Source organism: Spirillospora sp. NPDC049024, from assembly GCF_040649235.1.
In the GTDB taxonomy this organism is placed as follows: Bacteria; Actinomycetota; Actinomycetes; order Streptosporangiales; family Streptosporangiaceae; genus Spirillospora.
In genome coordinates this window covers 188,122-300,613 of the sequence record NZ_JBEZFD010000007.1, presented here as the reverse complement: position 1 = coordinate 300,613, position 112,492 = coordinate 188,122, and the positions used below count along the sequence as shown (strand labels likewise).

Genomic DNA, 112,492 nt, shown 5'->3' with positions numbered 1-112,492 from the left:
GCAGCTCGGCGCGGACGTCATCCGCGTCGACCAGATCGGCGGCGGGCCCGACATCGACCGGTGGCCGCTCGCGCCGTCCGGGCGGAGCCTCTACTGGGCCGGGCTGAACAAGGGCAAGCGCTCGGTCGCCGTCGACCTGCGCTCGCCCGAGGGACGCGACCTCGTCGCCGGGCTCGTCGCCGACGGCGGCATCCTCCTCACCAACGCGCCGCCGCGGCCGGGGCTGGGCTACGAGGAGCTGAAGGCCGCCCGGCCCGACCTGATCCACGTCCGGCTCCAGGGGACGCGGGAGGGCGGCAACGCCGTCGACTACACGGTGAACGCCGCCACGGGGTTCCCGTCGATCACGGGGCCCGCCGACCGGGAGGCCCCCGTCAACCACGCGCTGCCCGCCTGGGACGTGGCGTGCGGCCTCTACATGGCCGTCGGGCTGCTCGCGGCGGAGCGGCACCGGCTGCGCACCGGCGAGGGCCGGCGGATCCAGGTCGCGCTGCAGGACGTCGCCCTGGCCACCGCGGGCAACCTCGGGTACCTCGCGGAGGCCCAGCTCGGCGCCGCCAGGCCGCGCCTGGGCAACCACCTCTTCGGCGACTTCGGGCGCGACTTCGCCACGGCGGACGGACGGGTCATGGTCGCGGTCCTCATCGCCCGGCACTGGCGAGACCTCGTGGAGGCGACCTGCCTCGGCGAGGTGGTCGAGGCCCTCGAACGCGCCCTCGGCGCCGACTTCCGCCGCGCCGGCGACCGCTACGGCCACCGCGAGGCGCTCGGCGGCGTCCTCGCGTCGTGGTTCGCGTCCCGCACCTGCGAGCAGGTCGCGGCCGGGCTGAAGGGCACGTCCGTCCTGTGGTCCCGCTACCGCGACTTCGCGGAGGTGGCCGCCGGGCTGCGGGACGAGCCGCTCATGGCGCCGCTCGACCAGCCCGGCGTGGGGCCGCACCTGGCGCCGGGCTCACCGGTGCGGCTCGGCGAGGCCTCCCTGCCGCCGGTCCCGGCCCCGACCCTCGGCGAGCACACGGAGGAGGTGCTCCAGGACGTCCTGGCCCTGCCCCCCGAGCGCGTCGAGGCGCTGCGAGCCAACGGGACGATCATGGATTTGTGATCACCGCGGGCGTGGAAGCCCTTCCCGTGGGCATTCCGAAAGACCACGAGACCGCCCTCCCCGTGGCCTGGAGCGCGCCCGCGGACTGACCGCACCCCGTCCGCCCGCCCCGCCCCGCGCTGAAGGCGTTTCGCCCCGGTATGAGATTGTTAGGGAGGCGAACCAAGGAGGGCACGGTGGCGGGGCGGGAGGTGCGCGGGCTGGTCCCGCTGCTCGCCTTCCTCGGCGTGATGGCGTACTCGCTGTCGATGGCCGTGGTGACGCCCGCCCTGCCGCAGATCCAGCACGGCCTGCACACGACTCCGGCGGGGGCGGCGTGGGCGCTCACCGCGATGACGCTGTCCGCGGCCGTCGCCACCCCGGTGGTCGGGCGGCTCGGCGACCTGTACGGGCCGCGCCGGGTGCTCCTCGCCGTGCTCGCCGTCGCGACCGCGGGGACGGTCGTCGCGGCCCTGGCCGGCACGGTCCCGGTGATGCTGGCCGGGCGGGTCCTCGGCGGCATCGGCGGCGGCGTCTTCCCGCTGGCGTACACGATCATCCGGGACGTCGTCCCGGCCGCCCGGCGCGCCCCGGCCGTCGGGCTCATGTCGTCCATGCTGGGGCTCGGCGGCGCCGTGTCGTGGTGCCTGGCCGGGCCGATCATCGACTTCCTCGGCTGGCGGTGGCTGCTGTGGGTGCCGGTCACGGGCCTGGTGCCCGGCATCGTCCTCGCCTGGTGGATCGTCCCGGCCGCGGACCGCCGCGGGGCCTCCCGCGCCTCGGCCGCGCGGGTCGACTGGTGGGGCGCGGCCCTCTTCGCCGCCTGGCTGGTGGCCGCGCTCACCGCCCTCACCCAGGGCATGGACTGGGGCTGGACGTCCCCCGGCGTGCTCGGCCTGCTCGCTCTCGCGCTCGCCGCGGCTGGCGCGTGGCTGTGGGTGGAGGGCCGCGTGCCCGAGCCCCTGATCGACCTGCGCCTCATGCGGGTGCGCGGCGTGTGGACGGCGAACGCCGCCTCGCTCCTGTCCGGCTACGCGCTCATGGCGGGCGGGCTCCTGTTCCCCTTGCTCGTCCAGCTCCCGGAGGACACGGGGTACGGCTTCGGCGGGACGGCCACGCAGGCGGCGCTGCTCCAGCTTCCCGCCAGCATCGGCATGACCGTCGCCGGCATGACGGCGGGTCTCCTCGACCGGCGTGTCGGCTCGCGCGCGGTCCTGCTCGGCGGCGCGGCGCTGACCGGCCTCGGCTACGCGTTCGTGGCGGTCGAGCACGGCGCCATGTGGCACCTCTACGTGGGCGGCCTGGCGCGGGGCATCGGCCTCGGCTTCGCCTACGCCGCCGTGGCGACCCTGGTGGTCGCCGCCGTGCCGCCGGGGGAGACCGGCGTGGCCACCGGCATCAACACGCTGCTCCGCACGGTCGGCGCGTCCCTCGGGACGCAGATCAGCGCGGTCATCGTGGTGGCGGTCCCCGGCGAGGGCGGGTTCTCCGGCGGGTTCGCGGTGAGCGCCGCCGTCGCGGCGGCCGTCGTCCCGCTGGCCCTGCTCGTCCCGCGTCCGGGACGGCGCGGACGCGGAAGGGGCCCCGGACGAGGAACGGGGCCCGGCGCGGTGCCGGACCCCGTCACGGTCGTGCGGTGAAGCGGGTCGTGCGGTGAAGCGGCGGAACAGGCCGGTGGATCAGAACGACTCGACGGCGCGCCGCGCCTCCGGGTCGAGGACGCCCCAGCCGATCAGCTCCTCGGTGAGCTCGGTCGGGGACTTGTCATAGATGACCGCGAGTGAACGCAGGTCCTCCTGGCGGATGGACAGGACCTTTCCGTTGTAGTCGCCCCGCTGGCTCTGGATCGTCGCGGCGTAGCGGGCGAGAGGACCGGCCTTGTCTTTCGGAAGCTGCTGCAACCGCTCTAGATCGATCACGAGCTTGGGTGTAGGCCCGAGCGGGCTCGGCGCGGCTCCGCCGGGCAGCAACTCGGAAACCGGCACGCCGTAGAAATCGGCGAGCTCGGCCAGCTTCTGAACGGTGACGGCGCGGTCGCCCCGCTCGTACGAACCCACGACGACGGCCTTCCAGCGGCCGCGGGACTTCTCCTCCACGCCGTGCAGGGACAGGCCCTGCTGGGTGCGGATGGCGCGCAGGCGCGCGCCGAGAGCCTTAGCGTATTCAGACGGCATTATGCGGCCCCCAGGCTCACTTTCGTCGTCGTCGGACCCCGGCTTGTCACCGGGGGGAGACAGATTCGCGAAGCCCGGGGGCTCCAAGAGTCTGTCTCCAGGGATGGTTACGGACAGTGACGGTAAAACGGGTACGGCCCCAGGTCAAGCTGATTGGAAAAAAGCGGTCGAATCCGCAGGACTCGATCCGGCCGGTCCGGATCCCCTTTTCCCCGTGCGGGCGGGGGCGCGGGGGCCCTGCCGCGCGTCCGCGCCACCGTCCGGCATGCCCCCGAATGTGACCCCTCTCACCTGCGAAGACGCGGGCCGGTCCGGGGTGCGGGGCAAGCGTGACCGGCTGCTAACGTGTGGGGGACACGACGTCCTTTAAGGCCCGTCCCGTGAGGCGGGGAAGGAGGTTTCGGCGGTGAATGCTGCCTCCAGGCAGGAGCAGCGCGTGGCGGACGGTGACCCCCGGCCCAAGGCCGTTCTCGAGGGTCCCGACATCAGACGCGCGCTGACCCGCATCGCACACGAGATCCTCGAGCGGACCAAGGGCGGCCACGACGTCCTGCTGCTCGGCATCCAGACCCGCGGCGTGACGCTGGCCGAGCGGCTCGCCGGGGCGCTGCGCGAGGTCGAGGGCCGCCCGGTGCCCTGGGGCTCGCTCGACGTGACCATGTACCGGGACGACCTGCGCATGCGTCCCGCGCGCGCCCTCGGCCGCACGGAGCTGCCCCCCGAGGGGATCGACGACAGGGTCGTCGTGCTCGTCGACGACGTGCTGTTCTCCGGGCGGACGGTGCGCGCCGCGCTGGACTCGCTGAACGACCTCGGCCGGCCCCGCGCCGTCCAGCTGGCGGTGCTGGTCGACCGCGGGCACCGGCAGCTGCCGATCCGCGCCGACTACGTGGGCAAGAACCTGCCCACCTCGATGCGCGAGACCGTGAAGGTCCTGCTGGACGAGAACGACGGGCGCGACGCGGTGCTGCTCGGCCCGACGGGGGGTGCCGAATGAACCGCCATCTGATCTCCGCCGCCGACCTCAGCCGCGACGACGCGCTGCTCGTCCTCGACACGGCCGAGGAGCTCGCGCAGATCGCGGGCCGCTCCATCAAGAAGCTGCCGACGCTGCGCGGCCGGACGGTCGTCAACCTGTTCTTCGAGGACTCGACCCGCACCCGCATCTCGTTCGAGGCCGCGGCCAAGCGGCTGTCCGCCGACGTGATCAACTTCTCCGCCAAGGGCTCCAGCGTGTCCAAGGGCGAGAGCCTGAAGGACACGGCGCTCACGCTGGAGGCGATGGGCGCGGACGGCGTCGTCATCCGGCACAACGCCTCCGGCGCGCCGCACCGGCTGGCCGGATGGGTGCAGGGCAGCGTGGTCAACGCCGGGGACGGCACCCACGAGCACCCCACGCAGGCGCTCCTGGACGCGTTCACGATGCGCAAGCGCCTAGGCGACCTGGAGGGCCGCAAGGTCACCATCGTCGGCGACGTGCTCCACAGCCGCGTGGCACGATCCAACGTCCTGCTGCTCGACACGCTCGGCGCCGACGTGACCGTGGTCGCGCCGCCGACGCTGCTGCCGGTCGCGATCGACACCTGGCCGTGCGCGGTCTCCTACGACCTCGACGCCGTCATCCCCAAGAGCGACGTCATCATGATGCTGCGCGTCCAGCAGGAGCGCATGAACGCCGCCTACTTCCCGACCGTGCGCGAGTACAGCCGCCGCTACGGGCTGGACGCCGAGCGCATGGCCGAGCTGCCCGAGCACGCGATCGTCATGCACCCCGGGCCGATGAACCGCGGCGTCGAGATCGCCGCCGAGGTCGCCGACTCGGTCCGCTCCACGATCGTCGAGCAGGTCGCCAACGGCGTCAGCGCGCGCATGGCCGTCCTCTACCTGCTGCTCGGAGGCTCCGAGCCCGCCATCGGCCAGGAGGTCCCCCAGTGAGCACCTACATCATCAAGGGCGCCCGGATCCTCGGCGGAGAGGCCGCCGACATCCTCGTCCGCGACGGCGCCATCGCCGCGGTCGGGGCCGGGCTTGACGAGGCCGGCGCCGAGGTCGTCGAGGCCGGGGGGCTGGTCGCGCTGCCCGGTCTCGTGGACCTGCACACCCACCTGCGCGAGCCGGGCCGGGAGGACGCCGAGACCGTCGAGTCCGGGACGCGGGCCGCCGCGATGGGCGGGTACACCGCCGTCCACGCGATGGCCAACACCGACCCCGTCGCCGACACGGCCGGCGTGGTCGAGCAGGTGTGGCGCCTCGGGCGCGAGGCCGGGTACTGCGACGTCCAGCCGGTCGGGGCCGTCACCCGCGGCATCGCCGGCGAGCAGCTCGCCGAGCTGGGCGCGATGGCCGACTCCGCCGCCGGGGTGCGGGTCTTCTCCGACGACGGGCACTGCGTGTCGGACGCGGTCATCATGCGCCGGGCCCTGGAGTACGTGAAGGCGTTCGACGGCGTCGTCGCCCAGCACGCCCAGGAGCCGCGCCTCACCGAGGGCGCCCAGATGAACGAGGGCGAGATGTCCGCGGCGCTCGGCCTGCGCGGCTGGCCCGCCGTCGCCGAGGAGGCGATCATCGCCCGGGACGTGCTGCTCGCCCAGCACGTCGGGTCGCGGCTGCACGTGTGCCACGTCTCCACGGCCGGCTCGGTGGAGATCATCCGCTGGGCCAAGAGCAAGGGCTGCCCGGTGACCGCCGAGGTCACCCCGCACCACCTGCTGCTGAACGACGCCAAGGCCGGGTCCTACGACCCGATCTTCAAGGTCAACCCGCCGCTGCGCACCGCCGACGACGTCACCGCGCTGCGGCACGCCCTCGCCGACGGGACGATCGACTGCGTCGCCACCGACCACGCCCCCCACCCGGTCGAGGCCAAGGAGACCGAGTGGGCCGTGGCCGCCATGGGCATGATCGGCCTGGAGACGGCGCTGCCGGTCGTCCAGGAGGCGATGGTCGAGACCGGCCTGCTCGACTGGGCCGGGGTCGCCGACCGCATGTCCGTCCGCCCCGCCCGCATCGGCCGCCTTTCCGGACAGGGTCGTCCGCTGGAGGCAGGTTCGCCCGCCAACATCACGCTGTACGACCCGTCGCCGCGCCGCGCCGTGGACCCGTCCGCGATGACCTCCAAGAGCCGCAACACCCCGTTCGCGGGGCTGGAGCTGCCCGGCCGGGTCGTCGCGACGTTCCTGCGCGGCAAGCCGACCGTCCTGGAAGGAAAGCTCCAATGAACCCTGCACTGCTGGTCCTCGAAGACGGCAGGGTGTTCCGCGGGGCCGCGTACGGGGCCGAAGGCGAGACCTTCGGCGAGATGGTCTTCAACACCGGCATGACCGGCTACCAGGAGACCCTGACCGACCCCTCGTACGCGCGCCAGATCGTGGCGATGACCTCCCCCCACATCGGCAACACCGGCGTCAACGCCGAGGACCCCGAGTCCCGCCGCATCCAGGTGGCCGGCTACGTGGTGCGCGAGCCCGCCCGCGTGGCGTCCAACTGGCGCGCCACCGGCTCGCTCGGCTCCGCGCTGCGCGAGCAGGGGGTGGTGGGCATCGCCATCCCCGGCACGCGGGCGCTGACGCGGCACCTGCGCGACAGGGGCGCGATGCGCGCCGGCATCTTCAGCGGCGCGGCCGCCGCCGCCGGCGAGGACGCCCTCGTCGAGCGCGTCCGGCAGAGCCCCTCGATGGAGGGCGCCGACCTGGCCCGGGACGTCTCCACCACGGAGCCCTACGTCGTCCCGGCGCGGGGGGAGAAGCGCTACACGGTCGCGGCCGTCGACCTCGGCATCAAGTCGATGACGCCGTACCGGATGTCCGAGCGGGGCTGCGAGGTGCACGTCCTGCCGGCGACCAGCACGGCCGCGGACATCCTCGCCCTCGCCCCCGACGGCGTGTTCTTCTCCAACGGCCCGGGCGACCCGGCCGCCGCGGGCTACGCCGTGGACGCGCTGAAGGGCGTCCTCGACACCGGGACGCCGTTCTTCGGGATCTGCTTCGGCAACCAGATCTTCGGCCGCGCGCTCGGCCTCGGCACGTACAAGCTGAGGTTCGGCCACCGGGGCATCAACCAGCCCGTCCAGGACCGGACGACCGGCAAGGTCGACGTGTCGGCGCACAACCACGGGTTCGCGGTGGACGCCCCCGTCGGCGGGCCGTTCGACACCCCCTACGGGCCCGGCGAGGTCAGCCACGTCAACCTCAACGACGGGTGCGTCGAGGGGCTGAGGCTGCTGGAGCGCCCGGCGTTCAGCGTGCAGTACCACCCGGAGGCCGCGGCCGGTCCGCACGACGCGTCCGGGCTCTTCGACCGTTTCTGCGACCTGATGGAGGCGTCGAAGTAATGCCGCGCCGCGAAGACCTGAACTCCGTCCTGGTCATCGGCTCCGGGCCGATCGTCATCGGGCAGGCGTGCGAGTTCGACTACTCCGGCACCCAGGCGTGCCGGGTGCTGAAGGCCGAGGGCCTGCGGGTGACGCTGGTGAACAGCAACCCGGCCACGATCATGACCGACCCCGAGTTCGCCGACGCGACCTACGTCGAGCCGATCACCCCCGAGGTCGTCGAGAAGATCATCGCCAAGGAGCGGCCGGACGCGCTGCTGCCCACCCTCGGCGGCCAGACGGCCCTGAACACCGCCATCGCGCTCTACGAGGGCGGCGTCCTCGCCAAGTACGGGGTCGAGCTGATCGGCGCCGACGTGGACGCGATCCAGGCCGGCGAGAACCGGGAGCGGTTCAAGGAGGTCGTCGCCAAGGTCGCCCGGGAGCAGGGCCTGAACGCCGAGTCGGCCCGGTCGGTCATCTGCCACTCGATGGCCGACTGCCTGGCCGCGGCGGGCGAGCTCGGCTACCCCGTCGTCGTGCGGCCGTCCTTCACGATGGGCGGGCGGGGCTCCGGCTTCGCCCACGACGAGGCCGACCTGCGCCGCATCGCGGGCGCCGGGCTCGACGCGTCCCCGACCGGCGAGGTGCTCCTGGAGGAGTCGATCCTCGGCTGGAAGGAGTACGAGCTGGAGGTCATGCGCGACCGCCACGACAACGTGGTGATCGTGTGCTCGATCGAGAACCTCGACCCGATGGGCGTGCACACCGGCGACTCGATCACGGTCGCGCCCGCGCTGACGCTGACCGACCGCGAGTACCAGAACATGCGCGACGTCGCGATCGCGGTGATCCGCGAGGTCGGCGTCGACACCGGCGGGTGCAACATCCAGTTCGCCGTGCATCCCGGCACCGGCCGCATGATCGTCATCGAGATGAACCCGCGGGTGTCGCGGTCCTCGGCCCTGGCGTCCAAGGCCACCGGCTTCCCCATCGCCAAGATCGCGGCGAAGCTGGCCATCGGCTACACGCTGGACGAGATCCCGAACGACATCACCCGGGAGACGCCCGCGTCGTTCGAGCCGACGCTCGACTACGTCGTGGTGAAGGTGCCCCGGTTCGCGTTCGAGAAGTTCCCCGGCGCCGACGGCACGCTCACCACGCACATGAAGTCCGTGGGCGAGGCCATGGCCATCGGGCGGTGCTTCACCGAGGCCCTGCAGAAGGCCCTGCGGTCGCTGGAGCAGAAGGGCACCTCGTTCAGCTGGGCGGGGGAGGCCGACGCCGCCGCGCTGGTCGAGTCGGCCGGCCGCCCCCACGACGGGCGGCTCCGGGACGTCCAGCGCGCGCTCTGGGCCGGCGCCTCCATCGAGGAGGTGTACGAGGCGACCGGCATCGACCCCTGGTTCCTCGACCAGATCGCCGCCATCAACGAGGTCGCGGAGGAGATCCGCACCGCCGACGACGCGCTCACCAAGGACAAGCTGCTGCGCGCCAAGCGGCACGGGTTCTCCGACGCGCAGATCGGCGAGCTGCGCAACCTCTCCGAAGAGGTCGTGCGCGAGCTGCGGCACGCGCTCGGCATCCGCCCGGTCTACCTGACCGTCGACACCTGCGCCGCCGAGTTCGCGGCGCAGACCCCCTACCTCTACTCCGCCTACGACGAGGAGACCGAGGTACCGCCGGGGGCGAAGCCGAAGGTCATCATCCTGGGCAGCGGGCCCAACCGCATCGGCCAGGGCGTCGAGTTCGACTACTCCTGCGTCCACGCGTCGTTCACGCTGGCCGAGGCCGGCTACGAGACCGTGATGGTCAACTGCAACCCCGAGACGGTCTCCACCGACTACGACACCTCCGACCGGCTCTACTTCGAGCCGCTCACGCTGGAGGACGTCCTTGAGGTCGTCTACGCCGAGCAGCAGTCCGGCGAGGTCGCGGGCGTCATCGTCCAGCTCGGCGGGCAGACGCCCCTCGGCCTCGCCCAGAAGCTGAAGGACGCCGGCGTGCCGATCGTGGGCACCTCGCCGGAGAGCATCCACCTCGCCGAGGAGCGGGGGGCGTTCGGGCGCGTCCTGCACAGGGCGGGCCTGCTCGCGCCCAAGCACGGCACGGCCACGTCCTACGAGGAGGCCCTGGAGATCGCCGCCGAGATCGGCTACCCCGTGCTCGTCCGCCCGTCCTACGTGCTGGGCGGGCGCGGCATGGAGATCGTGTACGACGACGCCACGCTGGAGTCGTACATGGCGCGGGCCACGGAGGCGAGCCCCGAACACCCCGTCCTGGTCGACCGCTTCCTGGACGAGGCCATCGAGATCGACGTGGACGCCCTGTTCGACGGCGAGGAGCTCTACCTCGGCGGTGTCATGGAGCACATCGAGGAGGCCGGCATCCACTCCGGCGACTCGGCGTGCGCCCTGCCGCCCATCACGCTGGGGCACGACGACATCCGCCGCATCCGCGAGTCGACGGAGGCGCTCGCGCGCGGCGTCGGCGTGCGGGGGCTGATGAACGTCCAGTACGCGCTGTCGGCGGGCGTCCTGTACGTGCTGGAGGCGAACCCGCGGGCCTCCCGCACGGTGCCGTTCGTCTCCAAGGCGACCGCCGTGCCGCTCGCCAAGGCGGCGGCCCGCGTGATGATGGGCGCCACCATCGCCGAGCTGCGCGCCGAGGGCATGCTGCCGGAGGCCGGCGACGGCGGGTCCCTGCCGCTGGACGCGCCGATCGCGGTGAAGGAGGCCGTCCTGCCGTTCGACCGGTTCCGCAACGAGCACGGGCAGGGCGTCGACATCGTCCTCGGCCCCGAGATGCGCTCCACCGGCGAGGTCATGGGCATCGACGAGGTTTTCGGCACCGCGTTCGCCAAGTCGCAGCAGGCCGCCTACGGGTCGCTGCCGACCAAGGGGCGCGCGTTCGTGTCCGTGGCGAACCGCGACAAACGACACATGGTGTTCCCGGTGAAGCGGCTGGCTGACCTGGGCTTTGAGATTCTTGCCACGGAAGGGACCGCGGAGGTCCTGCGCCGCAACGGCGTGCGTGCCAAGATCGTGCGCAAGCACAGCGAGGGTCCGGGCCCGTCCGGCGAGCCCACGATCGTGCGGCGCGTCCTGGACGGCGAGGTCGACCTCATCGTCAACACTCCCTTCGGCAGCCCCGGCCAGTCCGGGCCGCGGCTCGACGGCTACGAGATCCGTACCGCGGCCGTGCTGCGGGGCGTACCGTGCGTGACGACGGTCCAGGGGCTCGCCGCGGCCGTGCAGGGCATCGAGGCCGTCACCGGCGGTCAGGTCGGCGTCCGCTCCCTCCAGGAGCACGCCGAGCGGCTGAGCGGCGCGCACGGGCGCGCCGGCGCGCCGGACCCGGACGGGCAGGGCACGGTGACGCCCGGCTGAGAGTGACCGGGCGGGCCGGGCGCATGCCGTGCGCCCGGCCCGCCCGGAGTACGCGACGAGGAGAGGGAGACGGGTGTCCGACACGCCGGTGCAGACCTCGGCGACGGTCCTGACGGTCCGCCAGGTGCAGGACTACCGCGCGATGACGCTGGTGGCCCCGGCCATCGCCGAGCGCTTCAGGCCCGGCCAGTTCGTGGCGCTCGCGGTGGGCGGCGAGCACACCTCCCGCCTGGTCCGCCGGTGCTTCGGGGTCCACGAGGTCAAGTCCGACTACGGCGGCACCGTCGAGCTGGTGTTCGCCGACACCGAGCCCGGCACCGCCTGGCTCGCCGGCCGCCGCTCCCGCGACCAGCTCGACCTCGTCGGCCCGCTCGGCCGCCCGTTCCGGCTGCCCCGCGACCCGGTCACCTGCCTGCTCGTCGCCGGCGGGCCCGGCGGCGCGGCCGTGTTCGCGCTGGCCGACACGCTGCTGCGGCGCGGCTGCCAGGTGCACTTCGTGCTCGCCGGCGCCTCCGCCCGGCAGGTGTTCGGCTCCCGGATGGCGCAGCGCATCGGCGACAGCTCCGCCGTCGTCACCGAGGACGGGTCGATGGGGGAGAAGGGCGCCGTCCGCGACGTCCTGCCCCGCGTCATCGAGGAGACGGGCGCGGACGTCGTCTACGGCTGCGGCCCTACGTCCCTGCTCCGCTCGGTCACCCAGATCGCCGGCGCCTTCGGGCTGCCCTCGCAGGTGTCGGTCGAGGAGTTCCTCCAGCAGACGGGCGCGTGCGGCATCGGCGTGTGCATGACGTGCATGCTCCCCGTCCACGGCGAGGACGGCGTGACCCGCATGATCCGCGCCTGCGCGGACGGGCCCGTCCTGCGCGGCGACCGGGTCCGCTGGGGCGACCTCGGCACCATCCCGTTCGACGCGCTCGGCGCGCCGCGCGTCCTGAGCGTCTCTGAAGGGGGCTCCCAGTGAGCGACCGGGTCACGACCGCACTCGGGCCTCTGGAGCTCCCCAATCCCGTCCTGACGGCCTCCGGGTGCGGCGGGACGGGACGGGAGCTCGCCCAGTTCTTCGACCTCACCCGTCTCGGCGCGTTCGTCACGACGTCGGTCATGGCGCAACCGCGCGCGGGGCGCCCCACGCCCCGCGTGACCGAGACCCCGAGCGGCCTCCTGACCGCGATGGGCCTGCCCGGCCCCGGGCTGGAGACGTTCCTGGAGCGCGACCTGCCCTGGCTCATCGAGCAGGAGGTCCGCACGATCGTGTCCGTCGCGGGCAACAGCGTTGAGGAGTACGGCGACCTCGCGCGCCGCCTCCGCAACGTCCCGGGCGTCGCCGCGATCGAGGTCAACGTCGCCTGCCCCAACGTCGAGGACCGCGGCCGCATGTTCGGCTGGCACCCGGCCGCCGCCGCGTCCGTCGTGCGGGCCGTGCGCGCGCACGCCCGGCCCGGCGTCCCGATCTTCGCCAAGCTCGCCCCCGACGTGACCGACATCGTCACGATCGCGCTCGCCTGCGTCGACGCGGGCGCCGACGGCCTCACCCTGATCAACACCATGGAGGCCATGGCGATCGACCCGCAGACGCTGCGTCCGGCCCTCACGGGCGTGTCCGGCGGCCTGTCCGGGCCCGCCGTGCGGCCCATCGCGGTCCGCTGCGTCTACCAGGTGCACGCCGCGCTGCCCAGCACCCCCATCATCGGGGTCGGCGGCATCTCCACCGGCCTGGACGCGCTGGAGTTCATCCTCGCCGGGGCCTCCGCCGTCGCCGTCGGCACCGCCCTGTTCCACGACCCCACGGCCGGGCCCCGCGTCCTGCGGGAGCTGGAGGAGGCGCTCGCGGCCCGCCGCATCGGCCGCCTCGCCGACGCCGTCGGCCTCGCGCACAAGCCCGCCGGGTACGTCCCGCCCCAGGTGCGCCCGCAAGAGCCCGAGAAGGAGAAGCTGTGACCGCCCCCATCGCCGTCGCGCTGGACGCGCCCGACCTGGAGACGGCCGCGCGCTGGGCCACCCTGGTCACGCCGCACGTCTCCACCGTCAAGGTCGGCCTGGAGCTGTACCTGCGGTACGGGCCGGACGTCGTCGCCAGCGTCCGGGGCGCCAGCCGCGTCCAGGTCTTCCTCGACCTCAAGCTGCACGACATCCCCGCCACCGTCCGGGGCGCCGCCCGCGCCGTGGCGCGCCTCAAGCCGGCCTACCTGACCGTGCACGCCGCCGGAGGGCCCGCGATGATCCGCGAGGCGGTGGAGGCCGTCCCCGCCACCAAGATCGCCGCGGTCACGGTCCTGACGTCGCTCGGGGACGCCGATCTCGCCGCCCTCGGCCTCGCGGGGCCCGCCCCGGACGCCGTCCGCCGGCTCGCCGTCCTCGCCGTCGAGGCGGGCGCCCAGGCGCTCGTGTGCTCCCCGCAGGAGGCCGCCGCCGTCCGCGCCGAGGTCGGGCCGGACATCACGCTCATCACGCCCGGTGTCCGCCCCGCGGGCTCCGGCAACCAGGACCAGGCCCGCGTCGCCACCCCCGAGGACGCCCTCGCCGCCGGCGCCGACCTGCTGGTCATCGGCCGCCCCATCACCGCCGCCCCCGATCCGGGCGCCGCCGCGGCCGGGATCGCCGCCGCGCTGCGCCGCACGTCCGCCGGCACGGCCTGAACGGACACGGCCCGACCCGCCCGCGGACGTCCCCGGCGCCATTGGTGCGCGGGTGCACAGAACGCTTTGCGGGCGAGTTTTGTGGCGTGCGCCATCGCGCTTTGTGGTTTTAGTCGCATGCGAATGCGGGGGCCGAGTCGTCGCTTTGCGATACGTGCCGAACGGTGAACTCGGTCACGCGGAGGCGCGATTCCGGACCGGGGGGAGTCTCCGGAGGGGCGGCCGGCGCTTCCGCGTCCGTGGCGGTGCCCTGGCGGCGGGCTGGGGGAGCTGGTGCGGTGGGGGTGTCCTCCGGGCCGAACGAACGATCTTGGCGGTGTGTTGTCGAGGATGACAGTAACGGTGCCGGGGCGACGTGCGGAACGGCGCGGCGTGACGAGTGTCACTCGGTCGGGATCACTTGTGGGAGCCCCCGCGGGGACGGCCGGGACGGCGTCCCGGGGCGGTGGCGGGACCGTGGCGCAGGGGCCGCCCGGGGCAGCGAAGCGCAGTGGCGAACGGGCACCGAGTGCCACATGTGCGGGCAGAATGGGCGGATTTTCACGATCATGCGAAAGTCCCAGCAAGCCAAGGGGTTGGGGCTCTGAGGGGCCGGAGTTGGGTACACTCTGTATTCAGGACACTCCGAGGAGTGATTTTCGTGAATTTGTGGTGGGCTAAACGGCACTTCACGTTGCCTTATGGGTGGTGAACTCGCTAGTTTCCCAACCCGTCCGACTCCGTCGAGTGGAAACCTGAGGTGACCCGGCGTGGCTCTTCCGCCCCTAACCCCCGAACAGCGCGCCGCAGCCTTGGAGAAGGCTGCCAAGGCTCGCAAGGAGCGGGCCGAGGTTAAGAACAAGCTGAAGCACGGGGGAACCTCGCTCGCCGAGGTTCTCAAAGAGGGTCAGTCCGACGACGTCATCGGAAAGATGAAGGTGTCGGCCCTCCTGGAATCGCTGCCCGGTGTGGGCAAGGTCCGTGCGAAGCAGATCATGGAGCGCCTGGGCATCGCCGAGTCCCGCCGTGTGCGGGGCCTCGGCGCCAACCAGCGCGCTTCCCTGGAGCGTGAGTTCGGCGGAAGTGCGAACCGCTGACGTGCGACTCACGGGCGGGCGCGGCGGCCAGACCGCCGCGGCCGGCTCGGGGCGACCCGGGAACGGCACCATCCCGTCCGGCTCCGGCGCACCCATCGCTGCGCCGGAGGGCTCCAGGCCGAATGGCCCGCTCGCGCGGCGGCTGACGGTCCTGTCCGGGCCGTCGGGCGTCGGCAAGAGCACGGTCGTCGCCGAGATCCGGCGCTCACACCCCCGGGTGTGGCTGTCGGTCTCGGTGACCACCCGGGCCCCCCGCCCGGGTGAGACCGACGGTGTGCAGTACTTCTTCGTCGACGACGCCGGTTTCGACCGGCTCGTCGCCGAAGGGGAGCTCCTCGAATGGGCCGAGTTCGCGGGCAACCGCTACGGCACCCCGCGCCGGCCCGTCGAGGAGCGCCTCGCCCGCGGCGAGCCGGTCCTCCTGGAGATCGACCTCCAGGGCGCCCGGCAGGTCCGCCGGTCCATGCCCGAGGCGCAGCTGGTGTTCCTCGCTCCCCCCAGCTGGGAGGAGCTCGTCCGCCGCCTCACCGGACGCGGCACCGAGCCCCCCGAGGTCATCGAGCGCCGCCTCGACGCGGCCCGCGTCGAACTCGCCGCCGAGAAGGAGTTCGACGTCACGCTCGTCAACACGGCCGTGCAGGACGTGTGCGACGAGCTGCTAGCCTTGATGGCTGACCAGTAGCCGTTCTACCTAGCGGAAGGCCACCGAGTGGCAGCCAGCAACGAGGGCATCACCAACCCTTCGATCGACGAGCTCCTCGAGGTCGTCGACACCAAGTACGGCCTCGTGAGCATCGCGGCCAAGCGCGCCCGGCAGATCAACGCCTACTACGCCCAGCTGGGCGAGGGCCTGCTGGAGTACGTCGGCCCGCTCGTCGAGACGCAGGTCCAGGAGAAGCCGCTGTCGATCGCGCTCCGCGAGACGCGCGAAGGCCTCCTGAACGCCGAGCCCATCGAGGGCTAGTCGAGGTCCAAGGCAAGCCTCCGGCAGGACCCCGGCGCGGGTGCGGGGGGCGTGTGATGGGATCGTGGGCCGTATGACCTCCCCCAAGCCGCGCGTCGTGCTCGGAGTGAGCGCCGGGATCGCCGCGTACAAGGCGTGCGAGCTGCTCCGGCGGCTCACCGAGTCGGGCCACGACGTCACCGTCGTGCCGACCGCCGACGCGCTCCGCTTCGTCGGAGAGCCCACCTGGGCCGCCCTGTCCGGCAAGCCGGTGTCCCCGCGGGTGTGGGACGGCGTCGCCGAGGTCCCGCACGTCCGGCTGGGGCAGCAGGCCGACCTCGTGTTCGTCGCCCCGGCCACCGCCGACCTTCTCGCCAAGGCGGCGCACGGACTCGCCGACGACCTGCTCACCAACACCCTGCTGACCGCCCGCTGCCCCGTCGTGTTCGCGCCCGCGATGCACACCGAGATGTGGCAGCACCCCGCCACGCAGGCCAACGTTGCGACGCTGCGGGCACGCGGCGCCGTCGTGGTGGAGCCCGCCTCCGGGCGCCTGACGGGCAAGGACACCGGGCCCGGGCGGCTGCCCGACCCCGCCGAGCTGTTCGAGGTCGCCCGGCACGTGCTCGCCCGCGGCGCCGGCGGGCGCGACCTCGCCGGACGGCACGTGGTGGTCTCCGCCGGCGGCACCCGCGAGGCCATCGACCCCGTCCGCTTCATCGGCAACCGCTCGTCCGGCCTGCAGGGCTACGCCCTCGCCCGGACCGCGGTGGCACGTGGCGCCAGGGTGACGCTCGTCTCCGCGAACGTCGCCCTGCCCGACCCGGCGGGCGCCGAGACCGTCCCGGTCGGGTCGGCCGAGGAGATGCGCAAGGCGGTCGTGGAGGCGGCCGGGTCGGCCGACGCGGTCGTCATGGCCGCCGCGGTCGCGGACTTCCGCCCCGCCGACTACCGCGGCTCCAAGATCAAGAAGGCCGAGGGGGCGGAGCCGGAGCCGATCCGGCTCGCCAAGAATCCCGACATCCTGGCCGAGCTGGGCGCGAGCCGCCGTCCCGGCCAGGTGGTCGTGGGCTTCGCCGCCGAGACCGACGACGTCCTCGCCAACGGCCGGGCCAAACTCGCCCGCAAGGGCTGCGACCTCCTCGTCGTCAACCAGGTCGGCGAGAACCTCACCTTCGGCCGCCCCGACAACGCCGCGACCGTCCTCGGCGCGGACGGGTCGGCGACCGAGGTGCCGCGGGGCGCCAAGGAGGCGCTCGCCGAGGTCGTCTGGGATCTCGTCTCGGCGCGGCTGGAGGGCCCGCCGTCAGGCGTTCGTCAGGGCGAAGGGCGATGATCCGGCTAGACTTCTGGCCCTAGCGTCCATTGGCCCTAACATCCATGGGGAACCATGGCGGGGGGCGGCCTCCCTCGCCGAAGTCGACAAAGAATCCGTTCTGCGACGTCAGTCAGCAGCCGCTGCAAGGAGTTCACGTACGTGTCTCGCCGCCTGTTCACCTCCGAGTCGGTGACCGAGGGTCACCCGGACAAGATCGCGGACCAGATCAGCGACGCGATCCTCGACTCGATGCTCAAGGACGACCCGAAGAGCCGGGTCGCCGTCGAGACGATGATCACGACCGGTCAGGTCCATGTGGCCGGTGAGGTCACCACCGAGACCTACGTGGACATCCCGGGCGTGATCCGGGAGAAGATCCTGGAGATCGGCTACGACTCGTCCAAGAAGGGCTTCGACGGCCACTCCTGCGGCGTCTCGGTGTCGATCGGCGCGCAGTCGCCCGACATCGCGCAGGGCGTCGACGACGCCTACGAGACCCGCGAGGGCGAGGGCGTCGACGACCTCGACCGGCAGGGCGCGGGCGACCAGGGCCTGATGTTCGGCTACGCCACCAGCGAGACGCCCGAGCTGATGCCGCTGCCGATCACGCTGGCGCACCGGCTCGCCCGGCGGCTGTCGGCGGTCCGCAAGAGCGGCGACGTGCCGTACCTGCGCCCCGACGGCAAGACCCAGGTCACCATCGAGTACGACGGCGACCGCGGCGTCCGCCTCGACACCGTCGTCGTGTCCAGCCAGCACGCTCCCGACATCGACCTGAAGGAGCTGCTCGCCCCGGACGTGAAGGAGCACGTGGTCGACCCGGTGCTCGCCGAGTTCGATCTCGACACCGACAACTACCGGCTGCTGGTGAACCCGACCGGCCGCTTCGAGATCGGCGGCCCGATGGGCGACGCCGGCCTCACCGGCCGCAAGATCATCGTGGACACCTACGGCGGCATGGCCCGGCACGGCGGCGGCGCGTTCTCCGGCAAGGACCCGTCCAAGGTGGACCGCTCCGCCGCGTACGCGATGCGCTGGGTCGCCAAGAACATCGTCGCCGCGCAGCTCGCCGACCGCGCCGAGGTGCAGGTCGCCTACGCGATCGGCAAGGCCCACCCGGTCGGGGTGTTCGTGGAGACGTTCGGCACCGAGAAGGTCGCCCCCGAGAAGATCGAGAAGGCCATCGGGGAGGTCTTCGACCTGCGTCCGGCCGCGATCGTCCGCGACCTCGACCTGCTCCGCCCGATCTACTCGCAGACGGCCGCCTACGGCCACTTCGGCCGCGAGGAGCCCGACTTCTCCTGGGAGTCGACCGACCGCGCCAAGGACCTGGCCTCCGCCGCCGGCCTGTAACCGGTCTCAACGAAGAAGGGCTCCGGGACGCCCCGGGGCCCTTTCTCGTCCCACGCCGCTGTGTCAGCGACGCCGCTGTGTTGGCCCCTGTTACGGTGGCGCCCCCGTGGTTTCGGCCAGAGCGCTCCGTTCGGGGCGGTGCGGCGCTGTGCTCGGGCTGGGCTCGGCCGGGTCAGGGGGCGCAGTGGTTGCCGCGGTGCAGGCCGTAGCGGGCGGCGATGGTGTAGCGGCCCGGGGTGCGCGCCCGCAGGCGGACGAACTCGCCCGCGCGTGCCAGGCAGGCGTCCCCGCCCGTCACGCTCAGCCAGGGGGACCAGGAGACCCGCACCAGGACGGATCCGCTCGACGGCACGTCGACGACGAGCTTTCCGGAGTTGAGCGTGCTGACGAACGCGGGCCGGTCGACCAGCGGCGTGGGGCTCGCCACGCGGTACAGCCGCCAGTGCTCGTCCTGCCAGATCTCCGTCAGGTACGGCTGGCCCTTCTCGACGAGGGCGGCCTCCTCCTGCGCCGACCAGTCGACCTCCTGCTCGGGCAGGACGACGTACTGGACGGCCCACTTGTGCAGCCAGTCGCGGTACGAGGCGGGCGTCAGCGCGCCCTCCTCGTAGAACAGTGCGTGGCGCTCGGCGTCGACCTGGCGGTTCCAGCCGCGGGCGAGCGCGAAGTGGCGGCTGAGGCCGGAGGACTCCCAGTGGGAGCGCAGCGGGACGGCCTCGATGCGCGCGTCGCCCGCGCCGACGGCGTTCAGCTCGCCGATGAGGCCGCGGGCGTGGTCGGCGGCGGCTTCCGCGGGCTCGGTGTGGATGAGGTCGTCGACGGGCTTCACGACCTGCCAGGACGCCGTGACGATGAACGCCAGCGACAGCACGGCGATCCGGAGCCGCCCGTGCGCGCGCGCCACGGCCGACAGCAGGAACATGCCGCCGAACAGCAGCGAGAGGCGTTCGACGTTGCTTCCGACGGGGGAGGGGATCAGCCAGGTCAGGATGATCCCGGCGAGGTAGACGCCGGCCCCGATCCGGACGAACGTCCAGGTCTTCGGCGCGCAGAGCAGGATCGCGGCGACGCTGGTGACGGCGGGCAGCACGATCGCGTCGAGGGAGATCGGCTGGACGCCGCTGAACGGGAAGAGCAGGCTGGTCGTCCCGACCACGACGGGCAGGCCCACGGCGACGCAGACCCCGGCCCGGCGGCGCCCGGTCAGGAACAGCGCGGCGGCCAGCACCAGCAGGAACAGGCCCGCGACGGGGCTCGCGAGGGAGGCCAGCACGCTCAGGACGGCCATCGCCGCCGCGCGCAGGGCGGGCGTGCCGCGCGGGGTGAACGCCACGACGGTCGCCATGAGCGCGAACATCAGCCCCAGGCCGAACGTGACGCGTCCGGAGGCGGCGTTGCAGGCCAGCGCGAAGGCCGCCCAGAGCGACGCGGGCAGCGCGACCGGGGCCCTGAACTGCTTGAGCAGGTACCCGGTGAGCGCGGCGCAGATCGTGCCCGTCACCACCGCGACCGTGCGGATGCCGAACACCGCCATCAGGTACGGCGACATGACGCTGTACGAGGCGGGGTGCATCCCGCCGTACCAGGCGAAGCTGTACGCCGCGCCGGGGTGCTTCCAGACGAAGTCCGTCCACGCGGCCTGCGCCGCCAGGTCGCCGCCCTCGGTCGCGAGGAGCAGCCCCCACACCAGATGCAGGACGGCCGCGGTCAGCGTGGCGGCCACCACGGGGTGGCGCGCCCACTTCTTCCACTTCTTCCGCCTGGAGGCGGCTGAGGGGCTTGGGGAACGGCGTGACGCCCCGCCGCCGGCGGGGGAGTCCGTCCGCTCATGGGTATGAGCTGTGGTCACTTCGCCTGCAGGGGCTCGTCGGACGGCGAGGGTGCGGACGGGCGTCGGGCAATGGGCCGGAGGACGCGCACCCGTTCAAACGGGTCAACCCTAGCGCGCGGGATCGGCTGTCGGATCGATCTGGTAGGACGGGGACGTGACGAAGGACGGCGGGGGAACGGACCTGATCCCGGGGCTGGACGCCCTCCCCGGCGCGGCCGCCGGCAAGCCGGACGACTCAGGAAAGCCCGGCGCGTCCGGCAAGTCGACGGGCAAATCGTCGGGCAAGTCGTCGGGGAAGAAGGGGGCCCGCCGGCCGGCCGCGGAGCTGCCCGTCGCGCGGATCGCGGTCGACATGTCGCTCCCGCACCTGGACCGTCCGTTCGACTACCTGGTGCCCGCGGAGCTGGACGCCAAGGCGGTCCCCGGGTGCCGGGTGCGGGTGCGCTTCGCGGGCCAGCTCGTCGACGGCTTCCTCCTGGAGCGGGTCGCGGAGAGCGCCCACGGCGGCAAGCTGCTGTTCCTGGAGCGGGTGACCTCCCCCGAGCCCGTCCTGGCGCCGGAGATCGCCGCGCTGGCGCGGGAGGTGGCCGACCGGTACGCGGGGACGTTCGCCGACGTCCTGCGCCTTGCCGTTCCGCCCCGGCACGCCCGTGTGGAGGCCGAGCCCGTGGAGGAGGCCGCCCCCGCCTCCCCGGAGGCTCCGGACGCCGGTGTGTGGCGGGAGTACCCGGCAGGGGAGTCGTTCCTGAGCGCACTGGCAGGCGGCAGAGCGCCGCGCGCCGTGTGGACCGCGCTCCCTGGGCCCGACTGGACGGCGGCCATAGCGCGCGCGGTGGCCGCCACGTTGAGCGGTGGGCGGGGAGCCCTCGTCGTCGTCGCCGACGGCCGCGACGTGGCGCGCGTCGACGCCGCCCTTGAGGCGGAGCTGGGGGAGGGGCTGCACGTCGCCCTGACGGCGGAGCTGGGCCCGGCGGAGCGCTACCGGAGATGGCTCGCCGTCCGGCGCGGCAAGGCACGGGCGGTCGTCGGCACCCGCGCGGCCATGTTCGCGCCCGTCTCCGACCTGGGGCTGGTCGTGCTCTGGGACGACGGCGACGACGTCCACGCCGAGCCGCACGCGCCGTATCCGCACCCCCGCGACGTGCTCGCCCTGCGCGCGCACCGGTCGGGGGCCGGGGTGCTGATCGGCGGGTTCACCCGCACCACCGACGCGACGCAGCTCGTGGAGACCGGCTGGGCCCACGCGCTCGCCGCCGACAGGAACCGCGTCCGGGCGAGGATGCCGCGTGTCCGCTACGTGGGGGAGGACGCCCAGCTCGCGCGGGACGCCGCCGCCCGCACCGCGCGCCTGCCGAACATCGCCTTCGAGGCCGCCCGGCAGGCGCTGGAGACCGGGCCCGTCCTCGTCCAGGTGCCGAGGCGGGGTTACGTCCCCGGCATCGCGTGCGGAAGGTGCCGCACACCGGCCCACTGCCGGACCTGCCAGGGGCCGCTGGCGCTGGCCTCGTCGCACGCGGCCCCGTACTGCCGCTGGTGCGGCGCCATCGCCGGCGACTGGCACTGCCCCGAATGCGGCTTCTTCCAGGTCCGCGCCCTCGTGGTGGGCGCGAAACGCACGGCGGAGGAGCTCGGCCGGGCGTTCCCCGGTGTGCCCGTACGCACTTCGGGGCGCGATGCCGTCCTCGACCGGGTGGGCCCGGAACGGGCGCTCGTGGTGTCCACCCCTGGGGCCGAGCCGCCCGCGGAAGGGGGGTATCCGGCCGCTCTGCTGCTGGACGGCTGGGTCCTCCTCGGGCGGCCGGATCTGCGCGCCGGCGAGGAGACGCTGAGGCGCTGGATGAACGCGGCGTCGCTCGTCCGCCCGCAGGGCCCGGTGATCGTGGCCGCCGAAGGGGCCTTGCCGGCGGTCCAGGCCCTCGTGCGCTGGGACCCCGTCACGTACGCGGAGCGGGAGCTGGCCGAACGCAGGGAGGTGGGCTTCCCGCCCGCCGCGCGCATGGCGTCGCTGACCGCGTCCCCGGCCGCCATACGCGAGCTTCTGGCCGACACCCGGTTGCCCGACGGCGCGGAGGTTCTCGGGCCCGTCCCGATCCCCGTCCCCCAGTCGGGCACGGAGGCCCAGGAGAAGGAGCGCGCTCTGATACGCGTTCCGCGCGCGGCGGGGCCTGCACTGGCGCGCGCGCTGAAGGAGGCCCAGGGCGTGCGCAGCGCGCGCAAGGCGACGGAGACCGTACGGGTCCAGATCGACCCCCTTGAGCTGATCTGACGGGGGACGAACCGCCCCCTGGAACCGATCCGGCCCCGTGCGACCGGGCTGACCCATAGGGTTCTGGCGTGGCCGACAACTGGGTGGAGACCACCGTGGGCGACCTGCGGCGGTGGTCGGACGAACGCGGTGAAGCGCTGGACGAGCAGGGCGTCCGCATCCTGCTCGACCTGGCGCGGGAGGAGATGGGCCTCGCGGGCCCAGAGGCGCTGGAGCCGCGGCACGTGCGCGAGCTGCTTCTGGAGGTCTTCCCCGAATCCGTGGTCGCCGGGCGCGACGACGTCCCCACCGTCCTGGACGCCCTCCGCCGGATCGTCGCCTACCTGCGCGACACCGGCGCCGTCGCCGAGGCCGCCGCAGGCGGCCTGGAGGCCGAGATCGACCGGACCGGGCCGGAGTTCGCCGAGGTCGTCGCCGCAGTCGACAGCGAGGAGCGGCAGGCGGCCGCCGAGGTCGTCGCCGGGCTGATGCAGGCCGACGGGGTCGACCTCGACGACCAGGCCGCCGTCGACGCGTGGGTCCGCGACTTCGAGGCGCAGCCGGAGGAGGAGCGCTTCGCCCGCACCGAGGAGTACCTGAGGCAGGCCGGGGAGCTGGTGGTCCCGCCCGTCCGGCTGGCGCCGCAGGCCGAGGTCGCGGACGCGGCGCGGCGCTCCGGCCTCACCTCCGCCGTCCTCGCCCTGGCCCGCTGGACGGGCGAGCGTCCGCTGACCGAGCACGGCATGCTCACCGGCCCCGACGCCGAGGCCGCCCGCCTCGCCCTCGGCCTCGACTCTCCGCGGCGCCACGGGCGGATGGAGGACGACGGCGCGCTGGAGCGGCTGTGGTGGGCCGCCGTCGAGGCGAAGGTGATCAGCGCCGAGAGGGGCGCGGCCGCCCCGGGCCCCGCGCTGCCGGGCCTGGAGTCCGAGGACGACATGGCGCTGCTCACCGCCTGGCTCCCGCTGTTCGACGCCCTGGTCGTGCCAGACCACGACTACGACGACGGCCTGGACGCCGTCGAGCTCGTCCAGAACGAGCTGACCGGCGTGCTCATCCACCTGTACGAGCAGGAGGAGCCGACAGGGCCCGAAGCCCTGGCCGAGGCGCTGCTCGGCCACATCGAGGAGGCGTACGACCTCACCGACGCCGACGCCATGTCCGAGCTGGTGGGGGACGCCCTCGCCCTGGAGCTCGCCACCCTCGAGGACTGGGGCGTCGTCGAGGCGTCCGGTGCGGGGCGGTCGCTGACGCCGCTCGGGGTGTGGGCCGTCCGGGAGCTGCTGCTCGCGGACGGGTTCACCGCCCCCGTCATCGGCGAGCTGGCCGGCGCCCGCGCGTCCGAGCTCATCGCGGGGCTCACCTGGTACCGGCCGGAGGCCGCCGACGAGGAGATCGACCGCTGGCTGGCGTCCCACGACCCCAAGGACGCCGCCGCCGACCTGCTGGACGTCATGCGGACCGGCGGCCCCGGCGCCCGCAACCTCGCCGCCGCCGTCCTGCACCGCGTCGGCCCCGAGGCCGCCGGCGTGGTCCGCGCCGCGCAGGAGCACCCGCTGGTGTCGCCCTATGCCGCGATGTGGCTGAACGCCGCCGGCGACCCGGCGGGGCGGGAACTGGCCCGCGAGGAGTACCTCTGGGTGTTCGTCGACACGGTCGCCGGGATGCTGGAGACCGCCGAGCCGGAGGAGGCCGTCGAGGCGGCGCTCATCGACGCTCCGCCGGGGGCGGAGATGAAGGCCATGGTGGACGAGCTCTGGCGCACCCATCACCCCGGTGCGGCCGACGTCCTGGAGGCTTTGGGCGCGCACCATCCCGACAAGGCGACGGCCAAGGCCGCCCGTACCGCCGCCTACAAGGCGCGCTCGGCTCGCCAAGGGGAGCACCGCGGCGTGTGAACCCCGTGTTCGAACGCCGCGCGTGAACATGGCGTGAATGTCAGGGTGCGCGCCTCCGTAGACTGGAGGCGCGTTCCAGTCCCCAGCGACACTTGCAGGAAACGGAGTCCCCGTTGGCCGTCAAGCCCATCCGCCTCTTCGGCGACCCCGTGCTGCGCACGCCCGCGGAGCCGGTGAAGGACTTCGACAAGGAGCTGCGCCAGCTCGTCAAGGACCTCACCGACACGATGATCGACGCCCCCGGCGCGGGTCTGGCCGCCCCCCAGCTCGGCGTGGGGCTGCGGGTGTTCACCTACTACGTCGACGACCGCCTGGGGCACGTGGTCAACCCCACGCTCGACCTTTCGGACGAGCAGGAGACCGACGACGAGGGCTGCCTGTCCCTGCCCGGCCTTGCGTTCCCCACGCCCCGCTCCGTCGGCGTGGTGGCGAAGGGCTTCAACATGCACGGCGAGCCGATCACGCTGGAGGGCACCCACCTGCTGGCCCGCTGCGTCCAGCACGAGACCGACCACCTCGACGGGATCATCTTCATCGACCGGATGGACGCCGAGCAGCGCAAGGCCGCGATGAAGGCGATCCGCGAGGCCGAGTGGTTCGGCGAGCCGGCCCCCGTCGTGAAGGAGTCGCCGCACCGCACCTTCGGGAAGGCGATCTAGATGCGGCTGGTCTTCGCCGGGACGCCCGAGACCGCGCTCCCGGCCCTGAGGGCGCTTCTGGGGTCCTCGCACGAGGTCGTGGCGGTCGTGACCCGGCCGGACGGCCGTGCGGGGCGTGGGAGGCATCTGAGCCCCAGCCCGGTCGCCTCGCTCGCCGCCGAGGCCGGCGTCGAGGTGCTGAAGCCCGCGAAGGCCCGCGACCCCGAGTTCCTCGACCGGCTCCGGGAGATCGCGCCGGACTGCTGCCCGGTGGTCGCCTACGGCGCGCTGCTGCCCCGCGAGGCCCTGGAGATCCCCCGGCACGGCTGGGTGAACCTGCACTTCTCCCTGCTGCCCGCCTGGCGCGGGGCCGCGCCCGTGCAGCGCGCGATCCTGCACGGCGACGACGTGACCGGCGCGGCGACGTTCCAGATCGAGGAGGGCCTCGACACGGGCCCGGTCTACGGCGTGCTCACCGAGCCGATCCGGCCGACCGACACCAGCGGTGACCTGCTGGGACGGCTTGCCGTCGCCGGCGCCGACCTCCTGCTGGACACCATGAACGGCATCGAGGCGGGCGTCCTGGAGCCCCGGCCGCAGCCGACCGAGGGCGTGTCCCATGCGGCGAAGCTGACGCCCGAGGACGGCCGTGTCGACTGGGGGAGCCCGGCTCTGCACATCGACCGCCTGATCCGCGCCTGCACCCCCGCGCCGGGCGCGTGGACCAACTTCCGCGACACGCGCGTCAAGCTCGGCCCCGTCCGCCCGGCCCCCGACGCCGCGAAGCTGGCCCCCGGCGAGATCGGCGCGGGGAAGAAGGAGGTGCTGGTCGGCACGGCCACGCACCCCGTGGCCCTGGGCGAGGTGCAGCCGCAGGGCAAGCGCCGCATGGCGGCCGCCGACTGGGTCCGCGGCCTCGACCTCTCCGACAAGGACGCGCTGCACTGATGCCGCCCGCACGCAACCGCCGACGCGTCCCGAACCGCCGACCGGGAGGTCCCCGCAAGACGGGCCGCCCGCAGGACCTCGTCCGCCGTACCGCGTTCGACGTGATCCGGGCGGTGGAGACCCGCGACGCCTACGCGAACCTCCTGCTGCCCGCGCGCCTGCGCGACCGCGACCTGTCCGGACGCGACGCCGCCCTCGCCACCGAGCTGACGTACGGGACCCTGCGCGGCAAGGGCACCTACGACGCGGTGCTCGCGCTGTGCAGCGACCGCGAACTGCGCCGTATCGACGCCCCGCTCCTGGACGTCCTGCGCATAGGGGCCCACCAGATCCTCGCTACCCGCATCCCGCCGCATGCCGCCGTGGGGACGACGGTGGAGCTGGCCCGCTCGGTCGCGGGCCCCGGCCAGGCCAAGTTCGCCAACGCCGTGCTCCGCAAGGTCGCCACGCGCGACATGGACGCCTGGCTGGAGATCGTGGCGCCCGCCGACGCCGACGCCACGACGCGCCTGTCGATCGCCCACAGCCATCCGAAGTGGATCGTGTCCGCCATGCGGGACGCCGTCGGGCGGGACGAGATCGAGGACCTCCTCGCGGCCGACAACGCCCGCCCCCGCGTGACACTGGTCGCGCGCCCCGGCCGGGCGACGCTCGAAGAGCTGTACGACGCGGGCGCTGAGCCCGCCCCTTACTCGCCCTACGCCGCCGTCCTGGCCGAGGGCGACCCGGCGGGCATCGCGGCCGTCCGCGACGGGCGCGCCGCCGTCCAGGACGAGGCCAGCCAGATGGTCGCCTTGGCACTGACCGAGGCTCCCCTGGACGGCCGGGACGCGCGCTGGGCCGACCTCTGCGCGGGGCCCGGAGGCAAGGCAGGCCTCCTGTCGGCTCTCGCCGCCCAGCGCGACGCCCGGCTCCTCGCAGCGGACGTCCAGCCGCACCGCGCGGGGCTCGTCCGGAGCGCGGTCGACGACAGGGCGGGAGTCATCGCCGCGGACGGCACCGCCCCCGCCTGGCACCCGGGCTCGTTCGACCGCGTCATGGTGGACGCCCCCTGCACCGGCCTGGGCGCGCTCCGCCGACGTCCAGAGGCACGCTGGCGCCGGGGTCCCGAGTCGGTCGCCGAACTCGGGCCGCTCCAGCGGAAGCTGCTCGCCACGGCGCTGGAGTCCGTGCGGCCCGGTGGTGTGGTCGCCTACGTCACCTGCTCGCCCCACCTGGCGGAGACCCGCGTGGTGGTGGACGACGTCCTGCGCCGCCGCGACGACGTCGAGCGGCTCGACGCGCCCGCGGTCCTGACGGGGATCGCCTCAGGCCTCACCGGTCTGGGGGACGGCCCCTACGCGCAGTTCTGGCCCCACCGCCACGGCACGGACGCGATGTTCCTGGCCCTGCTGCGCCGCACCTGATGCCGTACCCGACCACTGGGGAGGTTCTCTGCTGACCGGCTTCATGGTCTTCATGTCCTACCTGGGCAGCGCGGCCTTCTACGTCCCGCTGCTCCTGGCGCTGTTCTGGTGCGTGGCGCCGCGGCTCGCCGCGCGGGCCGCGGTCGTCCTGCTGTTCGGCGCGGTCGTCAACGCCCTCCTCAAGCTGGTCTTCCACGCTCCCCGCCCGTACTGGACGGACCCGAACATCCAGGGCAGGCAGTCGCTGTCGTCCTTCGGGATGCCCTCCGGCCACGCCCAGAACAGCGTCGCGGGCTGGGGCTTCTTCGCCGCCCAGACCAGGCGGTGGTACCTGTGGGCGGGCGCCGTCGTCGTGATCGTCCTGATCGGAGTGTCCCGCGTCTACCTGGGCGTCCACTCGCTGGGGCAGGTCCTGGCGGGCTGGGGCGTCGGGCTGGCCGTCCTGGTCGCCGCCCTCGGGCTGGAGCCCATCGCCGTCCCGTGGTGGCGCCGGCAGCATCTGGCCGTGCAGATGGCCCTCTCCCTCGCGGTCTCCTTGCTGCTGCTCGCGGCGTCGTGGGGCGCGCTACGGCCGCTGCGCAACTGGCAGTGGCCCCAGGCATGGGCCGAGTCCATCAGGGCGGCCGGAGGCGTCACCGACCCTGTCAGCCTGACCGATTCGGCCCAGGCGTGCGGTGCTCTGTGCGGCCTCCTGATGGGCCTGTCCATAGTCGCCTGGCGCGGCTGGTTCGATCCGAGAGGCAAGGCCTGGCAGCGCCTGGCACGACTTCCGGTGGGCCTCGCCGGGGCCGCGGTCATCGCCCTCTTCGAGGGGACGAACCTGATCCAGGCGTTCGTCGTCCAGGCCGTGCTCGTGCTGTGGGTGATGGCGGGCGCGCCGGAGGTCTTCGTGCGCGCGCGCCTGGCGGCCCGGCCCACCCCCGGTCTCACCCGGGCGGGTGACGATCGGGCAGGCCTGCGGCAATAGACTCTGCGCATCATGGCTCCTCAGATCGCACCCAGCATCCTGTCCGCCGACTTCGCACGCCTGGCCGAGGACGTCGCGCGCATCGCCGACTCCGCCGACTGGGTCCACGTCGACGTGATGGACAACCACTTCGTCCCGAACCTCACCCTGGGACTGCCCGTCGTGGAGTCGCTGCTCCGCAGCAGCACGCTTCCCCTCGACTGCCACCTGATGATCGAGGACCCCGACCGCTGGGCGCCGCAGTACGCCGAGGCGGGAGCCGGGAGCGTCACCATCCACGCCGAGGCGGCGAAGGCGCCCATCCGCACTCTGCGCACCATCCGCGCCGCGGGCGCGCGCGCCGGGCTGGGCGTCAACCCGGCCACCCCGGTGGACGGCTTCGAAGACCTCCTCGGCGAGATCGACATGCTCCTGCTGATGACCGTCGAGCCCGGTTTCGGCGGCCAGAAGTTCCTGGACGTCGTCCTGCCGAAAGTCCGCCGCGCGCGGGAGCTCATCAAGGGGCGCGACCTGCCCGTCTGGCTCCAGGTGGACGGCGGCGTCAGCGCCGAGACGATCGAGCGCTGCGCGGAGGCGGGAGCGGACGTCTTCGTCGCCGGCAGCGCCGTCTACGGGGCCGACGACCCGGCCGAGGCCGTCCGCAGGCTGCGCGGACAGGCCGAGGAGGCGACGGCCAAGGCGGACTGGTGAGCACTCCCACAGCAGGGACGGGGGGTGTGGGGGGTCGTCCCCCCACCGTGGTCCTGCCCTGCGCCGCCGTCCTGTTCGACGTGGACGGCACCCTGGTCGACTCGACGCCTCTCGTCGAGCGCGCGGGGCGCGCATGGGCCGTCGAGTACGGCATCGACCCGGACGAGTTCATGTCGGGCGCCCATGGCCGCCGCACGAGCGACCGTGTCGCCGACTTCCTCTCAGCCGAACTCGTCCGGGAGGCCACCGCGCATCTGGACGCTTTGGAGGCGGCCAGCACAGACGGCATCACCGCCCTGCCCGGCGCCGTCGAGCTGCTGGCGGACATGAGCGGCCTGCTCCACGCCTTCGTCACGTCCATGGACCGGGCGCAGTTCAAGGTCCGCACCGACGTGGCCGGCATCCCCGCTCCGCCGATCGTGGTCACCGCCGAGGACGTGCAGGCCGGCAAGCCCGACCCCTCCGGCTACCTCCAGGCGGCCCGCCGCCTGGGCGTGGACCCGTCCGCCTGCGTGGTCGTCGAGGACGCCCCCGCCGGGATCGCCGCGGGCCGCGCCGCCGGCGCCACCGTGGTGGCGCTGGTCACCAGCCATCCGGAGGAGTCCCTCGCGGAGGCCCACCACGTCGTCCGGGACCTGAGCCGCGTGAGGTCCGCCCCGACCGGCCTGCGCCTCGCCCTCGGCTGAGCTCCCGGGCTCACCGACCCCTGGAGTGCCCGGCCCTGGCGGTGCCGCCGCTCCTGGCGGTGTGCTCGGCCCCCGAGGCCTCGATGCCGAGCGAGGCGTGGAACATCGCGTGGACGCGGAACCGGGGTGCGGCCGCGAGGTTGAGGTGCTGCACCTGGTGGCTGCCGAGGAACCGCCCGTCCCGCGCCGCCCGCGCGGTCAGCAGGCCGGCCCGCCAGAGGATCTCGATCAGGTCGTCGGGGTCGCACGAGGGGAGCCACGACCCGGTCCCGTGGGTGGGGACGTCGCCGCACGCCAGCTCCAGGCACAGCAGTTCGAGCTCCTCGCGGCCGAACTCCGGGGGACGGCTGCGGAACACCTCGAACACGCTCAGCAGGCCCGGGTACTGGGAGCGGTACTCGGCGGCGATGTCCTTCGTCCGCTCGGCGGAGTAGCCGTACTCGGACCGCTCGACCGCCGAGTACGGCACGGGCAGCCGGGAGCCGCGGGCCCTGGCCTGCTCCAGCGCCTCCGAGCAGAACTGGATGAGCTCCCTCGGCCGGTACAGCGTCCGGTCGACCATGTAGCCGAACGAGCCGTCCCGCCCCGTGCCGGGCGGCGGCGGGGCGAAGACCGCCGACCAGCAGGCCCGGTCCCCGGCGCGTTCGAGGGCCTCCACGTCGAAGCCCTTCTCGTGGGCCGAGTGCCGGATCCGCCTGGCGATCAGTTCGAGCAGGGACTCCTCGGACCAGTAGATCTTCTCCAGGAGGTCCCGGTGCTTCTGCGCGTCCTCGTACAGGGCGGGGATGTCGTCGTAAAGCTCCTGCCGCAGCGAGATGTAGACGCGCAGGTTCGGGTGCAGGGCGTTGATGGACACGCAGGCCTGGAACAGCCCCGACACGAACGCCTTGGCGTCCTCGGAGGAGTCCCAGCCGCGGTCCAGCTCGTCCACGAGCACCACCACGCGCTGGTTGCCCAGCACGTTCCGCAGCGCCGGCAGCAGGTTCTGGATCTCCTCCAGCTTGTAGAGGCGGTCCAGCTCGCGGGTCCGCAGGCCGGCCTCGATCGGCCCGAGCTTCACGGCCTCCAGCCGCTTGAGGTAGGAGACCAGCATCGACAGGGGGCCGAGCTGCTGGGCGCCGTGGTTGTCCCTGACGTAGTTGTGGATCTCCCGGCCGCCGCCCTTGGTCAGCCGCATCCCCTTGCGCGCCAGGGCCTTCATGACCAGCACGTAGATCAGGTACTTCCACGCGGCGGCGTAGGCGCCCTGCTTGGCCCACGAGCCCGCGCACTCCGCCGCCATGGTGGAGCTGAGCAGCTCGTAGGAGTAGTCCTCGGGCGACAGCTCGATGACGTGGCTGCCGGCGGCGCGCTCCCGCTTGGCCAGCACCTTGAAGATCGCGCTCTTCCCGGCCCCGCGGTTGCCCATCAGGATCGTCTTCGCCCCGGACCGGACGCGGTGGTAGGCGGCGGACTCCACGAAGTACTTCTCCAGGCCCCGGGAGATGTCGCGCTCCGCGGACGGCGTACCGAAGTCGAGAACGTCAAGGATCTTGGGCGACAGGTTCAGCTTCGCCATGAGGCTTCCCAAATGAACGGCAGGGGGTCTGGTAACAACGTGCATCGAGCCCCCCGCTCCCGGCAAGACCCGCCGTCAAGCACTGTCTCCGCCGTCCGGCACGGCGCGCCGGCCCGTTCGGCCGCCTCCTGGCGGTGTCCGACTCGGTGGTGTTTGTGGCGATGGCCACACGGGCGCGGAAGGGAATGCGTGGCACACTGGTTGGCAAAGCATGAACGCGTGCTCCGGGGTCGGTGAAATTCCGAACCGGCGGTGACAGTCCGCGACCCGGCCGAAGCCATCGGCCGGTTGACCCGGTGGAATTCCGGGACCGACGGTGAAAGTCCGGATGGGAGGCAGCGCGCGGTACACCCCTGGCCAGGGGTGTATTCGGACGCACGTACGTCCACCAGCGTCCCCCGGAGCCCTGATCTAGGAGGCCCGGGAGATGTTCACCGGCATCGTCGAGGAGCTCGGCGAGATCGTGGCGGTCGACCCCCAGGGGGACTCGGTCGCGCTCGCGGTCCGCGGGCCGCTGGTCACCCAGGACGCCGTCCACGGCGCGTCGATCGCGGTCAACGGCGTATGCCTCACCGTGGTGGCCGTCAAGGACGGGGTCTTCACCGCCGACGTCATCAAGGAGACGCTCGACAAGTCCAGCCTGGGCGTGCTCGAACCCGGCTCCAAGGTCAACCTCGAACGCCCCGTGCGGTTGTCCGACCGGCTCGGCGGCCATCTCGTCCAAGGCCACGTCGACGGCGTCGGTGCGATCATCTCCCGCGAGCCGGGGGAGCGGTGGGACGTGGTGACGGTGTCCCTCCCCGCCGAGCTGAGCCGCTACCTGGTCGACAAGGGCTCCATCACCGTCGACGGGATCAGCCTCACGGTCGTCGAGGCCGGCGCCGACCGGTTCAGCGTCGCCCTCATCCCGACGACGCTCGCGCTGACCACCCTGGGCCACAAGCAGCCCGGCGACCCGGTGAACCTCGAAGTGGACGTCGTGGCCAAGTACGTCGAGCGCATGCTGGGAGACCGGTCATGAGCTGGCTCGGCGCCGGTTTCGAGGTCTTCGGCGAGCACATCCTCTGGACCGACCTCGTCGGCAACGTCCTGTCGCTCGCCGTCGTCTGGCTCGCGATGCGCAAGACCCTTTGGACATGGCCGGTGCAGCTGGTGGGCGCCCTCCTGCTGCTCGCGGCCTCGCTGCACGCGCACGTCCCAGGCAACGCGCTCAAGCAGGTCCTCTTCTGCGGTCTCGCCCTGTACGGGTGGTTCATGTGGACCCGCGGGCGGCGCGAGGCCGACGGACTGGTCGTCCGGCAGGCGACGCTCAAGGAACGCGTCGTGCTGGTCGCCGCGCTCCTGGTCGGCACGGCCGTGGTGGCCGAGCTGTTCGTCCACCTCGACTGGCTGAAGGTCGCCTGGTCGCCGTGGGCGAACGCCTACATCTTCGTCGGCAGCGCGGTCGCGACGTTCGCGCAGAGCCGCGCGCTCGTCGACTTCTGGATCGTCTGGGTGCTGGTCGACCTGGTCGGGGTGCCGCTGGCGCTCAAGTCCGGGCTGTACGTCTCCGGCGCGGTCTACGGGATCTTCTTCGTGATGGTGATGGTCGGGTTCAGGAACTGGCTCCGGGAGTCCCGGGGCACGCGCAACCCCAGGCAGAAGGCGGTGACCGCATGAGCGGCAACGACACAGTGCTCGAAGACACGGCGTTCGACCACGCGGGGCCCGAGGACACGGGGATCTTCGACTCCGTCGAGTCGGCGGTGGCCGACATCGCGGCGGGGCGCCCCGTCGTGGTCGTCGACGACGAGGACCGCGAGAACGAGGGCGACATCATCTTCGCGGCGTCGAAGGCGACGCCCGAGCTGCTGACGTTCACGATCCGCTACACCAGCGGCGTCATCTGCGTCCCGATGGAGGGCGCCGACCTCGACCGGCTGCAGATCCCGCTGATGACCGCGCAGAACACCGAGCGCATGCGCACCGCGTACACGATCAGCGTGGACGCCCGGCTCGGCGTCTCCACCGGCATCTCCGCCGCCGACCGGGCGCACACGATCCGCACCCTGTGCGACTCGGCGTCGGAACCGAGCGACTTCGTCCGTCCCGGCCACATCTTCCCTCTCCGCTACCGCGAGGGCGGCGTCCTGCGCCGGCGCGGCCACACCGAGGCCGCCGTCGACCTCGCCCGGCTCGCCGGGCTGCCCCCCGCCGGCGTCCTCGCCGAGGTGGTGAACGAGGACGGCACCATGGCGCGCCTGCCCGAACTCCAGGTCTTCGCCAAGGAGCACGGGCTCAAGCTCGTCTCCATCGAACAACTCGCCGAGTACCGCAGGCGCACCGAATCGATGGTCACCCGCGTCGTCGAGACCCGCCTGCCCAACCGGTACGGGATGTGGCGCGCGGTCGGGTTCTCCAGCGCCATCGACGGCGGCGAGCACATCGCCCTCGTGCTCGGCGACCTCGGCGACGGCGAGAACGTCCTGGTCAGGGCCCATTCCGAGTGCCTCACCGGCGACGTCCTGCACTCCGAGCGCTGCGACTGCGGCACCCAGCTGGACGCGGCAATGGAGCGGATCGCCGAGGAGGGCCGCGGCGTCGTGCTGTACCTGCGCGGGCATGAGGGGCGCGGGATCGGCCTGCTCGCCAAGCTCCAGGCGTACGCGCTCCAGGACAACGGCTCCGACACCGTCGACGCCAACCTGGAGCTGGGGCTGCCCGCCGACGCGCGCGAGTACTCCAACGCCGGCCACATGCTGCGCGAGCTGGGCGTACGCTCGGTCCGGGTGCTCACCAACAACCCCGACAAGCTCAAGGGCCTGGGCGGCTTCGGGGTGGACGTGCGGGGGCGGGAGGCCATGCCCGTCGTCGTCACCGAGCACAACCGGCGCTACCTGACGGTCAAGCGCGACCGCCTGGGCCACCAGATCGAACTGGGACACGAGAACGAGGGACTCTCATGAGCGGCGCGGGACGCCCCGAGGACATCACGGTCGACGCGGCCGGGCTCACGCTCGGCATCGTCTGCACCCGCTGGCACGGGCAGATCACCGACCGGCTGCTGGAGCGGGCGCTCGCGGCGGCGAAGGCGTGCGGCGTGGACCAGCCGGTCGTGGCCCGCGTGGCCGGCGCGCTCGAACTGCCCGTGGTCGCCCAGCAGATGGCCCGCGAGTTCGACGCCGTCGTGTGCCTGGGCGCGGTCATCCGGGGCGCCACCGCCCATTTCGACTACGTGTGCGACTCGGTGACCGCCGGTGTGACCCGCGTCGCGCTGGACGAGTCGACTCCGGTGGGCAACGGGGTCCTCACATGTGACACCATTGAGCAGGCACTGGAACGCAGCGGGCTGCCGGGCAGCTCCGAGGACAAGGGATGGGAGGCGACTGTGGCCGCACTCGACACGGCACTGACCCTGCGAGGTCTGCGGCATCACGGTCACGCCGGGCACGGCCTGGAGCATCTGGGCTCCTAGCCATGGGGCGGCTCCCGAGCGGGGAGCGCTCCGAAGCAGAGGGCGTCAGCGCTCCTGAACGTCCCGGTATCCCGTACACATCCTCATCGAAAGGCCGATCCGTGCTGTCACTCGTTCTGCCCAAGGGGTCGCTGGAGAAGGCGACCATGCAGCTGTTCGACGCCGCCGACCTCACCGTCCAGCGGGCCTCGGACCGCGACTACCGCGCCTCCATCGACGACCCCCGCATCGACCGGGTCCGCGTCCTGCGCCCGCAGGAGATCCCGACCTACCTCGAACAGGGCCTGTTCGACCTCGGCATCACCGGCCGCGACTGGATCACCGAGACCGACGCCGACGTCGTCAGCCTCGGGGAGCTGAAGTACTCCAAGGCCACCTCCAACCCGGTCCGCGTGATCATGGCGGTGCCCGAGGGCGCGCCCTGGCAGTCGGTGGCCGACCTGCCGGAGGGCGTCCGGATCTCCACCGAGTTCCCGGCGATGACCAAGCGGTTCCTCGACCAGCACGGCGTGAAGGCCACGGTCGTCCCGTCCTACGGCGCGACCGAGGCGAAGGTGCCCGACATCGTGGACGCGATCGTCGACCTCACCGAGACCGGCTCGTCGCTGCGCAAGAACGGCCTGCGCATCCTCGACACGCTCCTGACCAGCTACACCGAGCTGGTCGCGAACCGCGACGCCTACGAGGACGCCGAGAAGCGCGCCGCGATGGAGGACGTCGCCCTGCTGCTCCAGGGCGTGATCCGCGCGCGGGGCAAGGTGCTGCTGAAGCTGAACGTCGCGCACGCCGACCTGCAGAAGGTCCTCGACATCATGCCCGCGATGGCGTCGCCCACGGTCACCTCGCTCGCCGGCGGGGAGTCCAACGCAGTGGAGTCCGTGGTCGCCAAACGCGGCGTCAACACGCTGATCCCGGCGCTGAAGGCGGCGGGCGCCCACGACATCCTCGAGATCCCCATCGCGAAGATCGTTGACTGACGTCCCGGCCCTGCCGGCGGTGTGGCGCCCCCGCACCACCCGGCTCGTCGCCTACACCACGGCGGGCGTGATCGTGCTCGGCATGATCGTGCTCGCCGTGGTGGTGGCGCCGCAGTTCAAGCTGTTCGACCGGCTCCTGATGGTCGCGTTCGGCGCGGGGGTCGCCTGGATCCTGCACATGCTGGCCCGCTGCCGCGTCAGCGCCGACGAGTCCGGCCTCACGGTCGTCAACGCCTTCCGCACCCGCCGCCTCGAATGGGCCGAGGTCGTCGACGTCTCCATGACCGTCGGCGACCCGTGGCCCACCCTCGACCTGGCCGACGGCACGTCCCTCGGCGCCATGGGCATCAACGGCGCCGAGAAGACCCTCGCCGCCCGCCAGCTCGCCGAGCTCCGCGCCCTCCTCCACGCCCGGGGCGAAGCCCCCGACCCCGCCTGACCTCGCCCCGCCCTCGGGTCACCAGGCGGTCAGGGCGGTGACGGCCCCGGCGCCGATCAGGGCCACCGCCCAGAGGCGGTCGAGGTTGAACCAGGCGCGGCGCAGGACGGCCAGGCCGACGATCTCGTAGACGAGCACGGCGATCACTCCGGCGACGGCGAACATCGACAGGGTGTGCACCGCCGTGACGAACACGCCGGTCGACAGGGCGCTCCCGGACGACGAGGCCAGGCCGTGGTCGTGGCCCGCCGGGGCCGTCCCGGAGGAGGTGAGCACGGGCAGCAGCATCAGGCCCGCGCCGTGCACCGACGACATCAGGAACGACCAGCCGGCGAGCTGCCACAGCGAGATCCGCATGCCGACCCACCGGAAGTGCCGTTGCGACAGCAGCCGCCACAGGCCGAACCCGACGAGCACCGCCCCGCCGCCGATCGCGACCGCGCGGGTCGCGACGACGGAGCGGGTGAGGGCGACCAGGACGGCGACGGCGCCGACGGAGGCGGCGTGGCCCGCGGCGATGGCCGGGAGCGACTGCAGCACGAGCGACCGGCTGCGCTCCTGGAGGCCGCGGGCCACCGCGAACAGCCATCCCATGGCCGGGTTGAGGCCGTGGAACGCGCCGAGCGCGACCAGCGCCGCGAGCGACCCGTCGTTCACGGGTAGCAGTAGGAGTCCGAGGACGCGTCGCCGCCCTGGAGGCGCGTCTGGTGCGGCCGCAGGCCCCGGAAGTCGTCGCCGCTCGGGAAGAACCGCTCGTCGAACGAGAAGCCTTCCGGGGTGGAGTCGAGCTTGGCCATCCACGCGCCGACGCCGTCGGGGTAGAACTGGTCGTCCCACGAGCCGTAGAGCGAGTTGGTGACGTAGACGCGCTTCCCGTCGCGGCTGACCTCGACCATCTGCGGCCCGCCCGCGAGGGGCCGGCCGGGGTCGGCGGGATGCGGGGTGCGGCGCACGATGCCGCCGATGCGCACCGAGCCCGCCTCCACCGGGTGGAACGGGTCGCTGACGTCGTAGCGCTTCAGCTCCCCGGTGCCCCAGCACGAGACGTACAGCCACTGGTCGTCCACGGACAGGTCGATGTCCGTGACGAGCGGGGGCACGGCCCCGAACGGGCGGATGACGGGCGGCAGGTCGTCCGGGTCGGCCGGCTCGGCGGGAATCGTGATCACCTTCGTCGCCGCCCACCGGTCGCCGTCGCGGTGCCAGACCCACACCGACGCCGACAGGTCCTCGACGCTGACGACCACGCCCGCGAACCCGTAGAGCTTCGTCGGGTCGTGCGCCGGACGCAGCTCCAGGACCATCTGGTGCTCGTCCCCGAGGTCGACCGTCTGGACGTGCTTGCGCTTGCGCAGGTCGAAGAAGTTCAGCGAATGGCCGTACTCGCGGCCCAGCAGCAGTTCGCCGACGACGCCGTCCTCGACCATGGACGGCGTGCCCCACTCGGACGTGACGAGAACGTCGTGCGCGATGTGCCACCAGGCGTCGTAGGCGTAGTACTGCGGCCCCCGGTCGACCTCCCACCGCCCGAGCACCTCGAACGAGGTGTGGTCGAGCAGCGCGATCCCGCCCGGCCCGTCCTCGCCGTTCGCCCCGCCGAGGGCGGTCAGGTAGAGGCCCTCCGGCCCGCAGTGGACGGTGTGCGGGCGCGAGTACCCGGCGCGCTTGGCCAGCTCGTCCGCCTCCAGCGTCTTGACGATCTTCGGGGCGGTCGGGTCGTCCTTGGTGTCGATGACGTACACCCGCGACGACCGCAGCCCCGGGACGATCAGGTACCGGCGCTCGACGTGCGGATGCGGGGACCCGGGGCACAGGGCGCTGCTGCACGCGTTCCACCCGAAGTGGTGCAGCTCGTCGCCGAGGTTGGGCAGCTCGGTCCACCCCACCACGGAGCCGTAGGCGGCGGAACCGGGGTCCACGTCGAGCACCGCGATCGCGTCCGGCTTCTCGGCGGCCCGGTCGAACGCCGCGACGTAGGCGAGCCTCTCCGGCGGCGCGGAGGCGGCGTCGCGCGGTGACGCGTAGAACGTCGGGTCCGGCTTCCACAGTGCCATGGGGGTCCTTTCAGACGGTGCTGAGGTGATGGTGGGGTTTCAGACGACGGTGACCGGGTGCCGTACGACGGCGCCGAAGAGATAGCCGAGCGTGTTGTAGGGGGCGGTCGCGGGCTGTGTCGCGCCGGTCTCGTCGGTCGCGCGCGCCAGGAGCTCGTGGCGGCCCGGCCTTTCCGGGCGCCACGGCAGTTCCCAGCGGACCCAGCCGCGCGGGTTCGGGTGACGGTCCCGCGGGCGCGCGCGGCGCCACGTCCGGCCGCCGTCCAGGCTGACCTCTGTGTGCCGGATCCGGCCGTTCCCCGACCACGACCGGCCGTGCAGCCAGTGCGGCCGGGCGGGGAGGGCGGCCTCCCATGGCAGCTCGAAGGCCGACTTGACGTTCATGCGGGTCAGGGGCGCGGACCCCTCCTCGGGATGACCGGGCCCGAAGAGCCGGTAGTAGCGGGTGTTCCACGGTGAGAACAGCGGCTCGTCGGCCACCTGAATGTCTCCCAACCACTTGATGGACGCGATCCCCACCCATGAGGGCACGACCAGGCGCACCGGGTAGCCGTGGTCGGGCGGCAGGGGAGCGCCGTTCATCTCGTAGGCGAGGAGCGCGTCCTTCATGGCCTTCGCCACCGGCAGGGGGCGCCGCACGCGGCCCAGGTTCTCGCCCTTGTCCACAAAGTCAGCGTCCAACCCGCGCGGCATGATGTCCACGGCCTCGGGGGTGATACCTGCGCGACGCAGGACGGTCGCCAGGCGGACCCCGCGCCAGCGGGCGACGCCGACCGCGCCGAGCCGCCAGGCCGTGCCCGATACCTCCTGGCCCTGCTGGGAGGTGTAGAACCCGCGCCCGTTGCCCGTGCACTCGATGAACGCGGTGACGGTCTCGGACGGGAGCCGGAGGAGGTCCTCGTAGGTGAACTCGACGGGGCGGTCCTCGGCGGGTGCGCCGCGCAGGCCGGTGCCCCACAGCCTCAGCCGCCAGGTCCGCGCGTCGATGAGCGGTGTGGCGACGTGGTTGCGGACGAAGAACCGGTCGGCGGGCGTGAGCTCCCCCTGCCCGCGCATGGCCTCCCACCGCATCTCGGCGTTCGTGCCCTGCGGGACGAAGAGCTCCGGGGGCAGCGGCTTCACGATCCCGGTCGCGGCGCTCGCCGCCCGGGGAGCGAACGCCGTGGCCAGCCCGGCGGTCAGCCCCGCGGAAAGTCCGGCCGTCAGCCCGGCCCCGGCCGACAGCCGCAGCAGGCCCCGCCGGGACGGGAGGCGGACGCGCTCGTAGGTCGCCTCGTCGGTCAGGTCGGCGGCGTCGGTCGGGTCGGCGGCGCCGGCCGGGTCGTTCCCCCCGGCCTGGTGGTGGTCACCGGTTCGCATGGCTCCGATGCTGCTCAGCCCGCGTCCAAAAGTCAACTTTCCCTACTGATTTAACATGTTTTTACGGTCCGGCGAGGTTCGCGGACGCGCCCGACCCGCCCGTCCGCCCTGAACCGCATGTCCGGGGAATTCGGATGTGTGACTTGGGTCTCGGGCTGAGTAGCCTGTGATCCGTGGGGGAGGCGCCGCCGATGACCGTGGACCAGGTCGGATCGCCCGCGGAGCTCGCGGGCCTGCTCGACAGGCATGGCTACCTGAGCGACGAGGGGCTGGCCACGGCCTGCTTTCTCGCGCTGCGGATGGGGCGGCCCCTGTTCCTGGAGGGGGAGGCCGGCGTCGGCAAGACGGAGCTGGCCAAGACCCTCGCCCGGGGGCTCGACGCGCCGCTCATCCGGCTGCAGTGCTACGAGGGGCTCGACGCGTCGCAGGCGCTCTACGACTGGGACTTCCCCCGCCAGCTCCTGCACCTGCGCGCGGCGGAGGCCGCGGGCGTCAGCGACGTGGCGCGGCTGGAGGGCGAGCTCTACGACCGGCGGTTCCTGCTGGCGCGGCCGCTGCTCCAGGCGCTGGAGACGTCCCCCAGCGTGCTGCTCGTCGACGAGCTGGACCGCGCCGACGACGAGTTCGAGGCGTTCCTGCTCGAGGTCCTCAGCGACTTCACGATCACCGTTCCGGAGCTGGGCACGATCCGGGCCGAGCGGCCGCCGGTCGTCGTGGTGACCTCCAACCGCACCCGCGAGGTCCACGACGCGCTGAAGCGGCGCTGCCTGTACCACTGGCTGGAGCATCCGGACTTCGACCGCGAGGTCGCGATCATCAGGCGGCGGCTGCCGGACGCGTCGGAGCGGCTGGCCGGGCAGGTGGCGCGGGCCGCGCAGCGGATGCGCGAGACCGACCTGCTGAAGCCGCCGGGCGTCGCCGAGACCCTGGACTGGACGGAGGCGCTCGTCGCCCTCGGCGTCCGCGAGCTCGATCCCGGGACGGCGGCGGTGACGCTCGGCGCCGTCCTGAAGTACCGCGAGGACCAGCAGCGCGTGCTCGGCGGAGCGGCCGGCGCCGGCGGTGCCGTCGGGCTAGAGGCCCTGCTCAACGGGGGTTAGCCGTGGACCGGGACGTCACCGAGACGATGGTCGGCTTCGCCCGGACGGTGCGCGCGGCGGGCGGGGCGGCCGATCCCGAGCGGGTCCAGGCGATGCTCGCCGCGCTCGACCACCTCGACGTGCTCGACGCCGGCGACGTGTACTGGGCGGGGCGGCTCACCCTGTGCGCCGACCCCGACGACCTCGCCCGCTACGACCGGTGCTTCGCCGCGTACTTCTCGGGCGCGACCGCCCGGCCGGGACGCAGAACGCCGCCCGTGGTGGTGCGCCGGGTCCCGACGGCGGAGCCGGGCGGGCCGGGCGGCGACCAGGAGGGGAACCTGGAGGCGGCGACGGCCAGCGACGTCGAGGTGCTCCGCGACCGGGACGTGGCGCGGCTCGGCGCCGCCGAGCGCGCCGAGGTCGCGCGGCTCATCGCCCTGCTGGACGCGGGGGCCGAGCGGCGCAGGTCGCGGCGGTTCGCCCCGGCGGCGTCCGGGCGGCTCGACCCGGCGCGCACCGTCCGGGAGACGCTGCGGCGCGGCGGCGAGACGTCCCTGCTGCGGCACCGGAGCCACCGCACCCGGCCGCGCCGGGTCGTGCTGATCGTGGACGTCAGCGGGTCGATGAGCCCGTACGCCGACGCGCTGCTGCGGTTCGCGCACGCCGCCGCCCGCTCCGGCGGCCGGGACGTCGAGGTGTTCAGCGCCGGGACGCGCCTCACCCGCCTCACCCGGGAGCTGCGGCACCGCGACCCGGACGCGGCGATGGCCGCCGCCTCGGCGGCCATCCCGGACTGGAGCGGCGGCACCCGGCTCGGCGAGGAGCTGAAGGAGTTCCTCGACCGGTTCGGGCAGCGGGGGCTGGCGCGGGGCGCGGTCGTGGTGATCGCCTCGGACGGGTGGGAGCGCGGCGACGCCGGCCTGCTCGGCGCGCAGATGGCGCGGCTGCACCGGCTCGCGCACCGGGTGGTGTGGGCGAACCCGCACAAGGCGCGGCCCGGGTACGAGCCGCTGACCGCGGGGATGGCCGCGGCGCTCCCGCACGTCGACGACTTCACCTCCGGGCACAGCCTCGCGGCCCTGGAGGAGCTGGCCCGCATCGTCGCGGGCGCCGGAAAGGGGAGGTCCCATGCGTGACGTGCTCGGCGACATCGCCGGCTGGTACGGGTCCGGGCGGACGTTCGCGCTCGCGACCGTCGTGAACACCTTCCGCAGCGCGCCGCGCCCGCCGGGCGCGGCGATGGCCGTCTCCCCGGACGGGGAGGTCGCGGGCAGCGTGTCCGGCGGCTGCGTCGAGGGCGCCGTGTACGAGCTGGGGCAGACGGTGCTGGAGACCGGCGAGCCCGTCGTCCAGCGGTACGGGGTGAGCGACGACGACGCGTTCGCCGTCGGCCTGACCTGCGGCGGCATCCTGGACGTGCTGGTGGAGCCCGTCGGCCCCGACACCTTCCCCGAGTTCCCGGAGGTCGCCGCCGCGATCGAGGCGCGCGAGCCGGTCGCGGTCGCCACCGTCGTGGCCGGGCCCGGGCGGATCGGCGCCCGCCGGGTGGTCTTCACCGACCGGGCGTCGGGGTCCCTCGCGCCCGGCGCCCCGCACGCGGCCCGCCTCGACGCGGCGGTGGACGACGACGCGCGCGGCATGCTCGCCCAGGGCCTCACCGGGCAGCGGCACTACGGGCCCGAGGGGGAGCGGCGGCTGGACGACCTCAGCGTCTTCGTGCACTCGTTCGCGCCGCCGCCGCGGCTGCTGGTGTTCGGCGCGATCGACTTCGCGGCGGCCGTCGCCCGGATCGGCAAGTTCCTCGGCTACCACGTGACGGTGTGCGACGCGCGGCCGGTGTTCGCGACGCCGAAGCGGTTCCCCGAGGCCGACGAGGTCGTGGTGAAGTGGCCGCACAAGTTCCTGGAGGAGACGCGCGACGCCATCGACGGGCGGACGGCGATCTGCGTCCTCACCCACGACCCCAAGTTCGACGTGCCGCTGCTGGAGGTGGCGCTGCGCACCGAGGCCGGGTACGTCGGCGCGATGGGCTCGCGCCGTACCCACGACGACCGGACGGCCCGGCTCCGTGAGGCCGGCCTGTCCGACGCCGAACTGGCCCGGCTGCGCTCGCCGATCGGCCTGGACCTCGGGGCCCGCACGCCGGAGGAGACGGCCGTGTCGATCGCTGCGGAGCTGGTCCAGCTGCGCTGGGGCGGCTCCGGCCGCCCGCTCACCGACACCAGCGGCCGAATCCACGCCGAGTCGGGCTGAGCGCACTACCCTCGCGGGATGACGTTGCACGGTGAGGAGTCCCCGGCCGGCCTGCTGCTCGCCGCCGGGGAGGGCAGCCGCCTCGGGCGGCCCAAGGCGACGCTGGAACTGGACGGCGAGCGGCTCGTCGACCGGGGCGTCCGCACGCTGCGGGACGGCGGCTGCTCCCCGGTCCTGGTGGTGGCGGGGGCCGCGCAGATCGAGGTCATCGGCGCCGTCGTCGTCCCCAACCCCGACTGGCGGGACGGCATGGGCTCGTCCCTGCGCGCCGGGCTCGCCGCGCTGCCGCCCCGCTGCCCCGCCGTGGTCGTCGCGCTGGTCGACCAGCCCCTGGTGACGCCCGCCGCCGTCGCGCGGCTCATCGCCGCGTACGAGGAGGGCGCCGCGATCGCGGTCGCCGCCTACGGGGGAGCGCCGCGCAACCCCGTCCTGCTGACCGCCGCGCACTTCGCCGGCGCCGCCGAGGCCGCCGTCGGCGACCAGGGGGCGCGCGGCTACCTGCGCGCCCACCCCGAGCTGGTGACGCAGGTCCCCTGCGACGACGTCGCCGCCCCCGACGACATCGACACCCCGGACGACCTGTCCGCGATCGAGGAGACCCCTGAGCTCAACCGCCTGCGGGCAGAACGCTCTCGTCCAGCGCCCCGCAGTCGACCGCACGGCGCAGCCGGGCGGTGAGCGCCCTGATGGTGGCGGGCTCGTCGAGGACGCCGTTCGCGTTCCCCGCCTGCTCGTGCCAGGCCCGCACCCGTCCGATCACGTCGTCGACGCCGCCGAGGTGGAACGCGTACACCGCCGCGTACCGGCTCGGCAGGTGCGCGGGGTGCAGGTCCCAGCCCTGGTAGAAGCCGTGCGCCAGCGAGTGCCGGACGTGCGCCGCGTGCACGGCCCAGGCCGCGTTGACCTCGTCGGGCCCGTCGTTGCGGGGGATGACGTTGGTGGAGCCGTCCGACAGCCGGACCCCGGTGCCCGCCAGCGACACCTGCATGATGTGCCGGGCGAAGTCGCAGGCGGGGTGGTCGAGGCGCTGCTCGTGCGGCGGCAGCCCGAGCGCGGCGGTGTAGTCGAACACGCCGAAGTGGGCGGCGGTGATGCGGCCCTGCGCCTGGGAGACCAGCGACTGGAGCCCGATCCGCTTCTCCTCGTCGTCCATGAGCGCCTGCGGCGTCTCGATCTGGATCTCGAACCGCAGGATGCCCTGCGGGAGCCCGAGCGAGGTCTCCAGCCGGTCGAGGAACTCCACGAACAGCCGGACGTGCTCGATCGAGGTCACCTTGGGGAAGGTGATGGTGAACCCGCCGGGCAGCCGGCCGAGCCGGTCGCGCAGCGCGGTCAGGAACCCGTCCAGCGTCCGCATCGCGCGCTCGTGGCCGCCGTCGGCGAACGACTTGACCCGCAGCCCCCAGTAGTGCGGCAGGCCCTTCACCTGGTACGCGGCGCCGACCGCCTCGACGACCTGGTCGACGTGGGCGTCCTCCTCGGTGTCGTCGCGGACCCCGTAGCCGTCCTCGAAGTCGATCCGGATGTCCTCGACCGGCTCGGCGGCCAGCTTCGCCGCGACGCGCTCCCGCACCGGCCCGGCGAGCTCCGGGTCCAGCCCGAACGCCGCGCCGAACGACCCGGCGCCCGGCGTGTGGGTGTTCAGCAGCCGCAGCGCCTCGGCGCCGAAGTCGGCGGGCGTCGAGCGGGAGAACCGGTCCGCCGGGACGTACACCGTGTGGACCGGTTGGCGGCCTTCCGCACCGCCGGGGAAGCGCTCGCCGTGGGCGTCGCGGACGGCGGCGATGCGCGCGGACAGGTCGTCGTACGAGGAGACGCTGAGGTTCACCCCGCAATGATCCCCCAACCCCCACCGGCTAGGGAACCGATACCGCGTGATCGGCTACCGCGTCAGGTCAGCCCGCCTGGATCCCCCAGGTCCCGGTGAACTCCTCGCCCGGCGCGAGGTCGACGACGCCCTCCCCGGACGCGAACGCGTTGGGCGGGCACGTCATGGGCTCGACGCCGAGGCCGGAGCGCGGGTCCGGGGCGTCGTCGGCGGTGTAGACCTCCATCCACGGGTGCGCCTCGTCGGCCCAGAGCCGCACCGCGCGGTCGCCGCCGGACAGGGTCACCCAGGCGCGGCCGTGGCCGTCGCGGTTGAGTCCGGTGTAGGCGTTGTCGATCCGCCGGTCTCCGACCACGGGCCCGGTGCGCAGGTCGTACTCGGTGCCGGTGACGTCCTGGGACGGCCCGGACGGGATCATCCGCCCGTCCACCGGGAGGTACCGGTCGGCGCCCAGCGTGACGGTGCAGCCGTCGATGGGCTCGCCGACCGTCAGGTAGGGGTGCGCGCCGTGGCCGTAGGGGGCGGTCCGGGTTCCGGTGTTGCGGGCCGTCATCCGCACGCGCAGGCCCTCGTCGGCGTCCAGGGTGTACTCGGCCTCCAGGTCGAGGCGGAACGGGTACCCGGCCGCGCCGAGCAGCCGGTGCGTGAGCCGCACCCGGTCGGGCTCGTGCTCGGCCGCCGTCCACGCCGCCCAGCGGACGAGCCCGTGGATCGCGCAGTCCCGCTCGGGCTCGGACAGGTCGAGCCGGTGCGAGGCCCCGCCGTACTCGTAGGAGCCGCGGTCGACGCGGTTCGGCCACGGGATCAGCAGCTGGCCGAACGCGGCGGGGGCCGGCTCGTCGGCGCCGTGCGTCAGCACGAGCGGGCGCCCTTCGCGGGTCAGCTCGCGCAGGCTCGCGCCCGACTCGGTGACGACGGCCTGGTAGTGCCCCGCGCTGAGGGCGTACTGCTCGCCGGTGAGGGCGGACCGCTCCCCGCTGATCGACTCGCTCATGCGTGCGACGTTACCCCCGCCGCCACGGCTGCGCGATCTCCGCCGCGGCGGCCCGGCCCTCTCCGCCTCGGCCGCCCTGTCCCCTCCGCCTCGGCGGTCAGGCAGGCTCCGCGAGGGCGTGCAGGGCGTCGGTGAAGACGTTCGCCGGCGGCTCGACCAGTCCGGCGCCGACCTGGCCCGTCCCGGCCTCCCGCCCGGCGATGCCGGTGTCGATGACGGGCAGGATCCCGGTGCGGACGACCCGGGTGACGTCCACGCCCACCGGGGTGCCGCGGAACGACAGCAGCGGGATCTGCAGCACCGGGTGCTCGGCGAGCGTGATCTCGTACATCCGCTGGGTGGCGGCCACCGCGTCGGGCACCTCCCCGCCGACGAACCGGACGATCGCGGGCGCGGCGGCGAGCGCGAACCCGCCCATCCCGGCCGTCTCGGTGATCGCCGAGTCGCCGATGTCGGGGTTGGCGTCGTCCGGGCCGTAGCCGCCGAGGTAGAGGCCGTCCGGGACGCCGGCGGGGCCGGTGAACCAGCGGTCGCCCGTCCCCGACACCTGGATGCCGAAGTCGGTGCCGTTGCGGGCCATCGCCACGACGAGGCTCGATCCCGGCACGTCGCGGGCCGCGTCCGCGCAGGCCTTCGCCGCCGCCATCCCCGCGTTGAGGAAGAAGTGGTCGTTGCCCGCCGCGAACCGCAGCGCCTCGGCGGCCCTCGCGCGGGGCACCTCCTCGGCCGCCGCGAGCGCGGGCGCCAGCTCGCGCAGCAGCAGCGACGTCGCCGCCCGGTTGCGGTTGTGCAGCTCGTCGCCCATCTGCAGGGCCTGCGCGATGAGCGCCATCAGGTCGATCGGCCCGTGCCGCCGGACGGCCTCGCGCAGCGCCGGGCCGAGCACCTCGCACATCCACGCCAGCCGCTCGATCACCTCCGGCCCGTACGCCCCGTACCGCAGCACCTTCCCGAGGCCCTCGTTGAGCGAGCAGTAGGACGTCCCGCCGTGCTCGGCGTCCTCGACCACGAGCATCCACATGGACGGGCTGACGACGCCCGCCATCGGGCCGACCGCGGCGTGGTGGTGGCACGGCTCGAACACCGCCGCGCCGCGCTCCAGTTCGCGCTCGGCGCCGCGCGGCGTCTCGGCGAGCCCCTCCAGGAGCATCGCGCCGACCAGCGCGCCGCGCATCGGGCCGGACGCCCGCTCCCATTCCAGCGGCGGGCCCGCGTGCAGGAACGTCCCCGGCTCCAGGCCGAGCACGTCGCGCGCGGGGCGCACGTCCACCAGGTGCGGGCGCGCCGTCACCATCCGCTGGACGGCGCGCGCGTTGGCGTCGGCGTGGCCGGGGTCGCCGAGGACCGCCGCGAGCGCGGCCTCCGTCCCGGCCGGCGGCGGCCGCCAGTCGACCGCCTCCACCGGGACGGCCTGGTCGGCGAGCGCGCTCGCGAGCACCTCGACGCCGGTCGCGACGACGCGCGGCTCACGGACGAGCAGCCCGCCCAGCCGATGCCCGCGGTGCTGCTCCCGGGGCAGCTCCCGGTGGTCGCTCATCGGGTCATCCCTTCGACGATCGACCCGTCCACCAGCGCCAGCGCGTGCCGGGTCGCCTGCGCGTTGGAGGCGAACACGTCCGCGCCCGCCTCGCACAGCGCGGCGGCCTGCCGGTCGCGGTCCTGCGGGTCCGCCGGCGTCCCGCAGAGCGACACGACGACGGCGAGGTCGGGCCGGTCCCGCACCGCCGCGGTGACGGCCGGGACGAGCCCGGCGGCCGGGTCGGGCTCCGCGCCGTGGCCGAGCACCACGTCCAGGAGCAGGACGCCGCAGCCGTCGTCGGCGGCCTCGGCGCGCAGCGCCTCCAGCCGCAGCGTCGGGTCGATCATCGGGTGCGCGCGGCCGCGCGTGTAGGCGTCGTCGCCGAAGTCGGTGAACCGGTGGCCGCGCGCCTCCAGGTCCCGGCCGAGCGCGTCGCGCGCGATCATCTCGGCCTCGTCGCGCAGCGTCCCGCCCGCGAACAGCCCGCGCAGCGCCAGGCCGGGGGCGGGCGCGGCGCGCCGGGGCGAGACCCAGCGCGGCCACGTCGGGACGGGACGGCCGAGCGCCCGCAGCGCCTTCTCCGCCGCGCGCGTCAGGTCGTCCTCGCCGGGCAGCGGCAGCGCGAACACCACCGGGGTGTCGAGCCGCCGGGCGGCCTCCCGGATCAGGTCCAGCACCTGCGGCGCGGGCGGCTTGGACACCAGCACGATCAGCTCGGTGCCGGGGTCGGCGTCCAGCGCGGCCAGCGCGGCGAGCGCCGACCGGCCGCTCACCTCGGGCGACAGGTCACGTCCGCCGACGCCGAGCACGTGGCTGACGCCGGTGCCCGCCGCGTCCAGCAGGCACATCAGCTGCTGCGCGCCCGTCCCCGACGCCGCGACGACGCCGACCGGGCCGGGCCGCACCGCGTTGGCGAACCCGAGGCCCGCGCCGCCGATCACGGCGGTCCCGCAGTCCGGGCCCATCACGATCAGCCCGCGCCGCGCCGCCGCCTCCTTCAGGGTGATCTCCTGCCCGACCGGCACGTTGTCGCTGAAGATCATCACGTTGAGGCCGGCGTCCAGGGCGTCCATCGCCTCGGGGAAGACGTGCGGGCCCGGCACCGACAGCAGCGCCACGGTCGCGTCGCCGCGGGCCGCGGCGGATCCGGTCGTCCTGGCCGGCGCGGGCGCGCCCAGGATCCCGCCCCCCGCGGGCGGGCGGGACGCCTCGCGCAGCAGCGCGTCCAGCGCCTCCCGCGCACCCTCCAGCCCGCCTTCGCCGGGCCCGTCCTCGTCGAGGCGGATCGCCACGACCAGGTCGTCCGGCCCGGCGCCGGCCGGCACGGCGAAGCCCATGCGGCCGAACATCTCGCGGTTCAGCTCGGTGCCCATCGCCACCATGGCCGCGGCGACGCCGGACCGTTCCGACAGGAGCCGGCTCACCCGCATCAGCGTGACCGAATCGTGGTAGCCCCCCCGCCGCACCTCGACCCAGTCCGTCATGCGGTGGCCCTCGGGGCGTGGAGGTGCGGTACCGGGATGCGCGGCACCTGGAGGTGCTGGACCCGGAGATACGCGGAGGCGCTGAGGGCGAGGGCGGCACGGCATCCGGCGAGGACGCCGTGCGCGAGGTCCGCGCCCGACGTGTGGCCCACCGCGAGCAGGCGGCGGACGGCGGCCTGCGGCGGCTCGTGGCCCGCGACGCAGCGCAGGACGGCGGTCACCTCGGCGCCCGCCTGGCCCGCCGCCGCGCAGTGCAGCAGCGTCGCGGCCAGCGCCGTCGTGCGGGTGCCGGCGTCGGCGGTGACGGCCGCGCCGAGCCAGTCGGCCAGCCCCACCGCGGCGTCGCCGTGCCGGACGGCGCCGCCGACCAGCCGCAGCGCGGCGAGCAGGCCGCACAGGATGTCGTCGCCGCTCGGCGTCAGCCCGGGGCCGAGGCCGACGATCCGCTCGGCCGCCTCCACGGCGCCCGCGAGGTCGCCCGCGGCGCAGGACGCGGCGAGCGCGTCCGGGTCGGGATGCCCGGCGAGGCCGCCGCCCGACGGGCCGTCGGCGGTGAGCGCGCCGGCCGCGGTCAGTTCGGCCTCCAGGGCGCGGATGCCCCGGGAGAGCGAGGCGGGCTGCATCGCGCCGAGCGCGGGGGAGGGGTCCCACCAGCGGCGCACGCGCACGGTGAGGCCCTCCGCCTCGATCCGGCCGTCGCCGACGAACGCGTCCGCGCCCTCGCGGACGGACCGGAACGGGTGCTCGCGCCGGTGGGCGACGACCACCACGGCGTTCGGCAGCCGGCCGGCGTCGGAGGTGACGACGGCGAGCACGCGCGGCTCGCGGCGGCCTCCGGGGCCGCCTCCCCGCATCTCCAGGTACAGCGCCGCGGGGAAGACCGCGATGACGCGGGCCGCGCGGCGCGGCGGGTCGAGCAGGGGCCGAAGCGCGAGGCTCGCGGCGCCGGCGGCGGGGGGCCGCCCTCCGGGGCGGTCCGGGAGCCGGATCGGGTCGCGGACGAGAGCGGTCACGGATCCTCCCGAGGCCGGTGTCGGCGGCCGCCCGGGGTACGGACGGCCCGGCCTCCGGCATGACGGTAGAACGGGGCCGCCATTGGACGTATGGATAAAACTGCCAAGGATGGTTGTCATCGTTCGTCTTTGTTGTCAGTGTTGATCAGGCATCGGTAGCGATCACGCCGTCACGGGCGATGTACGCACCAAAAGGCGAGGTGACCCCTGGCATGAGTTACACCACTGCGGACCCGGGCCCACCGGCCCTCCGGCTCGCGAGTACCGGAACCCTGACCTACGGCCTTTCGGTCGGAGAGGTCCTCGGCGTCAGCACCCTGAACGGCGCCCGCCTCATCGCCGGACGGGCCGGACTCGAACGCGTCGTCCAGCGGCTGAACGTGATGGAGGTCCCCGACATCCTGTCGTGGGTCAAACCGAACGAACTGCTGCTCACCACCGGCTACCCCCTCCGCAACACCCCCCAGTCGCTCGACAACCTGGTCGCCGACCTGGACGAGCGCGGCCTCGCGGCGCTGGCCATCAAGCTGGGCCGCTACCTGGACTCGCTGCCCGCCGAGATGATCGCGCAGGCGGACCGGCGCGGCTTCCCCCTGATCCTGCTCCCGAACGACGTCGGCTTCGACGACATCCTGAACCAGGTCCTGACCGACATCCTGAACCGGCAGGCGGCCGTCCTCGCCCGCACCGAGGAGGTGCACCGGGCGCTCGTGCAGATCGTGCTGTGCGGCGGCGGCCTCCAGGAGGTCGTGGACGAGGTCGCGACGCTGCTGGACGTGGCGGTCGTGGTGCTGGACGGCGAGCAGCGGGTGCTCGCGGGCGCCGGCCCCGACGAGCACGTCCAGGCGATGCGGGCGTTCGACGCGGGCCGGCACGCGGCGTGCGGCCGCGGCGGCTGCGGCATCATCGGCGCGCACGGCACCGGCGACCACCTGGTCGTGCCCGTGATGGCGGGCGGGTTCGACCACGGCCGGATCGTCGCGTTCAGCCCCGGCGGCACCCTGCGCGGCACCGACCTCGGCATCCTGGAGCGCGCCGCGACCGTCGCCGCGCTCGTGGTGACCAAGCAGCAGGCCGTCGCGGCGGTGGAGAGCAAGTACCGCGCCGACTTCCTGCGCGACATCCTCGCGGGCCGGGCGGGCGGGGACGACCGGATCGTGTCGCACTGCGGCGGGTTCGGCTGGGACCTCGACCGGCCGATGATGGTGGTCGTCGCCGAACTGGACGGGCGCCCCCGCGGGGCCGCGGGCCAGGAGGCCGAGGGCAAGGGCCGGGCTCTCCCGGCGGGCAAGGCCGTCGAGCCCGACGGCGGCGCGCGCGGCGTCCGCGGCGCCGAGGAGCGGGCCGCGCAGGAGCGGCTCGCCGCGGCCTGGACGACGGCCGTCCGGCGGCACGACCGGGGCGCGGCCGTCGCGAGCTTCGCCCACGAGGTCGTGGCGATCGTGGGCGCCGAGGGCGGCGACCCCGCCGAGTGGACCGCCGGACCGGTCCAGGCGATGGTCAAGGAGGCCTCGTCGATCTTCGCCGAGCACCTGCCGGTGCGGCGCACGTTCTCCACCGGGATCAGCCGGACGGTGACCTCGCCTGCCGCGCTGCCCGAGGCCTACGAGCAGGCGGTGAAGGCCGTGCGGGTCGGGCGCCAGCTCAACGGGGCGGGCGCGCGGGCGCACTTCGACCAGCTCGGCGTGTACCGGCTGCTCAGCCTCGTCTCCGACCCGGACGAGCTGCACGCGTTCGTCCGCGAGACGCTGGGCGACCTCGCCGCCGACGACGAGCCGGAGCTGGTCGACCTGCGCCGCACCCTCCAGGTGCTGCTGGAGACGAACCTCAACGTCGCGGAGACGGCCCGCCGGCTGCACTTCCACTACAACACGCTGCGCTACCGCATCGGGAAGCTGGAAAGGATGCTCGGAGCGTTCACCGAGGACGCCCATCTGCGGCTCAACCTCACCCTCGCCCTTCACGTGCTGCGCATGCGGGGTATCTGAGGGTAGCGCCACCGCCCCGTGCCCCCGGGGCGCCACACCGGAGCCGGACGGCCGTCGCCACTGCTCGTCCCGTCCGCGCACCGGCCGGTCCTCCCAATCCTGGACGCGCGGTTTGGCAGATGTCGCCGATGCCCGCCCACCAGGGTAGATCTACCTTGCCCGCATGAAAGGCCCGCGGGAACGCGGCCGGCTGAGCAGGAGGACCCCCATGGTGATCGGCTGGAAGCTGCACGGCGACGGACGGACGCCGCCGCCCGGGGAGGTCGTGCGGCCGGACGAGCGGCTGTCGTGGCCGCGGACCGCGGGCATCGGCGCCCAGCACGTGGTCGCGATGTTCGGGGCGACCTTCGTGTTCCCGGTCGTGATGGGCCTGGACCCCAACCTGGCGATCATGATGTCCGGGATCGCGACGATCCTGTTCCTGCTGATCGTGGGCGGCCGGGTGCCGAGCTACCTCGGCACGAGCGCCTCGTTCGTCGGCGCGGTCGCGGCGATCCGCGCGGCGGGCGGCGACAGCGCCACCGTCACCGGGGCGATCCTCGTCGCGGGCCTGGTGCTCGCGGTGATCGGCGTGCTCATCCACGTGGTGGGCGGCGAGGTCATCCACAAGGTGTTCCCGCCGGTGGTCACCGGCGCCGTGGTCATGCTGATCGGCTTCAACCTGGCCCCCGTCGTCGCGACCGTGTACTGGCCGCAGGACCAGTGGGTGGCGCTGGCGACGCTGGCGTTCGCGGTGCTCTGCGCGGTGCTGCTGCGCGGCTTCTGGGCGCGGATCACTATCCTGCTGGCGCTGGTGTTCGGCTTCGTCCTGTCGTGGCTCCTCGACGCCGCCGCCGGGAAGATCACCTCCGTGCTGCCCGGCCAGAACCTGCTGGACGGCGCCGGCAAGCCGTGCACGGCGGAGGGCCCCTTCTGCGTCGCCACCGCGTTCCCGCACGACCGGGTGAACCTCACGAGCGTGAAGGCCGCCGACTGGTTCGGGTTCCCCGACCTGCACGCCCCCGACTTCAAGACCTCGGCGATCCTGCTGGCGCTGCCCGCCGTCATCGCGCTGATCGCGGAGAACACCGGGCACGTCAAGGCCGTGGCCGCGATGACGAACGACGACCTGGACCCCGTCCTCGGCCGGGCCATCGCCGCGGACGGCGTCGGCACCGCCCTCGCCACCGCCGTGGGCGGCTCGCCCACCACCACCTACGCCGAGAACATCGGCGTCATGGCGGCGACCAGGATCTACTCGACCGCCGCCTACTTCGTCGCCGCGATCGTGGCGATCCTGTTCGGGCTGTGCCCGAAGTTCGGAGCCCTCGTCGCCGCGACGCCGGGCGGCGTCCTCGGCGGCATCACCGTCGTCCTCTACGGGATGATCGGGCTGCTCGGCGCGAAGATCTGGATCGAGAACCGGGTCGACTTCGCCGACCCGGTCAACCTCGTCCCGGTGGCCGCCGCGATCATCCTGGCGATCGGGAACGTGACACTCCAGGTGACCGACGACTTCCCGCTCCAGGGCATCGCGCTCGGCACCATCGCCGTGCTGGTCGGCTACCACGTCCTGAACGTGCTGCGCCGGCCGGAGGACACGGGCGGCGGCATCATCGCCCCGGCGGAGGAGGAGATCGGCGGCCCCGTCAGGCACGCCGACCACGATCGGCCGGGTACACCCAGGACCGATGAGAGCTGACGAGGGGCCGCGGTGAAACCACCTCCGTTCGGGTACCACGCGCCGGGCACGCTCGGCGAGGCCCTGGACGCGCTGGCCGCCGCGCCCGGCGGGAAGGTGCTGGCGGGCGGGCAGAGCCTCATCCCGCTGCTGAACATGCGGCTGGCCGCGCCGTCCGACCTGGTCGACATCAACCGGGTCGCGGAGCTGGACACCCTCCACGTCGGCGACCGGGGCGTGCGGGTCGGCGCGCTCGCCCGGCACGCGCGGGTGGAGCGCTCGGCGGAGGCGGCGGCCGTGCAGCCGCTGCTCGGACGGGCGCTGCGGCACGTCGCGCACCCGGTGATCCGCAACCGGGGGACGGTCGTCGGCAGCCTGGTGCACGCCGACCCCGCCGCCGAGATGCCCGCCGTGCTGGCCGTCCTCGGCGGGACGGTCGAGGCGGCCTCGGCGCGGGGCCGCCGCACCATCGCGGCCGAGGCGTTCTTCCGCGGCCCCCTGGAGTCGGCGCTCGAACCCGGCGAGCTGGCCGTCGCGGCGTTCTTCCCGGCCGCGCCGCCGCGCACCGGGACCGCGTTCGCCGAGACGGCGCGGCGGCACGGCGACTACGCGCTCAGCGGCGTCGCCGCCGTCGTCGGCCTCGACGAGGACCTGCGCGTCGGCTCGGCGCGGGCCGGGTTCCTCGGCATCGCGCCGACGCCGCTCGTGCTCGACCTGACCGCCGCCGCGGGCCCCCGCGGCGACTGGGCGGCGGCGGCCGCGCACGTCCGGGAGCGGATCGACCCCGAACCCGACATCCATGCGGGCGCCGATTACCGGCGCCACCTGACCGGCGTGCTCGCCGAGCGCGCCCTGAACGCGGCCGCGGCCGAGGCGCTGCGGAGGGCGGAGGACTGATGGCGGAGAGCTTCGAGGTCGCGCTGACCGTCAACGGGACGCACCGCACGGCGCGCGTCCCGGCGCGGCGGCTGCTGTCGGACCTGCTCCGGCACGACCTCGGGCTCACCGGCACGCACGTCGGCTGCGAGCACGGCGTCTGCGGCTGCTGCACCGTCCTGCTGGACGGGGAACCGGTCCGCTCGTGCCTCATGCTCGCCGTCACCGCCGCGGGCCACGAGGTCACCACCGTCGAGGGGCTCGCGGCGCCGGACGGGACGCCCTCCCCGGTGCAGCGCGCGTTCCGCGAGTGCCACGGGCTGCAGTGCGGGTTCTGCACGCCCGGGTTCCTCTGCACGGTCACGGCGCTGCTGCGGGAGACGCCGCGCCCCACCGAGGACGAGGTCCTGGAGGGGATCTCGGGGAACCTGTGCCGCTGCACCGGCTACCAGAACATCGTGAAGTCGGTGCACCGCGCCGCCGACCTGCTCAGCGGTTCCGGGGGGTGCGGGGGGTCGTCCCCCCGCAATGAAACAGCTGAGGGGTCGTCCCCCCTCAAGGCAACAGCTGAGGAGTCGTGAATGGGCACCCGGGTCTTCGGTGAACCGGTCGAGCGGCGCGAGGACGGCAGGCTCCTCACCGGGCGCGGCCGCTACCTCGACGACCTCGGGCGGGACGCGCTCGCGGCGGCGTTCGTGCGCTCCCCGCACGCGCACGCCCGGATCGCCGACATCGACGTGTCGGGGGCCCTCGACGTCGAGGGGCTGGTCGCCGTCTACACCTGGGAGGACCTGCCGGGGAAGGTCGGGGACCCGCTGCCGCTCCTCATCCCGCACCCCGCGCTGACCCACGGCCGCACCGGGTACCCGCTCGCCCGCGACACCGTCCGGCACGTCGGCGAGCCCGTCGTGATGGTCGTGGCCCGCGACCGCTACCTGGCCGAGGACGCCGCCGAGCGCATCCGCGTCGAGTACGAGCCGCTGCCGCCCGTCGTCGGCATCGAGACGGCGGAGCGGGCCGAGCACCTGGTCCACGACGACGTGCCCGGCAACGTGGGCGCCGTCCTGGTCCAGGAGAACGGCGACGCGGCCGCGGCGATCGACGCCGCGCCGCACGTGCTGGAGTTCCGGCTGTCCATCGAGCGCAGCGCGTCCATGCCGCTGGAGGGCCGCGGCGTCTACGCGCGGTGGGACGCCGACGACGGGTCGCTGCGCGTGTACTCCTCCACGCAGGCGTCGACGAGCGTGCGGGCGGCGATCGCGGCGCGGCTCGGGATGCCGAACGGCAAGGTCGAGGTGGTGGCGCCGGACGTCGGCGGCGGCTTCGGCGTGAAGATCGTCCACCCGTGGCCCGAGGAGGTCCTGGTGCCGTGGGCGGCGCGGCTGCTGGACCGCGAGATCAAGTGGACCGAGGACCGCCGCGAGCACTTCGTCTCGGCCGCGCACGAGCGCGGGCAGTTGCAGGACGTGCGGGTCGGGTTCGACGACGAGGGCCGCGTCCTCGGCCTGGACGTGCGGATCCTGCACGACCACGGCGCCTACACCCCGTACGGGATCATCATCCCGATCGTCACCTCCACCCAGCTCCTCGGCCCCTACAAGATCGGGGCGTACCGGGCGGAGGTCGTCAGCCTCTACACCAACACGCTCATCGTCACCCCGTACCGGGGCGCGGGCCGTCCGCAGGGCGTGTTCTGCATGGAGCGGACGATGGACCGCATCGCCCGCCACCTCGGCCGCGACCGCGCCGACGTGCGCGCCGCCAACTTCATCCAGCCCGACGAGTTCCCCTACGACCAGGGCCTGACGTTCCAGGACGGCCGGCCGCTGATCTACGACTCGGGGAACTACCCCGAGCTGCTCCGCAAGGCGCGGGCGCTGATCGGCTGGGACGGCTTCGAGGCCGAGCGCGCCGCCGCCGCGGCCCGGGGCCGCCGCATCGGCATCGGCCTCGGCGTCTACGTCGAGGGCACGGGCGTCGGCCCGTACGAGGGCGGCCACGTCGAGATCGACACCGCGGGGCGGGTGCACGTGTCGACCGGGCTCACCTCGCAGGGGCAGGGCCACGAGACCGTGTTCGCCCAGATCGCCGCCGCCGAGCTGGGCGTCCCCATCGAGGACGTCCACGTCACGACGGGCGACACCCGGCGGTTCGGGTACGCGGTCGGCACGTTCGCGTCCCGCGCGGCGGTGATGAGCGGCAACGCGATCGCGCTGGCGTGCCGGAAGGTCCGCGGCAAGGCGCTGCGCATCGCGGGCGAGGCGCTGGAGGCCGACCCGGACGACCTGGAGATCACCGACGGGGTCGTGCACGTGCGCGGCGACCGGTCGGCGGCCGTCCCGCTGCGGACGGTGGCGGTGCTGTCGAACCCGCTGCGGTACGCGTTCGACGAGGAGGCCGCGGCGGCGACGCAGTTCGCGGTGGGCCGCCCGGCCACCGAGCCGCCCGTCGCGGCCGGGGACGAGCCCGGCCTGGAGGGCCGCGACTACTACTCGCCGGTGCGCTCGACGTTCGCCTCCGGGGCGCACGCCGCGATCGTGGAGGTCGACCCCGACACGGCGGAGGTCGCGATCCTGCGGTACGCGGTCGTGCACGACTGCGGGCGGCTCGTCAACCCGATGGTGGTGGAGGGCCAGATCCACGGCGGCGTCGCGCAGGGCGTCGGCGGCGCGCTGTACGAGCGGATGGTGTACGACGAGTCGGGCCAGCTGCTCAACGCCTCGTTCATGGACTTCCTGATGCCGTACGCGACGGAGGTCCCGCGCATCGAGACCGACCACCTGGAGACGCCGTCGCCGCTGAACCCGCTCGGCATCAAGGGAGCGGGGGAGGCCGGCGTCATCCCGGTGTCGGCGGTGGTCGCGTCGGCGGTCGAGGACGCGGAGGGGATCCGGGTGGACGCGATGCCGCTGTCCCCGGACGACCTGTACACGCTCCGGCTGCGCGCCGCGGACGACCCGTCCCTGCGCGTCAAGGAGGACGCCGAGGTCTCCTGACGGCGGGCCGGGCCCGTCACGGGCGCGGGCCGGGGCACGGGTCCGGGGCGCGGGTCTGGCTGGCGGGGCCGGCTCGGGAAAGCAGGGGACCTCGGCCCCGCCAGCGTGCCGACCTTGGCACAGACCGCCCCGGCACTCCGGCCCAACCGGGTTTCCTCCGGGAAGGTCGCTTTCAGGCGTGGGACGGCTGGTCAGGGGCGTTTCCGCCGAGGGAGCGCGGCAGGTAGTTCTCGACCGCGGCGGGCCGGAAGCCGGCCTGCCTGATCCAGCCGAGGATCATCTGGAACTCCTGGGCGAGGCCCTTGCGGTAGTGCATGAGGATGATGTCGCCGGGCTTGAACCCCTTGCCTCCGTCGCCGCGCGCGAAGCCGTTGTAGCCGACGCCGGGGCCTGAGGTGCCGTTGTAGAACTCCGCCGACCACAGCAGCACCGACTTGATGCCGCAGTCCTTCGCCGCCTGCAGGGTGGTCTGGTTGTAGCTGCCGAACGGAGGACGGAAGACCTGGGGGCGGCGCCCGTACTGCTTCTGGATGGCGTCGGAGGAGTCGCAGATCTCCTTCTTCTGCGACTCGGCGCTGAGCGTCGCCATGTTGGGGTGCGTGACGGTGTGGTTCTCCATCTGCGACCCGGCGTTGCGCATGGCCCAGAAGTACTGTCCCTGCCCCTTGATGTAGGTGGAGGTCAGGAACGTCAGGATGGGGACCTTCTCCTTGCGGACGAGGTTCACGAACTCCGAGTCGTAGGTGTAGCCGTCGTCGATGGTCAGGAAGACGACGCGCTCCTGCGTCTCGATGTGGTCGATGACGGGCGGCAGGCCGTTGGCGGCGGGCTTCGGCATCGTCCACGACCCGGGCTTGGGCGTCGCCCACCGCTGGTCGTCGAGGACGGACGCGAGCTGCGTCCGCATGGACGGGCCTGAGTCGCCGCCGAACCCGGCGGTCGCGACGGGCCAGCCGCCCGCGGCCACGCCGAACACTCCGGCGGCGACCATGGCGATCACGGGCGTCTTCCCTGCCATCGACCGCGTACTCCGTTCGCTCGGGGGGTCTGAAGTTCTCTGGGGGGTTCTGAAGCTCTTCGGGGTGCAATGGGTCCGCATCGGTTGACGCGCGAGGGGCGGTCCAGGTTCGCCCCAGCGCGGAACCTGCCGGACATATCTGACCATTCCCAGGCGTCGGGGGAGTGCATCTCACCAATCCTCGGCGTGTACTCGGCAGAAGTTGCCGTTCGGCGAGGGGGCCGGGTTCTCTAAAGTCGGGTCATGCAGCTCACCGGCAGTGCCAGCGTCGCCGCGCCGCTCGACCGCGTCTGGGACGCGCTCCAGGACCCGGCCGTGCTGGCGAGGACGATTCCCGGGTGCCGCTCCCTGGAGGAGACGGGGGACGGCACCTACCGCATGACGGTCACGGCGGGCGTCGCGTCGATCCAGGGCACCTACGTGGGGCAGGTCGAGCTGGCCGACCCCGACCCGCCGCGCTCGTTCGTGCTGCGCGCCCGCGGCCAGGGCGCGCCCGGCACGGTGGACGCCACGGTCCGCGTCCGGCTGACGGACGGCGACGGCACCACCCGGATCGACTACGACGCGGACGCGGTCGTCGGCGGGATGGTCGGCGGCGTCGGGCAGCGGATGCTCGGCAGCGTCGCCAAGCGCACCGCGGGCGAGTTCTTCTCCGCCGTCGAACGCGACCTCATCGCGCTCGCCCAGGCCCCGGCGCTCGCCCAGGCCCCGGCGCTCGCTCCCGCCGCGGAGCCGCCGCCCGGGGCCCCGGCGACGCCGCCCGCCGCCGGTGCCGCGGCTCCGGGACGTGCCGTGTACCCCGGGCGCGCCGCGGCCGAGCCGGCGCCCTCGGGGGCCTGGCTCCCGATGGCCGCCGCGTTCGGTACCGGCGGCGCGGTCGCCCTCGCGGGCGTGGCGGTCGGCTACCTCATCGGCCGCCGCGCCCGCTGAGACACGCCGCGAAGGTCTCCGCGACCCCGGGAAGGCCGGACGACCGCACCCGGAAACGGCGACGGCGGGCGCCCCGGGAGACTTCCCCAGGACACCCGCCGTTCGAGCCGGCCGACCGGCGGCCGCGTGCTAGCTGACGGCCACCAGGTCGACGACGAAGATGAGCGTCTCGCCGGGCTTGATGGCCGGGCTGGGGCTGCGGTCGCCGTAGGCGAGGTGCGGCGGGATGACGAGCTTGCGGCGCCCGCCGACCTTCATCCCGGCGATGCCCATGTCCCAGCCCTTGATGACGCGGCCGGAGCCGAGCTCGAAGTCCAGCGTGCCGCCGCGGTTCCAGGACGCGTCGAACTCCTCGCCGGTCGACCACGACACGCCGACGTAGTGCATCGACACCTGCGAGCCCTTGACGGCCTCGGGGCCGTCGCCCTCGGTGATGTCGGTGATGTCGAGGTAGGCGGGCGGCTGGCCCTCGGGGAAGTCGATCTCGGGGCGTTCAAGCGCCATGAACGGGCTCCAGCGGTCTCGTCGGATGCAAGGACAGAACAGAGCTGCTCAGCCTATCCGCACGCGGGTCACGAAAGAACGGTGCTTCCGTTGGCACATTGCGACGGTTTCGCAGGTGGGCGGCGTCCGGTAGACCCTATGACCATGGTGAGGCGGTGTTCCTGGTGAGGCGGGGCCTGTGGTGACGCGGTTGCGGATCGGCATCGACACGGGCGGGACGTTCACCGACGTCGTCGCCCTGGACGGGGACGGGACCCTCGTCACCACGAAGACGCCCTCGACGCCCGCCGACCCGGCCGAGGGGTTCGCCGACGGCGTCGCCAAGATCCTCCGGCTGACCGGCGCGGGGCCGGAGGACGTCGCGGCGCTGTCGCACGGTACGACGGTCGCGACGAACCGGCTCCTGGAGGACCGGATCGACGACCTCGGGTTCGTCACGACCGAGGGCTTCGAGTCGATCCTGGAGATCGCCAGGCAGAGCGTCCCGGACGGCTACGGCAACAGCTACTTCTGGGTGAAGCCGCCGCGGATCGTCCCCGCGCACCGCGTGCGGGCGGTCGGCGGGCGGCTCGACCACACCGGCGCCGAGCTGCGCCCGTTCGACGAGGAGTCGGCGGTCGCGGCGGCCCGCTGGTTCCGCGACCAGGGGATCCTCGCGATCGGGGTGTGCTTCCTGCACTCCTACGCCGACCCGTCGCACGAGCTGGCGATGCGGGACGTGCTGGCCCGCGAGCACCCGGACGCGGTCGTGTCGCTGTCGTGCGAGGTGCTGCGCGAGTACCGCGAGTACGAGCGGTCGGTGACGACGCTCGTCGACGCCGCCGTCAAGCCCGCGATGAACGGCTACCTCGCGCGGATCGCCGAGCGCGTCGCGGCGCGGCTGCTGGTGATGAAGAGCAACGGCGGCGTGCTGTCGGCGGACGAGGTGGCGCGGCAGCCGATCACGACCGTCCTGTCCGGCCCGGCGGCCGGGGCGCTCGGCGCGGCGTTCGTCGTCTCGCGCAGCGGGCACGGCTCGGTCGTGACGCTGGACGGCGGCGGGACGTCCACCGACGTCGCGGTCGTCCTGGACGGCGAGCCGACCCTCACGACCGAGGGCTCCATCGGCCGCCACCCCGTCAAGATCCCGATGATCGACATCGTGACCGTCGGCGCGGGCGGCGGGTCGGTGGCGTGGCGCTCCCCGGAGGGCGCGCTGAAGGTCGGGCCGCGCAGCGCCGGGGCCGATCCCGGGCCGCTCTGCTACGGGCGCGGCGGCGCCGAGGTCACGGTGACCGACGCGCACGCCGTCCTCGGCCGCATCCCGCCGCACCTGCTGGGCGGCGAGGTGCCGCTGGACGTGGCCGCCGCTCGGCGGGGCCTGGAGGCGCTCGCCGCGGAGCTCGCCCTGCCGGTCGAGCGGGCCGCCGCCGGGATCCTGGAGATCTCCGCGTGGAACCAGGCCAACGCCATCCGGCAGATCACCGTGAAGCGCGGCCTGGACGTGCGCGACTACCCGCTCGTCGCGTTCGGCGGCTCCGGCCCCCTGCTGGCGTGCCGGCTGCTCGACGTCCTCGGCCTGCCCGCCGCCGTCGTCCCGGAGAACCCGGGCAACCTGTCGGCGTTCGGACTGCTCACGGTGGACGTGAAGAACGACTACGTCCGGACCCGCGTGGTCCGCGACGCTGAGCTCGACCCCGCGCTCCTCGCCGAGGTCTACGCCCACCTCGAAGCCGAGGCCGCCGAGGCGCTGGCCCGCGAGGGGTTCCCCGAGGACCGCCGCCGCTTCGCCCGCTCCGCCGACCTGCGCTACTACGGCCAGGCGTTCGAGGTGCGGGTCGCCGCGCCCGCCGGACCGCCGGACGGGGAGCTGCGCGCCGAGGTCGTCCGCCGGTTCCACGACGCGCACGAGGCCCTCTACGGATACTGCTACCGGGACGACCCGCGCCACCCGGTCGAATGGGTCAACCTGCGGGTCTCCGGCATCGGCCCCATCGAACGGCCGCGCCCGTCCGAGCGCCCGCCCGGGGACGGCGACGCGTCCCGGGCCCGCACCGGAACCCGGAGGGTCTACTTCGACGCGTGGGAGGAGTCGGCCGTCTACCGGCGCGAGAAACTCGCGCCCGGCGACACCGTCGAAGGCCCGGCCGTCATCGAGGAGTTCGGCTCGACGCTCCCGCTGCACCCCGGCTTCACGGCGACCCTCGACGGCCACGGCAACCTGGTGGTGACGCGATGACCGGCCCCCTGACGGACCCGATCCTGCTGGAGATCGTCGAAGGGACGCTGGCGTCGGTGGAGCGCGAGGTCGAGACGGCCATCGCCCGCACCGCCCGCTCGCCGATGATCCGCGACGCGCACGACTTCCGCGCCGGGATCCACGACCGGCGCCTGCGCAAGCTGACCGGACGGTCGTACTCGGCGCTCGTCCAGCCGGTCGCCCGCGACTTCCCGCCGGAGGAGATGCGGCCCGGCGACGTCTTCTTCCACAACGACGTGTACCTGTCGGAAGGCGGCATCGGGCACCTGCCGGACCTGTGCGTGACGGTCCCGGTGTTCCACGAGGACGAGGTGGTCGCGTTCGTCCAGGCGTTCGGCCACCACGACGACATCGGCGGCGCCGTCCCCGGATCGATGCCGAGCCACGCCCGCAGCGCGTTCGAGGAGGGCCTCATGGTCCCGCCGATCAAGCTGTGGGACCGGGGCGTGCCGAACCGGGCGGCGCTGACCATCATGACCCGCAACTCGCGGATGCCCGACTCCCTCGCCGGCGACCTGGACGCCGAGTGCTCGGCCTGCCTGATGGGCGCCCGCCGCCTCGGCGAGCTGTTCGCCCGCTACGGCCGCGCCGACGTGGAGGCGTGCTTCGACGCCATCATCGACCGGACCACCGAGACGTTCCGCCGCGAACTGCTCGCCAAGATCCCGGACGGGACGTTCGTGTGGGAGGACTACGCCGAGCACGACGGCGTCGACGCGCCCCGCCTGCACGCGCAGCGCATCACGCTGACCGTCGACAAGGCGGCCGCCGTCCCGCTGACCATCGACTTCACCGGGACGTCCCCGCAGGCCAAGGGGCCCATCAACCATGCGGGCGACTACTCGGGCGGGGTGTTCCTGAAGAAGTGGCTGGCGCCCGTCCTGCGCAACCTCGCCGACACCCCCGAGCGGGCCGCCGAACTCGACGTGAACGAGGGCGTGGTGCCGCTCATCGAGATGCGGTTCCCGGAGAAGGGCACGCTGCTCACGCCCGTGTTCCCCGCCCCGACCAACGCCCGCACGTTCGTCATCCTGCGGCTGCTCGGCGTCCTCGCGGGCGTGCTGGCCAAGGCCACGGGCGGGCGGATGCCGGCCGACCAGGAGACGATCCGCTACACGGGCGTCTACGGCGAGGACGACCGCGGCCCCTACCTGATGCGGGAGGTCCTCGGCGGCGGCTCGGGCGGCCGCTACTACGCCGACGGAGAGGACACCATCCACGTCGTGCCCGACTCCCGCAACATCCCCGCCGAGTTCGCCGAGGCCCGCTGGCCGTTCGTCGTCGAACGCCTCGGCCTCGCCGTCGACTCCGGCGGGCCGGGGGAGTACCGCGGCGGCCTCGGCTACGACAAGCACATCCGGATGCTCCGCGACGCCCACTACATGTCGATCGCCGACCGCTCCATCCTGTCGTGCTGGGGCGTCAACGGCGGCCGCGCGGGACGCCCGTTCCGCGTCGACATCGACGGCGAGGAGATGGACGGCCTCGTGGACGACCGGCCCGTCCGCGCCGGGCAGGTCATCCGCATCCGCACCACCGGCGGGGGAGGCTGGGGCGACCCGCTGAACCGCGACCCGTCCCGCGTGGCCGCCGACGTCCGCGACGGCAAGGTCTCCCTGGACGGCGCCCGCGAGGACTACGGCGTCGTCCTGGCGGACGGAGCGGTCGACGCCGAGGCGACCGAGACCCTCCGGGCGCGCCTGCGCGTGGAGCGCGGCCCGGTCCCGTTCTTCGACCGCGGCCCCGGCTTCCCCGAACTCTCCGGCGGCGCCACCTCCGCCGAAGTCGACACCCTCGACCCGTGACGTCGGGCCGACCTGGCGTTCCTCCGAGTACTCCTCGTGCAGGTCTTCGGCGCGGGCATGGCCTACTCGCATCGGCCCGACCAGGTACCGGTCCTGTCGCCGTCGGCGGATGCCGAGGGACGCGCTGGCTATAACATTGGATGCATGGGGCTGTTCGAGATCCAGGCTGAGCCGGAAGTCGTCGACTGGCTCATGTCGCTCACGCCTGCTCATCTGGCGCGTGCGGACGTGGTGTGCGGGATGCTCGCGGTCGAGGGCCCCTACCTCGGCATGCCCCTGGCCCGACCTCTTGGTGACGGCGTGTGGGAACTGCGGATCAACCTCCACCCCAAGGACATCCGGATCACCTACTGGTTCCCCGGGCACGACCGGGTCGTACTGTTAACGGTGTTCCGCAAGACCCGAGACGCCGAGACCGCCCAGGTGAGACGCGCCAAACAAGCACGGAAGATCTGCGAAGCCGAACACGACACCGACCAGATCATCAGCGTCATCGAGAGTCCGGAGGGATCATGAGCAGTCAGTGGAGCAGCCCGCACGTTCTTCTCGGCGACCACCCCGGCCTGGCCGCCAAGCGGGACACCGACGAATACCGGCTCGCCCACGAGGAAGCGCGCCTGGCGATCGCCCTCGGCCGTGCCGTCTACGCTCGGCGGACCGAGCTGGGCATGTCCCAGACCGAACTGGCCCGCCGCGCCGGGATGCGTCAGCCCGCGGTCTCCCGCATCGAATCCGGCGGTGGAGGAGTGCCGACGCTGGCCGTACTGAACCGACTCGGGCACGCTCTCGATCTGCGGTTCCGGGTCATCGTCGGGGAAGGCGACGCGGGCGCGGCGGAGACCGAACTGCGCGCCACCGCATGACCCGCCCCCCTTGCACGCGCAGCCCAGGCTGACGCTCGACCGCGGCCCCGGCTTCCTCGCCCTCTCCAGCGGCCCCACCTTCGCCGACGTCGACACCCTCGACCCCTGAGCCGTCGGAGCGGAGCTCTCCCGGACGCGGCCGGTCGCCACGGTCCCGAAGGGCCGTAGCGATTTCCTAGAGGGGCCGCCGGCGCGGGGCGGCGGCCAACGTTGCGTCTCGGAGCGGTGAGGCCAGAGTGGCCGACCGAACCCTTCCAGGTCAGATCACTCCAAGTGACACTTCAACTCCGGACGGACGCCGCGTCTTCGAGGAGGAAGCTGTGCATCTGACCCAGCACGAGCAGGAGCGCCTGATGATCCACGTGGCCGCCGACGTGGCGGCCCGGCGCCGGGCTCGCGGCCTTCGGCTGAACTACCCCGAGGTGGTGGCGCTGCTGACCGCGCACGTGCTCGAAGGGGCCAGGGACGGAAGGACCGTCCGGGAGCTGATGGCCTCGGGGCGCGCCGTGCTCACCCGCCGGGAGGTGATGGAGGGCGTTCCCGAGATGATCGAGATGATCCAGGTCGAGGCGACCTTCCCGGACGGCACCAAGCTGGTGACCATCACCGACCCCGTCCCCGCGCGGCCCGACGTCACAGCGCCCGGGCAGGTCGAGCATCCGGGGCAGGCCGAGCCGGTGCGGGTCAACGAGGGGCTGCCGGTGACGAGGGTCGAGGTCCGCAACACCGGCGACCGCGCGGTGCAGGTCGGCTCCCACTACCACTTCTACGAGGTGAACCCGGCGCTGGAGATCCGGCCGGTGCCGGTGGCGCCGCACGCGGCGTCCGACCGGGAGTGCGCGTACGGCAAGCGCCTGGACATCCCCGCGGGCAAGTCGCGGCGCTTCGAGACCGCCTGCCGTGTCGAGGTCGACCTGGTTCCCCTGCGGGGGGAGCGGAAGGTCATGGGGCTGCGCGGCATGGTCGGAGGCGAACTGCATGACTGAGCCCGAAGTCTGCCGTCCCCGGCTCGAGCGCGCGGAGTACACCGACCTGTACGGGCCGACCGCGGGCGACCGGATCCGGCTCGCCGACACCGACCTGTGGATCGAGATCTCCGAGGACTGGGCGGGCGGCCCGGGCCACAGCGGCGACGAGGTGGTGTTCGGCGGCGGCAAGGTGATCCGCGAGTCGATGGGCCAGTCCTGCGTGTCGCGCGCCGAGGGCGCCCCCGACACGGTGATCACCGGGGTGGTGGTCCTGGACCACTGGGGCGTCGTCAAGGCGGACGTCGCGCTTCGCGGCGGTGACATCGTCGCCCTCGGCAAGGCCTACAACCCCGAGACCATGGACCGGCGCCACGACGACCACGCGGTCGCCACCGACATCGTGATCGGCCCGGAGACCGAGATCATCGCCGGCAACGGCAAGATCCTCACCGCGGGCGGGGTGGACACCCACGTCCACTTCATCTGCCCCGAGCAGCTCGACGAGGCGCTGGGTTCGGGCGTGACGACGCTCATCGGCGGCGGCACGGGGCCCGCCGAGGGCAGCAAGGCCACCACCGTCACATCGGGTTCCTGGCACATCACCTCGCTGCTGGAGGCGCTGGACGGATCCGCCGTCAACATCGGACTGCTCGGCCAGGGCGCGACGATGTCCGCCGACTCCATGCGGGACCAGCTCGGCGCGGGGGTCATCGGGTTCAAGGTGCACGAGGACTGGGGCGCCACCCCCGCCGTCATCGACGCATGCCTGCGGGTGTGCGAGGAATCCGGCGCGCAGCTGGCCATCCACGCCGACACCCTCAACGAGGCCGGTTCCCTGGAGAGCACGCTGGAGGCCATCGCTGGCCGCTGCATCCACGCGTTCCACGTGGAGGGGGCGGGCGGCGGCCACGCCCCGGACATGATCGAGATGGCGTCCCGGCGCAACGTGCTGCCCGCGTCCACCAACCCCACCCGGCCGCTGACGGTCAACACCGTCACCGAGCACATCGACATGCTGATGGTCTGCCATCACCTCAACCCGAAGGTCACGGAGGACCTGGCCTTCGCCGAGTCGCGGATCCGGCCGTCCACGATGGCGGCCGAGGACGTCCTGCACGACATGGGCGCCATCTCGATCATGTCCTCCGACGCCCAGGCGATGGGACGCATCGGCGAGATGATCCTGCGGACCTGGCAGACCGCGCACGTGATGAAGCGGCGGCGCGGCCCGCTGGACGGCGACGGGCCGGCGGACAACCTGCGGGCCCGCCGCTACGTCGCCAAGTACACCATCAACCCCGCCATCGCCCAGGGAATCGCCCACAGGGTCGGCTCGGTGGAGACCGGCAAGCTCGCCGACCTCGTCCTGTGGGAGCCGGCGTTCTTCGGCGTCAAACCCCACCTGGTGATCAAGGGCGGGCAGATCGCCTGCGCCCAGGTCGGTGACGCCAACGCCGCCGTCCCGACCCCGCAGCCGGTCCTGCCCCGCCGCATGTTCGGCGCCCTCGGGCACGCCCCCGCCGGGAACTCGGTCACCTTCGTCTCCGAGCGGTTCGCCGGGGATGTTCCCGGAGTCCGGAAGGCCTTCGAGACGATCACCAGCACCCGGGGGCTGACCAAGGCCGACATGCGCGAGAACGACGCCCTCCCGCGCATCGACGTCGACCCCGACAGCTTCACCGTGGTCATCGACGGCAGCGGGGGAGCCGACGAGCAGGACGACCGGGCCCGCGACGTCAACGTGGAGGTCGGCAAGGACACGGTCGCGCCGGAGTACCGCACCGAACTGCCCATGGCCCAGCGGTACTTCCTGTTCTGACCGTCCCCACCCCTGGGAGCCACGATGAGCCCGGTGCCGCTGCTGATCCTCGGTGACGGCCGGTTCCCCTCCGGCGGCCACGCGCACTCCGGAGGGGCCGAGGCCGCCGTCGCGGCCGGACGCATCCACGACGCCGAGACCCTGGAGGACTTCTGCCGCGGGCGGCTGGCCACCACCGGGCTGGTCGCGGCGTCCCTGGCCGCCGCCGCGGCGACCGGACACGACCCGCTGGCCCTGGACGACGCCGCCGACGCGCGCACACCCGCCCCGGCACTGCGGCAGGCGGCGCGGCGGCTCGGACGGCAGCTGACGCGCGCCGTCCGCGCCATCTGGCCCAGCCCCGAACTGGAGCACCTGGCGGCGGCGCGTCCCGCCGGCGCGCACCAGCCCGTCGTGCTCGGCCTCGCCGCGCGCACGGCCGGGCTGACGCCGCGGAACGCGGCCGAGGCCGCCGCCTACGACAGCGTCTGCGCCCCGGTGACCGCCGCGATACGGCTGCTCGGGCTCGACCCCTTCGAAGCCACCGCCGTCACCGCCCGCCTCAGCGGCGTCATGGAGGACGTCGCCGCCGAGGCCGCCGGCCATGCGGCGCGGCTACCGGTGGACGGGGTGGACGCGCTGCCCGCGGCGTCCGCGCCGCTGCTGGACATCACCGCCGAACAGCACGCGGCCTGGCCGGTACGCCTGTTCGCCAGCTGAACGACGCCCGGAGGGCATCATGCACCTGCACCGCACCGACCCCGCCATAGACGACATCGTCCCTCCCGCCGCGGCCCGCGCCGGCGGACGTCCAGGCCCCCTGCGCATCGGCCTGGGCGGACCGGTGGGCTCCGGCAAGACCGCCACCGTCGCCGCCCTGTGCGGGCGGCTGCGCGACACCCTGTCCATCGCGGTGGTGACCAACGACATCTACACCCGCGAGGACGCCGACGCCCTGCTGCGCCAGGCGGTGCTGCCCCCCGAGCGGATCGCCGCCGTGGAGACCGGCGCCTGCCCGCACACCGCCATCCGCGACGACATCTCCGCCAACCTCGAAGCCGTCGAGGAGCTGCAGGAGCGGATCGGCTCCCTGGACCTCGTCCTGATCGAATCCGGCGGCGACAACCTCACCGCCACCTTCTCCAAGGGCCTGGTCGACCACCAGATCTTCCTCATCGACGTCGCGGGCGGCGACGACATCCCCCGCAAGGGCGGCCCCGGCCTCACCACCGCCGACCTTCTGGTCATCAACAAGGCGGACCTCGCCCCGCACGTCGGCGCCGACCTCGGCGCCATGGAACGCGACGCCCGGTCCGCGCGCGGTTCCCGGCCCGTCGTCCTCACCAGCGTCAAGGCCGACCACGGCATCGACCCCGTCGCCGACTGGGTCCGCCGCCGCCTCGCCGAGCACGCCGCGGCCCGGGCATGACCACGGCCCCGCCCGCTCCCTTCGGGCTGCGTGCCACCGCCCGCGTCCGGGCCGCGGCCGAGGACGGAGTCACCGATCTGCCGCTGCTCCACGGCGACGGCCCCTTCGCGCTCCGCCGCCTCCGCCCCCTCGGCTCCCAGGCGCGCGTCTGCCTGCTGAACACCATGAGCGCCCCGCACAACGGCGACCGCCTGCGCATCGAGGCCGTCGTCGGGCCGGGCGCCGACCTGCGCGTCATCTCGGCCGCCGCCACGGTCGCGCTGCCCGGACCCGCACCCGACCACGCCGTCCTCGACGTGGCACTGCGCGTAGCGGACTCCGCGCGACTGCACTGGCTGCCCGAACCCGTCATCTCCGCCGCCGGAAGCGACCTGCGCCAGCACGTCCGCGTCGACCTGGCCCGCACCGCCCGGCTCGTCCTCAGCGAGCAGCAGGTCCTCGGCCGCGCGCACGAGCCGACGGGACGGCTGGCCGGCCGCATCACCGTCCGCCACGGCGACCGGACGCTGCTGGACCAGCACTGCGCCTACGGTCCCGGCGCCCCCGGCTGGGACGGCCCCGCCGTGCTGGCCGGCAACCGCGCCGTCGGCCAACTGCTCGTCGTCGACCCGGCGTACCGGGACCATCCGCACGGAACGCGAATACTCGACGACATCCCAGTGCGCGCACACGGTGTCATCACCCCGCTCGCCGGCCCAGGCGTCCTCCTCACCGCCGTGGCCCCGGACGCCGGCGACCTCCGCCGTTGTCTCGACGCCGCACTCCACCACCTCGGCCACCGCACGGGCTGAACCGCCAGGGCGACCAGACGGCTAGGCCCGGGTGCCGGGTTCGGCGAGCTCGATGATGTTTCCGAGGTTGTCGCTGACGAACGCGACACGTTGCCCGATCTCCTCGACCTTCATGGGGCCGCCCATCAGCTCCACGCCCAGGTCGCGCAGCTCGGTGACGACCGCGTCGAGATCCGCGACGGCGAGGCAGAAGTGGTGCAGCCGCGCCGGGTTCATGCTCGACAGGATGTCGCCGGTCGGCGCCCGGCGGTCCGATGCGACCGCCATCAGCTCGATCCTGACGTCTCCGTGGACGAGGAAGGCGAACGTCATGCCGTGGGTCTCGAACCGCCGCTCGACGGTGAAGCCGAGCGTCCGCGAGTACCACGCGATGGTGGCGTCGAGGTCCTCCGGAGTCAGGGTGATGCCGACATGGTCATGGGAGAGGGAGATGCTCATGCGGCCAACTTCGCCGACCGCCGGGCCCCCCGCAAGAGATGGATCACCTTCGACGGCGGCCCCGGCTACCTCGAACCCTCCGGCGGCGCCCCCCGGGGCTCCGGCTTGCATCCCGTTCCCCCGTCCGGGGGAGTGGGATGGCTCTTTCGAGGGGTTACCGGCCGAAGCGGGCCGCCGACGATGGTGATCGCTTGCAGGGGAGGGAGCTTTGGTGGCGATCACAGGGGCAGAGCAGGCGCACGGGCGGACCACCGGGGCCGCGCTGTGCTGGTCGGCGGTGGCGGCCGGGCTGGGGTTGTGGTGGGTGCTGCGGCCGTCGGCGTATCTGCTGGGGCGGGGGGACGCGGAATCTCCCCCGCTGGCCTTCGACATCGGGGTGCGTCCTGGGGCGATCGGGTTGCTCGTGCTCGGCGGGCTGGGCGTCGCGGTGGCTCTCGTCCTGCGCGACCGGCGACGCGTTGAGGCGATGCGCCGGCCTCTTCTCGGCCTCGCGGCCGGATACGCCGGGCTGGGATTCGTGCTTCCGAGCTACAGCGTGATGATCGCCGTCGCCTACGCCTTCGCGTTCTCGGCGCCGGTCGTCCTGCCGGCGGCGCTGCTGGCGCGCGCCCTGCGGCTCGGCCGGGTGGGCACGTCGGTGCTGGTGGGGATTCCGGCGGCGGCCGGGGCCGGCTTCGCCGCCTTCCTCGTGGTGTACAAGGGCACCCAATGGGGCGTGTTCGCCGTCGTCGGCGGGGCCGTCTGGGCGGCCTGCGCGGTGACCACGTTCCGGGTCGGCAAGCGGCGCTGCGCCCGCTGCGGCCGACCCGGCGCCGCCTGGACGCGGCCGCAGGCCGCGGCGCGCTGGGGGCGGAAGGTGACGATCGCCGCCGCGCTCATGCCCCTGCCGTACGGGCTCGTCCGGCTGACCTGGCTGACGCCGTGGGGGATCGCGTTCCCCGAGGACGGCGGCTGGGGGATCTGGGTCACCGGCATGCTCCTCGGCTGCGTGTCCGAGGGGGGAGCGATCCTGGTCCGCGGGCTCATCCGCCCTTGGGGGGAGGTGTGGCCGAGATGGGTTCCGGTGGTGCATGGGCGCCCGATCCCGGTCGCCGTCCCCACCAGCGCGGCACTGGTGGTCTCGGCCGTGCTGACCCTGTTCACCGTCTTCCTGGTCACGGAGATCTCTCGGGGAGAGGAGGGGCTGCTCTTCAGCCTGGTGTTCGTACCGCTCGGGCTCTGGGGTCCGCTGCTGGCCGCCGCGGCGCTCGCCTACTACTACCGCCGCCGCGGCGCCTGCACCCACTGCCCTGCACCGCTGCCCGACGGCGCTCATGAAGCACGAGCAACGGCTTAGGGGATGATCCGGGCCCAGACCCACTTGCCGCCGCCGGGGTCGCGCGTCGCCCCGCACGCGGCGGACAGGGCCTGGACGATGTGCAGCCCCCAACCGCCGTTGTCGTCGAACGCCTCCTCGGACAGGTCGAGGTCGTCGAGGGTGAGCGCGGCCTTCGGTCTGGCCTGCGGCAAGTCGGACGCCCCGTCCCAAACGGCGATGATGACGCCGTGCGCGTCCCGGCTCACCTGGAGCCGCAACTCCGCGCGCGGCGTCCGCTCGGCCGCGTTGGTGACGAGCTCCGAGACGATGAGCAGCGCGTCATCGAGAACGTGCAAATAGCCCCATTTGTGAAATCGCGCCTCCGCAAGCGTCCGCGCCAACCCCACCGCCGCCGCGGACCCCAGCAAGGGAATGACCATATCCCCGGTCGCCGTCGCCATCCGCGTCCCGCCGTGACGACCGCGTCGAGGTCCGTGACGGCGAGGCAGAAGTGGTGCAGGCGCACCGGGGCCATCTCGTCTGGCGGTGACCGCACTCAGGTACACCTCCGTTGACGCGACCCACGCGCCGCGGGCAAGAACCCTGGAGGCGCGGTCCTCGGACACCCGCGGAACCATCCCTAGTACCATCAGTGATACCAGAGCGACGTACGCAGGGAGAGTCTTGGCATGGCCTTCGCAGCGCGCCTTCCCGACGACCTGGACGCCTGGCTCGACGAGGCGGCCACGGCCGAGCAGCGGTCCAAGAACGCGATACTGATCACTGCTCTCGAGGAGTACCGGCAGCGGCGGGAACTCGCTCACGTGCTCGAACTCGCCGACGAGACCGCCCGCGACCACCGGAACCTGCTGGACCGGCTGGGCGACGCGTGAGTGTGCGCTACCTGACGGCCGAGGAGATCGTCGCCGTCGGGCGCCGGGCCGTCGGCGAGCACCTCAACGTGCGGGACTTCGGGCTGGTCGCATCGGCGGCCGCACGGCCGGCCACGGTGACTTTCGGCGTGGACCCCTATCCCTCCCTTCTCGAAAAGGCCGCCGCGCTGCTGCACTCGCTCACCACCTCCCACCCGTTCACTGACAGGAACAAGCGAGTCGCCTTCGCCGCCACCGATGTCTTCCTCAAGCTCAACGGAGCACGCTTCGACCCCGAAGCCGAGGACGACCTGTTCACCACCGTTATCGACATCGCCACCCATGCCCTCAACGACGTCCCGGCCATCGCCAAGCGGCTCGAGCGCCTGATACGAGCGGCCGGCGCTCGGTAAGGCGCTCGCAACCGCGGACGTTTTCGCCGAGCGGAGCTGGCGTGAATGCATACGCTCCGCATCTGATTGAGTGCAGTTAGTGGCGAAGAAATGTCGGGTTGCTCTCAGTGGCGGCAAGGCGGCATGGAACGCGAAACAGAGGGGACTGATCTCGGCCGAGTGGCGATCACTTTCGTGCTTTCGGCGTGACGGCACGGGTCCGCTGATCGTTGCCCTGGCATAAGGAGAAAGAAGCAGATGACCGTGTCGCAGCAGCCGGTTCCCCCCGGAGACGACCTGCTCTCATCTCCGTCCGACGACCGCGCGCACCGGATCCGCCGGTCCCTGGAACGGCTGATCGGCGTGGCGGCGACGGAGGGCAACGCCGTGACGCCCCTGCGCAACGGGGACGAGATCTTCCCGCGCATGCTGGACGAGATCGCCGGTGCCCGGCGCACCATCGACATGATGACCTACGTCTACTGGCGCGGGGACATCGCCCACCGGTTCGCCGACGCGCTGTCGGAACGCGCCCGCGACGGGGTGCGGGTCCGGCTGCTGCTGGACGGCATAGGCGCATGGCAGATAGAGAAAGACCTGGTGGAGAAGATGGAGCGGGCCGGCGTCACGGTCGCCTGGTTCCGCAAGCCCGTCTACGTCTCGCCGTTCAAGCAGAACCACCGCTGCCACCGCAAGGTGCTGGTGGTGGACGAGCAGGTCGCCTTCACCGGCGGAGTCGGCATCGCCGAGGAATGGTGCGGGGACGCCCGCGACGAGAGCGAGTGGCGCGACAGCCACTTCCGGGTCCGCGGGCCCGCGGTGGACGGGATCGCGGCCGCGTTCGCGCAGAACTGGGCCGAGTGCCACGACGTCCTCTTCGACGACCGCGACCGCTTCGCTGGCCACGAACCGGCCGGTGACGCGGTGGTCCAGGTCGTGCGGGGGTCGGCCAGCGTCGGCTGGCAGGACATGCAGACCCTGCTCCGCGTCGTCCTCCAACTGGCCGAGAAGAGGCTGCGGATCGCGTCCGCGTACTTCGCGCCCGACGACTACTTCGTCAATCTGCTGTGCGAGACCGTCGGCCGCGGGGTCGAGGTGGACATGCTCCTGCCCGGCCCGCACGCCGACAAGCGCGTGAGCCGCCTGGCGAGCCAGCGGCATTACGAGGACCTTCTCGCATGCGGTGTGCGCATCCATCAGTTCCAGCCGTCGATGCTGCACACGAAGATCCTCACCATGGACGGGATCGTCTCGCTCATCGGGTCCACGAACTTCAACCGGCGTTCCATGGACCACGACGAGGAGGTCATGCTCGCCGTGATCGACCGGGACCTGACCGCGACCCTCGACGCCCATTTCGACGAGGACCTCGCCCGCAGCAAGCAGGTCGACCACGCGCGATGGGCCCGGCGGTCCACGACGCAACGCGCCAAGGAGTTGGCGATCACCCCGATCCGCCGCTTCCTCTAGAGCGCCTCGCCCGTCCCCGGCCTCGGGGGGCGGGCCCTGAAGCGGTACGGGGTGAAGGTGGTGCCGTCCACGATGAGGTCACAGCGGTCGAGAGTGGCGTCGGCGGTGAAGTGGGCCTGCTCGCGGACGGCCCAGTCCTCCCAGGCCCCGGCGTACTCGGGGCCGTCCCGGTCGAGGGCGCGGGCGCGGCGCAGGTCGTACGGCGCGTCGATCCAGATCCGGTAGGCGGCGGGCGCCTTCGCCCAGGCGGAGCCGACGCCCTCCACGATGAGGACGGGCGCGGGCGGGACCTCTTCCTCGGGGCCGTAGCGGTCGCGGTGCCAGTCGTAGCGGCGCAGCACGGCGGGACGTCCGTCCCGCAGCGGGTCGAGCACCGCGCGCTGGAGGGGCCGCCACCAGGTGAGCGGATCGGCGTCCCACGGCACCCGGAAGTCGTCCGAGCGGACGACCGGGGCGCCGACCAGGGCCTCCGCCAGGTGGCCCGCGAACGTCGACTTCCCCGCCCCGCTCGGACCGTCCACCGCGACGATCCGCGCCCGGCCGCAGGACGGCGGCAGCACGAGCAGCCGCGCGGCGAGCGCGGGGTAGGTCATGCCGGCGAAGGCCCCGGCGGGGTCAGGCCCGGCGGGGTTGGGCTCGGCGGAGTCCGGCACGGACGGCATACTTCCAGGTACCCGCCCCGTGGCGGAGCCGGCCCCCTGGCGGGGCCGCCCGCCGGAAGGAGCCGCCCCCCTTCGGGGACACGGCCCCTGGAAGGAGAACGCCCTTGCCCGGACCGCTCGAAGGCGTCGTGATCATCGATCTCAGCCGCGTCGTGGCGGGCCCGCAGGCCACCATGACGCTCGCCGACCTCGGCGCCCGCGTGATCAAGGTCGAGCAGCCCGGCACCGGCGACGAGACCCGCGGCTGGGGCCCGCCGTTCGCGGGCGAGGACCAGGTGAGCACCTACTACCTCTCGATCAACCGGAACAAGGAGTCGATCGCCCTCGACCTGAAGTCGGACGAGGGCGCGGGCGTCCTCGCCCGGCTCGTCCGGCACGCCGACGTGCTCGTGGAGAACTTCCGGCCCGGCGTGCTCGACCGGCTCGGCTTCCCGGTGGAGCGGCTGCACGGGCTGAACCCGGGGCTGGTCGTCCTGTCCATCACGGGGTTCGGGCACGACGGGCCCGAAGGCGGGCGCCCCGGCTACGACGCGATCATGCAGGGCGAGGCCGGGATCATGAGCGTGACCGGGCCGCCCGGCACGCCGAGCAAGGTCGGCCTGTCGATCGCCGACATCCTCGCCGCGGGCAACGGCGTCGCGGGCGTGCTGGCCGCCCTGTACGAGCGCACCCGCACCGGGCGCGGGACCGTCGTCCGGACCTCGCTGCTGGCGTCCGTGGTCGGCGCCCACATGTTCCAGGGGACGCGCTGGACCGTCGCCCGGGACGTCCCCGAGTCGGTCGGCAACGACCATCCGTCCATCGCCCCGTACGGGACGTTCCGCTGCAAGGACGGGCAGATCCAGATCGGCGTCGCGAACCAGAACCTGTGGCGCAGGTTCGCGCCGATCGTCGGCCTGGACCCGGGCGACGCCCGCTACGCGACGATCCCCGACCGCTCCGCCCGGCGCGCCGAGCTGACCGCCGACATCGAGCGGGTCCTCGCGGGCGACACGCGCGACGCCTGGCTCGCGCGGCTCGGCGAGGCGGGCGTCCCGGCCGGGGCGATCCGGTCGATCGACGAGGTGTACGAGTGGGAGCAGACCCGCTCGCAGGGCCTGGTCATCGAGGTCGACCATCCGCGGCTCGGGCCCATCGAGCTGCCCGGGCCGCCGCTGCGCTTCGACGGCGCGCCGCCCCGGGGGCACACCGCGCCGCCGCTGCTCGGCGAGCACACCGACGCGGTGATGGCCTGGCTGGAAGGGCTCGAAGAGGCCGAGAGACGTGCGGAGCCCGAAGGACCCGAAGCACTCGACGAGGAGGAGAGCGGCTGATGATGGACCTGCTCGGCGGGACGGGCGGCCCGGTGCGGATCGCCGGACGCGAGCTGCCCCGCGACGAACTGCTCGGCCGGGCCTCCGCCGTGGCCGCGGAGATCCGGGGAGCGGACGCGGTCGCCGTGCACGCCACGGCGTCCCTGGAGACGGTCGCCGCGGTCGTCGGCGGCCTCCTCGCGGGCGTCCCCGTGGTGCCGCTGCCGCCCGACTCCGGGCCCGCCGAACGCGCGCACATCCTCGGCGACTCCGGTGCGAGCCTGCTCCTCGCGGCCGGTGGGACGGAGCGCTCCGAGGGGGAGCCGCCGCTCGTCCCGGTCGACGCGCTGCCGCACCACGGAGGCGGCGGGGGCGGCGGGGGCGGCGAGGTCCCCGCCGACGCGACCGCCCTGATCCTCTACACGAGCGGGACGACGGGCGCGCCGAAGGGCGTGCTGATCTCGCGGAGCGCCATCGCCGCCGGGCTCGACGCCCTCGCCGAGGCCTGGGCCTGGACGCCCGACGACGTCCTGGTCCACGGGCTGCCGCTGTTCCACGTGCACGGGCTCGTCCTCGGCGTCCTCGGACCCCTGCGGGCCGGTTCGCGCCTCGTCCACACCGGACGTCCCAAGCCGGAGCTGTACGCGGCGGCGGCGCGGGACGACGGCGGCAGCCTGTTCTTCGGCGTCCCCACCGTCTGGTCGAGGACGGCGGCGGACCCGTCCACCGCCGAGGCCCTGCGCGGCGCGCGGCTGCTCGTCTCCGGCAGCGCGCCGCTGCCCGTGCCCGTGTTCGAGCGGCTCTCGGCCCTCACCGGGCACCGCCCGGTCGAGCGGTACGGCATGACCGAGACCCTCATCACGGTCAGCGCCCGCGCGGACGGTGACCGGCGCCCCGGCTACGTCGGCACGCCGCTGCCCGGCGTCGAGACGCGCCTGACGGCCGAGGACGGCTCGCCCGTCCCGCCGGACGGGGAGACGCCCGGCGAGCTGCACGTCCGCGCGCCGCTGCTGTTCAAGGGGTACCTCAACCGGCCCGAGGCGACCGCGGAGTCGTTCACGCCGGACGGCTGGTTCCGCACCGGCGACATCGCCACGATCGGCCCGGACGGCTGGCACCGGATCGTCGGGCGCGCGTCGACCGACCTCATCAAGAGCGGCGGCTACCGGATCGGCGCCGGCGAGATCGAGAACGCGCTGCTCGCCCACCCCGCCGTGCGGGAGGCCGCCGTCCTCGGCACCCCGCACGACGACCTCGGCGAGCAGGTCACCGCCTACGTCGTCGCCGACGGGGTGGGGGAGAAGGAGCTCATCGACTTCGTGGCCGAGCGCCTGTCGGTGCACAAGCGGCCCCGCGTCGTCCACATGGTCGGCTCCTTGCCCCGCAACGCCATGGGCAAGGTCGTGAAGTCCCGCCTGGGCGAGCTCTAGGGGAGGACCTCCGCCAGGACGGGGTTGACCAGCTCGCGGGCGAACGACTCGGGCGGGTCGGAGGCGTCCTCGCCTTCCGCGAAGTAGCGCAGGAAGCCCTGCTGGAAGCACGCGCCCATCAGCAGTGCGGCCACGGCCTGCGTGTCCGCGTCAGGGGCGACCCTGCCGAGGTCGCGCTCGGCGTCCAGGTAGCGGGCCAGCGCCCGCACCGGCTCCTGCGGGCCCGCGCCGTACTTGCGCAGCGACTCGCGGGTCGCCCGCAGCAGCCGCGGCTGCGCCGCCATCGAGACCATCATCGGGAACGCCCGGCGGTAGAAGCGCAGCCCGCCGTGCACGATCCCGACGAGGTTGGACTCGACGGTGCCCTCGCCCGGGACGCCCATCGAGGTGAACGGGGGCATCCGCTCCTTCAGCACGCACAGCATCAGCTCGTCCTTGTCGCGGAAGTGCTTGTAGAGCAGCGCCTCGGAGTAGCCGGACGCCTTCGCGATCTCCTTCGTGGTCGCGCCGGCGACCCCGTGCCGCCGCATGATGTCCGCCGCGGCGTCCAGGATCCGTTCGCGCGCGCTCAATGGGCCCCCTTGACAGGTGAGTGAACGCTCACCAGGATAGAGGTTAGTAAGTATTCACTCACCCCTCAAGTACTCGCTCGTTCGGCGCATTCCTCAGGTGCCGGCGGGGGTGCTGACGGGGGTTCGGGTAGGAGGACAGGATGAGGTTCACGGTCTTCGGGGCGACCGGGGGCACCGGCGTCCAGGTCGTCCGGCGCGCGCTGGACGCCGGGCACGAGGTGACCGCCGTCGTCCGCGACCCCGCCGGCCTGCCCGGCGAGGTCCGCGCCTGCGCCGACGTCGTCCAGGCCGACGTCATGGACCCGGGCGCGATCGAGGAGGCGGTCAAGGGACGCGACGCCGTCATCACCGCGATCGGCACCCGCGACGGCCGCCGCCCGACCAGCGTCTGCGCGGACAGCACCCGCGGCATCGTCGAGGCGATGCGGGCGGGCGGAGCCGAACGGTTCGTGCTGACCAGCGCGTCCGGGCTGTACGCCGGACCGGGCGACGACCCGCTCACCCGGTTCGTGGTCAAGCCGCTCGTCCTCGGCCCGCTCCTCAAGCACGCCTTCAACGACATGCGCGCCGCCGAGGCCCTCACCCGCGACTCCGGCCTCGCCTGGACGATCGTCCGCCCGCCCCGCCTCACCGACGGCCCCGGCAACGGCCGCTACCGGAAGGCGGCCGACCGCAACGTCCTCGGCGGCCTCTCCATGGCCCGCTCCGACCTCGCCACCGCGCTCCTCGACATCGCGGGCGACCCGGCCACCGCCGGGCACGTCATCAGCGTCGCGGGCTGAGCGCCATGACATCTGTCATGCCGATCGCCTGACAGGCGCCGCCGGAACCCGTGACACGCGCTTCTACCGGGGCCCCCGCGTGATCGCGACGCTGGGGGCATGGAGACGAACCCAGCCATCGCCGTCGACGGGCTCCGGCAGCGGTACGGGGACTTCGAGGCCGTCGCCGGGATCTCGTTCGAGGTCGCGGCGGGCGAGTTGTTCGCGCTGCTCGGCACGAACGGCGCGGGCAAGACCACCACGCTCGAAACGCTGGAAGGGCACCGGAACGTCCACGGAGGCACGGTCCGGGTCCTGGGCCACGACCCGTACGCGGAACGCCGGAAGGTCCGCCCGCGCATGGGCATCATGCTGCAGGACGGCGGCTTCTTCGCCGACCTCACCGTCGCCGAGACGATCGAGCACTGGCGCGGCTTCGCCCCCTCCGCGCGCGACCGCGACGAGGCCATCGCCATGGCGGGGCTCGCGGAGAAGGCGGGCGTGCGGGTGCGGCAGCTGTCCGGCGGCCAGAAACGCCGCCTCGACCTCGCGCTGGCCCTGCTCGGCAGGCCCGAGGTCCTGTTCCTGGACGAGCCGACGAGCGGCATGGACCCCGAGGCCCGGCGCGCGACCTGGGACATCGTCAAGGACGTGGTCGCCGGCGGCACGGCGGTCCTGCTCACGACCCACTACCTCGAGGAGGCCGAGCACCTCGCCGACCGGCTCGCGATCCTGCACCGCGGGCGGATCGAGACGTCCGGCACGGTCGCCGAAGTGGTCGCCGGACACGGCGACCGCATCACCTTCCGGCTGCCGGAGCGCCTCCAGGTCGCCGAACTGCCCCCTCTGCACGGCGCCCGCGCCGACGTCCGGGTGGAGGGCGGCCGAGCCGTCGCGTCCTACACCCTGCCCTCCGGCACGCCCCCGTCCGGCTCTCCGCCGTCCGGCCCCGCCGCCGATGCCGGGCTCCAAGCGGGCCTCTACGAACTGCTGCGCTGGGCCGACGAGGAGGCCGTCCGGCTGGACGGCCTCCGGGTGCGCAGCGCCTCCCTCGAAGACGTCTTCCTGCACACCGCCGAAGGAGCGGCCCGATGAGCCCCCGGGTGAGACCCGCCACGAAGCCCGCCCTGAATAAGCCCGCCCTGAATAAGCCCGCCCTCAAGAAGCCCGCCCTCATGAGACCCGATGCCGTGCTGGGCGTCGCGCGCCTCGACCTCACCCTGCTCTGGCGGAACCGGACCGCCCTCTTCACCGCCGCCGGCCTGCCGCTCCTGTTCGCCGCCATGCTCGTCCCGGTCCGCGGCCAGAAGATCGACGGCGTGGACGGCGCCCTCCTGCAGGGCACCGGCCACCTGGGGTTCTTCCTCGTCTTCGCCGTCTTCATGAACCTCGTCAACGTGTTCACCGCCCGCCGCGAGGACCGCACCCTCAAGCGGCTGCGCGGCACCGCCCTGTCGGACGCGGAGATCATCGGCGGCGGCGTCCTCACCGCGACCGCGCTGTACGCGGTGCAGGCCGCCGCGCTGCTGGTCCTGCTCGGCACCGCGATGGGCGGCCGGGTCCCCGCCGACCCGGTCCTGGTGCTGGCCGGGCTCGCGGGCGGCGCCGCCGTGTTCGCGACGCTGGCGCTCGCGGTCTCGGGCGTCACCCCGAACGCCGAACTGGCGCAGCTCACCGTCCTGCCGATCATGTTCGGGTGCGTGCTCGGGGCCGGGGTCATGTTCCCGCTGGACGGCCTGCCCGGCTGGCTCCAGGAGGCCTGCCGATGGGTCCCGCTCAGCCCGGTCGTGGAGATCGTCAGGACCGGGTACTTCGGCCAGGACTTCGTGCACCGGCCCGCCCACCCCGCCGTAGGCGTCGCCGAAGGCTGGCTGACCTGCGTGCGGCCGTTCTTCATCCTGGCCTTCTGGACGGCGACCGGCCGCCTCATGGCCGCCCGCTGGTTCCGGTGGGAGCCGCGGCGCGCCTGACCGCCGCGGGCCCACCGTTACAGTGCGATGCGAGGAGGAACGAGGACATGGCGGTCGCGACCACGGCGGACATCGAGGAGCAGGCCGCCCGGAGGCTGGAGCGCTACCGGCGGGTGACGTACCGCTCGTTCATGTTCGCCGCCATGGGCTTCGTCCTGCCGGCCCTCTACGGGCTCGAAGACGCCTACACCCGCGGCGACGCGGGCGCGCCCCTCACCGCCGCGGTCGTCGCGGGCCTCGCCGTCCTCATCTGGTGCTACACGCGGCTCGTCCGGGGCGGGCTCGAAGGGACCGTGTCCAAGCGGGACATCGCGGTCAGCGCCGCCGTCGCCGCCGCGCTGAGCCTGATGCTGCTCAGCAGCCCATGGTTCAGCGTCATCCCCGTGTTCTGGGTCTCGGCCATGGTGCTGTCCCCGATGGGCCGCGGGCGGATCGCCGCGCTGTGCGCGGGCACCGGGACGTACTGCGGGGCGGTCGCCACGGCGGGCGCGGAGCGCCTGTACCCGGAGGGCGACGCCCCCTGGTACGCGATCTTCCCGGTGCTGTGCGCCCTGTACACCGCGATCTCCGGGTTCGTCGTGTTCGTCAACCGGTACCAGCGGCGGATGTGGGAGCTGCACCAGGAGGCCTACGCGGCCCGCGACGCCCTCGCCCGGCTCGCGGTCACCGAGGAGCGGCTCCGCTTCTCCCGCGACCTGCACGACCTGCTCGGCCACAGCCTGTCCCTCATCGCGGTGAAGAGCGAGCTGGCCAAGCGGACGGTGCGCGACGACCCGGACCGGGCCGGCGCCGAGATGGCGGACGTCCAGCGCGCGGCCAGGGAGGCGCTGCGGGAGGTCCGCGCCGCCGTCCGCGGCTACCGGTCCGTCGAGCTGGACGCCGAGCTGGCCGGGGTCCGGGCCGTCCTGGAGGCCGCCGGAGTGCGCTGCGAGATCGGCCGCCTGCCGGACGGGCTGCCGCCGGCGGTCCGCTCGGTGCTCGCCTGGGTGATCCGCGAGGGCGCCACCAACGTCATCAAGCACAGCGAGGCGCGGCACTGCACGGTCGGCCTCGAGGTGTACGGCGCGCCTTCCGGGGGCGACGCCCTCTACGGTGACTCCGTGGTCCTGGAAATGCGCAACGACGGCGTCCGCGGCGCCGAGACCGCCGCGGGCTCGGGCCTGACCGGCCTCACTGAGCGCGTCGCCGTGCTCGGCGGCGAGATCACCGCCGGCCGGCACGGCCGCGACGGGTACCTCCTGCGCGCCGCCGTCCCGCTCCCTCCGGTCCATGGTCCGGGCGAGGTCGGTCCAGACGGGCGGGGCCCGGGCGGGAGCGGGACGGGCGCCGGTCAGGTGCTGCCGGCCGCGAGGCCCGCGTGATCCGGGTCCTGCTCGCCGACGACGAGCACCTCATCCGCGGCGCCGTCGCCGCACTCCTCGGCCTGGAGCCCGACCTGCAGGTCGTGGCCGAGGTCGGCCGCGGCGACGAGGTGCCCGCGGCCGTCGCCGCGCACGCTCCGGACGTGGCCGTCCTCGACATCGAGATGCCGGGCGCGGACGGCCTCACCGTCGCCGAGGAGCTGCACGCCTCCGGCGCCCGCTGCGCGGTGTGCATCCTCACGAGCTTCGGCCGCCCGGGCTACCTGCGCCGCGCCATGTCCGCCGGGGTCCGCGGCTTCGTCGCCAAGGACGCTCCCACCGACGAGCTCGCCAGCGCCATCCGCAAGATCCACGGCGGCGGCCGCTACCTGGACGCCGAACTGGCCGCCAGCGCGATGGCCGCCGGCGACAACCCGCTCTCCGAACGCGAGCGCGACGTCCTCCGCCTGGCCGGCGCCGGCGCCGAGACCGCCCGCATCGCGGCCGACCTGCACCTGTCCGAGGGCACCGTCCGCAACTACCTGTCCACCGCCATGGCGAAGATGGGCGAACCCACCCGCGTCCGCGCCGCCCGCGCCGCGATCGACATGGGCTGGATCTGACCCTCGGCCGGGCCGGACATCGCGACGCGGTCGGCCACTGGGAAGCGGCCGGACACTGCGCAGCGGCCGTTCCTCGGGCCGGTCGTTCCTTGGGTTGCGAGAGGCCGTCCGGACGACGCCGTGCTCGCCGCGCATACCGGGCAGGGGGCCTAGGCTTAGGGCGTGAGCGAGCCATTGGTCGAGCGCATGCAGGGATTCGGCGAGACGATCTTCGCTGAGATGTCGGCTCTGGCCGTCCGGACCGGGGCCATCAATCTAGGCCAGGGCTTTCCGGACGAGGACGGCCCGGCGGGGGTCCTGGACGCGGCGGTCCAGGCGATCCGGACGGGCGCGAACCAGTACCCGCCCGGGCCCGGCCTGCCCGAACTCCGGGAGGCCGTGGCGGCGCAGCGGCTGGAGCGGTACGGGCTGTCGTTCGATCCGGCGACCGAGGTGTTCGTGACCGTCGGCGCCACCGAGGGGATCGCCGCGTCCGTGCTGGCGCTGGCGGGGCCGGGCGACGAGGTCGTCGTGTTCGAGCCGTACTACGACTCCTACGCGGCGGTGATCGCGCTCGCCGGGGCCGTGCGCAGGCCCGTCACGCTGCGCCCGGTCGAGGGGCGCTTCACCTTCGACCCGGACGAACTGCGCGCCGCCGTCGGCCCGCGCACCCGGGCGATCCTGGTGAACTCGCCGCACAACCCGGCCGGCACCGTGTTCACGCGGGACGAGCTGGAGGCCATCGCGGACGTCTGCCGGGAGCACGACCTGGTCGCGATCACCGACGAGGTGTACGAGTACCTGACGTTCGACGAGACCGAGCACATCCCGCTGGCGACGCTCGACGGCATGCGCGAGCGGACGGTGTCGGTGTCGTCGGCGGGCAAGTCGTTCTCGGTGACCGGCTGGAAGACCGGATGGGTGACGGCGCCCGCCTCCTACATCCGGGCCGTCCAGACCGTGAAGCAGTTCCTCACCTACGCGGTCAGCGCCCCCTACCAGCGCGCCGCCGCCTACGCGCTGCGCAACGAGATCCCGTGGGTGGAGGAGCTGCGCAAGTCGCTCCAGGCGAAGCGGGACCGCCTCATCACCGGCCTTGAGGCCGCCGGGTTCACGACCTACCGGCCGCAGGGCACCTACTTCGTGCAGGCCGACATCAGCCCGCTCGGCTTCACCGACGGCATGGAGCTGGCCCGCGCCCTGCCGGACAAGGCGGGCGTCGTCGCGATCCCGAGCCAGGTGTTCTACGACCACGCCGAGGCGGGCGCCCACTTCGTCCGGTTCGCGTTCTGCAAGAAGGACGAGGTCATCGACGAGGCCGTGAGCCGCCTCGCGCGCCTGCGCTGAGCGGTCCCCGGGCGCCGGGGCATTGCCGGAAAGTGCCGAAGAAACGGCGTTCGTTGGGCGGAATTCGCCCGTGAGCGGGGCCCGCCGCGCGGGTTAGCGTCCGTCCCGTGACCTGGGGCCATCGGGGAGAAGACGGTCGGGGCGAAGACGGCGCGACGCTCACCGGCGAGCGGATCCTGATCGCGCTCGGCGGCAACGCCATGACCGCGCCGGACGGCAGCGCCACCCCGGACGCCCAGGCGGCCGCGATCGAGGGCGCGATGGCGCACGTGGCCGATCTCGTGGCGGCGGGCGCGCGGGTCGCGCTCACGCACGGCAACGGCCCGCAGGTCGGCAACCTGCTGATCAAGAACCAGCTGGCGGCGGGCGTGGTGCCGCCCGTCCCGCTGGACTGGTGCGGCGCGCAGACCCAGGCCACCGTCGGCGTGATGATCATGAATGCGCTGGAGCGGGCGCTGGCCGCGCGGGGCGCGGCCCGCCCGGTGTCGACGGTGGTGACCCGGACGCTCGTGGACGCCGCCGACCCCGGTTTCCTGGCCCCCGCCAAGCCGATCGGCCGCTACTTCCCCGAGGCGGAGGCCCGCCGCTCGATGGCGCTCGGCCAGGTCTGGAAGGACTTCGGGGACCGGGGCTGGCGGCGCGTCGTCGCCTCGCCGGAGCCGCTGGAGATCCTGGACGCCGACGCGGCCGCCGTGCTCCTGGACGCCGGGCACGTCGTGGTCGCCGCGGGCGGCGGGGGAGTGCCCGTGGTCCGGGCGGACGGGGCGCTGCGCGGCGTCGAGGCCGTCGTCGACAAGGACCTGGCCGCGCAACTGCTGGCCCGCCGGCTGGCGGCGACCACCCTCGTGATCGCCACCGACGTGGAGAACGCGATGACCGGGTTCGGGACGCCGCGGGCCCGCCCGCTGCACCGCACGACGGTCGCGGAGCTGACGGAACTGGCCGCCGCCGGGCACTTCGCCGGCGGCAGCATGGGCCCGAAGGTCGAGGCGGTGCGGCGGTTCGTCGCGGCCGGCGGGCGGCGCGCCGCGATCGCCTCGCTGCCCCGGCTCGGCGACGCCGCGCACGGCAAGGCCGGGACGGTCGTCGAGGACTGACCCCGGGTAGAGACCGATCACCGGTGCGGCCGGCGAGCAGGCCGGCCGACGAGCAGCAGCCCGATGAGCAAGCACGGCAGTTGAGGAGCGATGACGGTGCCCGATCCGATCGAAGTCCGCAAGATCCCCATCGAGAGCGTGACCGACGCGTCCGGGCTCGCCCGGCTGATCGACGACGGCGTCCTGGAGGCCGACCGGGTCCTCGCCGTGGTCGGCAAGACCGAGGGCAACGGCGGCGTGAACGACTACACGCGGCTGCTCGCCGACCGGGCGTTCCGCGAGGTGCTCCTCGCCAAGGGCACGCGGACGGCGGACGAGGTGGCGCGCGTCCCGCTGGTGTGGTCGGGCGGCACGGACGGGGTGCTGAGCCCGCACGCGACCGTCTTCGTGACCGTCGACCCCGCCCGCGTCCCCGCCTCCGACGAGCCGCGGCTGTCGGTCGGCGTCGCGATGAGCGAGATCATCCTGCCCGAGGACATCGGCCGCCCCGCGATGGTGGAGACCGTCGCCGCCGGCGTCCGCGAGGCCATGAAGACCGCCGGGATCGACGATCCGGCCGACGTCCACTACGTGCAGACCAAGACGCCGCTGCTCACCCTCGACACGATCAACGACGCGAAGACGCGCGGCCGCGACGTCGTCACCGAGGACACCCTCAAGTCGATGGACATCTCCAACTCCACGACCGCGCTCGGCATCGCCGTCGCGCTCGGCGAGATCGAGGCGCCGTCCGCCGAGCAGATCCACAAGGACCTGTCGCTGTACTCGTCGGTGGCGTCGTGCTCGTCCGGCGTCGAGCTGGACCGGGCGCAGATCGTGGTCGTCGGCAACGTGCGCGGCATCGGCGGCCGGTACCGGGCCGGGCACGGTGTGATGAAGGACGCACTGGACGCCGACGGGATCTGGGACGCGATCCGCTCGACGGGCCTGGACCTGCCCGAGCGGCCCCGCACCTCCGACCTCGGCGACCGGCTCGTCAACGTGTTCATCAAGTGCGAGGCCGACCCGAGCGGCTCGGTGCGCGGCCGCCGCAACATCATGCTCGACGACTCCGACGTGCACTGGCACCGGCAGATCAAGGCGTGCGTCGGCGGCGTCGCGGCCTCGGTCACCGGCGACCCCGCGGTGTTCGTGTCGGTCGCGGCCGTGCACCAGGGCCCGTCCGGCGGCGGCACCGTCGCGGCCATCGCCGACCTCGGCTGACGGCGGCGGGACGCGACGCGGTCGCGGAGAGTATCCTTGGAGTTGCCCCCTGTGGTCGCCGGAGGTTATAGCCTTCCTGCCGTGTCCGGACTGACCATTCCCGAACCACAGTTCCCCGGGGACGACGGAAGCGCCGACCCCCGGTTGTGCGAGGCGCTCGCCGGCTACGCGGCCGGCCGTGTCGGCGCCCACACGGTGCTGCGGCGGCTCCAGGGGGCGCGGCTGCTGGTGCCGATCGTCGCCGTCCTCACCGAGGAGGAGCCGACGGAGCCCGGCGAGCTGCGGCGGGAGAAGTCGAGCGACATGGCGCTGCCCACCCTGATCGGCGACGACGGGCGGCGCGGCGTGCTCGGCTTCACCTGCACCGAGACGATGAAGGCGTGGCGCGCCGACGCCCGCCCGGTCGCGGTGCGGGCCGGCGACGCCTGCCGCGCCACCCTCGACGAGGGCGCGGACGCCCTGGTCGTGGACGTGGCGGGCCCGGTCCCGTTCGCCGTCGACGGGCTGCGCCTGCACCTGCTCGCCGACGGCCGCCCCATCCCGCCGCCCCACGAGGACCCCGACGTCCTGGCCGCGGTCGAGGCCGCGTTCGGCTCCGACCCGTCGGTCACCGGCGTCCGCGTCGTCGAGGGCACCTCCGCGGAGATCGCCGTCCGGTTCGCCGTCGTCCCCGGGCACGACGAGCGGAGCACCGTGCAGCGGGTCTCCGACCGGCTCGCCGAACTGCTGCGCGGCCGGATCGTCGGCGGCGTCGAACTGAACGTCCTGCGCAGATAGCCACCGTGCGCAGCTAGCGGCCATGTGCGTGAAGCGACCACCTGCAGGTTGTGGTCGCGTGCGTGGAGTGGCCGCGTCAGGGAAGCGACCGTGTGCAGGTGGTGGCCGCGCGCGGGCGCTTGTGAACGGCGGCTGGCCTCGGGGGCCGGTAAATCGTTGGCGTCCGGTGCGGGCGCTCTGCGAGCCTGGCGTCATGATCGACGTCGATGCCTTCATCGCCGACGGGTACGTCCGGGTGGAGCAGGCGTTCCCCCGCGAGCTGGCCGCCGAGTGCCGCGGCATCCTGTGGCGCGAGACCGGCTGCGACCCCGACGATCCCGCGACGTGGACGCGCCCGGTGGTGCGGCTCGGCGACCATGCCGAGGCGCCGTTCCGAGCCGCCGCGAACACCGACCGCCTCCGCGCCGCGTTCGACGCCGTCGTCGGCAAGGACGCGTGGCTGCCGCGCGGCGGCCTCGGCACGTTCCCGGTGCGGTTCCCCAGCGACCAGCCGCCCGGCGACGACGGCTGGCACATCGACGCCGGCTTCCCCGGCGACGACCCCGCCGACTTCATGTCCTACCGGGTGAACGCCGCGTCGAAGGGCCGCGCGCTTCTGATGCTGTTCCTCTTCTCCGACGTGGGGGAGGACGACGGGCCGACCCGCATCCGGGTGGGGTCCCACCTGGACGTCCCGCCGATCCTGGAGCCCGCGGGGGAGGCGGGCCTCGCGTTCATGGACCTGGCGGGCAAGGCCGTCCCCGCGACCGAGCACCGTCCGCTCGCCCATGCCGCGGGGCAGGCCGGCGACGTGTACCTGTGCCACCCGTTCCTCGTGCACGCCGCGCAGGCGCACCACGGCACGCGCCCCCGGTTCATGGCGCAGCCGCCGCTGCTCCCCGCCGGGCCGCTTCCCGCGTCGTCCCCCGTCCGGCTCGCGATCGAGCGGGGGCTCGGGCGCTCCTAGTACCAGGTCGTCGGGAGGCCGTGCGACGGCGCCTCGCCGAGGATCACGCGTTTTCCGCCCGGCCACAGCCGCAGCGTCACGACGTGCAGGACGTCGAGCCGCGAGGCGTCGCGCCCCTCGAACGACAGGTGCGCCACGGGCGCGTCGGGGGTGGCCGCCGCCCCGGCCCGCTCGATGCTCCGGTCGACGCGCGCGCCCTCCTCGTCCGACAGGTACGCGCGCATCGTCGAGTGCCACACGACCGTGACCACACCCTCCCGGGGGGCCAGCCCTTCGAGGAAGTCCGCCGCGCCCGCCCGCACGACCGTCGCGGGGACCGCGGCGGCCACCTCGAACGCCGCCCGCAGCCGCGCCACCCGCGCCGCCTGGTCGGGCCACACGTACGACAGGAGCCGCCGCCGCGCGGCGGGCGAGGCCGGGTCCAGCGGGTTCGGGTCGCATCCCCGCCGCTCGGTGATGGAGAGGGGCGCGTCGACCGGGGGGAGACCCCGCCAGGCGTCCGGCAGGACGACCGGCGACTCGGGCCCGTACGCGCCGCTCTCGTGCAGGAGGCGGAAGCGGTCGGCCCGCAGGTTCAGGCCCGCGCTGGCCCCGATCTCCAGCAGCCTGATCGGCAGGGGCTCTCCGGGCAGGGGCTTGACGGGCAGACGCGGGACGGGCCGACGCGCCGGCGCGGGGCGGCAGGCGTCCGCGATCGTGAGGAGCCCGCCGACGAGCGGGGCCGCCCGCCCGACCTCGTTGGTCTGCGGCGGGTCGGTGAGCCCGTCGCGGATCTCCGCGGCGTGCTCGGACAGCACCGCCCGGAACGCCGGCCAGGCCTCCAGCGGGTCCTCCGTCCCGCCCGCGGTCGGGTAGTGCGCGGCCAGTTCCGGCACCCGCCCCTCGAGGACGAGCCGGTGGACCGTCCCGAGCATCCCCAGGATGTAGCCGGTCCCGGTCCGCTCGCCGAGCACCTCCGTCACGGCCGCGCCCGGATCTCCGGCCGCCCGCGTGAGCAGCTCCGCGTACATCGGCGACCCCAGATCGGCGGACGCCCGCGCCTGGGCGAGCAGCGCCCGCCTCGTCTCGGCGGCCCCCCTCGAACCGGACTTCCCCATCGTCCACCTCCGCGACGAGCCTCTCAGATGCTGGACGGCGTCACGGGCGGGCGCGCGGAGTCAATAGGATTCACCCATGCTGCGCTGGTTGACCGCGGGGGAGTCCCATGGCCCGGCCCTGACCGCGATCGTGGAGGGGCTGCCGGCCGGTGTGCGCGTGACCTCGGGGGACATCGCCGAGGAGCTGCGCCGCCGGAGGCTCGGCCACGGGCGGGGCGCCCGGATGAAGTTCGAGCAGGACAAGGTCACGATCGTCGGCGGCGTCCGGCACGGCGTCACGCTCGGCGGGCCGGTCGCGATCGAGGTCGGCAACACCGAGTGGCCCAAGTGGGAGACGGTCATGTCGGCCGATCCCGTGGACGCCGACGTCCTCGCGGCCCAGGCCAGGAACGCGCCGCTGTCGCAGCCGAGGCCCGGCCACGCCGACCTGGTCGGCATGCAGAAGTACGGGTTCGACGACGCCCGGCCCGTCCTGGAGCGGGCGAGCGCGCGGGAGACGGCGGCGCGGGTCGCGCTCGGCACCGTCGCCAAGGCGTTCCTGAAGCAGGCCCTCGGCGTGGACGTCCTGAGCCATGTGATCGCGCTCGGCGAGGTCGAGGCCCCCGAGGGCGTCCTGCCGGAGCCCGCCGACCTGGCCCGGGTCGACGAGAGCCCGGTGCGCTGCTTCGACGCCGAGGCGTCGGCGCGGATGGTCGCGCACATCGACGAGACCAAGAAGGCCGGCGACACCCTCGGCGGCGTCGTGGAGGTCCTCGCCTACGGCCTCCCGCCCGGCCTCGGCAGCCACGTCCACTGGGACCGGCGCCTCGACTCCCGGCTCGCCGGGATCCTCATGGGCATCCAGGCCATCAAGGGCGTGGAGCTCGGCGACGGGTTCACCACCGCCCGGCGGCCCGGCTCGCGGGCGCACGACGAGATCGACGCCACCCCCGAGGGCATCCGCCGCCGCACCAACCGCGCCGGCGGCGTCGAGGGCGGCATGACGACCGGCGAGGTGCTGCGGGTGCGCGCCGCGATGAAGCCGATCTCGACCGTCCCGCGGCGGCTCGACACGATCGACGTCACGACCGGCGAGCCGGCCAAGGCGATCAACCAGCGCAGCGACGTGACGGCGGTCCCGGCCGCCGGGGTGGTCGCCGAGGCGATGGTCGCGCTCGTCCTCGCGGACGCGGCGCTGGAGAAGTTCGGCGGCGACTCCGCCGAGGAGACCGCCCGCAACCTGCGGGGCTACCTGTCCTCCCTGACGATCAAGTGAGCGGTGCCATGCGACCGAAGGCCGTCATCATCGGACCCCCCGGCTCGGGCAAGACCACCATCGGCACGGCGCTCGCCGACCGGCTCGGCGTCCCGCTGCGCGACACCGACGCCGACGTCGAGCGGGCCGCGGGCAAGCCGATCGGCGAGATCTTCATCGACGACGGCGAGGAGCGCTTCCGCGAGATGGAGCGGGCCGCCGTCGCCGCGGCGCTGACCGGGCACGAGGGCGTCGTCGCGCTCGGCGGCGGCGCCGTCCTCGCGGCGGAGACGCAGGAGCTGCTCGCCGGGCACACCGTCGTCTACCTGCGGGTCGGCCTCTCGGAGGCGATCAAGCGGGTCGGCCTGGCGTCGGCGCGGCCGCTGCTCGTGCTGAACCCGCGCAGCCAGATGCGCAAGCTCCTGGAGGAGCGGCTCCCGATCTACGAGCGGCTGGGCACCGTGCACGTCGACACCGACGGCCGCGAACCCGCCGACATCGTCGAAGAGGTCGTGAAGGCCCTGGAGGACGCCCCCGCCGGGCGCGATGGCGAGGAGAACGGGTGACGCCGCCCGCCCGGGTGTCCGTGGGGGGCGCCGAGCCCTACGACGTCGTCATCGGGACGGGCGTCCTCGGCGAGCTGCCCGCCATGGTCGGCGACAGGGCCCGGACCGTCGCGGTCGTCCACGCCGAGGGGCTGCCGGAGATCGCCCGCCCGGTGTGCGGGGCGCTCGAGCAGGCCGGGTACACGGTGCACGCGCTGCCCGTCCCCGACGGCGAGGCCGCCAAGGAGGTCGGCGTCCTGGCCGGGCTGTGGTCGGCGTTCGCCGCGCTCGGCATGACCCGTACCGACGTCGTCGTCGGCGTCGGCGGCGGCGCCACCACCGACCTCGCCGGGTTCGCGGCCGCGTCGTGGCTGCGGGGCGTGCGGGCGGTGCTCGTCCCGACGACGCTGCTCGGCATGGTGGACGCGGCGGTCGGCGGCAAGACCGGCATCAACATCCCCGAGGGCAAGAACCTGGTCGGCGCCTTCCACCCGCCCGGCGGCGTCCTGTGCGACCTCGCCACGCTGATGACGATGCCGCGGGAGGACTACATCAGCGGCCTCGCCGAGATCATCAAGGCCGGGTTCATCGCCGACCCGGAGATCCTGGCCCTGGTCGAGGACGACCCGAAGGGCGCCGCCGCCCCCGACGGCCCGCACACCCGCGAGCTCGTGGAACGGGCCGTGCGGGTCAAGGCCGGCGTCGTCTCGGCCGACCTGAGGGAGAGCGGCCTCCGCGAGATCCTCAACTACGGCCACACCCTCGCGCACGCCATCGAGAAGAACGAGGACTACCGGTTCCGCCACGGCCACGCCGTCGCGATCGGCATGGTGTACGCCGCGGAGCTGTCCCGCCTCGCCGGTCGGCTGCCCGCCGAGGCCGTCCGGCGGCACCGCGACGTCCTGGAGTCCGTGGGCCTGCCGGTCTCCTACGCCGCCGACTGGCCCGGCCTGCGCGCCACCATGACCATCGACAAGAAGTCGCGGGGCGCCACGCTCCGGTTCGTCGTCCTCGACGGCATCGCCGAGCCCGGCCGCCTCGAAGGCCCCGACGAGGCCCTGCTCGCCGCCGCCTACCGGGAGATCGCCCGATGACCCGCGTCCTCGTCCTGAACGGCCCGAACCTGCGGCGCCTCGGGGTCCGCGAGCCCGAGAAGTACGGGACGGCGACCTTCGACGACCTGGTCGCCGTCTGCCGCGCGGCCGGGCGCCGCCTCGACCTGAACGTCGAGGTCCGGCAGACCGACGACGAGGCCGAGATGATGCGCTGGCTGCACGAGGCGGCCGACGAGCGCGTCCCCGTCGTGCTGAACCCGGCCGCGTTCACGCACTACTCCTACGCGCTGCGCGACGCGGTCGCCCAGCGCACCGCCCCGCTCGTCGAGGTCCACATCACCAACCCGGCCGCGCGCGAGGAGTTCCGCCACACCTCCGTCGTCGCCGGCGTCGCCACCGGCACCATCGCCGGCTTCGGCACCATGTCCTACGTCCTCGCCCTCCAGGCCGTGGCCGAACTGATCGCCGAGAACTCCTGAGCCTTCCCCGGCGCGCCTAGCCCTCCTCGGCGGCGCTGCGGGCCATGGCCTTGAGTTCGGCGACGACGTCGTCCAGTGGGGCGACGTCGCGGTGGGCGCGGCACAGGATCGTGGCGCCCTCGACGGCGGCGACGATGAGGCGGGCCAGCCGGGACGCGCGGTCGTCGGGGACGCCGGCGTTGCCGAGCCCGGTGGCGAGGGTGTCCTGCCAGCGCGCGAACGCCGCCGCCGCGGCGTCGGCGAGCTGCGGCGCGTCGTCGTGGGACTCGACCGTGACGGCGACGACGGGGCAGCCGGCCCGGAACCCGCTCCTGATCAGGACCTGCCGCCACCAGCTCGTGAAGGCGTCCACGGCCGACGCGGCGTCGCCGCTCTCGGTGGCGGCGAGGATGCCGGCGTTCAGGAACTCGTCGGCGTAGCGGACGGCCTCTTCAGCGAGTTGCGCCTTGCCGCCGGGGAAGTGGTGGTAGATCGACCCGCGCGGGGCGCCGCTGTGCGCGATGACGTCGCGGAACCCGGTGCCGCTGTAGCCGCGCTCGCGGAAGAGGTAGGCGGCGCTGCGCACCATGCGTTCCCTGCTGTCCGTCCCCATGAGACGATTATGACATTCATCATACGGTTGCCGCGTTGACCATGACGACCGTCATGGAGACATTTGGCCGTGCCGCGCACCGGCCCTGCTACTCGCGAGTAAGGTCGAGTGCGGTCAGGCCGGGCAGGGAAGCGGGCAGGAAAGAAGGAGACCTTCGTGATCGACCTCCAGCGCGACGGAGACGTGTACGTCCTGCGGTTCGACGCGGGCGAGAACCGCTTCGGCCCGGACTTCCTCGACGCGGTCGAGGGGGCCCTCGACTCGGTGGCGAAGAACGACGGGCCGGGCGCGCTCGTCACCGTCGGGACCGGCAAGTTCTACTCCAACGGCCTGGACCTGGACTGGCTCGGCGCCAACCAGGACAGGTTCGAGGAGTACCTGCGCCGCGTGCACGCCCTGTTCGCGCGCGTCCTGTCGCTGCCGATGCCGACGGTCGCCGCGCTGAACGGGCACGCCTTCGCGGGCGGCGGCATGCTGGCCCTCGCGCACGACTTCGCCGTCATGCGCGGTGACCGCGGCTACTTCTGCCTGCCCGAGGTCGACCTCGGAATGAGCTTCACCCCCGGGATGAACGCGCTGATCACGGCGCGGCTGCCGAAGGCCGCCGCGCACGAGGCGATGCTCACCGGCCGCCGGTACACCGCGGAGCAGGCGCGCGAGGCCGGGATCGTGCAGCGCGTCGCGGCAGAGGAGGAGGTCCTGCCCGCCGCGGTGGAGTGGGCGGCGTCGCTGGCGAGCAAGAACGGCGCGGTCGTGGCGACGATCCGCACCGCGATGTACCGGCAGGCGCTGGACGCGCTCAACGGCCCGGCGCTGCCGTGACCCCTCCCCGCGGGCGGGCGGCGGGAGTAGGTTACGTTCGACTGGAATCGGATTCGGTTTAGGGAAGGGGCGCGGGAGACCATGCGCATCGGGATGGCGCTCAGCTACTCGGGCGGTTTCAAGGAGACCGTCGAGGAGCTCGCCGACTACGAGAAGGCCGGCCTCGACATCGTCTACGTCGCGGAGGCGTACAGCTTCGACGCGGTGAGCCAGATGGGCTACATCGCCGCCAAGACGGAGCGCGTGGAGATCGCCTCCGGCATCCTCAACATCTACTCGCGCACCCCGACCGCCATCGCGCAGACGGCCGCGGGGCTGGACTACGTCTCCGACGGGCGGTTCACGCTCGGCATCGGCGCGTCCGGCCCGCAGGTCATCGAGGGCTTCCACGGGGTCCCCTACACCGCGCCGCTCGGCCGCACCCGCGAGATCATCGACATCTGCCGCAAGGTGTGGCGCCGCGAGCGGGTGCAGCACGACGGCAAGTACTACCACCTGCCGCTGCCGGAGGGGCAGGGCACCGGCCTCGGCAAGGCGCTCAAGCTCATCAACCACCCGGTGCGCGCCGACATCCCGATCATGGTCGCCGCGATCGGCCCGAAGAACGTCGAGCTGACCGCCGAGATCGCCAACGGCTGGGAGCCGATCTTCTACATGCCGGAGAAGGCCGCGGACGTGTGGGGCCCCTCCCTCGCGGCCGGCAAGGCCAAGCGCGACCCGGCGCTCGGCGAGCTGGACGTGGTCGGGCAGTCGCCGCTCGCCATCGGCGACGACGTGAAGGGCTTCCTGGAGTTCGGCCGCCCGATGGCCGCGCTCTACATCGGCGGCATGGGCGCCAAGGGCAAGAACTTCTACAACGACCTCGCCCGCCGGTACGGCTTCGAGAAGGAGGCCGAGGAGATCCAGGACCTGTACCTGGACGGCAAGAAGGACGAGGCCGCCGCGAAGGTCCCGCAGGAGCTGCTGGAGAAGATGTCCCTCATCGGCTCCGAGGGGCACGTCCGGGAGCGGCTCGCGGCGATGAAGGAGTCCGGCGTCACCACGCTCAACGTGGCCCCGATCGCGGGCGACCACAAGAGCCGCCTCGCCCTGATCGAGAAGGTCAAGGAGATGGCCGCCGACCTGTGACCGCGGACGTGTGAGGTCCCGCGGACGTGTGAGGGGTGGGCGACTCGTCGCCCACCCCTCACGGCCGTCTTACGGGCCCGTGCGCCCTACAGGGCCGCGTCGACCTCCTTGGCGACGCGCTCGCCGGAGCGGACGGCGCCGTCCATGTAGCCCGTCCAGTAGCCGGACGTCTCGGTGCCCGCCCAGTGGATGGGGCCGCACGGCTCCCGCAGCGCCGGGCCGAACGCGGTGAGCGCGCCGGGCGGGGCGACGCCGACCGGGCCGCCGCCGCTCCAGGTCTCGTTGTCCCAGCGCTGGAAGGCGGTCAGCGTCGGGTTGGCGGCCTTGTCGCCGAACAGCTTGGTGAACGAGTCGAGGCCCGCCGCCCTGACCTCGGCGGCCGGTGCGGCGTCCAGTTTCCGCATGTTGGCCTGGTTCATGAAGCCCATCAGGATGCCGCGCGACCCGTCCGGCGGGCTGTTGTCGAACGTCGCGTCGATGGCGCCGCTGTCGGCCACGGCCTGCCCGGTCAGCCCGTCCGCGCGCCAGAACGGCGTGTCGTAGACGGCGACGAACTTGGCGACCGAGCCCATCGGGTACCGCTGCATGAGCTGCGCCCGGCTCGCGGGCAGCCCCGGCGAGAAGTCGATCTTCCCGGCGATCGCCGGGGACATCGCCACCACGACCCGCTTGGCCGACACCGTGACCCCGTCGGCGGTCACCGTGGCGCCGCCCGAGCCGGTGGCGATCGACCGCACCGGCGCGTTGTAGCGGATGATGTCGCCGAGCCTCGCCGCCAGCCGGATCGGCACCTCCTGGGAGCCGCCCACGAACCGCGACTCCTGCGCGCCGCCCTTCGTGTTGATCAGCCGGTCGATCGTCCCCGGGTTGGCCTCGTTGCCCGCCGAGGCCGCGTAGTTCAGCAGGTAGAGGAGGGAGACCTCCTGTGAGCGCATCGACAGGGTCGACGAGGCGAAGGCGTCCATCAGGAACCGCGCGCCGCCGCTCAGCGAGTTGGACCGCGACCAGGTGTAGAAGGTCTGCGCGTCCCACTCCTCGGCCTTGGCCGCCTTCCACGGCTCGCCGACCGGCACCTGCTGGACCATGCCGCCGAGCTTCAGCAGCGCGAGCTCCAGGTCGACCACGCCCCAGTCCGGCGGGACCGCGCCGAGCAGGCCGTCGGTCGCGTACAGCGACCGCTTGCCGTCCCGGTAGTAGACGTTCTTGCCCTCGTTGTAGGTGGCGTAGGTGTCGACGCCCATGTCCTTGGCGAGCGCGGCGATGCGGTCCTGCGTCGGGCCGATGAACTCGGCGCCGCCCTCGTTGGTGGTGCCGTCGCCGAGGGGCATCCCGTAGACGCGGCCGCCGGGCCGTTCGCGCGCCTCCAGCACGATCACGGACCGGCCCGCCGCGACGAGGTCGCGGGCGGCGGTGAGGCCGGACAGCCCCGCGCCGACGATCACCACGTCCGCGGTGAGGGACGCGTCGAGGGGGGCGGCGAGCGGAGCCGTGCGGGCGCCGGCGGGCGGGGCCGCGGCCGCGGTGACGACGGCTCCGGCGGCGGTGAGCGCGCCTGTGCCCAGCAGTCTTCTTCTGCTGACTCGGGTCAAGGGGAATCACTCCTGGGGGGAAGTCCATTCGGGGGGAGGACGGACGGGACGGAGCACACGCCGGGTCACGCTAGGCCAGCCCTCGAGTAAAAGTCGAGGGTTATTCATGTTCGTGACCGCGTTGAGACGGCCTCCCGGGCGATCATCTAGAGTCCTGGCCATGGGGGAGACTCACCGCGCGCGCCGCCGCCGGCTCGCCGCGCTCGTCGCCGAACGGGACGCCGCCGCCCTGCTGGTGACCCGGCTCGTCAACGTCCGCTACCTGACCGGCCTGGACAGCTCGCGGGCCGCGCTGCTCGTCCCGGCCGACGGCCCCGCCGTGCTCGCGACCGACGGCCGCTACGCCGGGATGGCCGCGCAGGTCTGCCCGGAACTGCCCGTCGTCGTCGACCGGCAGGTGGCGGAGGCGCTGGTGAAGCGGGCGGCCGAGGACGGCCTCGGCCGGGTCGGCTTCGAGGCCCACGACGTGACCGTCGAGCACCACACGGCGCTCCTGGACGCCGCCGAGGTCGAACTGGCGCCGCTCGGCCGCCTCGTCGAGGAGCTCCGCATGGTCAAGGACGAGGAGGAGATCGGCCTGCTCCGCGAGGCGTGCGCCATCACCGACCGCGCGTTCGAGGCCGTCCTGCCCGAGATCCGCGCCGGGGTCACCGAGCGCGCCGTCGCGATCGCCCTCGAACGGGCCATGGTCGACGAGGGCGCCGAGGGCCCCGCGTTCGAGTCGATCATCGCGTCCGGACCCAACGGCGCCGTCCCGCACCACCATCCCGGCGGCCGCGAGCTCCAGCGCGGCGACCTCGTCACCATGGACTTCGGCGCCCTCTACGGCGGCTACCACGCCGACATGACCCGCACCGTCGCGATCGGCGAGCCCGCCGCCTGGCAGCGCGACCTCTACGACCTTGTCCATCGCGCGCAGGCGGCCGCGCTGGCCGCCGCGGTGCCCGGCGCCGAGACGAAGGACGTGGACGCCGCCGCCCGCGACGTGATCGCGGACGCGGGGCACGGCGAGGCGTTCTCGCACGGCCTCGGGCACGGCGTGGGCCTGGAGATCCACGAAGCGCCGCTCATGGGGTACGACAAGACCGGTAAGCTGATGGATCGGGTTCCGATCACCGCTGAGCCGGGGGTCTACCTCACGGACCGGGGCGGGGTCCGCATCGAGGACACGCTGGTGGTCCGCGCGGGCGGGCCGGAGCTCCTCACCACAACGACCAAGGATCTGCTCGTCCTGTAGGACGCGCGGGCCCGCGACCGGGAGAACAACGCAGTGGCGACGACGAACGACCTGAAGAACGGCATGACGCTGAACCTCGACGGCCAGTTGTGGACCGTCCTCGAGTTCCAGCACGTCAAGCCCGGCAAGGGCGGCGCGTTCGTCCGCACCAAGCTCAAGAACGTGCTGTCCGGCAAGGTGGTCGACAAGACCTTCAACGCCGGCACCAAGGTCGAGGTGGCCAGCGTCGACAAGCGCGAGATGCAGTACCTCTACCGCGAGGGCGAGGACTTCGTCTTCATGGACACCGAGACCTACGACCAGCCGCACATCCCCGCGGCCGTCGTCGGCGACGCCTCGAACTACCTGCTCCCCGAGCAGAACGCCGTGATCGCCTTCAACAACGAGAACCCGCTGTACGTCGAGCTGCCCGCCGCCGTCGTGCTGGAGATCACCGAGACCGAGCCCGGCCTGCAGGGCGACCGCTCCACCGGCGGCAGCAAGCCCGCCACCCTGGAGACCGGCGCGCAGATCCAGGTCCCGCTGTTCATCACCACCGGCGAGAAGGTCAAGGTCGACACCCGCTCCGGCGAGTACCTCGGCCGCGCCTGAGATGGCCGCGCGCACCAAGGCCAGGAAACTCGCGCTGGACATCCTGTTCGCCGCGGAGTTGCGGGAGGAGGAGCCGACGGCGGTGCTCGCCGCCCGCGGCCGTCCGAACCAGGACGAGCTCGCCGAGTACCCGCACGCCGTCCGGCTGATCGAGGGCGTCCAGGAGAACCGGGAGCGCATCGACGAGCTGCTCGCCACCTACGCGACCGGCTGGACGCTCGAACGGATGCCCGTCGTCGACCGCAACATCCTGCGGATGGGCACGTTCGAGCTGCTGTGGGTCGACGACGTCCCCGACGGCGTCGCGGTGAGCGAGGCGGTCGGCCTCGCCACCGAGCTGTCCACCGACGAGTCCCCCCGCTTCGTCAACGGCCTCCTGTCCCGCCTTCAACAACTGAAACCCTCCCTTAGTCTGTAGCTGCGCAGGTCGGGCCGCGAACCAGCGTTCGCGCCGACCCCGGCCCGCACCGCAACCACGCAACGACCTCCAACGGTTGCGATCGCGTCCGAAGGCGGATTCGAGCGAAGCGAGAATCCGATCGCGCAGCGAGCCGTAAGGCGAGCCGGAGCGATGCCAGCGATCGCCGCGGTGATCGACGATGGAGGGCCCTCTGGGCCCGAAGGAGGAGAGCGCTGCAAATGAACAGCGTGACCGGCCGGCAACAGAAGCGGGTGCGGGGCGGCAGCCGGGTCCGCAACGCGGTCCTGTGGGACGCGCTGCGCCTGGTCCTCGACCGCATCACTCCCGAGGCCGGCCTGAGCGACGTCGTGGACGTCGGCGGCGGGACCGGCGGGTTCGCCGTGCCGCTCGCCGAGCTGGGGCACCGGGTCACGGTGGTCGACTCCAACCCGGACGCGCTGGCCGCGCTGGAGCGCCGGGCCGCCGAGTCCGGGGTGCGGGTCCGCGCCGTGCAGGGCGACGCCGTCGACCTGCCCGACCTGCTCGGCCCGGACGCCGCCGACCTCGTGCTGTGCCACAGCGTCCTGGAGTACGTCGACGATCCGGCCGCGGCGATGGCGGCACTGACCGGCGCCGTCCGGCCGGGCGGCTCGGTCAGCGTGCTGGCGTCCGGGCAGATCGCGGCGGCGCTGCACCGCGCCGTGTCCGGGCACTTCGACGACGCCCGGAAGGTGCTCACCGACCCGTCCGGACGGTGGGGCGAGGGCGACCGCATGCCCCGCCGGTTCACCCGCGAGACGCTGTCGGCGCTGGTGAGCGGCGCGGGGCTGCGCGTCGCCGAGCTGCAGGGCGTCCGCATCTTCGCCGACCTGGTGCCGAGCGGCCTGCTGGACGGCGACGCCGACTCGGCGGAGGCGCTGATCGCGCTGGAGTCCGTCGCCGCGGTCCACCCGGTCCTGCGGGACCTCGCCACCCAGCTGCACCTGGTGGCCGACAAGCCGGCCGGCTGAGACCGTGCGCGCGGCGGACCGGACGGCAGGGCGGCGTGGCCCGCGCACGGCCGCGCGGCCGGGCGAGGAGTCCCCGTGAGCCGCAAGCAGCAGCTGCACCGGCCGGGGCCGCAGCCCGGGCCGCCCGCCGACGACACCGGCTGCTCCATCCTGCACGTCGACATGGACGCCTTCTTCGTCAGCGTCGAGCTGCTCGACCGGCCCGAGCTGCGCGGGCGCCCGGTCGTCGTGGGCGGCGCCGGGCCGCGCGGCGTGGTGTCCGCGGCCTCCTACGAGGCCCGGCGGTTCGGCGTGCACTCGGCGATGCCGATGACGCGGGCGCGGCGGCTGTGCCCGCAGGCGGTGGTGCTGCCGGTGAGCCACGGCAAGTACTCCCGCGTGTCGGCCGCGGTCTTCGAGATCTTCCGTTCCGTCACGCCGCTGGTGGAGGGCCTGTCGCTGGACGAGGCCTTCCTGGACGTGGCGGGCGCCCGGCGGCGGCTGGGCCGTCCCGCGGCGATCGCGCAGCTCATCCGCGACCAGGTCCGCGACCAGCAGGGCATCACCTGCTCGGTCGGCGTCGCGAACACCAAGTTCGTCGCGAAGCTCGCCTCGACGCGGTGCAAGCCCGACGGCCTGCTCGTGGTGCCGGCCGACGGCGTCGTCGACTTCCTGCACCCGCTGCCCGCCGCGTCCCTCTGGGGCGTCGGCGAGCGCACCGAGCAGGCGCTCACCCGCCTCGGGCTGCGCACCGTCGGGCAGCTCGCGCAGGTGCCCCTCACCACGTTGCAGCGGGAGCTCGGCAACGCGCTCGGCAGGCACCTGCACGAGCTGGCGTGGGGACGAGACCCGCGCGAGGTCGTCCCGCACACGCCCGACAAGAGCATCGGCGCCGAGGAGACCTTCGACACCGACGTCGACGACCCCGAGGTCATCCGGCGGGAGCTGCTCCGGCTGGCGGAGAAGGTCGGCGCGCGGCTGCGCGAGAGCGGGAACGCCGGTCGTACGATCAGCGTCAAACTACGGATGGCCGACTTCAAGACGATCACTCGGGCGCGCACGCTGGCCGAGCCCACCGATCTCGCTCGTGTGATCTATGTCACAGCCCGCGAGCTGTACGAGGCGGCGGGCCTGGAACGGGTACGACTCCGTCTGGTCGGGGTGCGGGTGGAGAACCTGGGCCCCGCCGGCGAGGCCCCCCGTCAGCTCGCCCTCGACGAGCCCGACAGCGGCTGGCGTGAGGCCGAGCGAGCCATGGACCAGGTCGCGCACCGGTTCGGCCGCGGCGCGGTGCGCCCCGCCGCGCTCGTCCGGCGTGCGGCGGAGGGTGACGCACGGGACGGCAGGGACGGAAGACAATGAAAGAAGGCTGTGGGGTGACCGGCTCCGGGTCCTCGGGGGGCCGTTCGCTTTCGTACGCTCGAGAGTCCTCGTATTCTGGGCATATCACCGTTGACGTTCGCGTCCCGCATCGGATACTCCGTCGCGGAGCTGTCGCTGGGAGGTGCCGTGCCGCTCTCTGAGCACGAGCAGCGCATGCTCGAACAGATCGAATCGGCGTTGTACGCCGAGGATCCCAAGTTCGCTCACGCGGTTCGCTCGACCAACCCCCAGGTCCATTACAAGCGCCGGATCGTCAAGGCCGCGCTCGGCTTCGTGGTGGGCGTGGGCGCGCTGATGGCCGGTCTCGTGATCAACGAGGGCACCGTCACCATCGCGATCAGCGTGACGGGGTTCCTGCTGATGGTCGTGTGCTGCGTCTGGGCGCTGACGAGCTGGAAGCGGATGACCGGCATCGGCAACGAGCCCGCCCGGGGCAGCGGCCGCCAGCCGCGCCCCGCCAAGGCGGGCTTCATGGAGCGCATGGAGGAACGCTGGCGCCGCCGCACCGAAGGTGACTGAGCGGCGTCTGGGGGGTCGTCCTGCCAGAGTGACTCGGCATTAGCTTCTCAGCGACTCGTCCCGGCCGTGCGTGGGTGCTCCCACGGGGCCGGGACGAACGTGTGTCCGGCCCCGCGGGCGAAAGCCGCCCTGCTCGTGCCCGGGAGGATCAGGCCTTGCGTGCGCCGAGGCGGCCGAGCCCGTCGGCGATCGTGTCGGCCACGAGCCTTGCGTACCCGCCGCCGGCGTCGAGGTCGGGGTCGAAGATGCAGACATCGGCGCCGACCGCGTCGGCGGCCAGCTCGCTGAGCAGCGCCGTCAGCTGCCGGGGGTCGACTCCGCCGGGGGCGGGGCTGTCGACGGCGGGCATGTGGGCCGGGTCGAGGACGTCGATGTCGACGTGCAGCCAGAAGCCGTCGAGGCCGTCGGCGGCGACGGCCTCCCGGATCAGGGCGAGCGCGCCGGGCGGGTCGTTGATCCACTGGCTTGCCGGCACCACGCCGGCCAGGACCTCCCGCACTTCGGCGAGTGCGTCGTCGTCATCGCGGCAGCCCACGTGGACGACGTCCGCCGGGGCGAAGTAGGGGGACAGTCCCTCGATGTCGGACACCGCCGCCCAGTGCAGGCCGACCGCGGCGGCGAGGTCCTCACCGGCCACACTCGCGCATTGGTCCGAGTTGCCGGGGTGGCGGAAGTCGGTGTGCCCGTCGATGTGGACGAGGCCGTACCGGCCCCTGCGGGCGAGCGCGACTCCGGCGCCGACGAGGAGGCTGCAGTCACCGCCGAGGACCAGGGGAGCGCGTCCCCGGTCGACGATCGCGCCGATCCGCCCGGCCAGCCGCATCGCGTGGTCGATGAGGCCGTCCTGGTTGCGAACTCGGCCCGAGCCGGGGACCAGGTCGTCGACGTACCTCCCCGCGATGACGACACCGGCGTCCTCGGCGCCGTCGCGCAGGAGCCGGGTGTGCAGCCCCGCTTCGCGCAGCGCCTCCGGCGCCTTGGCGCACCCCGGGACGCTGGACTTCTGGGGTGGACGCAGTCCGAGGTTCGTCGGAGCCGCGAGGATGGAGATCATCAGTGGGCCTCCACGGTGAGGTGCCTGGTCAACCATTCGATCGCCAGGGGGTAGCGGTACTCGATGCGGGCATGGGTGCCGTCGAAGAGCTCGAAGTGCATCCGCTCGGGCGGCACGCCGACGTCCGTGAGCGCTCGGTGGAACGCGGACGCGCCGTGGTCGAGGTGGTACTCGTCCCGGCGCCCGGCGTCGATCCAGACGGCCCGCATCGATCGGAGCGCCTCGGCGTGGCCCGGTGCCATCCGCACCGGGTCCCAGGCCAGCCAGCGCCGCCAGACCTCGGGGATGAGCCTGCCGGTCGCGGGATCGAACGGCACGTGCACCGTGCCGTCGGCGTCCGATGAGTACGCCGCCGCGTAGCCGTAGGTCTCGATCAGCAGTTCGTCCAGTTCGTGCAGGAGCGGGACTTCGCAGTTCCGGAAGTACTCCAGGAACCTGTCGTACGACCCGTCGAACTCGTCCCGCAGCCTCCTGGCCAGCAGCGGGAAGGACGGCGTGTACGAGGCGTCGAAGAGCGCGTCTCCCGCGTGGGTGGCGAAGGCTCCGAACACGTCCGGACGCAGCATGGCCGTGACCATCGCTCCGTAACCGCCGCTGGACTTCCCGGTGATCGCACGGGCGTCGCGGTGGGCGAGGGTGCGGTAGTGCTCGTCGACCCATGCCACCACATCGGCGCACAGGTAGGTGTGGTAGGAGCCGATGGCCGGCGAGTCGAGATACTGGCTGCCGCCGTAGGCGGTCCAGGCGTCGACGTACACGACCAGTGCGGGCGGCACGTCATCGCGGGCGAAGAGCGCATCGACCAACTCGGGCAGGGTGCGGCGGAAGGGCGTTCTGTTGCGCCACATCGAGATGGTCCCGCAGTAGCCCTGGATGATGTAGATCGTGGGATAGCGGGCGTGGTCGCCGTAGCCGGGCGGGGTGTAGACCCACAGCGGCCGCTCGTGCGGATCGCCCAGCGGATTGCCGCGCAGTGCCTCGCTCGCGATGACGTGCTCGTGCAGCTCCCCCTCGAGGTCTTCGGACCACGGCTCCATGCGACCTCCCGGTTCCCGGTGGACTAACCGGTGAAGAACTTAGGTGGTTAGCCGTTTGCGCGTCAACCAGTGATCGGGTTTGCTGGTTAGAGCGAGAGCATCGGGAGCGGGCATGCGAGAACTTCCTCCGGAGGTGCGACCCGTCGTCGACTTCCTCAACACCGTCGACGTCGAGGACGGCACCGACGTGTTCGGCGACGGTCCGGAGGCTCTGGCGGACTGGCTCGTCGAGCACGGGCTGTGCCGCGCAAGGCCGTCCGTCACGGCGGCGGACGTCCAGGCGGCGATCGACCTCAGGCGCGGGCTGCGCAGCCTGGCGCTCGCCAACAACGGCGAACCCGTCGACACCGAGGACGTGAAGGCCGCCCAGGAGGTCCTGGCCGCCCTCACCCTCACCCTGCGGCTTCCGGCCGATGCGGACGCGGCGAAGAACGGGCCGCACCTCGCCGCGAGCGGCGGGCCCTTCGCCGAGGCCCTGGGCCGGATCGCCGCCGCCTACTTCGCCGCTTCGGCCCGGGGCGACTGGCCGCGGGTGCGGCGCTGCCCGGCACACGACTGCGCCTGGGTCTTCTGGGACTCCTCCAGGAACGCGTCCCGGCGGTGGTGCTCGATGCGGGTGTGCGGCAACCGCGCGAAAGCGCGCGCGTTCACCGAGCGGCGAGCGGCCCGCCCCGCCTGACCCCCGCTCCTCGCGCGCCTACCTGCGGCGGAGGCGGGCGGGCAGGTCGTTCAGGCGGGTCGTCAGGTCGTTGAGGCGGGCGGTGGCGTCGAGGGCGCGGTCTCCCGCGGTGCGGAGCGCGGCGCGGGTCTGCGCCACCGTGGACGGCGGCAGCAGGCGGGCGCGCCACCGGGCCCGGCGCCCCACGGACGCGGAGAACGCCTCCCGGACGGTCCGCACGTCGGCGCGCAGCCGCTCGGGGGGCTCGTAGGAGCGGGTCCGCGAGTAGCGCGCCAGCTCCTCGGCGCGGGCGATCCGGGTCAGGGCCTGCGTGCTCGGCGCGTCCATCTCCAGCAGCTCGCCGAGCCGCCGTGCGGCCGCCCGGGGGGATTCGCTGGCCCGCCATTCCAGCCCGTGGTCGAGGGCGTCCGCGCGCATCTCCTGCCATGCGGCGTGCGCCGCTCCGGCAGGATCGGGCATCCGCGTCCCCGTCGCCGGCTTCGCCGTGGCGACCTGACCGGGTCCCCGCGTCCGCCGCGCGGGTTCCGCCTCTTCTACCGGCTCGGACGCCCCGGCCTTCCGCTCGGGCGTCGGTGGCGGGGCGGACGAGGCGCTCAGCGCCGCCCACCGGCGCCACCGGGTGAGCCTGCGCAGCACCATCGGCACGATCGTCAGCAACACCACCAGCAGTGCACCGGCGAGCCACGGCGCCGCGGAGTACCCGTCGTCGCCCTCCTCCTGCGCGCCGGTCGTGCCGCTCGAGCCCTCGTCGTTGCGGTGGCGCGGGCCGGTGGACGCGGCCGTGGAGCCCTCCTCGGGGGAGGAGGAGTCCGGCGCCTGCGTCGTCTGCTCCTCCGGACCACCGCCGGTGCTGGTGGCGGGCTGGCTGTAGACGGGGGCGAGGGCGGTGCCCTGCCCGCCCGCGCCGCTCGGCGTGGGCTCGAAACGCACCCATCCCGCGCCCTCGAAGTACAGCTCCGGCCAGGCGTGGGCGTCGCGCGACCGCACCACCCATTCGCCGGGCTTGACCTCGCTGCCCGGCGTGTATCCCATCGCCACCCGGGACGGGATGCCGAGGATCCGCGCCATCAGCGCCATCGAGGCGGCGAACTGCTCGCAGTAGCCGCGCTTGCTGTGCAGCAGGAAGTCGACGAGGTCGCTGCCGTGCTGCGGCGCGGGCGCGGACAGGTCGTAGGTGAACCCGCCGCTCATGGTGAACCAGCGCTGCAGCCGCACCGCCTGGCCGAGCGCGGTCGCCGACCCGGCGGTGACGTCCGCGGCGAGCTTTCTGACCTGCGGCGGGACGTTCTTGGGCACCGCCGTGTAGTGCGCGACGATGTCGGGCGGGTAGGGCCCCGCGGCGGCGAGCTGCCCGGAGGTGGGCTCGGGGAGCATGCTCTTGACGGTGTAGGAGCGCCCGCTCGCCGAGTCGCGCAGCGAGTAGATCATCAGCGACTGGCCGTGCACCCGCCAGTCGCCCTTGATCGACACCTTGGTCGGGGCGTACGGCACCGGCAGGAACGTCATGTTCCTGACCTCGGGCCGCACCCGCACCTCGGTCGTCACCTCGCGCGAGGGCGCGACGGTCAGCCCCGGCGGCGGGGGGAGGGTGCGGTCGCCGCTCACCCGGTCCTTGGAGCTGCTCTTCAGCGGGCTGTAGGTCCACCGGTCGCCGTCGAACCGGTCGAGGGCGTAGAGGCGCAGGTAGCCGGGGCTCTCGGCGTCGCTGCGGTAGGTGAGGACGGTCGAGTCGTCCAGCCGGGTCAGCTCCCGCTTCAGGCTGACCAGCGGGTCGGGCGTCGTCACGGTCTGCGCGCCCGGACCGGAGCCGCCGCCCACGTCGAACAGGCCGCGCGGGTGCAGGCCGGGCACCGCGGCCGGCAGCAGCACGGCGACGGCGACCGTGCCGACCGCGATCCGGCGGCCGCTCGCCGCCAGCGCCGAGGCGTCGGGCCGGTGGTCGGGGTCACCGGGCGGCGGCTGCGCGCCCGCCAGCGGCACGTCCCGCGGGCTGCGGCGCGTCGCCACGATCCGCCCCCAGCCGCCGACCTGCTCGCGGGCGTCGGCCATGAGCAGGGCGAGGAAGCCGAACGCGCCGATGCCGAAGGCCAGCCAGCCGACGCCGTCCTCGCGGATCGCCGCGGGCACGCTGTACATGGCGAGCAGCGGCAGCCCGGCGGGCGCGGCACGGCGCAGCCGCACGGCCAGCAGGTCCACCAGGACGGCGACCAGGCCGATGCCCGCGGCGGCCAGCATCGCGATGCCGGGGACGAGCGGGACGGGCGCCGCGTACCGGTTGGCCGCCCGCCAGCCCTCGTCCGCCAGTTCGCCGAGGTGCCGCACCGACTCCGGCGACGGGACGACCCCGAGCCACGCTTCGCCGCCGGCGAAGGCCATGTCGAGGTACAGCACCAGCGCCGCCAGGCCGAACAGCAGCCCGACCGGCGCGGGCGTGCGCAGACGCCGTGACAGCAGCCCGCCGCCGGACACGGCCAGCACCGCGCCGACCCCTGCCCAGAACCAGCTCGCCTTCTCGAACAGCGGGTACAGCCCGATCGAGCCGGCGAGCGTCGCCAGCCCGGCCATCACCGTCATCCGGACCCTCATGCGCCGCCCTCGTCCATGCGCTTACCCTGCTCGTGCACCTGCCGCCGCCCGTGCGCCGCGCCGCTCATGCGCCGAGCCCGAGCCCGGCGCCGCCCCTGCTCATGCGCCGCCCCTGACGAAGTCATCGCCCGCCTTGCCCGCCTGCGCCCACGCCCCGGCGAGGTCCGCCGCGGACCGGACGGTCAGCACCCGCCAGCCGCCCGCGCGCAGCAGGCCCGCGGCCGTCCCGCCGCCGGTCCCGTCGCCCGTCTCGCCGTCCTGCGGCGATCCGGCGCCGGGGCCGCCCTCGATGAGCACCGCGACGCACGTGCCGGTACCGCGCCGGGCCGCGGAGACCACGCGGGCCTCATCGTCCGACAGCGTCCCGAAGACCCCGACGACCAGGCCGTCGCCCTCCCGGCTCCCGCCGCGGCCGCGCAGCGCGGCCAGCCCCGCCGTCAGCGAGCCGCCCTTGGACCGGCGCACCACCGCCAGCGCGTCGAGCAGCAGCCCCTCGAACGCGCCCTCGGACGGCCCCGCCGGCAGCACTTCGCCGCCGTCGGTCACGTACCGCAGGCTCATCCCCGTGCGGACGAGGTGGACGCCGATCGACGCGGTCGCCGAGACGGCCTGCTCGAACGAGCCGCCCGGCCCGTCGCCCCAGTGCACGGAGCGGCGGGTGTCGAGGAACAGCGTGCCGCTGCTCTGGAAGTGCTGCTCCTCGCGCCGCACCATCAGCTCCCCGTGCCGGGCGGTGGACCGCCAGTGCACGCGGCGCAGGTCGTCGCCGTGCCGGTACTCGCGCGGGGCGACGTCGTCCTCGCCCGCCGCGGAGACCGCGCGGGCCACGCTGTCGCCGCCGCCCGTCCACGCGCCCGACAGCCGGCCAGGCGGCAGCGGCACGATCGCCGGCGTCACCGTGAGCGTGTCGGACAGGCTGAACGAGCGGACCAGCTCCACCATCCCGAACGGGTCGGCGAGCCGGACGGTCAGCGGCCCCACCCGGAAGCGCCCGCGCACGTCCGAGCGGATCCGGTAGCCGAGCTCACGGAACGCCTGCGGCTCGATCCGCTCCAGCACGAACCGCGCCCGCCCGCCCAGCGCGTAGGGGACCCGGTCCTCCACCATCAGCAGCCCGCTCGGCAGCCGCGACACGTTCTCCAGCCGCAGGTCGACGCGGGATTCGTGGCCGACCGGCAGCCGCGCGGGCTCCAGCCGCCGCGCGCACGCCAGCCGGTACCGCGTCCGCGCCACCGCGATCGTGCACAGCAGCGGCAGCGCCAGGACGAGCACCCCGGCGCGCAGCAGGTCGCGCTCGCCCAGCGCGACCGCGCAGGCGATCGCGGTCGCCCCCGCGGCCACGAACGACCGCCCGCGAGTGGTGAGGCCGGCCAGCGCCCGTCGCACCGGTCACCTGCCGGGGGAGGGCACCGGCAGCCGCTTCACCAGGTCGGCGACCACCTGCTCGGGACGGCGGCGCTCGACCTGCGCCTCGGCGGTCGGCAGCAGCCGGTGCGCGAGGACGGGGACGGCGAGGTCCTGGATGTCGTCGGGGACGACGTAGTCGCGGTCGTCGAGCGCGGCGTACGCCCGCGCGGCCCGCACCAGGTGGAGGGTGGCCCGCGGGGACGCGCCGAGCCGCAGCTCCGGATGCCTGCGGGTGGCGGAGACGAGGTCGATCGCGTACTGCCGCACCGCCGGCGCGACGTGCTGGCCCCGCACCACCTCGATCAGGTCGCGGACGTCGGCGGCGTGCGCGACCGGGGTGAGCCGGTCGAGCGGCGACGTCTCGCCGTGCGTGTCGAGCATCTCCAGCTCGGCCGCGGGGTCCGGGTAGCCCATCGAGATGCGGGCGGTGAACCGGTCGCGCTGCGCCTCCGGCAGGGGATAGGTGCCCTCCATCTCCACGGGGTTCTGCGTGGAGATCACCATGAACGGGGGCTCCAGCTCGTAGGTCGTGCCGTCGACCGTGACCTGGCGCTCCTCCATGCACTCCAGCAGCGCGGACTGCGTCTTCGGGGACGCCCGGTTGATCTCGTCGCCGACCACGATGTTGGCGAACACCGGGCCCGGCTTGAACTCGAACTCGCGCCGCTCCTGGTTGTAGGCGCTGACCCCGGTGATGTCGCTGGGCAGCAGGTCGGGCGTGAACTGCACGCGCCGCACCGAGCAGTCGATCGAGCGCGCGAGCGCCTTGGCGAGCATCGTCTTGCCGACCCCGGGCACGTCCTCGATGAGCAGGTGCCCCTCGGCCAGCAGCACCGTCAGCGCGAGCCGCACCGCCGAGGGCTTGCCCTCGATCACCGACTCCACGGCGTCCCGGATCTTGTTCGCGACCTGGGCGAGCCCGTCGAGCCCGCCTCCCGCCGCGTCGCGACCGCCGCCGCGCCGGGCCGGGCGGGATGCCGGTGGGTCGGTCTCCATGAACGACTCGCCGTGCGTGCCTACTGCCACCAAACCCTCCTCAGCCGTTCCAAACGACAGTACGTCGTCGGAACGCCCACTGCGATGTTCATGTGGAACGCGAGCCAATTGTGCTCTACGTGGACGGCGGCAAACGACGCGCGCAACGCACCACTTCACTCCACCCCGCCCCTCCGGGCCCTCTCGCGCCCCCGCGCGAGAGGGTCTCGGACCGTCCCGCGCCGCGGCGGCGCGCGCAGGGGGCGCCGCTGGGCCCCACTCCACACCACCCTCGTTGACCTGCGGTTTCGTCGTGAAAAACGGCGCGTGGACGGCGTTTTTCTTGTTGACGGTGGGGAAGAGTGGAGTAGAGTGGGGCGCCGTGGGGGGCAGTAGCGCCCCATGCGGCGCGGGAGGTGGGGCCGGTGTTTCTCGGCACTCACTCGCCGCGCCTCGACGACAAGGGACGACTGTTCCTGCCGGCGAAGTACCGCGAGGAGCTGTCGGGGGGATTGGTGATCACGAAGGGCCAGGAACGCTGCCTGTACGTCTTCCCCATGGCGGAGTTCCAGCGGATAACCGAGGCTCTGCGTGCCGCGCCGGTCACCGAGAAGGCGGTCCGGAGCTACAGCCGGGTCTTCTTCGCCAGCGCCTCCGACGAGGTCCCCGACAAGCAGGGCCGCGTCACGATTCCGCCGCCGCTGCGCAAGTACGCGGGGCTCACCCGCGACTGCACGGTCATCGGGGCCAACACGCGTCTGGAGATCTGGGACACCCAGGCCTGGGAGACCTACCTGGAGCAGGAGGAGCAGACCTTCTCCGACGTCTCGGAGGAGGTGTTGCCAGGGATTCTCTGACATGCGACTCGTCGGTCCGATGACCGGCACTGGCCCACGTTCGGCCAGGTCTCCAGCCGCTCTCCAGCCAGCTGGCGCAGCTTCCCCGGTGCCAGACGGCGACCCCCCGCGGACAACGCGGTGATCTTCCTCTAGGGCAGCGGATGGGGACCTGGCCGGGCGAGGCCGCCGCCGGGGGCGCGGAACGGTCCGGTCCGGCGATGCCACACAGTCCGCGAGCGAGGTGGCAGTACAGGGGGTGAAGCATGGACGCGCACAGGGACACGGGGGGCCGCGAGGACTCCGGGAACCACGACGGTGACGACCGCCTTGCGGGGAACGGCGCCGCGGGGAACCACAGCGTGGGGAACGACGCGGCGGGAAACGGCGCCGCCGGAAATGACGCCGCCGGAAACGGCCCGGCTGGGAATGGTGCGGCGGGAAAAGCCACCCCTGGAAAAGACGCCGCGGGGAATGACGCGGCGGAGAACGACGCGGCGCAGGACCGGGGGGCCGGCAGCGGCCACGTGCCGGTCATGCTGGACCGCGTCCTCGAACTTCTCGTCCCCGCCGCCGAGGCCGTCGCCGGCCGCGCCCCCGTCTACCTCGACGCCACGCTCGGCATGGGCGGCCACGCCGAGGCGATGCTGCGCGCCGTCCCGTCGCTGCGCCTCATCGGCCTGGACCGCGACACCACGGCCCTGGAGCGGTCCGCGCGCAGGCTCGCCCCGTTCGGCGACCGCGTGGCGCTGGAGCACGCCGTCTACGACGAGATCCCCGCGGTGCTGCGGCGGCTCGGAGTCCCGGCCGTCGACGCCGTCCTGTTCGACCTCGGCGTGTCCTCCCCGCAGCTCGACGAGGCCGACCGCGGCTTCGCCTACTCCTACGACGCCCCCCTCGACATGCGGATGGACCGCACCCAGAGCCTCACCGCGGCGGAGGTCGTCAACGGCTACCCGCCCGCCGAGCTCGCCCGCATCCTGCGCGAGTACGGCGAGGAGCGGTTCGCCCAGCGCATCGCCGCCGCGATCGTCCGGGAGCGCGAGCGCGCCCCGCTGGAGTCGACCCGGCGCCTCGCCGACCTGGTGCGCACCTCCATCCCCGCCGCGACCCGCCGCACCGGCGGCAACCCCGCCAAGCGCACCTTCCAGGCGCTGCGCATCGAGGTGAACGGCGAGCTCGACACCTGGCGCCGGGCGCTGCCCGCCGCCCTGGACGCGCTCCCGGTCGGCGGCCGGGTCGTCGTCCTGTCCTACCACTCGCTCGAGGACCGCATCACCAAGCAGGTCCTCGCCGCCCAGGCGGCCGACACCACCCCGCCGGACCTGCCGGTCCCGCTGCCCGAGCACGAGCCGAGGTTCCGGCTCCTGACGCGCGGGGCGGAACTGGCGTCCGACGAGGAGACCACGACCAACCCACGGGCCGGATCGGTGCGGATGCGCGCCGCGGAGCGGGTCCGGGAGGCGACATGACCACGACGAGCAGGCGGCCGCCGACCAGGGCGCCGAAGAAGAGGGCCGCGGACCGCCTGGAGGGCGCCGCCGCCCCGGCCGCGCCCGTGCCCGCCAAGGGCTCGCGCGCCGGCGCGTCGCCGCGGAACCCGTCGAACGGCGGCGCCGCCGGTGCCGCGGCCGCGAAGCCGGCGAAGCCCGCACCCGCCGGCGCGACGGCGGTGAAGACGCGGACGAAGACCGCGCCCGCGAAGAGCACCAAGGCCGCCAAGAGCACCAAGGCCGCCAAGAGCACCAAGGCCGCCAAGAGCGCCAAGGCCGCCAAGAGTGCGGACGTCGCGCGGAGCACGAGCACGGCCGCGTCGCGGCGCTCCGGGCAGGCCGCGCCGCGCGCGCCGTTCGTCCTGCTCATCGTCGGGTTGCTCGGCGGCGCGCTGGTCAGCCTGCTGCTGCTCAACACCGTCCTCGCCAAGGACGCGTTCACGCTGACGCGGCTCCAGCAGAGCAACAAGCAGCTGGAGCAGCAGCGCCAGGCCTACGAGGAGGAGATCGCCCGCGAGGGCTCCCCGCAGCAGCTGTCGAACAAGGCCGAGGGGCTCGGCATGAAGCAGGGCGAGAACCCGGCCTTCTTCTCCACCGAGCCCGGCGGGCCCGGCGGCACGATCCGCCCCGTCCCGCAGGCTGCCGCGGCGTCGGCCGGCGCGGCCGGGGTCCTCGGCGTGCCCGGCACCGTGGTGCCCGGCGACGGCGCGGCGCCGCCCAAGACCACGGGAACCCGCAACGGCCACGGAACGCGGGCCGGGAACGGGGCGCGCACCGGGCACGGGGCGCCGTGAGCGGGCGCGGGGACGGCGGGGAGCGGGTGGCGCGGT

The 112,492-nt window shown here is 73.6% G+C and carries 106 protein-coding genes and 1 riboswitch (2 of these 107 running past the window's edge); of the genes, 81 read left to right on the top strand and 25 right to left on the bottom strand.

The window, feature by feature from the left end:
- A protein-coding gene (locus AB0C21_RS15960; RefSeq protein WP_500204882.1) for a CoA transferase crosses the window boundary here: on the top strand, positions 1–1,102 show its 3' portion. It extends 137 nt beyond the left edge of the window; 1,102 of the gene's 1,239 nt are visible here — the last part of the coding sequence; its start codon lies beyond the left edge, outside the window; its stop codon occupies positions 1,100–1,102.
- Between the two features lie 176 nt (positions 1,103–1,278).
- On the top strand, positions 1,279–2,721 hold the full coding sequence (locus AB0C21_RS15955; protein WP_500204881.1) for an MFS transporter: 1,443 nt from the start codon (positions 1,279–1,281) through the stop codon (positions 2,719–2,721).
- Between the two features lie 39 nt (positions 2,722–2,760).
- Here AB0C21_RS15955 and bldD read toward each other — a convergent pair whose 3' ends face one another.
- Positions 2,761–3,255 carry a transcriptional regulator BldD gene (gene bldD, locus AB0C21_RS15950; RefSeq protein ID WP_021597992.1) on the bottom strand — a complete coding sequence of 165 codons (495 nt, stop codon included), beginning with the start codon at positions 3,253–3,255 and terminating at the stop codon, positions 2,761–2,763.
- 436 nt (positions 3,256–3,691) lie between these two features.
- Here bldD and pyrR point away from each other — a divergent pair, with 436 nt between their 5' ends.
- From pyrR to metK, 13 genes are all read left to right on the top strand, one after another.
- Positions 3,692–4,252, top strand: coding sequence for a bifunctional pyr operon transcriptional regulator/uracil phosphoribosyltransferase PyrR (gene pyrR / locus AB0C21_RS15945; protein WP_149257374.1), 561 nt, complete (start codon positions 3,692–3,694; stop codon positions 4,250–4,252).
- On the top strand, positions 4,249–5,190 hold the full coding sequence (locus AB0C21_RS15940; RefSeq protein WP_149257373.1) for an aspartate carbamoyltransferase catalytic subunit: 942 nt from the start codon (positions 4,249–4,251) through the stop codon (positions 5,188–5,190). The genes pyrR and AB0C21_RS15940 overlap by 4 nt, the downstream gene beginning before the upstream one ends.
- Positions 5,187–6,473, top strand: a complete 1,287-nt coding sequence (locus tag AB0C21_RS15935; RefSeq protein ID WP_500204880.1) for a dihydroorotase — start codon at positions 5,187–5,189, stop codon at positions 6,471–6,473. Before AB0C21_RS15940 ends, AB0C21_RS15935 begins: the two co-directional genes overlap by 4 nt.
- The gene (gene carA, locus AB0C21_RS15930) at positions 6,470–7,585 is read left to right on the top strand and encodes a glutamine-hydrolyzing carbamoyl-phosphate synthase small subunit (RefSeq protein WP_500204879.1); all 1,116 of its coding nucleotides are present in this window, start codon (positions 6,470–6,472) and stop codon (positions 7,583–7,585) included. The genes AB0C21_RS15935 and carA overlap by 4 nt, the downstream gene beginning before the upstream one ends.
- Positions 7,585–10,953 (top strand): carbamoyl-phosphate synthase large subunit, encoded by a 3,369-nt coding sequence (carB, locus tag AB0C21_RS15925; RefSeq protein WP_500204878.1) that lies wholly within the window; start codon positions 7,585–7,587, stop codon positions 10,951–10,953. The genes carA and carB overlap by 1 nt, the downstream gene beginning before the upstream one ends.
- A 73-nt stretch (positions 10,954–11,026) precedes the next feature.
- Positions 11,027–11,914 carry an iron-sulfur cluster-binding protein gene (locus tag AB0C21_RS15920; protein ID WP_149257369.1) on the top strand — a complete coding sequence of 296 codons (888 nt, stop codon included), beginning with the start codon at positions 11,027–11,029 and terminating at the stop codon, positions 11,912–11,914.
- Positions 11,911–12,891, top strand: coding sequence for a dihydroorotate dehydrogenase (locus AB0C21_RS15915; protein ID WP_500204877.1), 981 nt, complete (start codon positions 11,911–11,913; stop codon positions 12,889–12,891). Before AB0C21_RS15920 ends, AB0C21_RS15915 begins: the two co-directional genes overlap by 4 nt.
- Complete coding sequence (gene pyrF / locus AB0C21_RS15910) at positions 12,888–13,589, top strand: orotidine-5'-phosphate decarboxylase (protein ID WP_353822065.1); 702 nt, start codon at positions 12,888–12,890, stop codon at positions 13,587–13,589. Before AB0C21_RS15915 ends, pyrF begins: the two co-directional genes overlap by 4 nt.
- Positions 13,590–14,338: 749 nt before the next feature.
- On the top strand, positions 14,339–14,665 hold the full coding sequence (gene mihF, locus AB0C21_RS15905) for an integration host factor, actinobacterial type (protein WP_021597647.1): 327 nt from the start codon (positions 14,339–14,341) through the stop codon (positions 14,663–14,665).
- 94 nt (positions 14,666–14,759) lie between these two features.
- Positions 14,760–15,347, top strand: coding sequence for a guanylate kinase (gene gmk / locus AB0C21_RS15900; protein ID WP_149258015.1), 588 nt, complete (start codon positions 14,760–14,762; stop codon positions 15,345–15,347).
- A 27-nt stretch (positions 15,348–15,374) separates the two neighbouring features.
- Positions 15,375–15,629: a DNA-directed RNA polymerase subunit omega gene (rpoZ, locus tag AB0C21_RS15895; RefSeq protein WP_021597645.1), complete on the top strand. Its 255-nt coding sequence runs from the start codon at positions 15,375–15,377 to the stop codon at positions 15,627–15,629.
- Between the two features lie 73 nt (positions 15,630–15,702).
- Positions 15,703–16,944 carry a bifunctional phosphopantothenoylcysteine decarboxylase/phosphopantothenate--cysteine ligase CoaBC gene (gene coaBC, locus AB0C21_RS15890; protein ID WP_500204876.1) on the top strand — a complete coding sequence of 414 codons (1,242 nt, stop codon included), beginning with the start codon at positions 15,703–15,705 and terminating at the stop codon, positions 16,942–16,944.
- A 141-nt stretch (positions 16,945–17,085) separates the two neighbouring features.
- Positions 17,086–18,279 (top strand): methionine adenosyltransferase, encoded by a 1,194-nt coding sequence (gene metK / locus AB0C21_RS15885; RefSeq protein WP_149257365.1) that lies wholly within the window; start codon positions 17,086–17,088, stop codon positions 18,277–18,279.
- A gap of 172 nt (positions 18,280–18,451) precedes the next feature.
- Here metK and AB0C21_RS15880 read toward each other — a convergent pair whose 3' ends face one another.
- Positions 18,452–20,002: a DUF8823 domain-containing protein gene (locus tag AB0C21_RS15880; RefSeq protein WP_500204875.1), complete on the bottom strand. Its 1,551-nt coding sequence runs from the start codon at positions 20,000–20,002 to the stop codon at positions 18,452–18,454.
- Between the two features lie 262 nt (positions 20,003–20,264).
- On the opposite strand from AB0C21_RS15880, the gene AB0C21_RS15875 reads away from it, so the two are divergent.
- From AB0C21_RS15875 to AB0C21_RS15840, 8 genes are all read left to right on the top strand, one after another.
- Positions 20,265–22,376, top strand: a complete 2,112-nt coding sequence (locus AB0C21_RS15875; RefSeq protein WP_500204874.1) for a primosomal protein N' — start codon at positions 20,265–20,267, stop codon at positions 22,374–22,376.
- A gap of 68 nt (positions 22,377–22,444) precedes the next feature.
- A complete protein-coding gene (locus AB0C21_RS15870) occupies positions 22,445–24,253 on the top strand; it encodes a hypothetical protein (protein WP_500204873.1) in 1,809 nt (602 codons plus the stop codon).
- A gap of 113 nt (positions 24,254–24,366) precedes the next feature.
- A complete protein-coding gene (def, locus tag AB0C21_RS15865) occupies positions 24,367–24,912 on the top strand; it encodes a peptide deformylase (RefSeq protein ID WP_149257361.1) in 546 nt (181 codons plus the stop codon).
- On the top strand, positions 24,913–25,839 hold the full coding sequence (fmt, locus tag AB0C21_RS15860) for a methionyl-tRNA formyltransferase (protein WP_500204872.1): 927 nt from the start codon (positions 24,913–24,915) through the stop codon (positions 25,837–25,839).
- A complete protein-coding gene (locus tag AB0C21_RS15855) occupies positions 25,839–27,245 on the top strand; it encodes an RsmB/NOP family class I SAM-dependent RNA methyltransferase (RefSeq protein ID WP_500204871.1) in 1,407 nt (468 codons plus the stop codon). The genes fmt and AB0C21_RS15855 overlap by 1 nt, the downstream gene beginning before the upstream one ends.
- A 52-nt stretch (positions 27,246–27,297) precedes the next feature.
- On the top strand, positions 27,298–28,212 hold the full coding sequence (locus AB0C21_RS15850) for a phosphatase PAP2 family protein (RefSeq protein WP_500204870.1): 915 nt from the start codon (positions 27,298–27,300) through the stop codon (positions 28,210–28,212).
- Between the two features lie 12 nt (positions 28,213–28,224).
- On the top strand, positions 28,225–28,902 hold the full coding sequence (gene rpe / locus AB0C21_RS15845) for a ribulose-phosphate 3-epimerase (protein WP_500204869.1): 678 nt from the start codon (positions 28,225–28,227) through the stop codon (positions 28,900–28,902).
- A 26-nt stretch (positions 28,903–28,928) separates the two neighbouring features.
- A complete protein-coding gene (locus AB0C21_RS15840; RefSeq protein ID WP_500204868.1) occupies positions 28,929–29,588 on the top strand; it encodes an HAD-IA family hydrolase in 660 nt (219 codons plus the stop codon).
- A gap of 10 nt (positions 29,589–29,598) precedes the next feature.
- Here AB0C21_RS15840 and AB0C21_RS15835 read toward each other — a convergent pair whose 3' ends face one another.
- A complete protein-coding gene (locus AB0C21_RS15835) occupies positions 29,599–31,146 on the bottom strand; it encodes a P-loop ATPase, Sll1717 family (RefSeq protein WP_500204867.1) in 1,548 nt (515 codons plus the stop codon).
- A gap of 215 nt (positions 31,147–31,361) precedes the next feature.
- A riboswitch (FMN riboswitch) is annotated at positions 31,362–31,492 on the top strand.
- Positions 31,493–31,573: 81 nt separating this feature from the next.
- Between AB0C21_RS15835 and AB0C21_RS15830 the strand changes: the two genes are divergently transcribed.
- The 6 genes from AB0C21_RS15830 to AB0C21_RS15805 all read left to right on the top strand — a co-directional run bounded on the left by AB0C21_RS15830 (position 31,574) and on the right by AB0C21_RS15805 (position 36,016).
- Positions 31,574–32,167, top strand: coding sequence for a riboflavin synthase (locus AB0C21_RS15830; RefSeq protein ID WP_500204866.1), 594 nt, complete (start codon positions 31,574–31,576; stop codon positions 32,165–32,167).
- Positions 32,164–32,805, top strand: coding sequence for a nicotinamide riboside transporter PnuC (gene pnuC / locus AB0C21_RS15825; protein ID WP_500204865.1), 642 nt, complete (start codon positions 32,164–32,166; stop codon positions 32,803–32,805). Before AB0C21_RS15830 ends, pnuC begins: the two co-directional genes overlap by 4 nt.
- Positions 32,802–34,091 carry a bifunctional 3,4-dihydroxy-2-butanone-4-phosphate synthase/GTP cyclohydrolase II gene (locus tag AB0C21_RS15820; protein ID WP_500204864.1) on the top strand — a complete coding sequence of 430 codons (1,290 nt, stop codon included), beginning with the start codon at positions 32,802–32,804 and terminating at the stop codon, positions 34,089–34,091. The genes pnuC and AB0C21_RS15820 overlap by 4 nt, the downstream gene beginning before the upstream one ends.
- On the top strand, positions 34,088–34,600 hold the full coding sequence (gene ribH, locus AB0C21_RS15815; RefSeq protein ID WP_500204863.1) for a 6,7-dimethyl-8-ribityllumazine synthase: 513 nt from the start codon (positions 34,088–34,090) through the stop codon (positions 34,598–34,600). The genes AB0C21_RS15820 and ribH overlap by 4 nt, the downstream gene beginning before the upstream one ends.
- 101 nt (positions 34,601–34,701) lie before the next feature.
- Positions 34,702–35,577, top strand: coding sequence for an ATP phosphoribosyltransferase (gene hisG, locus AB0C21_RS15810; protein WP_149257352.1), 876 nt, complete (start codon positions 34,702–34,704; stop codon positions 35,575–35,577).
- A complete protein-coding gene (locus AB0C21_RS15805; RefSeq protein WP_500204862.1) occupies positions 35,570–36,016 on the top strand; it encodes a PH domain-containing protein in 447 nt (148 codons plus the stop codon). The genes hisG and AB0C21_RS15805 overlap by 8 nt, the downstream gene beginning before the upstream one ends.
- Before the next feature lie 18 nt (positions 36,017–36,034).
- On the opposite strand, the gene AB0C21_RS15800 is transcribed toward AB0C21_RS15805, so the two are convergent.
- The 3 genes from AB0C21_RS15800 to AB0C21_RS15790 are packed head-to-tail and all read right to left on the bottom strand — an operon-like array spanning position 36,035 to position 39,429.
- The gene (locus AB0C21_RS15800; RefSeq protein WP_353819836.1) at positions 36,035–36,673 is read right to left on the bottom strand and encodes a hypothetical protein; all 639 of its coding nucleotides are present in this window, start codon (positions 36,671–36,673) and stop codon (positions 36,035–36,037) included.
- Positions 36,670–38,070: a selenium-binding family protein gene (locus tag AB0C21_RS15795; RefSeq protein ID WP_500204861.1), complete on the bottom strand. Its 1,401-nt coding sequence runs from the start codon at positions 38,068–38,070 to the stop codon at positions 36,670–36,672. Before AB0C21_RS15795 ends, AB0C21_RS15800 begins: the two co-directional genes overlap by 4 nt.
- 39 nt (positions 38,071–38,109) lie before the next feature.
- The gene (locus AB0C21_RS15790) at positions 38,110–39,429 is read right to left on the bottom strand and encodes a sulfite oxidase (protein ID WP_500204860.1); all 1,320 of its coding nucleotides are present in this window, start codon (positions 39,427–39,429) and stop codon (positions 38,110–38,112) included.
- Between the two features lie 191 nt (positions 39,430–39,620).
- On the opposite strand from AB0C21_RS15790, the gene AB0C21_RS15785 reads away from it, so the two are divergent.
- Genes AB0C21_RS15785 through AB0C21_RS15770 form a run of 4 tightly spaced genes read left to right on the top strand, consistent with a single transcriptional unit; the run spans position 39,621 to position 43,442 of the window.
- The gene (locus tag AB0C21_RS15785) at positions 39,621–40,529 is read left to right on the top strand and encodes an AAA family ATPase (RefSeq protein WP_500204959.1); all 909 of its coding nucleotides are present in this window, start codon (positions 39,621–39,623) and stop codon (positions 40,527–40,529) included.
- A gap of 2 nt (positions 40,530–40,531) precedes the next feature.
- A complete protein-coding gene (locus tag AB0C21_RS15780; RefSeq protein WP_500204859.1) occupies positions 40,532–41,647 on the top strand; it encodes a vWA domain-containing protein in 1,116 nt (371 codons plus the stop codon).
- Positions 41,640–42,764 (top strand): XdhC family protein, encoded by a 1,125-nt coding sequence (locus AB0C21_RS15775; RefSeq protein WP_500204858.1) that lies wholly within the window; start codon positions 41,640–41,642, stop codon positions 42,762–42,764. Before AB0C21_RS15780 ends, AB0C21_RS15775 begins: the two co-directional genes overlap by 8 nt.
- 18 nt (positions 42,765–42,782) lie before the next feature.
- Positions 42,783–43,442 carry a nucleotidyltransferase family protein gene (locus AB0C21_RS15770; protein WP_500204857.1) on the top strand — a complete coding sequence of 220 codons (660 nt, stop codon included), beginning with the start codon at positions 42,783–42,785 and terminating at the stop codon, positions 43,440–43,442.
- On the opposite strand, the gene AB0C21_RS15765 is transcribed toward AB0C21_RS15770, so the two are convergent.
- The 5 genes from AB0C21_RS15765 to AB0C21_RS15745 form a co-directional block, all read right to left on the bottom strand.
- The gene (locus AB0C21_RS15765) at positions 43,372–44,592 is read right to left on the bottom strand and encodes a DUF6986 family protein (RefSeq protein ID WP_500204856.1); all 1,221 of its coding nucleotides are present in this window, start codon (positions 44,590–44,592) and stop codon (positions 43,372–43,374) included. The two genes, AB0C21_RS15770 and AB0C21_RS15765, sit on opposite strands and share 71 nt — an antisense overlap.
- Positions 44,593–44,659: 67 nt before the next feature.
- Complete coding sequence (locus AB0C21_RS15760) at positions 44,660–45,586, bottom strand: aldose 1-epimerase family protein (RefSeq protein ID WP_500204855.1); 927 nt, start codon at positions 45,584–45,586, stop codon at positions 44,660–44,662.
- 97 nt (positions 45,587–45,683) lie between these two features.
- Complete coding sequence (locus AB0C21_RS15755; protein ID WP_500204854.1) at positions 45,684–47,123, bottom strand: YlbE family protein; 1,440 nt, start codon at positions 47,121–47,123, stop codon at positions 45,684–45,686.
- Positions 47,120–48,589, bottom strand: a complete 1,470-nt coding sequence (locus AB0C21_RS15750; RefSeq protein WP_500204853.1) for an AllF/FdrA family protein — start codon at positions 48,587–48,589, stop codon at positions 47,120–47,122. Before AB0C21_RS15750 ends, AB0C21_RS15755 begins: the two co-directional genes overlap by 4 nt.
- Positions 48,586–49,602 (bottom strand): oxamate carbamoyltransferase subunit AllH family protein, encoded by a 1,017-nt coding sequence (locus AB0C21_RS15745; RefSeq protein WP_500204852.1) that lies wholly within the window; start codon positions 49,600–49,602, stop codon positions 48,586–48,588. Before AB0C21_RS15745 ends, AB0C21_RS15750 begins: the two co-directional genes overlap by 4 nt.
- 212 nt (positions 49,603–49,814) lie before the next feature.
- Between AB0C21_RS15745 and AB0C21_RS15740 the strand changes: the two genes are divergently transcribed.
- The 5 genes from AB0C21_RS15740 to cutA all read left to right on the top strand — a co-directional run bounded on the left by AB0C21_RS15740 (position 49,815) and on the right by cutA (position 57,122).
- The gene (locus AB0C21_RS15740; protein WP_500204851.1) at positions 49,815–51,590 is read left to right on the top strand and encodes a PucR family transcriptional regulator; all 1,776 of its coding nucleotides are present in this window, start codon (positions 49,815–49,817) and stop codon (positions 51,588–51,590) included.
- A gap of 208 nt (positions 51,591–51,798) precedes the next feature.
- The gene (locus AB0C21_RS15735; protein WP_500204958.1) at positions 51,799–53,271 is read left to right on the top strand and encodes a uracil-xanthine permease family protein; all 1,473 of its coding nucleotides are present in this window, start codon (positions 51,799–51,801) and stop codon (positions 53,269–53,271) included.
- Between the two features lie 12 nt (positions 53,272–53,283).
- Positions 53,284–54,147, top strand: a complete 864-nt coding sequence (locus tag AB0C21_RS15730) for an FAD binding domain-containing protein (RefSeq protein WP_500204850.1) — start codon at positions 53,284–53,286, stop codon at positions 54,145–54,147.
- Complete coding sequence (locus AB0C21_RS15725) at positions 54,147–54,707, top strand: (2Fe-2S)-binding protein (protein ID WP_500204849.1); 561 nt, start codon at positions 54,147–54,149, stop codon at positions 54,705–54,707. Before AB0C21_RS15730 ends, AB0C21_RS15725 begins: the two co-directional genes overlap by 1 nt.
- Positions 54,708–57,122, top strand: a complete 2,415-nt coding sequence (gene cutA, locus AB0C21_RS15720) for an aerobic carbon-monoxide dehydrogenase large subunit (RefSeq protein ID WP_500204848.1) — start codon at positions 54,708–54,710, stop codon at positions 57,120–57,122. It abuts the gene before it with no gap.
- A 172-nt stretch (positions 57,123–57,294) separates the two neighbouring features.
- Here cutA and AB0C21_RS15715 read toward each other — a convergent pair whose 3' ends face one another.
- Positions 57,295–58,140, bottom strand: a complete 846-nt coding sequence (locus AB0C21_RS15715; RefSeq protein ID WP_500204847.1) for a polysaccharide deacetylase family protein — start codon at positions 58,138–58,140, stop codon at positions 57,295–57,297.
- A 243-nt stretch (positions 58,141–58,383) separates the two neighbouring features.
- Between AB0C21_RS15715 and AB0C21_RS15710 the strand changes: the two genes are divergently transcribed.
- Entirely contained in the window at positions 58,384–59,070 is a 687-nt protein-coding gene (locus AB0C21_RS15710; RefSeq protein WP_500204846.1) for an SRPBCC family protein, read from the top strand.
- 129 nt (positions 59,071–59,199) lie between these two features.
- Here AB0C21_RS15710 and AB0C21_RS15705 read toward each other — a convergent pair whose 3' ends face one another.
- Positions 59,200–59,574 carry an FKBP-type peptidyl-prolyl cis-trans isomerase gene (locus tag AB0C21_RS15705; RefSeq protein ID WP_149257335.1) on the bottom strand — a complete coding sequence of 125 codons (375 nt, stop codon included), beginning with the start codon at positions 59,572–59,574 and terminating at the stop codon, positions 59,200–59,202.
- A gap of 178 nt (positions 59,575–59,752) precedes the next feature.
- On the opposite strand from AB0C21_RS15705, the gene AB0C21_RS15700 reads away from it, so the two are divergent.
- The 9 genes from AB0C21_RS15700 to AB0C21_RS15660 all read left to right on the top strand — a co-directional run bounded on the left by AB0C21_RS15700 (position 59,753) and on the right by AB0C21_RS15660 (position 69,467).
- Positions 59,753–61,792 (top strand): hydantoinase/oxoprolinase family protein, encoded by a 2,040-nt coding sequence (locus AB0C21_RS15700; protein ID WP_500204845.1) that lies wholly within the window; start codon positions 59,753–59,755, stop codon positions 61,790–61,792.
- Positions 61,789–63,618, top strand: a complete 1,830-nt coding sequence (locus AB0C21_RS15695) for a hydantoinase B/oxoprolinase family protein (protein ID WP_500204844.1) — start codon at positions 61,789–61,791, stop codon at positions 63,616–63,618. The genes AB0C21_RS15700 and AB0C21_RS15695 overlap by 4 nt, the downstream gene beginning before the upstream one ends.
- Before the next feature lie 144 nt (positions 63,619–63,762).
- Positions 63,763–64,134, top strand: coding sequence for a type II toxin-antitoxin system RelE/ParE family toxin (locus tag AB0C21_RS15690; protein WP_500204843.1), 372 nt, complete (start codon positions 63,763–63,765; stop codon positions 64,132–64,134).
- Positions 64,131–64,481, top strand: coding sequence for a helix-turn-helix domain-containing protein (locus tag AB0C21_RS15685; protein ID WP_500204842.1), 351 nt, complete (start codon positions 64,131–64,133; stop codon positions 64,479–64,481). Before AB0C21_RS15690 ends, AB0C21_RS15685 begins: the two co-directional genes overlap by 4 nt.
- Before the next feature lie 320 nt (positions 64,482–64,801).
- Positions 64,802–65,467: an urease subunit gamma gene (locus tag AB0C21_RS15680; protein WP_500204841.1), complete on the top strand. Its 666-nt coding sequence runs from the start codon at positions 64,802–64,804 to the stop codon at positions 65,465–65,467.
- Positions 65,460–67,268 carry an urease subunit alpha gene (locus AB0C21_RS15675; RefSeq protein ID WP_500204840.1) on the top strand — a complete coding sequence of 603 codons (1,809 nt, stop codon included), beginning with the start codon at positions 65,460–65,462 and terminating at the stop codon, positions 67,266–67,268. The genes AB0C21_RS15680 and AB0C21_RS15675 overlap by 8 nt, the downstream gene beginning before the upstream one ends.
- Before the next feature lie 24 nt (positions 67,269–67,292).
- Positions 67,293–67,967: an urease accessory protein UreF gene (locus tag AB0C21_RS15670; RefSeq protein ID WP_500204839.1), complete on the top strand. Its 675-nt coding sequence runs from the start codon at positions 67,293–67,295 to the stop codon at positions 67,965–67,967.
- A 19-nt stretch (positions 67,968–67,986) separates the two neighbouring features.
- On the top strand, positions 67,987–68,676 hold the full coding sequence (ureG, locus tag AB0C21_RS15665; RefSeq protein ID WP_500204838.1) for an urease accessory protein UreG: 690 nt from the start codon (positions 67,987–67,989) through the stop codon (positions 68,674–68,676).
- Entirely contained in the window at positions 68,673–69,467 is a 795-nt protein-coding gene (locus tag AB0C21_RS15660) for an urease accessory protein UreD (RefSeq protein ID WP_500204837.1), read from the top strand. The genes ureG and AB0C21_RS15660 overlap by 4 nt, the downstream gene beginning before the upstream one ends.
- Positions 69,468–69,488: 21 nt before the next feature.
- Here the strand turns inward: AB0C21_RS15660 and AB0C21_RS15655 are convergent, their stop codons facing one another.
- Positions 69,489–69,905 (bottom strand): VOC family protein, encoded by a 417-nt coding sequence (locus AB0C21_RS15655; RefSeq protein WP_500204836.1) that lies wholly within the window; start codon positions 69,903–69,905, stop codon positions 69,489–69,491.
- A gap of 211 nt (positions 69,906–70,116) precedes the next feature.
- Between AB0C21_RS15655 and AB0C21_RS15650 the strand changes: the two genes are divergently transcribed.
- A complete protein-coding gene (locus tag AB0C21_RS15650) occupies positions 70,117–71,241 on the top strand; it encodes a hypothetical protein (protein WP_500204835.1) in 1,125 nt (374 codons plus the stop codon).
- On the opposite strand, the gene AB0C21_RS15645 is transcribed toward AB0C21_RS15650, so the two are convergent.
- The gene (locus tag AB0C21_RS15645; protein ID WP_500204834.1) at positions 71,238–71,558 is read right to left on the bottom strand and encodes an ATP-binding protein; all 321 of its coding nucleotides are present in this window, start codon (positions 71,556–71,558) and stop codon (positions 71,238–71,240) included. The genes AB0C21_RS15650 and AB0C21_RS15645 overlap by 4 nt on opposite strands.
- A 333-nt stretch (positions 71,559–71,891) precedes the next feature.
- Between AB0C21_RS15645 and AB0C21_RS15640 the strand changes: the two genes are divergently transcribed.
- The 3 genes from AB0C21_RS15640 to AB0C21_RS15630 all read left to right on the top strand — a co-directional run bounded on the left by AB0C21_RS15640 (position 71,892) and on the right by AB0C21_RS15630 (position 73,936).
- Positions 71,892–72,095, top strand: coding sequence for a ribbon-helix-helix domain-containing protein (locus tag AB0C21_RS15640; RefSeq protein WP_149257322.1), 204 nt, complete (start codon positions 71,892–71,894; stop codon positions 72,093–72,095).
- Positions 72,092–72,487 (top strand): type II toxin-antitoxin system death-on-curing family toxin, encoded by a 396-nt coding sequence (locus AB0C21_RS15635; RefSeq protein WP_500204833.1) that lies wholly within the window; start codon positions 72,092–72,094, stop codon positions 72,485–72,487. Before AB0C21_RS15640 ends, AB0C21_RS15635 begins: the two co-directional genes overlap by 4 nt.
- 237 nt (positions 72,488–72,724) lie before the next feature.
- Positions 72,725–73,936 carry a phospholipase D-like domain-containing protein gene (locus AB0C21_RS15630; RefSeq protein WP_500204832.1) on the top strand — a complete coding sequence of 404 codons (1,212 nt, stop codon included), beginning with the start codon at positions 72,725–72,727 and terminating at the stop codon, positions 73,934–73,936.
- Here the strand turns inward: AB0C21_RS15630 and AB0C21_RS15625 are convergent.
- Positions 73,933–74,589, bottom strand: a complete 657-nt coding sequence (locus AB0C21_RS15625; protein WP_500204831.1) for a uridine kinase family protein — start codon at positions 74,587–74,589, stop codon at positions 73,933–73,935. The two genes, AB0C21_RS15630 and AB0C21_RS15625, sit on opposite strands and share 4 nt — an antisense overlap.
- Positions 74,590–74,702: 113 nt before the next feature.
- Here AB0C21_RS15625 and AB0C21_RS15620 point away from each other — a divergent pair, with 113 nt between their 5' ends.
- Complete coding sequence (locus AB0C21_RS15620) at positions 74,703–75,911, top strand: CaiB/BaiF CoA transferase family protein (RefSeq protein ID WP_500204830.1); 1,209 nt, start codon at positions 74,703–74,705, stop codon at positions 75,909–75,911.
- Positions 75,911–77,320, top strand: coding sequence for an acyl-CoA synthetase (locus AB0C21_RS15615; RefSeq protein ID WP_500204829.1), 1,410 nt, complete (start codon positions 75,911–75,913; stop codon positions 77,318–77,320). The genes AB0C21_RS15620 and AB0C21_RS15615 overlap by 1 nt, the downstream gene beginning before the upstream one ends.
- Here AB0C21_RS15615 and AB0C21_RS15610 read toward each other — a convergent pair.
- Positions 77,317–77,892 carry a TetR/AcrR family transcriptional regulator gene (locus AB0C21_RS15610; RefSeq protein WP_500204828.1) on the bottom strand — a complete coding sequence of 192 codons (576 nt, stop codon included), beginning with the start codon at positions 77,890–77,892 and terminating at the stop codon, positions 77,317–77,319. The two genes, AB0C21_RS15615 and AB0C21_RS15610, sit on opposite strands and share 4 nt — an antisense overlap.
- Before the next feature lie 140 nt (positions 77,893–78,032).
- Here AB0C21_RS15610 and AB0C21_RS15605 point away from each other — a divergent pair, with 140 nt between their 5' ends.
- The 10 genes from AB0C21_RS15605 to AB0C21_RS15560 all read left to right on the top strand — a co-directional run bounded on the left by AB0C21_RS15605 (position 78,033) and on the right by AB0C21_RS15560 (position 87,935).
- On the top strand, positions 78,033–78,674 hold the full coding sequence (locus AB0C21_RS15605) for an NAD(P)-dependent oxidoreductase (protein ID WP_500204827.1): 642 nt from the start codon (positions 78,033–78,035) through the stop codon (positions 78,672–78,674).
- 99 nt (positions 78,675–78,773) lie between these two features.
- A complete protein-coding gene (locus tag AB0C21_RS15600) occupies positions 78,774–79,748 on the top strand; it encodes an ABC transporter ATP-binding protein (protein ID WP_500204826.1) in 975 nt (324 codons plus the stop codon).
- 80 nt (positions 79,749–79,828) lie between these two features.
- Positions 79,829–80,623 (top strand): ABC transporter permease, encoded by a 795-nt coding sequence (locus tag AB0C21_RS15595; RefSeq protein ID WP_500204825.1) that lies wholly within the window; start codon positions 79,829–79,831, stop codon positions 80,621–80,623.
- Between the two features lie 47 nt (positions 80,624–80,670).
- A complete protein-coding gene (locus tag AB0C21_RS15590) occupies positions 80,671–81,984 on the top strand; it encodes a sensor histidine kinase (RefSeq protein ID WP_500204824.1) in 1,314 nt (437 codons plus the stop codon).
- Entirely contained in the window at positions 81,981–82,586 is a 606-nt protein-coding gene (locus AB0C21_RS15585; RefSeq protein WP_500204823.1) for a response regulator transcription factor, read from the top strand. The genes AB0C21_RS15590 and AB0C21_RS15585 overlap by 4 nt, the downstream gene beginning before the upstream one ends.
- 162 nt (positions 82,587–82,748) lie before the next feature.
- The gene (locus AB0C21_RS15580) at positions 82,749–83,912 is read left to right on the top strand and encodes a pyridoxal phosphate-dependent aminotransferase (RefSeq protein ID WP_500204822.1); all 1,164 of its coding nucleotides are present in this window, start codon (positions 82,749–82,751) and stop codon (positions 83,910–83,912) included.
- Between the two features lie 107 nt (positions 83,913–84,019).
- Complete coding sequence (locus AB0C21_RS15575; protein ID WP_500204821.1) at positions 84,020–85,009, top strand: carbamate kinase; 990 nt, start codon at positions 84,020–84,022, stop codon at positions 85,007–85,009.
- Positions 85,010–85,099: 90 nt separating this feature from the next.
- Positions 85,100–86,212, top strand: coding sequence for a barbiturase (bar, locus tag AB0C21_RS15570; RefSeq protein WP_500204820.1), 1,113 nt, complete (start codon positions 85,100–85,102; stop codon positions 86,210–86,212).
- A gap of 81 nt (positions 86,213–86,293) precedes the next feature.
- On the top strand, positions 86,294–86,989 hold the full coding sequence (locus AB0C21_RS15565; RefSeq protein ID WP_149257311.1) for an SseB family protein: 696 nt from the start codon (positions 86,294–86,296) through the stop codon (positions 86,987–86,989).
- Between the two features lie 193 nt (positions 86,990–87,182).
- A complete protein-coding gene (locus AB0C21_RS15560) occupies positions 87,183–87,935 on the top strand; it encodes a phytanoyl-CoA dioxygenase family protein (RefSeq protein ID WP_500204819.1) in 753 nt (250 codons plus the stop codon).
- Here the strand turns inward: AB0C21_RS15560 and AB0C21_RS15555 are convergent.
- A complete protein-coding gene (locus AB0C21_RS15555) occupies positions 87,932–89,032 on the bottom strand; it encodes a DUF2332 domain-containing protein (protein ID WP_500204818.1) in 1,101 nt (366 codons plus the stop codon). The genes AB0C21_RS15560 and AB0C21_RS15555 overlap by 4 nt on opposite strands.
- Positions 89,033–89,108: 76 nt before the next feature.
- On the opposite strand from AB0C21_RS15555, the gene aroC reads away from it, so the two are divergent.
- The 4 genes from aroC to aroQ are packed head-to-tail and all read left to right on the top strand — an operon-like array spanning position 89,109 to position 92,345.
- Positions 89,109–90,287: a chorismate synthase gene (gene aroC, locus AB0C21_RS15550; protein WP_500204817.1), complete on the top strand. Its 1,179-nt coding sequence runs from the start codon at positions 89,109–89,111 to the stop codon at positions 90,285–90,287.
- An 8-nt stretch (positions 90,288–90,295) separates the two neighbouring features.
- Complete coding sequence (locus AB0C21_RS15545; RefSeq protein ID WP_500204816.1) at positions 90,296–90,832, top strand: shikimate kinase; 537 nt, start codon at positions 90,296–90,298, stop codon at positions 90,830–90,832.
- Entirely contained in the window at positions 90,829–91,905 is a 1,077-nt protein-coding gene (gene aroB, locus AB0C21_RS15540) for a 3-dehydroquinate synthase (protein WP_500204815.1), read from the top strand. The genes AB0C21_RS15545 and aroB overlap by 4 nt, the downstream gene beginning before the upstream one ends.
- On the top strand, positions 91,902–92,345 hold the full coding sequence (gene aroQ, locus AB0C21_RS15535; RefSeq protein WP_149257305.1) for a type II 3-dehydroquinate dehydratase: 444 nt from the start codon (positions 91,902–91,904) through the stop codon (positions 92,343–92,345). Before aroB ends, aroQ begins: the two co-directional genes overlap by 4 nt.
- Positions 92,346–92,361: 16 nt before the next feature.
- Here the strand turns inward: aroQ and AB0C21_RS15530 are convergent, their stop codons facing one another.
- A complete protein-coding gene (locus AB0C21_RS15530) occupies positions 92,362–92,937 on the bottom strand; it encodes a TetR/AcrR family transcriptional regulator (protein WP_500204814.1) in 576 nt (191 codons plus the stop codon).
- 156 nt (positions 92,938–93,093) lie between these two features.
- On the opposite strand from AB0C21_RS15530, the gene AB0C21_RS15525 reads away from it, so the two are divergent.
- A complete protein-coding gene (locus AB0C21_RS15525; RefSeq protein ID WP_500204813.1) occupies positions 93,094–93,759 on the top strand; it encodes an enoyl-CoA hydratase-related protein in 666 nt (221 codons plus the stop codon).
- A gap of 81 nt (positions 93,760–93,840) precedes the next feature.
- On the top strand, positions 93,841–94,887 hold the full coding sequence (locus tag AB0C21_RS15520; RefSeq protein ID WP_500204812.1) for an LLM class F420-dependent oxidoreductase: 1,047 nt from the start codon (positions 93,841–93,843) through the stop codon (positions 94,885–94,887).
- Positions 94,888–94,973: 86 nt separating this feature from the next.
- Here AB0C21_RS15520 and AB0C21_RS15515 read toward each other — a convergent pair whose 3' ends face one another.
- On the bottom strand, positions 94,974–96,476 hold the full coding sequence (locus AB0C21_RS15515) for a flavin monoamine oxidase family protein (protein WP_500204811.1): 1,503 nt from the start codon (positions 96,474–96,476) through the stop codon (positions 94,974–94,976).
- Positions 96,477–96,636: 160 nt separating this feature from the next.
- Between AB0C21_RS15515 and AB0C21_RS15510 the strand changes: the two genes are divergently transcribed.
- From AB0C21_RS15510 to AB0C21_RS15485, 6 genes are all read left to right on the top strand, one after another.
- Complete coding sequence (locus AB0C21_RS15510) at positions 96,637–97,713, top strand: M24 family metallopeptidase (RefSeq protein WP_500204810.1); 1,077 nt, start codon at positions 96,637–96,639, stop codon at positions 97,711–97,713.
- A 33-nt stretch (positions 97,714–97,746) separates the two neighbouring features.
- Positions 97,747–98,304, top strand: a complete 558-nt coding sequence (efp, locus tag AB0C21_RS15505) for an elongation factor P (protein ID WP_500204809.1) — start codon at positions 97,747–97,749, stop codon at positions 98,302–98,304.
- Position 98,305: 1 nt separating this feature from the next.
- On the top strand, positions 98,306–98,722 hold the full coding sequence (gene nusB / locus AB0C21_RS15500) for a transcription antitermination factor NusB (RefSeq protein WP_149257299.1): 417 nt from the start codon (positions 98,306–98,308) through the stop codon (positions 98,720–98,722).
- 221 nt (positions 98,723–98,943) lie between these two features.
- The gene (locus AB0C21_RS15495) at positions 98,944–99,714 is read left to right on the top strand and encodes a methyltransferase domain-containing protein (protein WP_500204808.1); all 771 of its coding nucleotides are present in this window, start codon (positions 98,944–98,946) and stop codon (positions 99,712–99,714) included.
- A gap of 75 nt (positions 99,715–99,789) precedes the next feature.
- A complete protein-coding gene (locus AB0C21_RS15490) occupies positions 99,790–101,055 on the top strand; it encodes a DNA polymerase IV (RefSeq protein ID WP_500204807.1) in 1,266 nt (421 codons plus the stop codon).
- A gap of 174 nt (positions 101,056–101,229) precedes the next feature.
- A complete protein-coding gene (locus AB0C21_RS15485) occupies positions 101,230–101,595 on the top strand; it encodes an SCO2097 family morphological protein (protein ID WP_500204806.1) in 366 nt (121 codons plus the stop codon).
- A gap of 148 nt (positions 101,596–101,743) precedes the next feature.
- Here the strand turns inward: AB0C21_RS15485 and AB0C21_RS15480 are convergent, their stop codons facing one another.
- Both AB0C21_RS15480 and AB0C21_RS15475 read right to left on the bottom strand, forming a co-directional pair.
- Complete coding sequence (locus AB0C21_RS15480; protein WP_500204805.1) at positions 101,744–102,649, bottom strand: arginase family protein; 906 nt, start codon at positions 102,647–102,649, stop codon at positions 101,744–101,746.
- Positions 102,649–103,686 carry an alpha/beta hydrolase gene (locus AB0C21_RS15475; protein ID WP_500204804.1) on the bottom strand — a complete coding sequence of 346 codons (1,038 nt, stop codon included), beginning with the start codon at positions 103,684–103,686 and terminating at the stop codon, positions 102,649–102,651. Before AB0C21_RS15475 ends, AB0C21_RS15480 begins: the two co-directional genes overlap by 1 nt.
- Before the next feature lie 112 nt (positions 103,687–103,798).
- Here AB0C21_RS15475 and AB0C21_RS15470 point away from each other — a divergent pair, with 112 nt between their 5' ends.
- The gene (locus AB0C21_RS15470; protein WP_500204803.1) at positions 103,799–104,365 is read left to right on the top strand and encodes a CGNR zinc finger domain-containing protein; all 567 of its coding nucleotides are present in this window, start codon (positions 103,799–103,801) and stop codon (positions 104,363–104,365) included.
- Positions 104,366–104,383: 18 nt separating this feature from the next.
- Here the strand turns inward: AB0C21_RS15470 and AB0C21_RS15465 are convergent, their stop codons facing one another.
- From AB0C21_RS15465 to AB0C21_RS15455, 3 genes are all read right to left on the bottom strand, one after another.
- Positions 104,384–106,951 (bottom strand): transglutaminase TgpA family protein, encoded by a 2,568-nt coding sequence (locus tag AB0C21_RS15465; RefSeq protein ID WP_500204802.1) that lies wholly within the window; start codon positions 106,949–106,951, stop codon positions 104,384–104,386.
- A gap of 99 nt (positions 106,952–107,050) precedes the next feature.
- Entirely contained in the window at positions 107,051–108,337 is a 1,287-nt protein-coding gene (locus AB0C21_RS15460; protein WP_500204801.1) for a DUF58 domain-containing protein, read from the bottom strand.
- 3 nt (positions 108,338–108,340) lie between these two features.
- Positions 108,341–109,354 carry an AAA family ATPase gene (locus AB0C21_RS15455; protein ID WP_149257997.1) on the bottom strand — a complete coding sequence of 338 codons (1,014 nt, stop codon included), beginning with the start codon at positions 109,352–109,354 and terminating at the stop codon, positions 108,341–108,343.
- Positions 109,355–109,758: 404 nt separating this feature from the next.
- Between AB0C21_RS15455 and mraZ the strand changes: the two genes are divergently transcribed.
- From mraZ to AB0C21_RS15435, 4 genes are all read left to right on the top strand, one after another.
- The gene (gene mraZ, locus AB0C21_RS15450) at positions 109,759–110,190 is read left to right on the top strand and encodes a division/cell wall cluster transcriptional repressor MraZ (protein WP_089312308.1); all 432 of its coding nucleotides are present in this window, start codon (positions 109,759–109,761) and stop codon (positions 110,188–110,190) included.
- A gap of 245 nt (positions 110,191–110,435) precedes the next feature.
- Complete coding sequence (gene rsmH, locus AB0C21_RS15445; RefSeq protein WP_500204800.1) at positions 110,436–111,641, top strand: 16S rRNA (cytosine(1402)-N(4))-methyltransferase RsmH; 1,206 nt, start codon at positions 110,436–110,438, stop codon at positions 111,639–111,641.
- Positions 111,638–112,456 (top strand): cell division protein FtsL, encoded by an 819-nt coding sequence (gene ftsL, locus AB0C21_RS15440; protein ID WP_500204799.1) that lies wholly within the window; start codon positions 111,638–111,640, stop codon positions 112,454–112,456. The genes rsmH and ftsL overlap by 4 nt, the downstream gene beginning before the upstream one ends.
- A gap of 34 nt (positions 112,457–112,490) precedes the next feature.
- A protein-coding gene (locus tag AB0C21_RS15435) for a peptidoglycan D,D-transpeptidase FtsI family protein (RefSeq protein ID WP_500204798.1) crosses the window boundary here: on the top strand, positions 112,491–112,492 show a 2-nt sliver of it. The gene runs 2,257 nt beyond the window's last position; just 2 of its 2,259 coding nucleotides fall inside the window; its start codon straddles the right edge of the window (only 2 of its three bases are visible, at positions 112,491–112,492); its stop codon lies off the right edge, out of view.

What these genes read in the sequence shown, in the direction of transcription:
- bldD (WP_021597992.1), bottom strand. Translation starts at nt 3,255, where the DNA reads ATGCCGTCTGAATACGCTAAGGCTCTCGGCGCGCGCCTGCGCGCCATC.
- AB0C21_RS15940 (WP_149257373.1), top strand. Translation starts at nt 4,249, where the DNA reads ATGAACCGCCATCTGATCTCCGCCGCCGACCTCAGCCGCGACGACGCG.
- carA (WP_500204879.1), top strand. Translation starts at nt 6,470, where the DNA reads ATGAACCCTGCACTGCTGGTCCTCGAAGACGGCAGGGTGTTCCGCGGG.
- carB (WP_500204878.1), top strand. Translation starts at nt 7,585, where the DNA reads ATGCCGCGCCGCGAAGACCTGAACTCCGTCCTGGTCATCGGCTCCGGG.
- coaBC (WP_500204876.1), top strand. Translation starts at nt 15,703, where the DNA reads ATGACCTCCCCCAAGCCGCGCGTCGTGCTCGGAGTGAGCGCCGGGATC.
- fmt (WP_500204872.1), top strand. Translation starts at nt 24,913, where the DNA reads ATGCGGCTGGTCTTCGCCGGGACGCCCGAGACCGCGCTCCCGGCCCTG.
- AB0C21_RS15855 (WP_500204871.1), top strand. Translation starts at nt 25,839, where the DNA reads ATGCCGCCCGCACGCAACCGCCGACGCGTCCCGAACCGCCGACCGGGA.
- AB0C21_RS15850 (WP_500204870.1), top strand. Translation starts at nt 27,298, where the DNA reads ATGTCCTACCTGGGCAGCGCGGCCTTCTACGTCCCGCTGCTCCTGGCG.
- rpe (WP_500204869.1), top strand. Translation starts at nt 28,225, where the DNA reads ATGGCTCCTCAGATCGCACCCAGCATCCTGTCCGCCGACTTCGCACGC.
- AB0C21_RS15835 (WP_500204867.1), bottom strand. Translation starts at nt 31,146, where the DNA reads ATGGCGAAGCTGAACCTGTCGCCCAAGATCCTTGACGTTCTCGACTTC.
- AB0C21_RS15830 (WP_500204866.1), top strand. Translation starts at nt 31,574, where the DNA reads ATGTTCACCGGCATCGTCGAGGAGCTCGGCGAGATCGTGGCGGTCGAC.
- pnuC (WP_500204865.1), top strand. Translation starts at nt 32,164, where the DNA reads ATGAGCTGGCTCGGCGCCGGTTTCGAGGTCTTCGGCGAGCACATCCTC.
- AB0C21_RS15820 (WP_500204864.1), top strand. Translation starts at nt 32,802, where the DNA reads ATGAGCGGCAACGACACAGTGCTCGAAGACACGGCGTTCGACCACGCG.
- ribH (WP_500204863.1), top strand. Translation starts at nt 34,088, where the DNA reads ATGAGCGGCGCGGGACGCCCCGAGGACATCACGGTCGACGCGGCCGGG.
- AB0C21_RS15795 (WP_500204861.1), bottom strand. Translation starts at nt 38,070, where the DNA reads ATGGCACTGTGGAAGCCGGACCCGACGTTCTACGCGTCACCGCGCGAC.
- AB0C21_RS15790 (WP_500204860.1), bottom strand. Translation starts at nt 39,429, where the DNA reads ATGCGAACCGGTGACCACCACCAGGCCGGGGGGAACGACCCGGCCGGC.
- AB0C21_RS15785 (WP_500204959.1), top strand. Translation starts at nt 39,621, where the DNA reads ATGACCGTGGACCAGGTCGGATCGCCCGCGGAGCTCGCGGGCCTGCTC.
- AB0C21_RS15775 (WP_500204858.1), top strand. Translation starts at nt 41,640, where the DNA reads ATGCGTGACGTGCTCGGCGACATCGCCGGCTGGTACGGGTCCGGGCGG.
- AB0C21_RS15770 (WP_500204857.1), top strand. Translation starts at nt 42,783, where the DNA reads ATGACGTTGCACGGTGAGGAGTCCCCGGCCGGCCTGCTGCTCGCCGCC.
- AB0C21_RS15760 (WP_500204855.1), bottom strand. Translation starts at nt 45,586, where the DNA reads ATGAGCGAGTCGATCAGCGGGGAGCGGTCCGCCCTCACCGGCGAGCAG.
- AB0C21_RS15755 (WP_500204854.1), bottom strand. Translation starts at nt 47,123, where the DNA reads ATGAGCGACCACCGGGAGCTGCCCCGGGAGCAGCACCGCGGGCATCGG.
- AB0C21_RS15750 (WP_500204853.1), bottom strand. Translation starts at nt 48,589, where the DNA reads ATGACGGACTGGGTCGAGGTGCGGCGGGGGGGCTACCACGATTCGGTC.
- AB0C21_RS15740 (WP_500204851.1), top strand. Translation starts at nt 49,815, where the DNA reads ATGAGTTACACCACTGCGGACCCGGGCCCACCGGCCCTCCGGCTCGCG.
- AB0C21_RS15735 (WP_500204958.1), top strand. Translation starts at nt 51,799, where the DNA reads ATGGTGATCGGCTGGAAGCTGCACGGCGACGGACGGACGCCGCCGCCC.
- AB0C21_RS15725 (WP_500204849.1), top strand. Translation starts at nt 54,147, where the DNA reads ATGGCGGAGAGCTTCGAGGTCGCGCTGACCGTCAACGGGACGCACCGC.
- cutA (WP_500204848.1), top strand. Translation starts at nt 54,708, where the DNA reads ATGGGCACCCGGGTCTTCGGTGAACCGGTCGAGCGGCGCGAGGACGGC.
- AB0C21_RS15715 (WP_500204847.1), bottom strand. Translation starts at nt 58,140, where the DNA reads ATGGCAGGGAAGACGCCCGTGATCGCCATGGTCGCCGCCGGAGTGTTC.
- AB0C21_RS15710 (WP_500204846.1), top strand. Translation starts at nt 58,384, where the DNA reads ATGCAGCTCACCGGCAGTGCCAGCGTCGCCGCGCCGCTCGACCGCGTC.
- AB0C21_RS15705 (WP_149257335.1), bottom strand. Translation starts at nt 59,574, where the DNA reads ATGGCGCTTGAACGCCCCGAGATCGACTTCCCCGAGGGCCAGCCGCCC.
- AB0C21_RS15695 (WP_500204844.1), top strand. Translation starts at nt 61,789, where the DNA reads ATGACCGGCCCCCTGACGGACCCGATCCTGCTGGAGATCGTCGAAGGG.
- AB0C21_RS15690 (WP_500204843.1), top strand. Translation starts at nt 63,763, where the DNA reads ATGGGGCTGTTCGAGATCCAGGCTGAGCCGGAAGTCGTCGACTGGCTC.
- AB0C21_RS15685 (WP_500204842.1), top strand. Translation starts at nt 64,131, where the DNA reads ATGAGCAGTCAGTGGAGCAGCCCGCACGTTCTTCTCGGCGACCACCCC.
- AB0C21_RS15675 (WP_500204840.1), top strand. Translation starts at nt 65,460, where the DNA reads ATGACTGAGCCCGAAGTCTGCCGTCCCCGGCTCGAGCGCGCGGAGTAC.
- AB0C21_RS15670 (WP_500204839.1), top strand. Translation starts at nt 67,293, where the DNA reads ATGAGCCCGGTGCCGCTGCTGATCCTCGGTGACGGCCGGTTCCCCTCC.
- ureG (WP_500204838.1), top strand. Translation starts at nt 67,987, where the DNA reads ATGCACCTGCACCGCACCGACCCCGCCATAGACGACATCGTCCCTCCC.
- AB0C21_RS15660 (WP_500204837.1), top strand. Translation starts at nt 68,673, where the DNA reads ATGACCACGGCCCCGCCCGCTCCCTTCGGGCTGCGTGCCACCGCCCGC.
- AB0C21_RS15655 (WP_500204836.1), bottom strand. Translation starts at nt 69,905, where the DNA reads ATGAGCATCTCCCTCTCCCATGACCATGTCGGCATCACCCTGACTCCG.
- AB0C21_RS15640 (WP_149257322.1), top strand. Translation starts at nt 71,892, where the DNA reads ATGGCCTTCGCAGCGCGCCTTCCCGACGACCTGGACGCCTGGCTCGAC.
- AB0C21_RS15630 (WP_500204832.1), top strand. Translation starts at nt 72,725, where the DNA reads ATGACCGTGTCGCAGCAGCCGGTTCCCCCCGGAGACGACCTGCTCTCA.
- AB0C21_RS15615 (WP_500204829.1), top strand. Translation starts at nt 75,911, where the DNA reads ATGATGGACCTGCTCGGCGGGACGGGCGGCCCGGTGCGGATCGCCGGA.
- AB0C21_RS15605 (WP_500204827.1), top strand. Translation starts at nt 78,033, where the DNA reads ATGAGGTTCACGGTCTTCGGGGCGACCGGGGGCACCGGCGTCCAGGTC.
- AB0C21_RS15600 (WP_500204826.1), top strand. Translation starts at nt 78,774, where the DNA reads ATGGAGACGAACCCAGCCATCGCCGTCGACGGGCTCCGGCAGCGGTAC.
- AB0C21_RS15595 (WP_500204825.1), top strand. Translation starts at nt 79,829, where the DNA reads ATGAGACCCGATGCCGTGCTGGGCGTCGCGCGCCTCGACCTCACCCTG.
- AB0C21_RS15590 (WP_500204824.1), top strand. Translation starts at nt 80,671, where the DNA reads ATGGCGGTCGCGACCACGGCGGACATCGAGGAGCAGGCCGCCCGGAGG.
- bar (WP_500204820.1), top strand. Translation starts at nt 85,100, where the DNA reads ATGACGGTGCCCGATCCGATCGAAGTCCGCAAGATCCCCATCGAGAGC.
- AB0C21_RS15560 (WP_500204819.1), top strand. Translation starts at nt 87,183, where the DNA reads ATGATCGACGTCGATGCCTTCATCGCCGACGGGTACGTCCGGGTGGAG.
- AB0C21_RS15555 (WP_500204818.1), bottom strand. Translation starts at nt 89,032, where the DNA reads ATGGGGAAGTCCGGTTCGAGGGGGGCCGCCGAGACGAGGCGGGCGCTG.
- aroC (WP_500204817.1), top strand. Translation starts at nt 89,109, where the DNA reads ATGCTGCGCTGGTTGACCGCGGGGGAGTCCCATGGCCCGGCCCTGACC.
- AB0C21_RS15545 (WP_500204816.1), top strand. Translation starts at nt 90,296, where the DNA reads ATGCGACCGAAGGCCGTCATCATCGGACCCCCCGGCTCGGGCAAGACC.
- aroQ (WP_149257305.1), top strand. Translation starts at nt 91,902, where the DNA reads ATGACCCGCGTCCTCGTCCTGAACGGCCCGAACCTGCGGCGCCTCGGG.
- AB0C21_RS15530 (WP_500204814.1), bottom strand. Translation starts at nt 92,937, where the DNA reads ATGGGGACGGACAGCAGGGAACGCATGGTGCGCAGCGCCGCCTACCTC.
- AB0C21_RS15520 (WP_500204812.1), top strand. Translation starts at nt 93,841, where the DNA reads ATGCGCATCGGGATGGCGCTCAGCTACTCGGGCGGTTTCAAGGAGACC.
- AB0C21_RS15510 (WP_500204810.1), top strand. Translation starts at nt 96,637, where the DNA reads ATGGGGGAGACTCACCGCGCGCGCCGCCGCCGGCTCGCCGCGCTCGTC.
- nusB (WP_149257299.1), top strand. Translation starts at nt 98,306, where the DNA reads ATGGCCGCGCGCACCAAGGCCAGGAAACTCGCGCTGGACATCCTGTTC.
- AB0C21_RS15495 (WP_500204808.1), top strand. Translation starts at nt 98,944, where the DNA reads ATGAACAGCGTGACCGGCCGGCAACAGAAGCGGGTGCGGGGCGGCAGC.
- AB0C21_RS15485 (WP_500204806.1), top strand. Translation starts at nt 101,230, where the DNA reads ATGCTCGAACAGATCGAATCGGCGTTGTACGCCGAGGATCCCAAGTTC.
- AB0C21_RS15480 (WP_500204805.1), bottom strand. Translation starts at nt 102,649, where the DNA reads ATGATCTCCATCCTCGCGGCTCCGACGAACCTCGGACTGCGTCCACCC.
- AB0C21_RS15475 (WP_500204804.1), bottom strand. Translation starts at nt 103,686, where the DNA reads ATGGAGCCGTGGTCCGAAGACCTCGAGGGGGAGCTGCACGAGCACGTC.
- AB0C21_RS15470 (WP_500204803.1), top strand. Translation starts at nt 103,799, where the DNA reads ATGCGAGAACTTCCTCCGGAGGTGCGACCCGTCGTCGACTTCCTCAAC.
- AB0C21_RS15465 (WP_500204802.1), bottom strand. Translation starts at nt 106,951, where the DNA reads ATGAGGGTCCGGATGACGGTGATGGCCGGGCTGGCGACGCTCGCCGGC.
- AB0C21_RS15455 (WP_149257997.1), bottom strand. Translation starts at nt 109,354, where the DNA reads ATGGAGACCGACCCACCGGCATCCCGCCCGGCCCGGCGCGGCGGCGGT.
- rsmH (WP_500204800.1), top strand. Translation starts at nt 110,436, where the DNA reads ATGGACGCGCACAGGGACACGGGGGGCCGCGAGGACTCCGGGAACCAC.
- ftsL (WP_500204799.1), top strand. Translation starts at nt 111,638, where the DNA reads ATGACCACGACGAGCAGGCGGCCGCCGACCAGGGCGCCGAAGAAGAGG.